This window comes from Xanthomonas sp. NCPPB 3582 (assembly GCF_041475735.2).
Taxonomy (GTDB): domain Bacteria; phylum Pseudomonadota; class Gammaproteobacteria; order Xanthomonadales; family Xanthomonadaceae; genus Xanthomonas; species Xanthomonas codiaei.
Genome location: NZ_CM192968.1, coordinates 80001 through 195343 on the forward strand (window position 1 = coordinate 80001; position 115343 = coordinate 195343).

A 115343-nucleotide genomic window follows, 5' to 3' on the forward strand; every position below is an offset into this window, starting at 1 on the left:
CACACTTAAGAATTTATACGGATCAGCGTTGAGGCTGGTACGTGTTCTTTTATAACTTATGACGTAGCGAGCGTTTGAGATATCTATCTAAACGTGTCGTTGAGGCTAAGGCGGGGACTTCGAGTCCCTAGAAATTGAGTCGTATGTTCGCGTTGGTGGCTTTGTACCCCACACAACACGGCATGTGACCCCGAGGCAACTTGGGGTTATATGGTCAAGCGAATAAGCGCACACGGTGGATGCCTAGGCGGTCAGAGGCGATGAAGGACGTGGTAGCCTGCGAAAAGTGTCGGGGAGCTGGCAACAAGCTTTGATCCGGCAATGTCCGAATGGGGAAACCCACTGCTTCGGCAGTATCCTGCAGTGAATTCATAGCTGCTGGAAGCGAACCCGGTGAACTGAAATATCTAAGTAACCGGAGGAAAAGAAATCAACCGAGATTCCCTGAGTAGTGACGAGCGAACGGGGAGCAGCCCTTAAGCTGGAATGGCTTTAGAAAAACAATCTGGAAAGATTGGCCATAGAAGGTGATAGCCCTGTATTTAAAAGGGCCACTCCAGTGAAGACGAGTAGGGCGGGGCACGTGAAACCCTGTCTGAATATGGGGGGACCATCCTCCAAGGCTAAATACTCCTGACCGACCGATAGTGAACCAGTACCGTGAGGGAAAGGCGAAAAGAACCCCGGAGAGGGGAGTGAAATAGATCCTGAAACCGTGTGCGTACAAGCAGTAGGAGCTCGCAAGAGTGACTGCGTACCTTTTGTATAATGGGTCAGCGACTTACTGTTCGTGGCAAGCTTAACCGTATAGGGGAGGCGAAGGGAAACCGAGTCTGATAAGGGCGCATAGTCGCGGGCAGTAGACCCGAAACCGGGTGATCTAGTCATGGCCAGGGTGAAGGTGCCGTAACAGGTACTGGAGGCCCGAACCCACGTCTGTTGCAAAAGACGGGGATGAGCTGTGATTAGGAGTGAAAAGCTAATCGAACCCGGAGATAGCTGGTTCTCCTCGAAAGCTATTTAGGTAGCGCCTCATATGTATCCTCTCGGGGGTAGAGCACTGTTATGGCTAGGGGGTCATCGCGACTTACCAAACCATTGCAAACTCCGAATACCGAGACGGACTGTATGGGAGACACACGGCGGGTGCTAACGTCCGTCGTGAAAAGGGAAACAACCCAGACCCACAGCTAAGGTCCCAAATTCACTGCTAAGTGGAAAACGATGTGGAAAGGCATAGACAGCCAGGAGGTTGGCTTAGAAGCAGCCACCCTTTAAAGAAAGCGTAATAGCTCACTGGTCGAGTCGGTCTGCGCGGAAGATTTAACGGGGCTAAGCAGTGAACCGAAGCTTGGGGTGCATAAAACTTGTTTTATGCGCGGTAGAGGAGCGTTCCGTAAGCCTGCGAAGGTGGATTGAGAAGTCTGCTGGAGGTATCGGAAGTGCGAATGCTGACATGAGTAACGATAATGCGGGTGAAAAGCCCGCACGCCGAAAGCCCAAGGTTTCCTTGCGCAACGTTAATCGACGCAGGGTTAGTCGGTCCCTAAGGCGAGGGCGAAAGCCGTAGTCGATGGGAAGCAGGTTAATATTCCTGCACCTCGCGTGAGTGCGATGGAGGGACGGAGAAGGTTAGGTGTACCGGGCGTTGGTTGTCCCGGGGAAAGGCGGTAGGTTTGGATCTTTGGCAAATCCGGGATCCTTTAAGACCGAGCACCGAGACGAGCCTTTATGGCGAAGTCACTGATACCACGCTTCCAGGAAAAGCTCCTAAGCTTCAGCTCACGAAGACCGTACCGTAAACCGACACAGGTGGGTAGGATGAGAATTCTCAGGCGCTTGAGAGAACTCGGGTGAAGGAACTAGGCAACATGGCACCGTAACTTCGGGAGAAGGTGCACCCTTTTTGGTGGCTCGTGCGAGCTATAGCTGAAGAGGGTCGCAGAAACCAGGCCGCTGCGACTGTTTATCAAAAACACAGCACTCTGCAAACACGAAAGTGGACGTATAGGGTGTGACGCCTGCCCGGTGCTGGAAGGTTAATTGATGGGGTCAGCCGCAAGGCGAAGCTCTTGATCGAAGCCCCAGTAAACGGCGGCCGTAACTATAACGGTCCTAAGGTAGCGAAATTCCTTGTCGGGTAAGTTCCGACCTGCACGAATGGCGTAACGACAGCGGCGCTGTCTCCACCCGAGACTCAGTGAAATTGAAATCGCTGTGAAGATGCAGCGTTCCCGTGGCAAGACGGAAAGACCCCGTGAACCTTTACTATAGCTTTACACTGAACGTTGAGTTCGTCTGTGTAGGATAGGTGGGAGGCTATGAAACTGTGGCGCTAGCTGCAGTGGAGCCATCCTTGAAATACCACCCTGTCGTGCTTGACGTTCTAACCTAGATCCGTTATCCGGATCGGGGACCGTGTATGGTGGGTAGTTTGACTGGGGCGGTCTCCTCCTAAAGAGTAACGGAGGAGCACGAAGGTACGCTCAGCGCGGTCGGACATCGCGCACTGTGTGCAAAGGCATAAGCGTGCTTGACTGCAAGATCGACGGATCAAGCAGGTACGAAAGTAGGTCTTAGTGATCCGGTGGTTCTGTATGGAAGGGCCATCGCTCAACGGATAAAAGGTACTCCGGGGATAACAGGCTGATACCGCCCAAGAGTTCATATCGACGGCGGTGTTTGGCACCTCGATGTCGGCTCATCACATCCTGGGGCTGTAGTCGGTCCCAAGGGTATGGCTGTTCGCCATTTAAAGTGGTACGCGAGCTGGGTTCAGAACGTCGTGAGACAGTTCGGTCCCTATCTGCCATGGGCGTTGGAAGTTTGAGAGGGGCTGCTCCTAGTACGAGAGGACCGGAGTGGACGAACCTCTGGTGTTCCGGTTGTCACGCCAGTGGCATTGCCGGGTAGCTATGTTCGGAAGCGATAACCGCTGAAAGCATCTAAGCGGGAAGCGCGCCTCAAGATGAGACTTCCCGGGGCACAAGCCCCCTAAAGGAACCATGTAGACTACGTGGTTGATAGGTCAGGTGTGTAAGTACAGCAATGTATTGAGCTAACTGATACTAATGATCCGTGCGGCTTGACCATATAACCTCAAGTTGCCTTGGTCCCAACGAACGTTGGTAGATCATCAAATGCAAGCTACGTCATAAGTTACCTATGCGAGACTGGCGCTGTGAAGCGCTGCTCCAACCGTCTCCCTGGTGAAATTAGCGCTGTGGAACCACCCGATCCCATCCCGAACTCGGAAGTGAAACGCAGCTGCGCCGATGGTAGTGTGGCTCAAGCCATGCGAGAGTAGGTCATCGCCAGGGGCTTTACCCCAAACCCTCAGTCCGATAGGACTGGGGGTTTGTTTTTGCACGCGATTTGAGGGCCTCGACACGTCCAACCATCCTCGCCAAGGTGCTCTGCCCCTCGATCCTGCGGCAGCCCGGCCAGGCGGCCGGCTCATCGCCCCACCACCTCCGCCAATGCGGCAGCGCGCAGGTTGCTTTTGCTACGCATACCTCCATGTTCTGCTTTGCCGGGGATGACCGGCGGTACTGGATGATGCGATGCCGGAGTTGCCTGAAGTCGAAACTACTGTGCGTGGTCTGGCACCGCATCTGGTCGGGCAACGCATCCATGGCGTCATCCTGCGTCGTCCGGATCTGCGCTGGCCCATTGCAGAGCAGATCGAGCGTCTGCTGCCCGGCGCCACCATCACACAGGTGCGTCGACGTGCGAAGTATGTACTGATGGATACCGACGCTGGCGGGAGTGCGTTGCTGCACCTGGGCATGTCGGGCAGCCTGCGGGTACTGCCGGGCGATACCTTGCCGCGCGCGCACGACCACGTGGACATCAGCCTGCAGAATGGGCGTGTCCTGCGTTTCAACGACCCACGCCGGTTCGGCTGTTTGCTATGGCAGTCGGACACGCAAGCGCATGAATTGCTTGCTGACCTGGGGCCGGAACCATTATCCGATGCATTCACCGGCGATTATCTGCATGCGCTGTCGCGTGGGCGCCGTGCAGCCGTCAAGACCTTTCTGATGGACCAGGCTGTGGTGGTTGGTGTCGGCAATATCTACGCGGCCGAAAGCCTGCATCGCGCGGGAATCAGTCCGTTGCGCGAAGCCGGAAAGGTGTCGCTGGACCGGTATCGCCGGCTGGCCGCTGCCGTCAAAGAGATACTTGGCTACGCCATCCAGCGTGGCGGCACCACGTTGCGGGACTTTATCAACCCGGATGGCGCACCCGGCTATTTCGAGCAGGAATTGAGTGTGTATGGCCGTGAGGGCGAGCCCTGCAAACAGTGCGGGCGGGCCTTGAAGCACGCCACCATCGGGCAGCGGGCAACGGTGTGGTGCGGCAGCTGCCAGCGATAGGCGCTGGCGTGGTGGGCTGACGCCGTAGCTGCGCGGCTAGTGTCCCGGCAAGGACGGCGCGACAATCACGGGCCTTACGCCTGGAATCGCCACATGCCCGGAATGCCGCGCCGCTTGAAGTCGCTGTGGATAGCCATGACGTTGACGCTGCTGCCCTGGAGCCTGGCGCAGGCCGATGCGCCGAATCACCAAGATACCGCAGCGGTAGAGCGCATCCGCCTGAGCAACGAGGTGCTGGAGCTGAGTCTGACGCCGGCATTCGGTGGGCGCGTGCTGTCCTTCAACCTGCGTGGACAACCCAATGTGTTGAAAGTGGGAACCGCCGTGGAGCGGCTGCCGGCACCGGTGGTGTCTGCCACCGCTGGCGATGTGCCGTATCTAGGACACGACGTGTGGGTGGGACCGCAGAGCCAGTGGTGGGTGCATCAGCAAGTCAATCCGCAGCGCCAGGCCGCGGCTGCGGTGTGGCCGCCGGACCCGTATCTGTCGCTGGCGACTACGCGCGTGGTCACCCATGGGCCGAGTCGGGCGAGTCTGCAAGGCGTACCCAGCCCGGTGACGGGCGTGCAGCTGGGCAAGCACATCGCGCTCTCCGGGACGCGCGCGGACACCGTGGAGCTGCGCGCCACCGCGCGCAATATCCGCAAGCAGGCGATCGCCTGGGATCTGTGGTTCAACACCCGGGTGGCAGCGAGCACGCGGGTCTTCGTACCGGTGGCCAGCACGGCCGATGTGCGGGTGCAGCCAGCAGCAGAGCCGGGGACGACAGCGCCGACCTTCTCGCACCACGCAGGCGTCCTTGCACTGCGCGCCGACGCGCGTCACGACGGCCTGATCCAGCGTGGCAAGCTGTTGCTGCAGCCATCGGCAGGTTGGATGGCCGGGTTTGCCGGAACGCAGGTCCTGGTGATTCGCTTCGCGCACCAGCCATTGGCGTCGATCCATCCCGAGCAGGGTCAGGTGGAGTTGTATCTGGATGCGCCGCCACAGCATCCCGAACAGGGCTTGCTGGAAATGGAGGTGCACGCGCCGTATCGCCAGCTGGCGCCGGGCGCGCAGATGCAGGCGCAGGAGCAGTGGACGGTGTTGCCGTACGCCGGGCCCGATCAGGTGCAGGCACAGCGGCAGTTCCTGTGCAGCAAGGCCACGGAGCTGGGCCTGGACCATGCCTGCGTGGCTGCATCCGAGGGGCCTTGAACCCGCATGCGCGTCCACGCCGGGCTGTGGCTATGATGTCGCCATTCCTTAGCTCAGACCGATGCGCATGCAACGACGCCACTTCCTGAAAAATGCCGCTGCCGCCCTGGCCGCGCTCGGTTTACCGGCAGTGCCGCAGTGGGCATTGGCGGGCAAGGCCGTGGGCCTGCGTCGGCTCGGCCAGCCGCAACCCTTCGACTATGCCTGGCTCAAGGGACAGGCGCGCGCATTGGCTGCCGCACCGTACAAGAGCCACAAGCAGGTGTTGCCCGGCCCGCTGGAGGCATTGAACTGGGATCAGTATCAATCGATCCGCTATCGCCAGGATCACGCGTTGTGGGCCGACGGCAATGGCAAGTTCCAGGCGAAATTCTTCCACCTGGGGCTGTACTTCCACACGCCGGTGCATATCTACGACATCGTCGATGGCAAGGCGCAGCAACTGGCCTACGACCCGGCTGCGTTCGACTACGGCAGCAGTGGGCTGGGGGGCAAACAGCTGCCCAAGGACCTGGGATTTGCCGGCTTCCGGCTCAATACGCGCAAGGACACCGAGCGCGACTTTGCGGCGTTTCTGGGCGCGAGCTACTTCCGCGCCGTGGGCAAGGAAGGCCAGTACGGGCAGTCCGCGCGCGGGCTGGCCATCGACACCGGAACCGGTGGCCCGGAGGAGTTTCCGGACTTCATTGCCTACTACCTGGAACAACCGGCCGACGCCTCCGATACCGTGGTGGTGTACGGCCTGCTGGATTCGCCCAGCGTTGCCGGCGCCTATCGCTTTGCCATCACCAATGGCGACGTGCTGGTGATGGATATCGACAGTGCGTTGTACCCGCGCAAGGCCATCGAGCGGCTGGGCATCGGCCCGTGTACCAGCATGTACCAGGTTGGCGAAAACGATAGCCGCATGGACTGGGACTGGCGGCCGGAAATCCACGACACCGATGGCCTGGCGATGTGGACCGGTGGCGGCGAATGGATCTGGCGGCCGTTGTGCAATCCGCCGCAGCTGCGTTTCAACATGTTCGTGGATGAGAACCCGCGCGGCTTCGGGCTGCTGCAACGCGACCGCAACTTCGACCATTACCAGGACGACGGCGTGTTCTACGAGAAGCGCCCGTGCCTGTGGGTGGAGCCCAAGAGCGGCTGGGGCAAGGGGTCGGTGCAGTTGGTCGAGATTCCGACCGTGGACGAGACCTTCGACAATATCGTGGCGTTCTGGAACCCGCAGGCCAAGCCACAGCCGGGGCAGGAACTGTTGCTGGGGTATCGCCTGTACTGGGGCGCGCAGCCGCCGGCCAGTTCGCCGCTGGCGCATTGCGTGGCCACCCGCACCGGGCTGGGCGGTATCGTCGGGCAAAAGCGCAGCCACTTCTCATGGCGGTTTGCGGTGGATTTTGCCGGGGGCGAGTTGCCTGCCCTGGTCAAGGAGGCAAAGACCAAGGTCGAAGCGGTGATCCAAGTGTCGCGCGGCACCACCGAAATCGTCTCGGCGCGCCCATTGCACGAGCTCAAGGGCTACCGGGCGATGTTCGACCTGGTGCCACCGGACGAGAGCACCCAGCAGATCGACATCCGTCTGTACCTGCGCGCCAATGGCAAGCCCTTGACCGAAACCTGGCTCTATCAGTGGACACCGCCACCGGTGAGCGAGCGCAAGCTGTACTGAATTCGCGTGCCGGGCATGCGGAACGCGCGTTGCCGTCGTCGACCGACGGCAACGCGCGCGACGGTGCAGGAGCGCTGCCGGTGTTGCCGCAGCGTCAGCGCGCTCAGGCCGACGTCGTGCCGTTGATCAATTGCAGGCGCGTGCGCGGCCGTGCGCAGGACAACTCCACGCCAAAGCAGGTGCCGTTCTTGCCGCTGGTGATGCGCAGCTCACCCTGGTGCGCCTGTGCGATCTGCGCGGCCATGTGCAGGCCCAGATCCACTTCCGGCACCGCGCGGCCGGCGCTATGCACGTGCGTGGAAGCGTGGAGCACATCCAGCCGGCGTGGATCGATGCCATCCAGATTGCAGACCTCAAGCCGCAGACGGCCCTGTTCGGTGACCGCCACCGCCTTGATCAGCGAACTCTGCTGGCCCTGCACCACCGCGTTGATCATCATGCTGCCGAACATCTGCGCCAGCCGCACCGCATCGCCATGCACCGGTTCGTCGATGGCCACGTGCGTGGACAGCACCTGATTGGGATAGGCGGCACGGGTTTCGTCGACCACCTGCGAAAGCGCGTCGGACAGATCGCTGCCATTGCCGTAGTCCAGCTGCAGCCAGTCGCGCTCGATGCCGCGGGCGAAATCGCAGGCGAAGTCGATCAGCTCTTCCATGCGCTGCAAGCTGCGCTGCATCGAACGGATGGCGCCGCCCTGGCGCTGGTTGATCGGGTCGATGGCGAGCATGTCCACCACCGCGTGCATGGACTGCAGCGGGTTGCGCAGGTCGTGCCCCAGGATGCCGATGAATTCTTCGCGCAGCCGCGCCGAGGCGCCGGCGCGACCGAGTTCGCTGCGCGCGCGTTGCGATTCCTGCGCACTCTCCTCGGCGCGCTGCTCGGCCTGGATCTGTGCGCCCAGCAACTGCGCCAGCAGCTCGACCTTCTCCACCAGCTGCCGGTCCATGACCCGTGGCAGCGGATCCAGCGCGCACAGGGTGCCGAATACGCTGCCATCGTCGAAGCGGATCGGCACCGAGACATAGCTTTCGAAGCCGTACAGCCGTGGCGACGGATGGTCGCGGTAGACCGGGTCGTCCGAGGCATGGCCGAACCAGACCGCGTTGCCCTTGACCCGCACGCTGTCGCAGAACGTGGTGGCCAGCGGCAGTTCGTCGCCCGGCACCAGACCGAAGGACAGCTCGTCGCGCACCTGGCAGGTGATCCAGCGCGCGTCGGTCACGCGCGCGACCGCGGCAAAGCCCATGCCGGTCAGACGGGTGAGAATGGTCAGGACATCCGGGACCGATGAGAGCCGGCCAACGCGCGCGATATCGGCGCGGAGCTCAGCGGGAAGCGGACCCATGCATTGCCTCCCCAGAAGTGGATGCCCGCCAGTTTACAGCACCACAGCCGGGCCTGGTTGGGCATCAGGCCGCTGCCACACAGGCATCAGGATATGCCTGTCGGTCGGCGCCGGGGATGCTGCGGTGTGCATGCCCGCGCGGGTCTGGCGATGGCGATGAATGGTATAGCTGGGGAATGCGAGGCCGCGACCGCGGTGCGCGCTCCCGAGCAGCGTCCCATGCCTGCCATCGGCGTGCGAGCCGAGCGGTAAGGCGGCAACCTAGCTGCTGGCAGACGGCAGCGGCAGCGCGATCTGCAATGGATCGATGCGGCCTTCGCCGCGCATGATCTTCTTGAACTCGGCGCGGCTGACCGAGACGTAGCGTTCGTTGCCGCCAATCTCCACCTGCGGGCCGTCCTGCACGGCGTGGCCGTGCGCATCCACGCGGACGGTCATGGTGGCCTTGCTGCCGCTGTGGCAGATGGTCTTGATCTCTTCCAGTTCGTCGGCCCAGGCCAGCAGGAACTGGCTGCCTTCGAACAGCTCGCCGCGGAAATCCGTGCGCAGGCCGTAGCACAGCACCGGGATGCGCAGCCGGTCGACCACCTCGCTCAATTGCCAGACCTGCGCGCGGCCAAGGAATTGCGCTTCGTCCACCAGCACGCAATGCAGCGGCCCGTCGGCGGCGATGTCGCGTTCGACCAGCTGTTGCAATTCGGTGCTGCGGTCGAACGTGCGCCCGTCCGCGCGCAGTCCGATCCGCGAGGCGACCACGCCGCTGCCGGCGCGGTGATCGAGCTTGGGCGTGAGGATCAGTGTGCGCATGCCACGCTCGCGGTAGTTGTGCGCCGATTGCAGCAAGGTGGTGGTCTTGCCGGCGTTCATCGCCGAATAGTAGAAATAGAGCTTGGCCATTGGGCGATTTTAGCGGGCCGGGCGGCGGGATGCGGAAGGCCGGCGTTGTCCGGGCTGGCCGGCCGATGCAGCAGCATCAGATGCAACAGCATCAGTCGCCACCACGCATTGGGCGAACACGCTGCGGCAACGGCGGCGCTTCCCGGCGCCGCATGAACCCGCTGCGCCGGCCAGCCGCTGCCCGCCCCGGTACAATGGCGCGCTCTGTCGGAAGCCTCTATGCACGGTCTCAATCCCCCGCAAAGCGCCGCGGTGCTGCACTGCGAAGGTCCCCTGTTGGTGCTGGCCGGTGCCGGCAGCGGCAAGACGCGCGTGATCGTGGAGAAGATCGCGCACCTGATCGCCACCGGCCGCTACCCGGCCAAGCGCATCGCCGCGATCACCTTCACCAACAAATCGGCCAAGGAAATGCGCGAGCGTGTGGCCAAGCGCATCCGCGGCGACGGCGCCGACGGTCTGACCATCTGCACCTTCCACGCGCTGGGGTTGAAGTTCCTGCAGATCGAACATGCCGCCGCCGGCCTGAAGCGCGGGTTCTCGATCTTCGATTCGGACGATGCTGCCGCGCAGATCAAGGACCTGATGCATGGCGCCAAGCCCGATGCGATCGAGGACGCCAAGAACCTGATCTCGCGCGCCAAGAACGCCGGGCTCTCGCCCGAGCAGGCCATGGCTGCGGCGCGCAGCAATCGCGAAAAAGAAGCCGCCAGTCTGTACGAGCGCTACCAGGCGCGGCTGACCACCTTCAATGCGGTGGACTTCGACGATCTGATCCGCCTGCCGGTGCAGATCCTGGAGGCCAACGAAGAGATCGTGCTGGGCTGGCGCGAACGCATCGGCTACCTGCTGGTGGACGAATGCCAGGACACCAACGATGCGCAGTACCGGCTGCTGAAGATGCTGGCCGGCCCGCGCGGCAACTTCACCTGCGTGGGCGACGACGACCAGAGCATCTACGCCTGGCGCGGCGCCAACCCGGAAAACCTGCAGCAGATGGGGCGCGATTATCCGGCGCTGGAAATCATCAAGCTGGAGCAGAACTACCGCTGCTCCAACCGCGTGCTGCGCGCGGCCAACGCGTTGATCGCGCACAACCCGCACGAGCATCTGAAAACGCTGTGGAGCGACCAGGCCGACGGCGAGCGCATTCGCGTGTGGGAATGCCGCGACAGCGAGCACGAGGCGGAAAAGGTGGCTGCCGAAATCTCGTTCCTGGGCACCGCCAAGCAGGTGCCGTGGAGCGATTTCTGCATCCTGTTCCGCGGCAATTTCCAGTCACGGCCGCTGGAAAAGGCGCTGCAGTTGTTGCGGGTGCCATATCACCTGACCGGCGGCACGGCGTTCCTGGAGCGGCAGGAGGTCAAGGACCTGCTGTCGTGGTTGCGCCTGATCGTCAATCCGGACGATGACGCCGCCTTCCTGCGTGCGGTGCAGTCGCCCAAGCGCGAAGTGGGTGCGACCTCGCTGGCGCGCCTGGCCGAGCTGGCCAGCGGCAAGTCGGTGCCGATGTCGCGTGCGGCCGAGTCGATGGGGGCATTGCAGCAGCTGCCGCCGCGTGCGGCCAACGGCCTGAGCGCGTTTACCGACATCCTGCGCGAGATGCGCCAGCACTCCACCAGCATGCCGGCGGGCGAACTGGTACGCATGCTGGCCGACAAATCCGGCCTGCTCAACGATCTGCGCAACCAGTCCAAGGACGAAACCGGCTTCCAGCGCCGCAAGCGCAACCTGGACGAATTGGCAGAATGGTTCGAAGGTGGGCCGCGCGGCGCCAGCGCCAGCGATCTGGCTGCGCAGCTGGCGCTGCTGTCGCGCAACGACAAGGACGATGGCGGCAACCAGGTGCGCATGATGACCATGCATGCATCCAAGGGCCTGGAATTCCGCTATGTGTTCATCGTCGGCTGCGAAGATGGCGTGCTGCCGCACGAAGTGAGCCTGGAAGAAGGCAATCTGCAGGAAGAGCGCCGCCTGTTGTACGTGGGCATCACCCGCGCCAAGCAGCAGTTGTGGATGAGCTACAGCAAGCTGACGCGCAAGTTCGGCGAGCATGTGCGGTTGAAGCCGAGCCGGTTCTTCGACGAGATTCCGGCAGCGGAGCTGCAGCGCGACGGCGCCGACCCGGTGGCCGATGCCGAGCGCAAGAAGGAACGCGCCAGCGCGGGGTTGGCGGCGATCCAGGCGTTGTTCGACTGAGCACGGCGGACAGCGGCTCCCCTTACGCCGCCTGCGCTCGCTGTGAGCTGGGCGACGATGGCGGTGAGGCCGCCACCGGCGACCTGCGGCAGCGGGCGTGACGGTGTGCGATGACGTCCGGCTTGTCAGTGCCACTGCCGCACGGCAGTCTGAGGTTCCCGCCAACCGAGCGCGCCGTGACCGTCATCCTCGAAACCGCACGCGTGCGCTTGCGTCTGCTCGACCCCGAGCGCGATGCCGAGGCGATGCTGGCGCTGGTCAACGACCCTGCGTTCATCGCCGGCATCAACGACCGCGGCATCCGCACGCGCGAACAGGCGCGCGAGCATGTGCGCGAGTGGGCGCAGGCGCATCAGCAACAACACGGCTTCGCGCACTGGGCGCTGGAAACGCGCGAGGCAAGCACCTTCATGGGCACCTTGGGCCTGCTGTGCCGCGAGACCTTGCCGGTGCCGCATATCGGCTTTGCGCTGTTGCCCGCGTATCGCGGCAGGGGCTATGTGACCGAAGCCGGGCGTGCGGTGCTGGCGCATGCGCACCAGGTATTGGGACTGACGCAGGTGTGCGCGATCGTTTCGCCAGGCAATGCCGATTCGATCCGCGCGCTGGAAGCGCTGGGGCTGCGCTATGAGAGCCTGCGGGTGCTCAGTCCCGGCACCGAGGCGGTGGCGTACTACACGATCGAGCTCGGCCCTGCTGGCGTGGACAGCTGAGCGGCGCTGCGCCACCCTGCCGGCTGTTTCCATCGCAAAGGGGGCCCGCATGGCGCTGTTGATCAACGCCTATTCCACGCTGCGCACGCCGCTTTGGCCGGAGTTTCTGCCGCAGGCCGCCGTGCAGCATCGCGACCACGCCGATCCAGAACTGGCCGCGCATCTGCACGGCTTTGTCGGCTATGTGAGCCAGGCCGGCGATGGCCAGATGACCCAGGCGCGCTATCACCTGATGCGGCATGTGCAGCGGGTGCGCCAGCACTTCAGCTTCGAGGTGGACGATGCGGCGTTCGGCGCGCTGGCGCAGTGGGCCGAGCAGGCCAACGCGGTGTGCTTCCTGGCCGACGGCAGCGTGCGCGACCCGCAGGGCCGGGTGCTGGTCAGCCAGGGCGAGCCGCCGTTGGATGCGCAGGCGCAGCTGCCCTATCCACCGGACGCGCTGGCGCGCCGCGCGCGCCAGCACGACCAACTGGCAGCGTTGGGCATCCGCGTGCCACCGAGCCTGCCGCCGGTGCCGGGGCAGGCCGAGGCCCGCCTGCGGACGCCGGACAGCATTGCCGCGCGCATGCTGGCGTTGTTTGCGGTGGCGCTGCGGGCGGAAATCCTGGCCGCCGGCGATACGCCGCCGTCGCTGGCCGACATGGCCGAACGCCTGCCGGGACTGCAGGCTGCGCTGTCGCCACAGGAACAGGCATTCTTCGGACACCCCCAGCCGGATGCGCAGCAACTGGCCAACTTCGGCTGGCGCTACGAAAGCCTGGCACTGCTGCAATGGGCGGTGGGCATGACCGACACCCTGCCGCTGCCCACCGGTCTGTGCGATGTGCCCGGCGTGGCGCAGCGCGCGCTGGAGCGCGCCAAGATTCCCACGGCACCGCCGCCAACGCTGCGCCCGGTGCCGGAGCTGCTGGATGCGCTGGACCGCCACCTGCGCCTGCACTGGGCAGTGCGCCAGGCCGGGCAATCCGGTCAGACGGTCCCCGCCGGCATCGTGCCCGGCGTGGTGTACGAGCGGCATTACGCGCTCAACTGGCTGCTGCACTTCGAAGACGCCGACTGGGACGAGGTGGATACACCGACCTGAGCGTCGCGAGCGCCGCTGCGACCTCGGCGCTGCGTGGGGCTTGGCGCACTGCACCCGCCTGGCGTTGCGTCTTCGCGCCTGCCTCAGCGTGTGCTTCTCACATGCGCTAGCCGAGGAAGGACATGGCATGGGTCAGCGAGCGGTCGGTCTGCAGATCCAGTAAACGGCCGTGCGCGTCATGGAACAGCAGATGGCCGGACTGCTCTCGCACCTTGACCGCGATGCCCGTAGCCCAGTCCAGCGACGCAACGATGCCGCCGTCCTGGTGGCGCACCACCAGATAGCGCGAGCCATGCGGCCAATGCAGGCCCACCAGGAATCCCGCTTCAAGCGCCACCACGCTTGAGCCATCCGGCGCGCCGGATGCGGCGCTGCGTTCGTGCAAACGGCGCTGACGGGCGCTGCCGGTGTGCTGGTAGTGCAGCCAAATGTCGCCATCGGGATCGGCGCGCACATCCGCTTGCTGCACGCTGCCGAGCCGATGCGCGAGCAGCGGCGTTTGTGGCTCCACGCGCAGGGACTCGCGCGCCTTGAGGCGCCGCGCAGGCAGGCTGTAGGTCCAGTCCTCCAGGTGCTCGCGGGCCTGCACGAGATACACCTCGCAATCGCTGAAGAATCCCGCCGCAATCACCGGGCCGGGCAGGTCGCCGACATGCCACAGCACGCTGTGCAGATCCTTGTCCGTATCGACGACCAGCAGCCGGTTGTCGACCACGATGCTCCAGCCGATTCCGCTGTAGCTGGGCGCGGCGTACTGCAGCGCGATCTGGCCAAGGTCGCGCACCGCATGGGTGATCAAATCCAGCCGATGGACGGTGGACATGCGCTCACGCGGTGCGATTGCCAGGGCGACCTGCCCACTGTCGGCGATGACCACACCAAACGCAGGCGCCGGGTAGCGCCGCAGCAGGCGCCCGTGCGTGTCCACCACCGCCGCACCGGCTTCGCCCAGGGCCAGCAGATAACGGCGACCCGGGAGTGCAGCCACATCGTGGATGGCCGCCAGGCCGGCCTGCGGTGCCTGCAGTCGCAGGGTGGTGGCGCTGTCCCATAGTTTGGATTGGCTGGCCGCGACGTGTGGTTTGAAGGCGGGAATATCGGCGCTGAGCAGTGGGTCGTTGGCCAGTTTCAGCAGCGTGGTCAGATCGCCGACCGACAGGCTGTTGCGTGCGAGCGCATGATCGGCGGCAATTGCCGGCAGCAGCTGCCGTGCCAGCTGTTGCAGCGAGCGGTTGGGGGAAGCATCCACCAGCAGTGCTGCTGCCATTTCGCTGCGCGGTGCCGGATCGGCGGTGGGGTCTGCAAGCGCGGCGATGCGGTCGGCATAGTGTTCCAGCGTATCCGGCAACAGCTGCGCGCGCTTGACCAGGGCGCGTGCGCGCAGCGTGCTGCCGGCCTGTTCTGCGGCCAACAGCCACTGCGCGGCCTGGTTGCGCGCTTTGTGCAGCGGCCACACCGCGTCCACGGCGGCCAGCCAGTCGCCGGCCTGCACCAGTGCCTGGCCCCATTCCAGCCGCAGCGCGTCGGCCAGTGCGCGCTCGGTGCCGTGCAGCAGCTGGATGGCGGCGGCAAAGGCGCCATCGCGGCGTGCGACCTGCACCGCACGCGCGTGGTCGCCGGACAGCATCAGCAGCCGGATGATCATCGCCGCCGACATGTCCCAGCCCAGTGCCAGCTCCGCAGCCTGTTTGTAGCGAGCGTGCTTGACCAGATAGTCGAGCGCCTCTTGGCGCGCATTGAGCAATTCGGCCAGCACGAACACCGCACGATCGATCTGCCCCTCGCGGTCCAGGCGCGCGAAGGCGCTGCGATAGGTCGTGCGCAGATGCGCCTGCAGCTCTTCGCCCAGGCCAATGCTGGTGCCGGCGTCGCGCGTGCGCGACAGACTCAGGTCACTGCGCCGTTGGGGCACCCCGAACGCCTGCCCCAACGACTCGCCCACGCCATCGAGCGGCAGCGCGTTGCGCAAGGCTTCGTCCAGATCGCCGTTTTCGAACTGGCGCAGCATCCGGCGCATGTAGGCGCCCTGGCGACGTCCGACCAAGCTGGCCATTCGCGAGGCAACCAGTGCGCGGGCAAGTCGCATGCGCCACGCCGACACAGATGCTGCGCCCCGGCGTGCCGGCACGGTGGCGTTCTGCCCGGTGGCTGCGGATCCCTGCGATGCCGGTGCGTAGTCGCTGCCCAGGGTGCGCTGAGCGCGCGCCAGCAAGCGTTGCCATAGCGTGTTGTTGTCACCGTTGGGGCGCTGCGTCTTCAGCGCATGCAGAAACGCATCGCGCTCGGCGCTGGCTGGCGGGACGGCCTTGCCCAGCAGTTGCCGCAGCGGTTTGCCGCGCAGCCGGTCCACCTCCAGCGGTGGACCGGCTGGGCTGCAGTCGTAGGGCATGTGCAGCGGGTAGCCGGACACGTCGATCGCCTCGGAAGGATCCAGCGCCACCGCGTCTTGCCATTGCAAGGCGATCACCTGGGCGCCATGGACCAGGCCGATATCGGCGGGGGGCAACTGCGCCGCCTCGGCGGCGGTCAACGCGCCGGAGAACAGCCCGCCATGCACCTGGCACAGCACCAGGCCGGGCGCCTGCTCGCAAACCAGCGCACGCGGCGCGGCGAAGCACAGCACATCGCCGTCGGCAAAGCGCAGCGCCCGGCTACCGGGTTGCCAGGCGCAGACAAGCCTGGCCAGGCGTTGGTCCGGGCTCAGCCACGCTGCCGAGAACCACAGCGCCGACACCATCTGGCTGCCGTGCCACAGCGGGTACCGCACGCGGCCGGCCGCGTTGTCCGTGCGTGCGGAACTACTCATGGCCAGGTTGCTCGGCCTGAGCTTGCACGACCACCAGCGGGGTCCGCCCGCCATCGCCAAGGATCCACGCCTGCCCCTGCAGGGTGACCAGTGCGACCCGCGCGCCATCGCTGGACACCGTCGCAGCGCTGATCTCGCTGGCAGCGCGATACAGTGTCTGCCGGCCGCTGGCCCCGATGGCGAGCAGCGCGCGACGATCGGCGCGCAGTACCAGCAGCAGGCTGTGCTGCGGCGCGTCCGGGTCGCCGATCAGGCCGATCGGCCTGTCGCCGGACGCCACGATCGCCTCGAATTCCTGAAAGCCATCGGCCGGGCCCCCGTGCAACACCCGGTAGGCCAGCGAGCGGTCGCCGCCGGCCTGACGGCTTGCCAGTTCCAGGGCGATGGCGCCACGCCATTGACCCTCCTGGGCCAGGCTGCGCAGCAACACCACCGGCGGACGCGACCCCAGCGCCAGCTGCAGGATCAGGTCCTGCTTGCCGGCGCGGTGCAGGCGCAGCAGCCGCAGTTCGCCAGCGACATGGGTGGCGTAGACCGCGTGTTCGGCATCGCTTTGCGCCAGCGCCACCAGATGCCCGGCGATCTCGCTGCCTTGTGCAACCCGCTGCCCCCGGTGGGTATCGCGCGTCCACGTCATCAGCCGGCCGTGCTGGTCCCACAGCAGGAACCGCTGCGGTTTGCCGCCGCTGTTGAGCCATACGCACGGACGCAGCCGCACCTGGCCTGGCGCTGGGCAGATGCTCTTCCCGCCGGCATCGATGGAGCTGGGCATGCCATCAAGATTCCAGAACTCGGCCTGCTCCCGGACAGCGACGATGCCGCCCAGGTGCTTGTTTTGCACCGCAAGGCACAGCGGCTGACCGCCCTGCGCCCATTGGTGGTAGCGCGGCGCCGCCCGTTTGGCGATGTCGGCGGGCTGCACCTTCACCATCGCGCTGCGGCAGCCGTCTGCCAGCAGCAGCGCGACATAGCTACCGCCAGGGCTGAACAGCGGCGCATGGCGCAGCGAAAACTTGCCCTTGACCACGTGTTTTGCGGTGTCGGCTTCGGCAGGGCGTTGCGTGTCGATGAAATGCCCGCGCAGCAGTTGCCTGGCGGCCATGCTGGCAGGCATCGGCAACAGGCTGCTGCGGGTGCCGTGGCGCGTCTGCAGCATCACCTGCAGATGCGCATCTGCCGCAGGCGCGATGCCGGCCTGGTGGTGGAACGGTGCCGCACGCACCGGCTGCGCGCCGATCCACCAGCACTCGCTGGTGGTGGGCGTAGCGCTTGCCAACTGTGTGGCCCAGGCCTGCGCATGCTGCAGGCCGGTCGCCTCGAAGGTGCGGCCCTGCAGCAGCTGTTGCAGCCGGGCGGGGCTGTCGGCGTCGTGCAGGTCGCCGGGCAGATGCGCCAGGCCCCAGCCAAAGCGCGCGTTGGCGGACTGCGCACGGCGTGCCAGCAGGATCCACAACGCAATCTGCGCCAGACGCGGCGCGCCCCATTGCGCCGGACCGGCATCGAAGATCGCCACCAGACGCGCATCGCGCGTGCGCGCCTGCATGCGGGGCACCAGGAACAGGTGCTCGGCGTGTGCGGCACGGCGCAGGAATTCCTCCGGCAATGCGTCGGCCAGTGCCCACTCGCTCAGCAGCAGATGCGTGTAGCTGCCGCGCCGGCGCAGGTCGTCGATGCCGTCCGGCTCGCTGTCGCCATCCCGGCGGCGCAGGCTGTTGCGGCCGAGCAAGGGGTCCAGACGCAGCAACCAGGTGCCGAGCTGGGAGGCGATTTCCGGGTCGAACCAGTCCAGCCACAGCCGCCAGGCCTGTAGCGGGGCGGGCAACTGCAGCGCGGCACTCACGCGGCCTCCCAGCGCTGACGGATCTGCGCCACGACCTCGGGACGCGCCGGCAGCAACCGATGCAGCGGCAGCACCAGCGCAGGTGAGCGCAGCAGCAACAACGGCTGCGGCCCGTGCTGGCGGCGCAGCGCACGCTCCAGCAGTTCCAGCGCAAGGTCGGGGCGTTCGGCGGTGGGCAACCACAGGCCAGCGGCGTCCACGCGCGGTGCCACGTATTGCACGCCGTTGGCCCAGGGCAGTTGCTGCGCAGGGCCGGTCAGCAGCACGGCTTGCGCCGTGGCGGTAACCAGCAAGCCCGCGCCGTCGGGCACGCGCGCCCATGCCGCCAGCAACGCGCGTGCGGCATCGCCCACGCCGATCACCCCCTGCGGGGCGACCGGCACCGGCTCGTCCTGCCACGACCAGTTCACGCCCCGCTGCCGATCTGCTCGATCAGGCGTGTGCGTTCGTGGGCCAGCTCGGCCGGCAGCGAGGCGGCCGTGAAGTTGGCATCGATCTCGCGCAGCAAGGCTTCGGCCATGGTGCGCAGCGCCGGAGTGTGCGGATCCTGCAGACAGCACTGGGCGGCCTCGACCAGCCGCGCAGTGCGCGAGAGCGGTTGCAGGGCGGCCTGTTCGACGGCCGCGCGCAGGGTGGGATTGGCAGCGGCGGCCAGGGTGCCGCGCAGCAGGTCCTGTGCGCTGGCTTGCTGTTCGCGCGTCGGCAGCACATAGAACAACGGCCACAGATCGGCCTCGCTGGCCCGGGTGCGTCCGGCCAGCACGCAGGCTGCGGCGATCAGCCGCTGGGTCTTGACCAGGCGACGGTCCGACAGCTGCACGCCGGCGCCGCGCAATGTCCGGATCGCCGCGGCCAGCGCCGTGCGTGCGCCATCCATGTCCACCGCACGCGCCTGTTCGCACAACAGGTCCAGGTCGGCCAGCCCGGCGACAGGCTGCAGCGGCGCACGTTCGGCCTGCCATCCGCCGGCCAGCAGCGCTTCGAGCTGGTGGTCGGCCACCGGGTCGACGAACAGATGCAGCAGGAAGCGGTCGCTGAAGGCCGCCAGCGCATCGTCTTCGGGCAGTGCGTTGGCTGCGCCCACGCACAGCCGCAACGGGCAGTGCAGGTCGGTCTGGCCACGCCGGAAGCGGCGTTCGTTGAGCAGGCCCAGCAAGGTGTTGAGGATGGCGGTGGAACCCAGGAAGACTTCGTCGAGGAACGCGATGTCCGCTTCCGGCAACATCCCGGTGACATCGATCTGCACGCTGCCCTCGCGCAATTTGCGCAGGTCCACCGGGCCGAACAGCTCGGCCGGTTCGGTGAAGCGGCCCAGCAGATATTCGAAATAACGGCCGCCCAGTGCGGCGGCGACGCGCCGCACCACTGCGCTCTTGGCGGTGCCCGGCGGGCCGATGATCAGCAGGTGTTCCTGGGCCACCGCTGCCAGCACGATCAGTTCGGCCAGTTGATCGCGTTCGATCAACCCGCTGGTGGCGGAGTGGACGGTGGCGCGAACACGCGCGGCGGCATCAGACGGGGCTTGCATGCGGTCGATCCTTCGAGAGAACGCGCGACCGGCCGCTGCACGGACGATCGGTGGTGGGCAATGGAACGGGCACCCCCGCTTAACGAGGTTGCCATGGACGTGCGGGTATCCTGCCCGCTCACCGAGCCAGGGAGGCAATGCAATGACGATCGGCCAGTATTCGGAATTCTATCGTGGCAAGCGGGTGGTGGACTTCAGTGTCGATCAACCGGCCAGCGGCGGCGATGTGGTGTACCGGTTGCGCCAGGAGTACGAAGGCGAGGACACCCAGGCGGCGTTGCTCGACAGCCTGCTGGCGCAGGTGGATCCGGCCAGCATCCAGGCGCTGATCATCGGCGCGTGGCGCGAAGCGCACGATGAAGGCCCCAACGGCTACCTGCAGCGCTTGATCGAACGCCGCGACGAACTGCCGGCGCTGCGTGCGCTGTTCGTCGGCGACATGACCTACGAAGACTGCGAGATCTCCTGGATCATCCAGACCGACTACACCCCGCTGCTGGCGGCGTTCCCGGCGTTGGAATCGCTGCGCATCCGCGGTTCCTCGCAATTGCAGCTGACGCCGTTTGCGCATGCGCAGCTGCAGGAGCTGGCGATCGAATGCGGCGGGCTGCCATCGGCGATCGTGCAGGCCATTGCCGCCTCCACGCTGCCGGCCCTGCGGCATCTGGAACTGTGGCTGGGCGTGGAGGATTACGGCTTCGATGGCGAGCTGGGCACCTACCAGCGGCTGCTGGCAGCGATCGGCCCCGAACGGCTGCGCTACCTGGGCCTGCGCAATGCCGCCAACACCGATGAACTGGCCGGCTGGCTGGCCACCCAGCCGTGGCTGGGCCGCCTGGAAACGCTGGACCTGTCGCTGGGCACCATCGGCGATGCCGGCGCGCGCGCGCTGGTCGAAAGCACACAGCTCGGCCAGCTGCAGCGGATCGACCTGAGCCATCATTACATCTCTGCCGAGTGGCAGGCCCGCCTGGCGACGCTGCCGGTGACGGTGATCCTGGATGAGCCGCTCGAGGAAGACGAGGACGAACGCTACGTCGCCGTTTCCGAATGAGGTGAGCGTGCCTTGGGTCGTGGTGGGGCCACGGGACAGCCGCAGGATCGCGGCCCTGCAGCAGGCATTGCAGGCGCAGGGACATCCTGCGGCGGTGGTGTTCGACTATCTGCAGCTGCTGGACACGCCGGCCCCGCTGCAGGACTGGCTGGCACGCCACCCGGCCGCGCGGGTCAAGCTCGAATCGCCCGGCGAGGCGCCCGAACTGCACCGGGCGCTCATCCTGCGCGGCTGGCGCACGCTGGGCTCGCCCGGACCTGCGCCGGCACCGCTGGCGCATTGCGAACTGGCCCATCAGCAGCTGTGGTACGCCGGGTTTGCGGACCTGCTCGCGTCGCTGCCGGCCGCCCAGTATCTGAACCCGCCCGCCGGGCTGCTGGCGATGACCGACAAACTCGCCTGCCAGCAGCGCCTGGCCGCGGCGGGCGTGGCCGTGCCCACGCTGCTGGGCAGCGTGGACAGCTATGCCGACATGCGCGCCTGCCTGCAGGTCTCCGGCTGTACCCAGGCGTTTCTCAAGCCGCGCTACGGATCGTCCGGCGCCGGCGTACTGGCGTATCGCTGGCACCGCGATGGGCGCGAGATCGCCAGCGGTTCGGCCGAGCTGGTCCAGGACGCGGGCGGTGTGCGGGTGTTCAACGCGCTGCGGCAGCGCCGCTACACCCGCCGTACCGACATCGCGCCGCTGGTGGATGCGATCGCCGCGCAGGGCGCCTATCTGGAGCGGTGGATTCCCAAGCCGCGCGCGCCCGGCTTGCCCGGTCATCACTACGACCTGCGGGTGGTTGCGCTGGACGGCGTGGCGCGCCAGCGCGTGGCCCGCGCCAGCCGAGGCCCGCTGACCAACCTGCATCTGGGCAATCGGCGCCTGCCGGCGCAGGCGTGGCAGGGCGCGGATGTGGACGCGCTGGTGTCGGCCACGGTGGCGCAGGCCGCGCGCGCGTTTGCCGACTGCCGCATGATCGGCCTGGACCTGATCCAGCGCGATGGGCGCTGCCACGTGCTGGAAGCCAACGGCTTCGGCGATCTGCTGCCGGAGCTGCGCTGGCAGGGGCGCACGACCTACGAGGATCAGGCGGCACTGGGCGATGGCATCGTCTGCGAGGACACCGACGGGAGACGACGGCATGGCTGAGCACTTGCCGGACATGCACGCCATCGTCGGTACGCGCGACATCGTGCTGATCACCCTGGATACGCTGCGCTACGACGCCGCGCAGCGCTGCTTTGCGCGCGGCGAATTGCCGGTGCTGGCGCGCTATCTGCCGGCCGATGGCTGGGAACGGCGGCATACGCCGGGCAGTTTCACCTATGCGGCGCACATGGCGTTCTTCGCCGGCTTCCTGCCCACGCCTGCCCGCCAGGGCCCGCATCCGCGCCTGTTCGCGCTGGCCTTCGATGGCAGCGAGAGCATCGTGGCGCAGACCCGGGTGTTTGCCGACAGCGGCGACATCGTCGATGGCCTGGCGCGCTGCGGTTACCACACGCTGTGCATCGGCGGCACCGGCTTCTTCAACAAGCGCAATGCGCTGGGCGCACAGTTGCCCGGCCTGTTTCGCGAAAGCCACTGGACGCCGGCGTTCGGCGTCACCGCGCCCGACTCCACCGAGCAGCAGGTGGCCTTGGCCTGCGCGCGGCTGGGCGACCCAGCGTTGCGCGACACGCGCTGCTTCTTGTTCATCAACGTCTCGGCGCTGCACCAGCCCAACCGGCATTACCTGCCCGGCGCCATCAACGACGATTTCGATAGCCATTGCGCCGCGTTGCGCTATGTGGATGCCGCGCTGGCGCCGCTGTTTACCGCATTGCGCGCGCGCGGTGGCGCGTTTGCCATCGTCTGTTCCGATCACGGTACCGCCTACGGCGAGGATGGCTACCATGGCCATCGCCTGGCCCACGAGGTGGTGATGACGGTGCCGTACGCCCATTTCCTGGTGACCCCATGAGCCTGCCCTCGCTGGCCGATCTGTTGGCGCTGCCGCCGTATCAGGCCTATTCGTACTCGTATCCGCACAAGACCAGTTACCGTCCGCTGCAGCCGCCCGTGCCGCTGCAGCAGGTGTGGGCCGACGAACCGCGGCAGGCGTTGTTCCTGTACCTGCATATCCCGTTCTGCTCGTATCGCTGCGGGTTCTGCAACCTGTTCGCGCTGGCACGGCCGGCGCCGGCGCAGGTGGAGGCGTATCTGGCGCAGATGGAACGACAACTGCAGGCCACCGTGCAGGCGCTGGGCGCGCACCGTTTCGTGCGCTTTGCCATGGGCGGCGGCACGCCGAGCTATCTGGATGCGGGGCAGTTGCAGCGGGTGTTCGACATGGTGGCGCGCCACGCGACCATTGTGCTGGACGCAATCCCGGCCGGCATCGAGGTCTCGCCGGAAACCGTGGATGCCGACCGGCTGCGGGTCTGCCGGCAGGCCGGCATCGACCGCGTCAGCATGGGCATCCAGAGTTTCAGCGCCGCCGAGGTCAGTGCGCTGGTGCGCCCGCAGCAGCGCGAGACGGTGGAGCGGGCGATCGCCATCATTCGCGAGCAGGGCATCCCCACGCTGAATCTGGATCTGATCTACGGCATCGCCGGGCAGACCGTGGACAGCTTCCTGGCCTCGATCGACAGCGCCTTGGCTTTCGCACCGGAGGAGCTGTACCTGTACCCGCTATACGTGCGGCCGATGACCGGGCTGGGCCGGATCGAGGCCAAGGCCGGCGGGCGGCGCAGCTTCGTGCTGCAGCCCGAGCCGCTGGACGCGCGCCTGGCGCTGTACCGGGCCGGGCGCGACCGGCTGCTGGCAGCCGGCTACACCCAGGTCTCGATGCGCATGTTCCGCGCCCCGCATGCACCCGATGCCGATGCGCCGGTGTATTGCTGCCAGAGCGATGGCATGGTCGGCATCGGCTGCGGCGCGCGCTCGTATACCGCCGGCCTGCATTACTCCAGCGAATACGGGGTGAGCCGGCGCTCGGTGGCCGACATTCTCGAGCATTACTTGGCGCGCGATCCGGCCAGCTTTGCGCGTGCCGATTACGGCATCGCGCTGGATGCCGACGATGCCCGGCGGCGGCATGCGATCCAGTCGCTGCTGGTGGTGCCGGGGCTGGACCGCGACGACTTCCGCCAGCGGTTTGGCATGGACTGCCTGGACGCCCTGCCGCAGCTGCGCGAGTTGCTGGCGCTGGACCTGGCGCACTGGCAGGGCAGCCTGCTGTCGCTCACCGCCGCCGGCATGGAGCGCGCCGACACCATCGGCCCATGGCTGACCTCGGCGCCGATCGCCGAGCGCATGCAGCAGTACCAGGTCGGGTAGGCGGCCGATGCATCTGTCGTTGCTCTACCGCGGCCGGCTCAGCAGCTGCAATTACAGCTGCAATTACTGCCCGTTCGCCAAGACCTACGACAGCGCCGCCGCCCTGCACCGCGACGCGCAGGAGTTGGCGCGCTTCGTCGCCTGGGCCCAGGCGCAGACGCGGCCGTTGTCGATCCTGTTCACGCCCTGGGGCGAAGGCCTGGTGCGGCGGCATTACCGCGAGGCGATGGTGCAGCTGAGCCAGCTGCCGCAGCTGCGCCGCGTGGCGATCCAGACCAACCTGTGCGTGGGCCTGCGCTGGCTGGAGCGCGCCAACCTCAATCGGCTGGCGCTGTGGTGCACCTACCACCCCAGCCAGGTCACGCGTGCGGCCTTCCTGCAGCGTTGCCAGGCATTGCGCCAGCGTGGCGTGCGCCACAGCGTGGGCATGGTGGCTTCGCACGCGCACCTGGACGAGATCGACGCATTGCGTGCCGCCTTGCCGGACACCACGCCGATGTGGCTCAACGCCTTCGATCCGCGCCCGGCCGATTACTACACGCCCGAGCAGGTGCAGCGCCTGAGCCGGATCGATCCGCACTTCGGCTACAACCTCAATCCACCGCCCAGCTTCGGCGCGCCCTGCCTCACCGGCGAATCGGTGGTGTCGGTGGATGGCGACGGCAACGTGCGGCGCTGCCATTTCGTCGCCACGCCGCTGGGCAATCTGTACGACGGCAGCTTTGCCGCGCAGCTGCGTGCCCGCAGCTGTCCGAATGCGCGGTGCGACTGCTACATCGGCTACGCGCATCGCCCGGATCTGCCGTTCCAGGCCGACTACGCCGGCGGCGTGCTGGAACGGGTGCCGGCGATCTACTGAGCCATCCGCACGATCAGGCGCCCAGGCGGGCGTGCAGTCCGGCCAGCTGTGCACGCAGTTCCTCTAGCTGCTCTTCCAACGCCTGCACGCGCGCCTCCAGCTCGCTGCTGTCGGCGCTGCTGCGCGTCGCCGGTGCGGCGCGTGCAGCTGCGGCCTGCAAGGCTTCCACATCCAGCGCACCACTGAGCAGGTGCGCGTAGCGATCCTCGCGCTGGCCGCTGGCGCGCGGCAGTTGCGCCGCCAGGCCGCGCTGGATCAGCCGGTCCAGGTGATGGCGCACATCGTCGGCATCGTTGAAGCGCGCCAGCCGCTCGCTGCGCGCGAACAGCTCGCCCAACGTCTGCGGCCCGCGCAACAACAGCAGGCCGATCAACGCCACCTGCTGGCGGGTCAGGTCCAGCACGCTGCCCAGTCTGTGCTCGTAGCGTTCGGCGCGCGAGGAGAACTGCTGTCGCACCAACCCCAGCGTTTCCAGCTGGCGCAGCGCGTGATGCACCACGCCGGTCTGCAGATTCAGCACCGGCTCGCGCGCGGTCTTCTGGTTGGCGGCCACCTGCGCGGCGTTGACGGTGAGCGGGTAGGCGTCCGGGGTGGTGGCCTCTTTTTCGATCAGGCAGCCAAGCACGCGGGCCTGGGCGGTATCGAGCACGGGGATGGACGATGTCTCGGTCATGCGGCAGCTCCTGGGCAATCAGCGGGGAAGGATATGCCGATCCCGTGCCGGGCGGTCTGCGCGTGTTTCGCCGTGCCGCGCTGGCTTCAGGGCCATATGGTGCGGTCGATGGTGTTGTGGCCAGCCCCCGACTGGGCGTGCAACCTGCCGCCATCGACCAGCGTGTGACGGCCCGATTGGGCAGCAAGTGCGCGCGCACCGCGGCTGGCCTGCGAGCCGACCACGCAGGCGCTGTCCTTGCCGTCCGCTTGCCGCAAGCGCCGCAACGCGCCAGAAGCCGGCGTGCGCATCGGCGGCGGAAACAGCACAGGGCAGCCACGCGAACCGGCGAGAGCGGCCAACACAACCACTGCGCAGCCGCCAGACGGGCGCGGCCGGTGCGCGACATCTTCCGGCGCGCCACCCGCGCCCACCTGACGACTGCTCGCTACGTTCTGTTGGCCGCTCTAAAATCGCGGGCTTCATTGCCGTTCCTGTCTGGTGGATGCCATGCGCCCCTCGTTTCACGCACCGATGTCCCTGCTCGCCTGCGCCGTGCTGGCGCTGTCGGCCTGCAAGCCCGCCCATCAAGACCTCGCGCAGCCGGCACCGGCCGCCGCTGCGCCCGCCGCTGCCAAGTCGGCAGCGACCGGCATGCCGGCCGGCGACGACAACCTCAATGCGGTGCTGTGGATGCAGCGCTCGGAGGAATACCGCGCCGTGGCCGAGCAGACCTATCGCGCCGCGGCCGACAAGCTGGACGCGGCGCTCAAGCAGCCCAACTGGGACGCGCTGGTACCCGAGGAACGCGGCAATGCCGCCACTGGCCTGAAGCCGGCGGTGGTGCTGGACGTGGACGAGACCGTGCTTGACAACTCGCCGTACCAGGCGCGGCTGGTGCGCGACGGCAAGGAGTACGACGAACTGAGCTGGGATCAGTGGGTGGCCGAGAAGAAGGCCAAGCCGATTCCGGGCGTGGTGGACTTAGCCAAGGCCGCCACCGCCCGTGGCATCACCCTGATCTACATCTCCAACCGCGCGGTGCACCTGAAGGACGCCACGCTGGCCAATCTGCGCAGTGCCGGCCTGCCGGTGGCCGACGACGACGTGTTCCTGGGCCTGGGCACGGTGGTGCCTGGCTGCGAGCAGAACGGCAGCGAGAAGAACTGCCGCCGCCGGCTGGCCGGACAGAAATATCGCGTGCTGATGCAGTTCGGCGACCAGCTCGGCGACTTCGTGCAGGTCACCGCCAATACCGGCCAGGCGCGCGGCGCGCTGCTGCAGCAGTACCACGACTGGTTCGGCGAGCGTTGGTGGATGCTGCCCAACCCCAGCTATGGCGGCTGGGAGCCGGCGCAGTTCAACAACGACTATTCGCAATCCTGGCAGACCCGCCACGACGCCAAGCGCGCCGCACTGGAGCTTGCACGATGAGCCGTCCCCCGTTGGCCCTGGCCGCGCACGAGCGGCTGATTTTCGCGCTGGACGTGCCCGGCCACGATGAAGCAATTGCCTGGGTCGACCGGCTGGGCGAGTCGGTGTCCTTCTACAAGATCGGCATGGAGCTGCTGGCCTCCGGCGAGTATTTCCACGTGCTCGATGCCCTGGCCAAGCGCAACAAGCGCGTGTTCGTGGACCTGAAGTTCTTCGACATTCCCGCCACCGTGGCCGGCACCATCGCCCGGTTGTCGCAGTGGCCGGTGAGCTATTGCACCGTGCACGGTTGGCATGCCGGCATGTTGCAGGCCGCCGCCGAGGCCAACCGGGGCGACATGCGCCTGCTCGCGGTGACCGTGCTGACCTCGATGGGCCGCCCGGACCTGGCCGCGATGGGCATCGACCGCGAACCGGTGGAGGTGGTGGTGGAGCGCGCGCTGGCTGCCCAGGCCGCCGGCATCGACGGGGTGATCGCCTCCGGCCAGGAAGCCGGCCCGATCCGCCGTGCCACCGGCCCGGCGTTTTCGATCGTCTGCCCGGGCATCCGCCCCGGCGGCCCGGTGGGCGACGACCAGCAACGCACCGTGGGCGTGGCGCAGGCCTTCACCGATGGCGCCGACGCGATCGTCGTCGGCCGCCCGATCCGCCTGGCTGCCGACCCCGCCGCCGCCGCCGCCGCCATCCAGGACGAGATCCGCGCGGCGGTAGTGCGGCACCGGGACTGATTGGCAGTCGTTCAATTCGGTTATTATCAAATTAAATCAATAGCTTAAGTGCAAATAATTAAAGCATTGCTTTAATGTGAAAGTCTCGTTAACATGCCGGCGTCCGATGTCAGTCGGAAGCTGTGCCACTCATTGTCCACCGGGCTTGTCCCGGTTTTCGAAGGGATCGGGTCTTGTGCCCGATCCTTTTTTTTTGGCGATTGGTCAGGCGATGGCTTGGCACGCGCGGAACTGCCAACCGCCTGTTGTACACGGCAGCGGCGGGCGAGGTGACCTTGCGCATCGCCGGCCATGTCACCCGCGCATCGGTCCGATGGGTGCGCAGGGCTGCTTGGGGTCGCTTGCCGCCCGGTGATCGCGCTTACCGTATCGCTGGCGCCTTGCAATAGCGGTCGATGAACTGCTGGTGGCTCGGCATCACGTCCACACACCGGCTGATGGTCTGCGCCACGCTGGCCAGGAAGCCCTCGGCATCGGTATCCGGCACCTGGTCCACCAGCGGGTGATAGCCGGTCGGCACGATGCCCTGGCCCACCAGTACCTGCACCCAGCTGATCTCGGCGAACATCTCTTCGGCATTGCGGTAGAAGCGCCCGCTGTCGCGGAACAGCTCGAGTGCGGCCTGCAGCTCCGGGGTGATCGGCATGTGGCGGCAATGGCGCCAGAACGCGCTGTCGTCGCGCTCGGTGGCGTGGTAGTGCAGCAGCAGGAAATCGCGGATGCGGTCGAACTCGAACGCCAACCGGTCGTTGTAGCGCTGCACCAGCACCGGGCTGATGCCCTCGCGTGGGAACAGCTCCAGCAGCTTGGAAATGCCGGACTGGATCAGGTGGATGCTGGTCGACTCCAGTGGCTCCAGGAATCCGCTGGCCAGCCCCAGCGCAACCACGTTGCGGTTCCAGAACTGCTTGCGCCGCCCGGTGGTGAAGCGCAGCGGGCGCGGGTCGGCCAGCGGCTTGCCATCCAGGTTGGCGAGCAGCGTGGCAGCGGCTTCGTCGTCGCTGATGTGCGCGCTGCAATACACATAGCCGTTGCCGGTGCGGTGCTGCAGCGGAATGCGCCACTGCCAGCCGGCCGCGCGCGCAGTGGAGCGTGTGTACGGCGTCGGTGGGCCGACGTTTTCGCAGGGCACCGCCAGTGCGCGATCGCAGGGCAGCCAATGGGTGAAATCGTGATAGCCGGTGTGCAAGGTTTCTTCGATCAACAGCCCGCGGAAGCCCGAGCAGTCGATGAACAGGTCGCCGCTGACGACCTGCCCGGACGCCAGCTGCAACGATCGCACATGGCCGCTTTCCGGATGCAGCTGCACCTGCTCGACCAGCCCTTCGATGCGGGTGACGCCGCGTTGCTCAGAATACCTGCGGAGAAAGTGCGCGTACTGGCTGGCGTCGAAGTGATACGCATAGGCGATATTGACCAGCGGCGAGTTGGCCGGCACATCGCCGGCCGAGGTCATGAACTTGCCGCGCGCGGCGGCCACGGTATTGAGCGTATAGGCACCCAACGGCTGCGCCGTGCCGCGCAGCTGTTGCTTGATCCAGTATTGATGGAACGGCAGCAGCCCGAGTGGATGGCCGATCTGGGTACCGAAGCCGTGGATGTACGCCGTGCCGGGGCGCTGCCAGTCGACGAACTCGATACCGAGCTTGAAGCTGCCCTGGGTCTGGCACACGAACTCGGCTTCATTGATGCCGAGCAGGTTGTTGAAGGCCTTGATATGCGGCACGGTCGCTTCGCCCACCCCGATGGTGCCGAGCTGTTCGGATTCGATCAGCTGCACGTTGAAGGTGGGCCCAAGCACGCGCGCAAACGCGGCGGCCGCCATCCAGCCGGCGGTGCCGCCGCCGACGATGACGATGTTGCGGAGGGGAGCGGGGATCATGCCTGCACGTTCCTGAGCTGAGAGAGGACGGACAAACGAACGGGGCCAACCGGCCCCGTTGCGAAAGCTCCCCACGCGTGCAGTGCACGCGTGGGGAAGGCGCACCCATCAGAACTTTGCATCGATCTCCAGCACCACGCTACGCGGCACGTAGTTGATCTCGCCATTGGTGTTGATGGCGATGTCAGGATCGAACCGCCCGTTGCTGCCGAAGCCGTTGTAGGCGTACGCGCTGTAGTTCTTGAAGTTGAACGCGTTGAGCAGGTTCACGCGTGCCGACATCTTGAAGTCGCCAACCACGGTGAACTCCTTGGTGGCCTGGAAGTCCACCGTGCGGTAGCCCCAGATATCGCCACCGACCAGGAATTTGCCGCTGCCCGGCGGCGTAACACCGACCTGCTGGCAGGTTGCGCCATCGGGGTCGGTGAAGCCGAAGCAGGCGATGGTGTTGATCGGCTCGGGCGTTGCCAGCACCAACTTGGCGCCCAGCGTCACACCCCACGGGATATCGATCGAGCCGGAGGCCACGAAGCGGTGCGCGGCCACCGCGTCGGACTTCACGAACGGATAGCCGCGAATGGTGGCCTTGTCGAAGCCGTAGGGCTCGTCGATGTTGCGGTTCTGGCGTGCGCTGGTGTGGGTGTAGGACAGGGTCAGGCCCCAACCGGATTCCTTGGTGTACGGCTTGTCGGCCGACAGCAGCACCTGGCTGTTGCGCTGTTCCAGGCCGTTGGTTCCCAGGATGGTGTTCTGGTAGCCCGGCACCGGCTCGCCCCACGGCACGTTGCCGTTCTGGAAATACGAACCATCCGGGTAACGGTTGATCAGGCCCATCGCAAAGCCGTCGTAGCTCAGGATGCGCTGGAAGGTCACATCGGTCAGCCAGTCGCCTACCTGGTTGGTGATGCCGATGCTGTACTGATCGCTGTACGGCGTCTTGAGCTTGTTGTTGAACATGAAGAGCTCGGCGCTGCCGGCCACACCGGGAATGGTATTGAGCTGGTCGATGCCGTTGAGATAGCGCGGATCGAATGCCACGCAGGTACGGTCGGCGCGGTAGCACTGCTGGGTTGCCGGATTTTCGAAATACACCGCCACTGGCGACAACGCCGCCTTGCTGGTTTCCAGTGCCAGCTGCTCGAACAGGTTGCGGTCGTACGAACGCGCCGCACCACCGTGCAGGATGGCGGCTTCGTCGCCGAAGAAGTCATACGAGAAACCGAAGCGCGGCGCCCACGCATCCTTGAAGTTCTTGCGGTTGTTGCCGGTGCTGATGTAATCGGCCACGTTGATGCCGCTGGGCAGCAGGCGGTTGGCCCACGGCTGGCCGGGGTTGTCCGGATCGTTGGCGTACAGCGCATCGACGAAGGCCTGCGAGGTGACGAAGTCGGTATAAGCCGGGGTGTCTTCGTAGTCCCAGCGCACGCCGATGTTGATCATCAGCTTGTCGGTGGCGGCCCAGTCGTCCTGCAGATAGATGCCGTACTGCTTGGACGGCGAGACCACCGTGGCGCGCTGGCCGGGCGTGTTGTACGGCGCAACGAAATCCACGCGGTAGGGCGTGGATTCCACGCTGCCACCGTTGACGCGGTAGCTGAACTGCGGATTCAACGCCGCCGCATCCTGCGAGGTCAGCTCGATGTCCTTGTAGTTCACACCCATCTTGATGGTGTGCTCGCCATGCCACTGGAAGCTGGTGAAGGTCAGATCGTTCTGGAGGAACCAGCCCTTTTGACTCTTGCGCTGCGCATTGAGGCCGCCCGCCGAGCCGGTGGTCAAAAAGGTGCGCTCATCGACATCGGTGGAACCGGCACGTGGCTGGAAATAGGTGTAGATGATGCCGTTGCCGAGCGTACGCGGGGTCGGGTTGTTCTCCGAGTTTTCCGTGCCAACGATGAGCTCGTTGTACCAGTTGTCGGCACTGTGCTGCCAACGCAGGTTGGTGCGCTTGTCCTTGTTGATCTTGTCGGTGGCCTGCGCCAGCGTGTTGGTGCCGCCCACGTTGGCAGTCTGCGTTTCGTCGCGATAAATCGTGCTTAGCTCGATGCGATCGCGATCGGTGGGTTCGAAATCGATCTTGCCGAAGAACAGGTCTTCTTCGAACGGCATGTTGGCCGGGCCATACTGGCTGGCCAGGTCGGACGGCAACTGGTTGACGAACGCGGCAGCCTCTGCGCTCGGCTGCACGCTCTTGGGCGCCACGTTCTCCTTGCCCTCGTAGGCGACGAAGAAGTGCATGCGGTCCTGGATGATCGGCCCACCCAGCGCGAAGCCGTATTCCTTGGTCTGCGAATCGATCTTGCCGTTTTCTTTCTCGTCGGGCCGCTTGTCGCGCAGGTCCTGATCGGTATAGCGGTAGAACACTTCGCCGTGCAGCTCGTTGGTGCCGGACTTGGTGGCCGCAGTGATCGCCGCGCCGCTGATCTGGCCGTACTCGGCCTTGTAGTTGGAGGTGATGACCTTGTATTCGCCGATGGCGAGCTGCGGGAAGGGATTGCCCTGGGTGTCGCTCTGGCCGGCCACGCCGCCGCTGCGCACATAGCTCTTCTGGCCCACGCCATCGATGTACAGATTGCCGGCGCTGGCGTTGGACGCACCGCCGCGCAGCTTGGTGTTGCCGTTGCCGTCCACCTGAAACACCATGCCCGGTACGGTATCGGCAAACTCCAGGAAGTTGCGCGTGGCCTGCGGCAATTGCTGGATCTGGCGCGCGCTGATGGTGTTGCCCACTTCCGAGGTCTTGACGTCGCGAATCATCGGCGCGCTGACCGTCACCGTATCCAGCGTGGTCGCATTGCCTGCGGGCGCGGTTGCCGTCTCGGTGCCGAGATCGACCGTGGCACTGGAGGCCACCGACAGGGTCACCGTGCGGCTGACGCCGTTGGATTCGACTTTGTAGGTGCCCGGCTGCAGACCGACGATGGTGTAGTTGCCATTCGCATTGACCGGTGCGCGTCGCACCGAGCCGGTGGCGACATTGGTCACGACCACTTCGCTGCCGCTCTGTGCGGAGGCGACCTGTCCGCGCAACGTGGCGTTGCTGGACTGGGCCATGGCCGGAGCGGTGGCGAACAACGACGCGGCCAGGGCGCAGCACAACAGGCTGCGCGCCGGCAGGGTGGAGACGGTACGGTGGTTCTTCATGACTTTCCCCCTCCCAGGGGTAAAGCGCGACGCAGGGGAGTGACTGGCGCGTTGGGTTGGTGCTTTGGTGTGGAACACGGAACGACAGGCAACAACAGCCGCAATGGCTGCAAGAACGACAAAGGTCTACGGTGACGGGCGGCTGCTCCTTCAGGCACGGGTCGAGACGGGTAAAGCATTGGCGGCGCGTGGCCGGTGCGGCGCATCGGCATTCAACACACGATGCAAACAACAACGGCATGCCGGGCCGTGCGGCATGCACGATTGCCAGCACGGTCGCTCGCGCCGTGCTGGCATGGCCAATCCAGGGCTGCTATCGAACTACCAGATGATGCGCGCGCTCAGGAACAGCGTACGCGGCGGCGTGGACAGCGCGCCGTACTGGTTGATGCTGACGCGCGGGTTATAGACGCCGCCCTGGCCCCAGTCGATGGCGTACTGATCGTAGTTGCGGAAGTTCAGCGCATTGATCAGATCGCCGCGCACCTGCACGGTCAACGCCTCGGTCACGTGCATGTCCTTGGACAGCGACAGATCCAGCTGGCGCGTGCCGAAGATGTCGCCGCCGGCAATGAACTTGCCGCCCGGTGCATCCACCGAGACCACGCGGATGTTGTTCGAAGGCGGGCCGCCATATAGATCGTAGGCTACCGCTTCATTGCGCGGCGGCACCGTGGCCAGGGTCAGCTTGGCCGAGGCGCTGATGCCCCAGAACAGATCATAGATGCCGGTGACCACCAAGCGATGGCGCGGGACCGAGTTCAGGTCCAGGAACGGATAGTCGGCAATGGTGGCCGCGTCGAAGCCGTACTGCTCGTCGTTGCCGCGGTTGCCGCGTGCGCGCGAGAACGTATAAGCCGCGGTCAGGCCCCAGCCGCTTTCCTTGGTATAGGCCTTGTCGGTGGACAGCAGCAACTGCGTGGTCTTGGTCTCCACGCCGTTGTTGCCGATGATCAGCGCACCGAAGCCGGGCAGGGTCTGACCCCACGGCTGGCCGCCGTTCTGGAAGAAGTCGCCATTCGGGTAGCGGTTGCCCAGGGTCAGGATCAGGCCGTCCTGGCTGTGGATGTAGGACACCGTGGCCGAGTTGCTCCACTCGCCCACGCGGGTACGCAGGCCCAGCGAGTACTGGTCAGAATACGGCGTCTTCAGATCGTTGTTGAGCAGGTCGACCTCGCCGTTGCGCACGCGCGCATTGACCAGGCCGCCCAGGCTGTCCGGGTTGCTGAGATAGGCCGGGTTCCAGTTGGCGCAGGTGCCCGGCGCCGGCGTGCAGCCGTAGGATTCGGCGAAGCGGATGGTGTACTGGGACAGCGCGGATTTGACCTGCTCCAGGCCCATGATGTCGAACAGATTGCGGTCGTAGCTACGCCCGGCGCCACCGAACAGCACCAGCGATTCGTCGCCACGGAAGTCGTAGGAAAAGCCCAGGCGCGGCGCGAAGTTGTTGTTGTCCTGTTTGCGATTGCGCCCGTTGCTGATGTAGTCATTGATGTTCACTCCGCCCTTGGCCAGCTGCTCGGCATAGGTGGCGCTGACCGCCGGGTCGGTGCCCGGGCCGTTCAAGGCCGCCACCACTTCCGGCGGGGTCACGTTGTCCAGATACGAAGGAATCTTCTCGCCATCCCAGCGCACGCCGATGTTCAACTGCAGCTTGTCGTTGACGTCCCAGTCGTCCTGGATGTACAGGCCCAGCTGCTTGCTGGTGGTGGTCACCGACGGCGCCGCACCGGCAAACGGCAGGTTGAAGCGCACCTGGTATGGAATCGGTGCCGTGCCCTGGCCGTCGTTGACCGCGTAATAGAAGGACGGATTGGCGGTGGAGTTCTCGCTTTGGGTCAACTCCACTTCCTTGTACTTCACGCCCATCTTGATGACGTGGCTGCCGTGCCAGTCGATGCTGTTGAAGGTCAGGTCGTTCTGGAAGCTGGGGCCTTTCTGCCCCTTGCGCTGGATCGCCAGGCCGCTGGTGGCGTCGTCGTTGATCAGCACATCGTTCTCGGCAATGTCGCGCGTGTACACACTCTGGCTGCCGATGGTGTAGGCGGTGGGGTTGAAGAGCACGTCCTCGTAGGAGATGCGCGCCTCGTTGACGTAGGTTTCGCCGAAGTGCTGCCAGCGCAGGTCGTAGCGATCTTCGGTATTGAGATTGATCTTGGCGGCGATGGCGGTGTTGCGATCGCCAACGCTATCGCGGCTTTCTTCGTCGCGGACCTTGGCGGTCAGTTCAAGGCGGTCGTTTTCGCCGATATCCCAATCGATCTTGCCGAAGTACAGGTCTTCGTTGAACGGGCGGGTGACCGAGCCCAGGCGGCTCTGCACGCCGGCCGGCAGGTCGTCCCTCAGCACGCTGAAGTTGTCCGGCACCGAGACCGGGTTGGCCGACACCTCGAAGCCCTTGCCTTCGTAACTGAAGAAGAAGTGCGCCTTGTCCTTGACGATCGGGCCGCTGAGCGCGAAACCATACTCGTCCTGGTGGGTCTTGCGCTTGCTGCCATCGGAGTTGGGCGCGCCGGCACGTTCGTCGGCCTGGCGCGCACGGAAATCGGTATTGGTGGTGCGCCCGAAGATCTCGCCGTGGAACTCGTTGCCGCCGGACTTGGTGGACGCCACGATCGCCGCCGAGCCCACCTGGTCGAACTCGGCCTTGTAGTTGGAGGTGATGACCTTGTACTCGCCGATCGCCAGCTGCGGGAACGGATTGCCCGCGCTCTGCTGCTGGCCGGACACGCCGCCGAACAGATAGCTCTTTTGGCCCACGCCATCGATGTAGACGTTGACCGCCGAGCTGGCCTGCGCGCCGCCGCGGATGCGGCTGTTGCCGTTCGGGTCGGTTTCGAACTGCATGCCCGGGACGGTGTCGGCAAACTCCAGGAAGTTGCGCGTCAGCTGCGGCACCGTGTTGATCTGCTTGAGCGAGATATTGGTGCCGACTTCGGAGGTCTTGACCTCCTGCAGCGCGGTGGCGGTGACCTTGACCGTGTCCAGTGTGGTCGCTGCGCCATCGGCGGCCGGCGCTGGCGCCTGGCCGTCGCTGCCCAGATCCAGGCTGACCGACGAGGCCACCGACAGGGTCACCGTCTTCTCCGTGCCCGGGCCTGCATCCACCTTGTAGGTCCCCGGCGGCAGGCCGACCAGGGCATAGCTGCCGTCCGGTCCGGTGGCCACGCGCCGCGTGGTCCCCGTGGCGACATTGGTCGCGGTCACGGTGGTACCTGCCTGGGACGCAGCCACCTGTCCGCGCAGGGTGGCGTTGCTGGACTGGGCCATGGCCGGGCTGGCCGCCAGCAACGAAGCGGCAAGGGCACAGCACAGCAGGCTGCGTGCCGGCAGAGTGGAAACGGTACGGTAGGTCTTCATGACTTCCCCCTCCCAGGGGTCAGGCGCGTACCGGCGGAAGTGGTCGGCGTGGCGCGGGGTGGTGCGTCGTTTCAGGGACGATGGAGCGAGGGTGGCAACAAATCAGGAGTTATAAAAAACATAAGAAACCGCAAAGAATTCGTGAAGATGCGACGTGGCGCATACCCGTCAGCGGTTCGCCGCAGTGCGCGCCGCGCTGGACGCCCGCACGATCAGCTCCGGCACCATTTCAGAAAACGCTGGCGGCGCCGCATCGGCCGGCGGCGGCGGGGCATCAACCAACTGCTGGCCGAGCAGCAGCCGCAACGCGCGCGCGCCCAGCCCGGCGATGTCCACCCGCATGGTGGTCAGCGCGGGGAGCACATAGCGCGCCATCGGCACGTCGTCGAATCCGGCCAGCGCGATGTCCTGCGGCACCTTCAGCCCGGCGTGGCCGAGCGCGAACAGGCAACCCAGCGCCATCATGTCGTTGGCGGCGAAGACCGCGTCCGGGCGGTCCTGCTGCGCCAGCGCCTGGCCGGCGCGGTAGCCGGACTCCTCATCGAAGTTGCCCGGCAGCACCCACGGCTGCGCGTGTGCATCCACCGCCATTTCATCGCGATAGCCGCGCAGGCGCTCGTGCGCATCGAAGTTGTCGTCCGGGCCGGCGATGAAGGCGATGCGGCGGTGCCCGCTGTCGCGCAGATGGCGCGTCATCACCCGCGCGCCGCCGTAGTTGTCCACGTTGAGCACCGGGCGCTGGCTGGCACTGCCGGCGCAATTGAGCAGCACCGCCGGCAGGCCGCCCGGTAGCGCGTCTTCGTGCACGCCCGAATCCCCCAACGACGGCGACATCACCACCACCCCGTCCACCCGGCCGGGCAGGCGCTCCAGCGCACGGCGCTGCGCCTGCGGGTCGCCGTGCGAGCTGGACACCAGCAGGTGGTAGCCCTGCTCGCGTGCCACCTGGTCGATGCCGCGGATCAGTTCGGAAAAGAATTCGCCGTGCAGGTCCGGCAGCACCACCCCGATGGTGTGGGTGCGTCGGCTGCTCAGGCTGCGCGCGGCGTGATGCGGGATGTAGTTCAGGGCCCGCGCCACCTGCAGTACGCGCTCACGCACCGACTCGGCCACGTGCTGGTGCCCATTCATGGTGCGCGACACCGTGGCGACCGACACCTGTGCCTCGCGGGCCACATCCTTGATGGTGACGCTGCCGCCTTCCGAACGTGGCCGACTCATGGCGCTCTCTCCAAAACAAGGCGGTGACGGCCGCACGCCGAAGCGGTGCGCGCTGTCGTCGGGTGCCGAACGTTCGTGTCGCACAGGCACATCCAGGTCATCGGCCCCATCCGACAGCGACCTCGAAGCGCGATGGCGCGCACGCTAGCAGGAACTGCAAGCGCTTACATGATGCGCCGCAGCATCGAACCAAACACAGTGAGCACAAGGCTTGCGACCCGATTGATGGACAAAATTGTCCGAATGAGACAACGGCAGTCACGGCCGGACACCGGCTGGTAACCGACGAACCATTACGAAAACGTAACACCTTTGCTCCGTACTTTAGCGTACGGTAACGGCGCGCCTTGCCGCCAGTGCATTCAAACAGCAAGATGCGCCGATCGATCAGGGGAACATCGTGCGCATGCCGCCATCCACCGTCCGCGCCGGCCGGTTCCAGTCCATCGCGTGGGTGTTGCTGGCCGCGCTGTGCGTCGGCGGCTGCCAGCGCAACGACACGGCCGCCGCATTGCCCGGCGCCAAGGCCGAGCCGGCCGCCGCCATGCAATCGATGACGGTGCCGCTGCGGCGCAACGACCTGGTGGCCTATGCGCGGATCCGGGTCACGCCGGTGCAGTACACCCAACTGGAAGCGGCCTGGCGCGGTGGCGCCAGCCGCTGGCCGTTGACCGAGTTGCCGTTGCCCAACGAAACCGGCGCCTTGCTGGGGTCGTTGTCGGCTCCCGATGCCGAGCGCCGCCTCCAGCAGGCCTTCGATGCACAGCTGGCCGGGCAGTCGCGGGGCATCGCCCAGGCCGCGCAGTCGCTGGGCCAGTTCGGCGTGCAGTACCTGCGCAGTCGCAGCGATTACCAGCCCGAGCAGCGTGCCCACTACGTGCAGCTGGTCGACGCGCTCAGTGCCTGGGCCGCCACCGCGCCGCTGGCCGACCGTCCGCGCGCCAAGGCCAGCATTGCCGATCTGGTGACCGCCGCGCGTGCCACCGGCATCACCTCCGATGCCGACCTGCAGCAGCTGGGCATGGAAGAAAGCCTGCGTCGGCTCGGACCGTTCTGGGCAGCATGCAAGAAGGTGCTGGAGCGCTACGATCTGTCGATCGACAACAGCCTGGATGCATTGCGCACCGGCCTGGTCAAGCAGGAGGGCAACAGCGCCCAGGTCCGGCTGCGCTATCCGCTGGCCGCGCGCGACATCGACCTGACCGTGGCGCTGATCAAGCGCGACGGCCATTGGTACCAGCAGCAGACCCAGGAGGAAGTGGCCGCCCTGCTGCGCGCGCAGTCGACACCGGGCCTACCCGAGACCGCGGCAGGCGCCGACGCTGCGCCGGCCGTGCCGGCAGACGCCGGGCAGCGCCCGGCTGGGCGATAATGACGGCGATGCCAGAACAGAACCCCCTGCCGTTTCCCGACGGCCAGCCCGCCCCGACTGCCGATGCCGCCGACCCTGGCGCGACGGCGGCCGCCTCGCCGTTGCCCATGGCCACGCCGGTGCCGCCGGATGCGCCTACTGCCGCCGTACCGCTGCCGGCCGCCACCGCCCGTCAGGCCAAACGCCCCTGGTGGGCGCGCCTGCTCGGCCGGTTGGCCGATCCGTGGCTGAGCCTGACCATCGAGCCGGACCAACCGAGCCGCTACGACGACGGCACGCCGGTGGTCTACGTGCTGGAAGACTACGGCCTGTCCAGCGCGCTGATCTTGGACAAGGCCTGCCGCGAGGCCGGGCTGCCCTCGCCGCTGGTACCGTTGCCGGGCGACCCGCTGCAGCGCAAACGCGCCTATCTGGCACTGTCGCGGCGCAGCAGCAGCAATTCGCTGATTCCCGAACAACGCGGCGGCAAGACCCATTCCGATTCGCTGGCCAAGTTGCTGCAGGCGCACCGCGTGCGCGCCGACCTGGACGTGCACCTGGTGCCGGTGTCGATCTTCGTCGGCCGTGCGCCGGACAAGCAGAGCGGCTGGTTCGCGGTGCTGTTCTCGGAAAACTGGGCGCTGGTGGGCCGCTTCCGCCGCCTGCTGGCGGTGCTGCTCAATGGTCGTACCACCATCGTGCGCTTCGCCCCGCCGATCTCGCTGCGCCAGACCATGGCCGAGGGGTTGCCGCCCGAGCGCACCCTGCGCAAGTTGCAGCGCGTGCTGCGCACCCACTTCCGGCGCATCCGCGAGGCAGTGATCGGGCCGGACCTGTCCACCCGCCGCCTGCTGGTGGACCAGGTGCTGGCGGCCGACTCGGTGCGCGAGGCCATCGCCACCCAGGCCAAGCGCGACAACTCCAAGCCGGTCGACGCCTGGCGCAAGGCGCATGCCTACGCCTGGGAAATCGCCGCCGACTATTCCAGCCCGGTGGTGCGCTCGGCCAGCTTCCTGCTCACCCACGTGTGGAACCGCATCTACGCCGGCGTGCTGGTGCATCACCTGGACAAGCTCAAGCAGGCCGCGCCCGGGCATGAAGTGGTCTACGTGCCCAGCCACCGCAGCCACATGGATTACCTGCTGCTGAGCTACCTGCTCTACGAACGCGGCATCGTGCCGCCGCATATCGTGGCCGGCATCAACCTCAACCTGCCGGTGGTGGGCACGCTGCTGCGCAAGGGCGGCGCGTTCTTCATCCGCCGCTCGATCAAGGGCAATGCGCTGTATTCGGCCGTGCTCAGCGAATACGTCGCCCAGCTGGTGGCCGGCGGCTATTCGATCGAGTACTTCGTCGAAGGCGGGCGTTCGCGCACCGGGCGCCTGCTGCAGCCCAAGGGCGGCATGATCGCGATGACGCTGCGCGCCTATCTGCGCCAGCCGCGCAAGCCGGTGCTGTTCCAACCGGTGTACATCGGCTACGAGAAGCTGATGGAAGGCAACAGCTATCTCGATGAACTCACCGGCCGGCCCAAGGAAAAGGAATCCATCTGGGGCCTGCTGTGGTCCATCCCCAAGGTGCTCAAGCAGAACTACGGCCAGGTGGTGGTGAACTTCGGCGAGCCGATTGCACTCAACGACGTGCTGGCCAAACACGCGCCTGACTGGGACGGCCAACCGGTGCCCGAGGACGAAAAACCCACCTGGCTGGCACCGGCGGTGGACACGCTGTCCACCCAGATCCAGACCCGCATCAACTGCGCCGCCGACGTCAATCCGATCAACCTGCTGGCGCTGGCGCTGCTGTCCACGCCCAAGCATGCGATGGGCGAGGCCGACCTGATCGCGCAGATCGAGTTGTGCAAGAAGCTGCTGGCGGAGATGCCGTATTCGGACCGCGTCACCGTCACTCCGCATACCCCGGCGCGCATCATCACCCACGCCGAAGAGATCAACGTGCTTACCCGCGTGTCGCATCCGCTGGGCGATGTGCTCAGCGTCAGCGGCGATACCGCGGTGCTGCTGAGCTATTTCCGCAACAACGTGCTGCACCTGTTCACTGCCTCCTCGTGGGTGGCCTGCTGCTTCCAGAACAACCGCCGCATGAGCCGCGCCGGCCTGATCCGCCTGGGCCGCACGGTGTACCCGTTCCTGCAGGCCGAGCTGTTCCTGCCGTGGAGCGAAGACCGCTTTGCCGAGCGCATCGAACAGACCATCGAGATGTTCGTGCGCGAAGGCCTGCTGCTCAACGTCACCGACGACGATGGCGGCATCCTGGCGCGCAATACCGGGCAGACCGACGAGGTGTTCCGCCTGCGCGCCATCGGCCATTCGCTGCAGCAGGCGTTCGAGCGCTACTACATCGCCATTTCGGTACTGGTGAAGAACGGCCCCGGCGTACTCGGCGCCGGCGAACTGGAAAGCCTGTGCCAGCAGGCCGCGCAACGCCTGAGCCTGTTGTACGCCCCGGCTGCCCCGGAATTCTTCGACAAGACCCTGTTCCGCGGCTTCATCCAGAAACTGCGCGAGCTGCGCCTGGTGTGGCCGGACGAGAACAGCAAGCTGGTGTTCGACGAGCGGCTGGATGCATGGGCCAAGGATGCCAAGTTCATCCTCGGGCGCGAGCTGCGCCACACCATCGAACGGGTCAGCCCGGCGGCGGCCAAGCCGGAGGCGGTGGTGCCGCCGGCCGAGTAACACGGCGCTTCCCGACGCCGACGACGCTCCCTTCTCCCTCCGGGAGAAGGTGCCCGAAGGGCGGATGAGGGGCGGTCAGCAAGCAAATGACCCAGCTCCGCCCTCAACCAGATCCACCGCTGGCGCGCTGCACAAGGCTCGCAAACTTCACACAACGGTTCTGCCCGCTTCATCCCTCTCTTGCAGCCGTGCCGCTAGCATCGCGCTACCTTTCATAGTGATCGGGCGCGTTGCACTGATGGGCGTGCCCGGCAGGAGACTTTCATGCGCGCAGCCATCCATACCCAATTCGGCGATCCGGCCAAGGTGCTCGAGCTCGGCGACCGTCCGGTGCCGCAGCCCGGCAAGGGCCAGGTCCGTATCGCCATGCGGCGCTCGCCGATCCATAACCACGACCTGTGGACGGTGCGTGGCAACTATGGCTACAAGCCGGAGCTGCCCGCGATCGGCGGCAGTGAAGGCTCCGGTGTCGTCGATGCGCTGGGCGAGGGCGTGGAGGGCCTGCAGGTCGGCCAACGCGTGGTCGCCGCCGGCGTGCACGAAAGCTGGGCCGAGTATTTCCTCGCCTCCGCTGCCGGCGTGGTGCCGCTTCCCGATGCGCTGGACGACGACCGCGGCTGCCAGCTGATCGCCATGCCGTTGAGCGCGCTGATGCTGATCGAATTCCTGCGCGTCCAGAAGGGCGACTGGATCGTGCAAAACACTGCCAACGGCGCGGTCGGCAAGACCGTCGCCATGCTGGCGGCCGTGCGCGGCATCAACGTGATCAACCTGGTGCGCCGCGACGCCGGTGTGGAAGAGCTGAAGGCGCTGGGCATCGGCAATGCCGTCTCCACTGCCCGGGACGGCTGGCAGGAGCAGGTGCGCGCGCTGGCCGGCGATGCGCCAATCGTGCGCGCCGTCGACTCGGTGGCCGGCTCCGCTGCGGGCGAGCTGCTCGGCCTGCTGGCCGAGGGCGGCGAGCTGGTGTCGTTCGGCTCGATGACCGGCGAGCCGCTGCAGATCTCCAGCGGCGATGTCATCTTCAAGCAGGCCACGGTGCGCGGCTTCTGGGGCAGCAAGGTGATGCAGGCCACCCCTCCGGAGGACAAGCGCCGCATGATCGGCGAACTGCTCAAGGCGGCCCTGGATGGCAGCCTGGCCCTGCCGGTGGAAGCGGTCTACGACCTGCAGGACGCCGCCAAGGCGGCGGCCGCCAGCGCCGAGCCAGGACGCCGCGGCAAGATCCTGCTGCGCGCCGGCTGAGCCGCCGCAGCCGACGGGCTGACAGCCGCAATCACATGCCGCGCCAGGCACGCGGCATCGTCGAAAGCCCGGCAGCCGACCCGGCGTAGGAGCACGCCCGGGCGCGATCAGGCTTTCCCGATAAGGCCCGTCGCGCTCGGGCGCGCTCCTACAGGAACGAGGACGCCAGCTATTCGAATGCCGCCAGCCCTCCCTTCCCCCGCGTGCGGGGGAAGGTGCCCGAAGGGCGGATGGGGGAGCGCCATGCCGGCGATTCAACCTCTTTCCCCCGCGTGTGCGGAAAAGGTGCTCGAAGGGCGCATGGGGAAGCGCCGTGCCAGCTATTCGACCCGTTCCCTTCCCCCGCATGCGGGGGAAGGTGCCCGAAGGGCGGATGGGGGAGCGCCATGCCGGCGATTCAACGCTGACAAAGTCCCGTGGAAATCGCCTACGGCGTCCGTTCCGGTTCGATGCCTGCCCACGAACAGGCCATGGCCGGCTGCCACGTTCTGGCCGGGCATGTCATGACACGGGCCATGCCGCAACGATCGCATGCGCACCACAAAGCAGACCCAACCGCAGGCGCGTCCTACGCCGGCTCGTCGGGCACCAGCTCCATCTCCAGGCGGAGGATGTTGTCCTTGATCTGCAGCTTGCGCTTCTTCAGCCGCTTCATCTGCAGCTCGTCTTCCAGATTGGCAGGCATGCGCTGGATTTCCTCGTCCAACGCGCGGTGTGCGCGTCGCAACTCGGCGATCTGCTCGACAATCTCGGCGGGTGAGAGGGTGTCCACGCCCCGAGCATACACAACCCCGGGCGATGCGCGTCACCTGCGCTTGCCAAGTGGCCCGGGGCTGCGACAATGCCCCCGCGTTGCTGGGGAAACGGCGGCGCACCCTATCCCTCATTGCCGCGCGGCTCCGGCCGTCGAGAAAGGAGTCTTCCCGATGCGTTTGCGTTCTTCCCTGCTGGCCCTGAGCCTGCTTACCACCGCCAACCTGGCCGCGGCGGCCGATGTCGCCAAGTACGACGGTTTCCTGTGCTGCAACCTGCGCACCGACGGCAGCTGGATCAGCGACAGCAACTACGCCGAAGACGGCAAGCGCGTGCTGCCGGTCGGCACTCCGGTCAGCGTCACCGGCTTTGGCCGCAACCGCGTCAACCTGAAGATCGCCGGCGAGAAGCAGTCCATCGGCAACGACTACAGCCGCGACCTGGACAACAACGCCTTCGCCGCCCGCTACATCGTCAGCGCCGATCCCAAGCTCAAGCTCGCCACCTTCCCGCCCAAGATCCGCCAGGCCATCATGGACGGCAAGCTCACCGGCGGCATGACCCGCGAACAGGTACTGATGGCGGTCGGCTACCCGATCAGCAGCGAGAACCCCAATCTGGAAGCCTCGCTGTGGCGGTACTGGCGCGACAGCTTCTCCGAGTACCAGGTGCAGTTCGGCCCGAGCGGCAAGCTGGTCAAGGTGACGGCGGATCCGCAGGTGTTGAATCTGGTGTGGGTGCCGTAACAACGTAGGCTTTGGCGCAGTGCGCATCTGCCAATGGTCTCGGAAGAGACAGCGCACTGTCCGCTTCTGCTGAGTCCTGCAATCCATACTTAGGCAATTGGTCCGACATTGGACATCCTCATCCCATTCCTCTGCGTTGCTGCACTGCTCGGCGTGCATGCTTATTTTCATTCCAGACGGCATCAGCCACCGAGCAGGGTGGAGCGCGGTTTGGCGATGCTGTGGCTGGTGATCCGGCGGTCGTTATGCTTTTCCATGGTGCTGTTGTTCTGGGGAGGTGCCGTCCATATGGGCTATCTAGTGCTCACCAAAAATGCTTCGTCATCGCTGCTGTGGTGGTGTGCTGGGCTGGTACCTTTCGGCTATATCTTCTTGCACCTAGGCTTGTACGGCACGGGGCATAGACGCTATGACTGGAATGAGGACAAGAAGGTTCATGCAGAGCGCAAACGCCGGTATGGTTGGCGTTGGTAGCCGCTAGATGGTGTAGAAAATTCCCCGTCAATCGAACCGGAGAGCCGGGAAACGTAGTTTTCCTGAATGAAGATGAAAGTGACATCAAGCATTGAACGCACGGCGTTTCTAATCTTTACGTGCCTGGTATGCGTGGTTCCCGGCGCTATGGCTGGAAATTCCGAAGAATATATTCGCATCGGTATTTCTGAAAAGGGCGGGGCCGCCATGGGGATGAAATTCTTGCCGCCTTCCGGAAATGGATGGAAAGAAAAGCGCGATGGCCTCAGTGTAAAGCTTGAGAAGGCACAGGAAGGCGGGAGTGGAGAGGAAAATCTGGAAGCCTATATGATGAGGCCAGATCATCCTGAAGCTTCACTTTCTGATTATGCCAATATCATCAGGAATAATATCGAGAGTGATATCGCCGCGAGCAAGAAATTCAAGATAAGCGAATTGGACGTGGTCGAAGATCCAAATAATTCCAAATGCGTCCGCGTCCATCTGTTACTGAAGAATTTGCAGCCAGGCAAGGATGGCCAAGTCGTATGGAAGGAGCAATACAACAACTCATGCAGACTTTTCAACTACCCAAGCATAGGCTTTGAGATTCTCTACTCACATACCTATACACCGCAAACAAGAAATTCCGCTTTCCCTGAGAGCGCCAGGAGAGTGTTGGATAGCCTGATCATTGAGGATAGGTAGCTTTAACACACGTCTATCTTTACGCCGCTATCTTCACGTCCCGGCAGATGCCATAAAAGCCAAGGAGTTAAGATTTCCCTTCGGCCAACCAGGCGCCATCGAGCGGACGAACCATGCAGCGACATCCTCACCTGTATCCCAAAGACGATAACGGCGACACCCTCTGGCACATCGCGCAGCAGGGCGTGGATCTTTCCGAGCCGCGCGAAATTGCGTTTTCCGTAGTGTTCCCAAGCAAGGAATCTGCTCTGGAGTTTTCGGTGACGCTGCTGCGCTTCGAGCAGAAGGTTCGCTGCTGTCATTACCCGGACAACACCGCATTCCCTATGGATGTGACGGTGTATCCGACCATGGTGCCGTCTTACAAGGCGATTTCGGCATTCGAGGAAGAACTGGCAGCCGAAGCCAAGCCCTTGGGCGGCTTGAACGATGGTTGGGAATTCGCTGTGGACGCGAAAGACGCCTGACGCACTCCGCGGTTCGATGGCACCGCCAGCAGATGCAGCGCTCAAGCGCGTCCGCATCAGCGCACTGATTGCGGTACGCGGCGCAGCTGCGACACGTCGTAGCCCATGGCGGCGATACGTTGAACGGCCTGCTGATAGTCGGCCTCGGAGACCTGCGGGGTGCGTGCCATGTACCAGACATAGTCGCGCTTGCTGCGTGCCACGATGGTCTGGGTATAACCGGCATCACGCCAGGCGATGACGTATTCGGCCTTGAATGGCCAGATGAATTGCATGCTCCACAGCGCGCCATTGCCCTCCTTCGCGACCTGTCCGATCGGATGCATCGTCTTGAGCGGTGCCTGGAAGCTGCCCTTGCGAAACGTGAAGGTGGTCTGGATGCGGCCATCCGGTCGCAGCGCATAACTCTCTACCGCGTCGTAGGCCTTGCGCTCGGGACGGGTTGGAATATGCGCGATGACATACCAGTCCCCCATGAAGCGTGGCACGTCCACGTTGTCCGCGCGGGGCAGCGCAGGACGCGACTCGTTCCCGCTTGCACTCCCGTAAACAGCGAGCGTTAGTAACAGCAGCATCGAGCTCCGGCGCATGGAAATCTCCCTCAATGAAAGTCTGTCAGTAGCCTACGTAGCGGTGATGCAGGCGGATGCACATGGGCGGGATATCGCCTGCTGGCGACGCAGACCGCGGCCCGTTGGCGACCATCATGGGCTGCCATAGCGTGAGCGGCATCGCAATCAGTGTCGGGCAGTATCGCGGGAGTGGCTCGAGCTGCAAGGTCTGCAGGATTTATGATGGCAATCAGCCTGCACCCCCGTTTGCCGAGGCCACGTGATGGTGCACTCACCGAGGTTTAGGGAATGCAGTGGATGAAGCGTAGCTCAGGCGTGTGGGGCTGCATGCAAGCCATGCTGCGCAGTTGGCTGGATGCCGGTACATCGAACGTTGGAATTTTGCTCGTGAAAAATCTACCGCGACTTCTGTTCGCAACCGTGTTGATCTGTACTGGGCTCGCTCACAGCGCAACGCAGGAGGACTTCACCTCGCGTGTCGGTGTCGTCGCCGCAAAGTATGAACGCCTGACCAGATCGCCCGAAGCGCGTCTACTGATCGAGCAAGGCAAGAAGAGTCAGCTCAACGCGCGCCTGAAAGCCCTGGTGCCTGACGATGAAAAGACAGTAATCGATCATTTCGTGCTGTCGAACATGCTCTATCGCTCCGATATTCCTGCGAGCGATGCATACATGAAGGCAGCCGAGAGGGCGCTATCAAACAATCCGTTCATTCTGTTTGAGCGCGCAATGCACGAGCATCGTGCTGGACATTGTGCGGCCGCACTTCCGCTGTACGAGAGGGCTAGCCTATCGTTCAACGACAGGCAACGTCCGGACACGCTATGGGCATACGTTACTCATTGCCGCCTGATGCTTGGTGATGCCGCCGGTGCGATTTCTGCGTGGGAAAAAGTGGACTTTCGGGAACACCATACCGGGATCGAAAAGGCGATGTACGAGATTTTCTCCAAAGCCAACCCGGATGCCGAGCGAGAGCAACTCATCCAGTCCATCATGGCTGGTGATGCAGGCGGCGTCTGCAAGCTCATCAAGCTGGACAACAACTGGGAGATCGATTGGTGGAATACGATGGAACAAGCCGACTTTCTCAAGCACGACATTGCACTGATCAACGGTTTGGCCAAACACAACAACAAGATCAATCTTGCAGCAGGATTGTGCATCGAAGCAGTCGCTCTCGATGACCCGGCGTTTCGGGACTACGTGTCCTCAGCGGGGTACTGGGGGAATCGATTTGCGCTTCCGGAAGATCCGGCTGCAACGTATCGATTGATCAGCCAGTTGAACGAGCGGAAGTTGGCGACCCCGGCGGAGATCCTGGAGCGCTACGGGGCGTTGCTGGAAGCCCGACATCAGCAGGCGCCAGATGACCGCTCGACGCTGGACCTGCTCGCCTTCCTCTACAGCGCGACTGGTCGCAAGGAAAAGTTGAAGGGCGTGGACCTGTATGGCTGGAAGACGCTGCACATCCAGAACTATGCGCTGAGCTATGTCAAAGGGCTGGCCGAGACTGATCCCGATTACCAGCGTGTTGTGGCCGAGGCCGCACGCGACTTCCCGGACAGTACCGAACTACAACGGCTCAACCTTGCCCTGCATAGTGAATCAAGCGACGGACTGACCTATCTGATGCGCTACGTGGCGTCGCAGTTCCCCAATGTCGAAGAGCATTTGACCGGTCGCTACCGTCTGAACGACTTCATGGCCGCCCTGAAGAACGAGAGTGCTGCCTTGCGCCAACGATCGAAAGTTACGCAGCCTTAGAGCGGCTAGCAAAACGTAGCGAGCGGTCGTCAGGTGGGTGCGGACGGCGCGGATGAACCGCAGTGTACGCGTGGTACATGAGGATTCCGAGCACCGACCGCGCCCGCCTGGCGGCCGCGCAGTAGTTCTGCTAGCTGCTCTTAAGATGCAGGATCCACCTATCGGATCGCGGGCAAGGGCCCGGTTGCCGTGGCAACCCTTGGCTAATGTGCATTGGCCCGCAAGAAATGGTCTCGAATGCACGCCCGGCGACCGACGAAATGACCCGATCCCACCGGTCGCAGCACACGATGCGAGCACGAGCTGTCACCACGGCGACACCGCCTGCTCCCCATACGGATAGATCGTCGCGATCCTGCCATCGGCGTCGTGCTGCAACGGCGCCATCTTGATGTTGCGCAGATGCGTCTGCCCGCCCGACAACTCGGCGTCGTGATAGAACAGATACCACTGGCCATCGACCTCGCAGATGGAGTGGTGGGTGGTCCAGCCGATTACCGGTGCCAGCAGCACGCCCTGATAGGTGAACGGGCCGTAGGGCGAGTCGCTGGTGGCGTAGCAGATCAGGTGCGTATCGCCGGTGGAGTACGACAGGTAGTAGCGGCCGGCGTGATGATGGACCCAGGGGCCTTCGAAGAAGCGGCGGGCGTGGTCGTCGGCGCGTAGCGGGGCGCCGTGTTCGTCGAGGATCTGCACCTCGCGCGTGGGCTCGGCCAGTTGCCGCATGTCTTCGTGCAGGCGGCCGACGCGTGGGCCGAGCGCGGGCGCTGCGCCTTCGGGTTCCTGGTGGGTCTGCGCGTAGACGTTGTCGCGGTAGTGCTGCAGCTGGCCGCCCCAGATGCCGCCGAAATACAGGTAGTGCTCGCCATCGGCATCGCCGAACACGGCCGGGTCGATGGAGTAGGTGCCGGTGATCGGTTCGGGTTCCGCAGTGAACGGGCCTTGCGGGCCATCGCCGACCGCCACGCCGATCTGGAAGATGCCGTCGGCGCGCTTGGCGGGGAAATACAGATAGGTCTTGCCGTTGCGCTGCGCGGCATCCGGAGCCCACATCTGCCGTTGTGCCCAGGGCACGTCGCGCACGTGCAGCACCTGGCCCAGATCCTCGACCGGCGCCTGTGGGTGCGCCATGCGGAACACGTGGTAGTCCTCCATGCCGAAATGCGAGCCGTCGTCGCTGAAGGCCACCCCCGCATCGATGTCGTGCGAGGGATAGATGTACAGCGCACCGTCGAAGACATGCGCGGAAGGATCGGCCGTGTAGAGATGGGTGACCAGCGGTGCGGAAATGGCGGTGCGCGCCAGGGCCTGCAGGGCGGCGGCTTGCAGTTCATCGGACATGCGCGTACCTGTACATGAGGGGGAAGGGAGTCATCAGCCCGGCACCGGCAGCGTGGACTGGCGGCGTGCGCCCAGTTCGCGTTCGATGCGGGTTTCCAGCGCCTTGTCGATCTCGTACAGCGCCAACAGGGCGGTGCTGAGCAGGAACGGGATGGAGGCGTACACGCTGATGGCCAAGCGAATGCCGCCGGTCACCGCAGCATCCTGCTGCGCCAGCGCGGCATCGTAGCCGTAGAACGCCAGGATGCCGGCGACCAGCGCGCCACCGACGCTCAGGCCGATCTTCAGGCCGCACAACATCGCCGAAAAGATGATCGCGGTGGCGCGACGGTGGTTCTTCCATTCCGAGTAGTCGGCCACGTCGGCGATCATCGCCCACAGCAACGGAATGGTGATGCCGTAGAAAAAGCCGTGCAGCACGTAGGAGGCGAACACCCAGCCGATGGCGGTGGGCGGGTACACGTAGAACGCCAGCAGGAACAGCGTGGAGATCAACAGCGCGGCACCGAACACATTGCGCTTGCCGTAGCGATCGGCCAGGCGTTTGGAAAAGCCGATACCCACGATCATCGCCAGGATGCCGCCGGCACTGAACACGCTGAAGGCCGAGGTCGGCACGTCCTGCGGCCACTGCAGTGCGGTCATGCCGGCACCTGTAAGCACGCTGTTGATGCCATCGATAAAGCGGTTGAAACCTGCGCCATCGAGAAACTGCGCCAGCGCGCCGGCGTCCAGGTAGTACTTGAAATAGTAGATGTACATCCCGCCCTTCATGGCGAGATTGACGAACACCAGGATGGTCAGCGCCAGCATCACCAGCCAGGGTTTGTTGCGGACCAGATCGGCCAGGTCCTGGCGCACGCTGCTGCGTTGCTCGCTGATCGGCAACACGCGCTCGCGGGTGGTGAGAAAGGTGATCAGGAAGCACAGCGTGCCGACCGCCGCGAACAACGCCATGGTGTTGCGAAAGCCCTGCGCCTTGTCGCCATTGCCTAGGATCAGCACCAGCGGCAGCAGCAATACCTGGATCACGAACTGCGCCAGGGTCACCGCCAGAAAGCGATACGCCGACAGGCTGTTGCGCTGCTCCATGCTGCCGGTGAGCACGCCGCTGAGCGCCGAGTACGGCAGGTTGTTGGCCACATACACCAGCATCAGCAAGGTGTAGGTGGCAAACGCATAGGCGATCTTGCCCTGCTCGCCGAGCGAGGGCGTGTTGAAGGCGGCCAGCGACAAGGCACCGAACGGCAGCGCCGTCCACAGGATCCACGGGCGGAACTTGCCCCAGCGCGTGCGCGTGCGGTCGGCCAGGATGCCGATCAGCGGAGTGAACACGAACGCACCCAGCAGGCCGACCACGAAGATCAACGTGGCCGCGACACCGGCAGGAATACGGAACACATCGGTATAGAAGAACGCCAGGAACGTCACCAGCGTCTGGAAGATCAGGTTGGCGGCCAGGTCGCCCAGGCTGTAGCCGATTTTTTCGCGCAGGGAGAGTGGGGAGGACGCATCGTTCATGGGGTCTGGCAAGCTCGAGGGGTGCTGCGGAGAACGCCGCGGCGCGCGCTCGCCCGCCGGTTGCAGGGCGTGTCCCTGACCACCGGCGGGCACAGCACTCAGAAGGTACCGCGGATGCCGAGCATGACGGTGCGGCCGGGCTCGTACAGGTCGTAGGTGGCATTGGGCCAGGCAAAGGTGGTGCGCAACGGTTCGTCGGTGATGTTGGTGACGTTGAGGGTGAGCTGCGGCTTGGACGGCAGCCAGTCCAGCGCGTAGCTGGCCGACAGATCCAGCTGGCCGCGCGCATCGGCGTTCAGGCGCGCATAGGGAATGCCGTTCTGGTTGGCGCCGGAAATCACCATGTCGTCGTTCCAGGTGTAGGACAGGCGCACCGAGGCGGCGTTCTTCTCCCAATACACCGTACCGTTCCACAGGTTCGGTGCCACGCCCACCGCGACTGCCGGCACGCCTTCGCCCTCGGACTGCTGGTTGACGTGGGTGTAGTTGAGGCTGAAGCCCAGGCCGTCGACCAGCTTGTCCAGCGGCTGCACCCAGATGGCCTCGGTGCCGCGGATATTGAGGACGCCGTCGGCGTTGACCTGGGTCTGGACGTCGACCGTCGCCACGTCCGGTCCGCCGCGCTGCTGCAGGCCGGCCTGCTGGATCGGCAGCAGGCTGTCGTACGGCACGCCCAGCGCATTGAACGGAATGCGGCGCACGCCGTTGACGGTGAAGCCGCTGATGCGCTTGTTGAACAGGGTCAGGCCCACATAGCCCTCGCCGCCGGTGTACCACTCGCCGCCGAAGTCGACATTGGTGGACAGATAGGGCGCCAGCTCGGGATTGCCCTGCGTGGCGGTCTGCGCGGAGGGGTCGCTGAAGTTGGTATTGGGCAACATCGCGCTCGGGTCCGGACGGGTGAGCGTGCGCGAGCTGGACAGGCGCAGCACCACGCTGTCGGCGACATCCCATGCCACATTGAACGAGGGCAGGGTTTCCTTGTAGTCCGATTCCAGGACCTGCCTGCTCCGAATGCCGTTGATGGTGACCGGCCCGGCGATGGTCTGGTCGGTCGTGACATAGCGCACGCCCGCATTGAAGCGCAAGGTGCGGTTCCACACTTCGGTTTCCGCATTCGTCTCGATGTAGAAACCGAGGTTTTTCTCGCTGATACCGCCGGTGGAGGCGCCGGTATTGGCCGAGTTGGATTCCGGCGCGGCGTCGCGTAGCGGGTAATAGTTGGTGTCGCGCAGGAAGCGATCGAAGTCGGCGGTGATGAAGCCATCCGGGCCGGGTCTGAGGTAGGTGGCCAGCACGGCACTCGGTACGGCCGACCCCGGGCCGCCATTACAGACATTGCCGCCACTGCCACGGCAGACCACCCGTTCCCAGGCCACGCTGTTGTCGAAGCCGCGGATGGTGCGCTCGGCCTGGTCGTAGGCCGCACCGAGCTTGATGTTGCGCTTGTCTTCGCCGAACTGCAGGTCGGCACGTGCGCCGCGTGTCTGGGTCACGCGCTTCTCGTTCTGGATATTGACCCGGCCACCGCTCCAGCCCCAGCCCAGGTTGGGATCGTTGAGATCCAGCGGGCTGCTGATGCTGGGGCGGTCGCCGCCTTCGTTGCGGTAGTCGACAGTGGTGAACGGCGAGGTCACCAGGATGCTCGGCGATTCGCGATCCAGCCAGCTGCGCGTGGCGTTGGCCTGCACGTTGAGCTTGATGTCCTGTTCGGCGCCGAACAGCAGTTCCGCGCCGGGATTGACGCTCCAGAACTTGACGTTCTCGCGGTAGGGACGCGCTTCCAGAAAGTACTGCGCGTTGGCGAAGGTGGCGCTGGTGACCACGTTGTTCTGGTCCAGCTGCATGCCCAGCGGGATCATGTTGCCGTTGCGGCCGATCAGATTCATGCTGATCCGCTCGGTGGTGCGCTTGGCTTCGGAATACAGCGTGTCCAGGTAGAAATGCAGGCTGTCGGAGGGGCGCCATTCCAGCGACATCACCGAGGCATCGCGGTTGCGATCGCCGCTCATGTACACGTCGCGGCCCAGCCGCGGAATCAGCGCATCGCTGATCTGGTCGATGCTCAGGCCCGGGTTGCGTGCCAGCAGCCAGGCCGCGTCGATGGTGTCGCCGGTGGTCAGGCCACTGCCGGCGGTGGCCGGCACGCGGTCGGGAATGCGCCAGTTGCCGCCACCGTTGACGTTGCAGGCCGCCGGCTGGTTGGTGGCTGGTGTGCCCGCGGGCGGGGTGAGGCCGCATTGGGTATAGGTCAGGCCCGGGTTGGTCCAGCCCACGCTTTCGAAACCGCGCACACCCAGTTTGCCGCGCACCGAGGCCACCCCGAACAACGCGCCGAAGGTGCCGGCTTCGTTGGTCCAGCTGCCCATGACTGCGCCGCGCGGGGTGGTCTTCTCGCTGGTGCTGTTCCAGTCCGCCTGCGCCTGATAGGTGACGTGCACGCCGGGGCGATCGAACGGGCGCGCGCTGCGCATGTCCACCACACCGGAGACGCCGCCTTCGAGCATGCTGGCGGTGGGGGTCTTGCTCACGGTGAGCTGGGTGAAGAACTCGGTAGGGAACAGGTTCAGATCGACTTCGCGGTTCTGGTTCTGCGCGTTCAGGCCGATCGAGGCGGTGGCGATGCTGGAGCCGTTGAGCGTGGTCTTGGTGAAGCTGGTGCCCAGGCCGCGAATGGCGATATTCAGCCCCTCGCCATTGACGTCGCGTGCCAGCTGTACGCCGGGAATGCGATTGAGCGACTCGGCGATGTTCATGTCCGGAAACTTGCCGATGTCCTCGGCGAACACGGTGTCTGCGAAACCGACCGAATCGCGCTTGGCATCGGTGGAAAACTGGATGCTGCGTCGGTAGCCGGAGACGGTGACCGTATCGAGCTGGGTCACCGCGTCGCTGTTGCCGGCCAGGTCCGTCGGCGGTGGCGCGGTGGCGGCGGCATCGGTGGATTGGGCCCAGGCGACGCTGCTGGCCATGCCCAGCAGGATGGACCCCAACGCGCAGGACAACGCGGTTCGTGCGTAGCTGTTCTTCACCGTAATCCCCTTCCTTAACAGGTGAGCAGATGTCCTACGCATCGCCCCGGCGCAGGGAGTGCCGCTGCCAGCAGTCGGCGCGGCGATGGTGCGGTGGGGAAGAACAGGCGATCAGTGGCGCTGGATGTTAGCGCTACCAAATTCGCAACATCACGCTGCAGGGCAGCATGGACGGGTGCGCCATGCGGGCCGCATGCGAACGCACGTGCCTGCCACCTGCAGGAGAACGTGCTTGGCAGGCGCCGTGTTGCACTGCGCGATGGCTTTCGCCGGGCAGCGTGGTAATGGTAGCGCTATCACCCGTGGCGCAAGGCCACCCTCGTGCAGGTGCAGTGGTCGATGAAACCCTCCCAAGAACGCAGCAATCACGCGCACGGCCGGCATTGGCGCAATGCGCGCATCGCCCTCACCGCCGCCGGCGCAGCAGCGATGCGAACCGCGGCCGCCGCGCGGCCATTCGCATGAATGAGGCACCCAGGCCCGCGTCAGCCGGCACGCCGATGGGGTTGGGTCGCGTGCGCTGGCGGGTATGCGCGCTGTTGCTGGCCGCCACCACCATCAACTACGTCGACCGCCAGGTGCTGGGCGTGCTGGCGCCCTTCCTGCAGACCCAGATCGGCTGGAACGAGATCCAGTACGGCTACATCGTCACCGCGTTTCAGGCCGCCTATGCACTGGGGCTGCTGTGCAGCGGTGCGGTGATCGACCGCTTCGGTACCCGCATCGGCTATTCCCTGGCGATCGCGGTCTGGAGCCTGGCCGCCATGGGCCATGCGCTGGCGACCAGCGTGGTGGGCTTTGCGATCGCACGGTTCTTCCTGGGGCTGGGCGAATCGGGCAATTTTCCTGCTGCGCTCAAGACGGTGGCCGAATGGTTTCCGCGCCGCGAGCGTGCGCTGGCCACCGGCATCTTCAATTCCGGCTCCAATATCGGTGCCATCGTCGCGCCATTGCTGGTACCGGTGGTCGCCACCGCCTGGGGTTGGCAGGCGGCCTTCCTGTTCACCGGCGTGCTCAGCGCCACCTGGTTGCTGGTGTGGTGGGTCAGCTATCACCCGCCCGAGCAGCAACCCGGACTGTCTGCGGCGGAACTGGCGCATATTCGCAGCGATGCGCACGAGCCGGCGCAACGGCGGCTGTCGTGGCTGCAGGTGTTGCGGCACCGCCAGGCCTGGGCGTTCGTGCTGGGCAAGTTCATCACCGATCCGATCTGGTGGTTCTTCCTGTTCTGGCTGCCGAAGTTCCTGCATGCCGAGTACGGGCTGAGCCTGCTGCAACTCGGTGCGCCATTGATCGTGATCTTCGTGCTGGCCGATGTCGGCAGTATTGCCGGCGGCTGGATCGCCGGACGCTTCATTGCGCGCGGCTGGAGCGTCAATCGCGCACGCAAGACCGCCATGCTGATCTGCGCGGTCTGCGTGGTGCCGATCGTGTTCGCCGCACGTGCGGACAACCTGTGGCTGGCGGTGGCGCTGATCGGATTGGCCACCGCTGCGCACCAGGGCTGGTCGGCCAATCTGTTCACATTGCCCTCGGACATGTTTCCACGACACGCGGTCGCCACCGTGGTCGGCATCGGCGGCTTCGCCGGCGCGGTGGGTGGCATGGTCATCGCCACCTTCATCGGCTTTTTGCTACAGGCGACCGGCAGTTATGTGCCGGTGTTCCTGATGGCGGGTTCTGCTTACCTGCTGGCACTGGCCCTCGTGCATCATCTGGTGCCGCGGCTGGAGCCGGCCCGCCTGCCGGCAGCCACCACGCCGCTGCCACCATCTTCCTGAGGGACACATCATGCATCTGCGCATCGTGAGAATGGGTCTGTTGCTTGCCGCAAGCCTCGCTTCGGTGGCGCATGCCGCGCCGCTGGCCGCCGGGGCCTCGAAGTTTCTCGGCAGTGCCTACAGTCCGCAGCAGGCACCGGGATTTGCACAGTACTGGAACAAGCTCACGCCGGAAAATGCCGGCAAGTGGGGCACGGTGGAGGCGGTGCGCGACCAGATGGACTGGAGCGCGCTGGACACGGCTTACCGGTTTGCCAAGGCCAACGGCATGCCGTTCCAGATGCATGTGATGGTATGGGGCAACCAGCAGCCGGAGTGGATCAAGACGCTGCCGCCGGCCGAGCAGCGGCGCGAGATCGAGCAGTGGTTCGCCGCCGTCGCGCAGCGCTACCCGGACATCGATCTGCTGGAAGTGGTCAACGAACCGCTCAACGATCCGCCCAGCAAGAACGATGCCGGCGGTGGCAACTATCTGCAGGCGCTGGGCGGCAACGGTGCCAGCGGCTGGGAGTGGGTGCTGCAGTCGTTTCGGCTTGCGCGGCAGTATTTTCCGCAGACCAGGTTGATGATCAACGACTACGGCATCACCAACAGCGCGCAGGCCACGCAACGGTATCTGCAGATCGTGCAGTTGCTGCAGCGCGAGCGGCTGGTGGATGCCATCGGAATCCAGGAGCATGCCTTCGAGACCAGGTCGACTGTGGCGATGTCGGTCCATCGCGACAACCTGGACGTGCTGGCGGCGACCGGCTTGCCGATCTACATCACCGAGTTCGATCTGGACGGTCCCAGCGACGCGCAGCAGCTGGCCGATTACCAACGGGTATTCCCGGTCTTCTGGGAGCACCCGGCGGTGCGCGGCATCACCCTCTGGGGCTACCGCCCCGGCCTGTGGCGCGACAAGGAGGCGGCGTATCTGATTCGCGCCGATGGCAGCGAGCGGCCCGCCCTGACCTGGCTGCGCGACTACGTGGCCACGCATCCCGACATGCCCGCGCCATGACGCAGGTGGCTGGCAGCGTCCGTTTCCGGCTTTCTTCGGTGTCCTGATCATATGTCCATGCCCTTGCCCCTGACCCTGCACGAGGACCGCCTGCTGCCCGCCGACCCTGGCACGCGTGCGATCGCACGCCGCCTGTACGCGCAGATCGCCAGGCTGCCGATCATCAGCCCGCATGGGCACACCGATCCGGCCTGGTTTGCGACCAATGCAGCATTCGCCAACGCCACCGAACTGCTGCTGGTGCCCGACCACTACGTGTTCCGCATGCTCTACAGCCAGGGTATCGATCTGGATGCGCTGGGCATTCCGCGTGCCGACGGCACGCGCGCAGCAGTGGACCCGCGTGCGGCCTGGCGGGTGTTCGCCGAGCACTTCGCGCTGCTACGCGGCACGCCCTCGGCGCTGTGGCTCAACCATGTCTTCCACGAGGTGTTCGATCTGCGCATCCGGCTGGACGCGGCCAGCGCCGATCACTATTACGACCACATCACCGCCGCGCTGCAGACTCCGGCATTCGCACCACGTGCCTTGTTCGAGCGCTTCAACATCGAGGTGATCGCCACCACCGAGTCGCCGCTGGATAGCTTGCAGCACCACGCCGCCATCGCGCAGAGCGGATGGACCGGACGGGTGCTGACCGCCTACCGTCCGGACCCGGTGGTGGACCCGGAGCACGAGCAGTTCGCCGCTGCGCTGCAGCAGTTCGGCGCACTGACCGGCGAAGACGTGCTGACCTGGCCGGGCTATCTGCGCGCGCATCGGCAACGCCGCGCGTTCTTTGCCGCGCACGGCGCCACCTCCACCGACCACGGCCATCCCAGCGCCGCCACCGCCGATCTGTCGCCGGGCGAGGCGCACCGCCTGTTCGAGACCGTGGTGCGCGGCGCCGCGACCCCGGCGCAGGCCGAGGTGTTCCGTGCCCAGGTGCTGACCGAAATGGCGGGCATGAGCCTGGACGATGGCCTGGTGATGCAGCTGCATCCGGGCTGCTTCCGCAATCACAACCAGCCGCTGTTCCAGCGCTACGGCCGCGACAAGGGCGCCGACATTCCGATGCGCACCGACTATGTGCATGCGCTCAAGCCCTTGCTGGGTCGGTATGGCAACGACCCACGGCTGCGCCTGATCGTGTTCACCCTGGACGAAACCAGCTACAGCCGCGAACTGGCGCCGCTGGCCGGACATTACCCGGCATTGCTGCTGGGCCCGGCCTGGTGGTTCCACGATGCGCCCGAAGGCATGTGGCGCTTTCGCGAGCAGACCCTGGCCAGTGCCGGCTTCTACAACACGGTGGGCTTCAACGACGATACGCGTGCATTCCTGTCGATTCCCGCCCGCCACGACGTGGCGCGGCGCGTGGATAGCGCATTCCTGGCCACGCTGGTGGCCGAGCATCGGCTGGACGAGGACGAGGCTGCGGAGATCGCGGTGGATCTGGCCTACCGCCTGCCCAAGCAGGCCTACAAGCTGTGAGGGTGGGCAGGCCCATCACATGCGCAGGCGACGCCTGGCGCATTGCATGTGGAATGCATCGAGGAGTGTGCCAATGACCCTTGCAGCTGCATCGCCTCACACAGACGCGGCCCAAGGGCGTGCGAACACCTGCGGCGCGCATGTGTCATCACTGCGCGCCACACCGATAGCGGTTTTGCTGTGCCGCCTCGGCAGGCGCGCCCGTGCCCTGCGGCTGGACACGCGGCAGCCGCATCTCCCGCGCATGCTGCGTGCTGGCCTGGCCGCGCTTGTCTGCAGCTTCAATGCAGCCGGTATGGCCGATGCAGTGGCACAACAGCCGGGCAGCGCACCGCGCGAACGGCTGTCGCTGGACGCGGGCTGGCGCTTCCAGCGCGGCGATCCGCCGGGAAATACCGTGGTGCTCGATTACGACGTGCGCCCGCAGGTCGTTCGCAGCGAGGATGGCAAGGTGGCCGATGCGCGCCCGGACCAGGCGCAGCAACCGCAGGCATCGTCGAGCGCGGTGCTCAAGCCGTGGATCCTGCCAACCGGCAATGCATTGATCGCCGATCCCGCACAACACCATCGGCGCCCGTCCGGCCACCCAGGCAGCGGCGTGGACTATGTGCAGGCAGGTTTCGACGACAGCCGCTGGCAGGCGGTGGACCTGCCGCACGACTGGGCCATAGCCGGGCCGTTTCTCGCCGAGGGGCCGTATGGCGGCATGGGGCGGCTGCAGAGCTGGGGCGTGGGCTGGTACCGCAAGACCCTGGAAATTCCGGCCAGCGACCGCGGTCGCTCGCTGTTTCTCGATCTCGATGGCGCGATGTCGTATGCCACCGTCTGGCTCAACGGCAAGCTGGTCGGCGGCTGGCCGTACGGCTATAGCTCCTGGCGCGTGGACCTGACCCCGCATGCGATTGTCGGCGGGCGCAACCAGCTGGCGATCCGCCTGGACAACCCGCCCGATTCGGCGCGCTGGTATCCCGGCGGCGGGCTGTATCGCCATGTGTGGCTGACCAAGACCGCACCGCTGCATGTCGCGCACTGGGGCACGCAGCTGACTACCCCGCAGGTATCGGCGGCATCGGCGCAGGTACAGTTGGCCGTGACGCTGGACAACGCTGCGCACACTGCAGCGCAGGCGCAGGTCAGCACTACCATCTATGTGCTCGACACGGCCAGTGGTACGCCCAGTGGCGAAGCGGTCGCGCAGATCGCCGCAACGCAGATTGCCGTGCCTGCCGGCGGCAGTGCCCGTGTGCAAGGCACTGTGCAGATCGCCAATCCGCGGCTGTGGGGACCACCGCCGACCCAGCAGCCGCACCGCTATGTGGCGGTGACCGAGGTCCACCAGAACGGGCAGCTGGTGGACCGCTACGACACCCGGTTCGGGATCCGCAGCATCGTGTTCGATGCCGACAAGGGCCTGCTGGTCAATGGTGAGCATGTGTCCATCCGCGGCGTGAACAACCACCATGATCTCGGCGCGCTGGGCGCGGCGTTCAATGTGCGTGCGGCCGAACGCCAGCTGCAGTTGCTGCAGCAGATGGGCGCCAATGCGATCCGCATGAGCCACAACCCGCCGGCGCCGGAGCTGCTGGAACTCACCGATCGCATGGGCCTGCTGGTGGTGGACGAGATCTTCGACAGCTGGGAGATGAAGAAGACCCCGCTGGACTTCCATCTGGTGTTCCCGCAATGGCACGAGCCGGACCTGCGCGCGATGTTGCGGCGCGATCGCAATCATCCCTCGGTGATGCTGTGGAGCGTGGGCAACGAGGTCGGTGAGCAATACACCGGCGAGCAGGGCGCGGCGATCGCGCGCCGCCTGCATGCCATCGTGCACGACGAGGATCCCAGCCGTCCGGCCACGGTGGCGATGAACTACGCTTCGCCGGACATGCCGTTGCCGGCCGCGCTGGATGTCATCAGCCTCAACTACCAGGGCGAGGGCATCCGCGATGCGCCGGAATTCGAAGGTACCGAGCGTATTCGCAAGCAGCCGCAATACCCGGCATTCCATGCGAAGTTTCCGCACAAGGCGATCCTCAGCAGCGAGACCGCCTCGGCCCTGAGCAGCCGCGGGGTGTACCTGTTTCCGGTGAGCCCGGACATCAGCGCACCGGTCCGCGAGGGGCGCGGCGGCGATGCGGTGGCGCATCAGGTCAGCGCGTATGAGTTGCATGCGGTGGACTTCGGTTCCAGTGCGGACAAGGTGTTCGCGGCGCTGGACCGGCACCCCTACGTGGCCGGCGAATTCGTCTGGACCGGTTTCGATTACCTGGGCGAGCCGACGCCGTACTACAGCTCGCGCAGCGCCTATTCCGGCATCCTGGACCTGGCGGGATTTCCCAAGGACCGCTACTGGCTGTACCAGTCGCGGTGGCGCCCGGACCTGCCGATGGCGCATCTGCTGCCGCACTGGAGCTGGCCCGGGCGCGAGGGGCAGGTCACCCCGGTGCACGTGTTCACCTCCGGCGACGAGGCCGAGCTATTCGTCAATGGCGTCTCGCAGGGACGCAAGCGCAAGGGCCCGCTGCAGTACCGCTTGCGGTGGGACGCGGTGGTGTACCAGCCCGGCGAACTGCGCGTGCAGGCGTACCGGAACGGCACACCGTGGGCCAGCGACCGCGTGCAGACCGCCGGCCGTGCCGCACGCATGCAGGCCACGCCAGACCGCAGCCGCATCCGTGGCGATGGCAAGGACCTGAGCTTCATCACCGTGCGCCTGCTCGATCGCGAGGGCCGCGCTGCACCGACCGCGGGTGACCGCCTGCGCTTTCGCATCGAAGGGCCCGGCGAGCTGGTGGCCACCGACAACGGCGACCCCACCAACCTGGAGCCGTTCGGCTCGGCGCAACGCAACGCCTTCAACGGCCTGTGCCTGGCCATCGTGCGCGCGCGCACCGGCGCGCGCGGGCCGATCACCCTGCATGTGGAATCGGACACGCTGCAAGCGACCCGTGTACAGGTGCAGGCCGAATGAGCCACGTGTTGCGCGGCGGCGGTGCGGGCCCCTCACTCGCCTGGGCTGGCCCAAGGACACACGCATGCACGCACCGCAGGTGCGTCGAGCGCATGCACGGCGCCATGCGTACAGGCGATGCGGAACACGTGCCTGTGGTTGCGCATCCGGGCTGTCGTGCCGGCGGTGCCCGGCGACTGCGCGATGCACGGCCGCTGCCGTCCTTCCCCCAACGGTGTGCACACGCCGCATCCCCCACCAGGCACTCCCTTTGACAGTGAGAACGTCCATGCATCACCGATCCTGGCTGTTGCGCTGCGGCTTGCTGCTCGGCTCGAGCGTGATCGCTGCAGCAGCCATGGCAGCGCCGGCGTGCGCACCCGCAGCGGTGACGCTCAAGTCTGCCTACTCCGAGGGCTTCTTGCTGGGGACGGCGGTCAATGCCGAGATCGTTTCCGGCAAGGATGCCGCCTCGGCGGCATTGGTCGCCTGCCATTTCAATGCGCTCACGCCGGAGAACGTGATGAAGGCCGAGGTCGTCGCGCCGCGGCCGGGCGTGTTCGACTTCGCTGCCGCCGATGCATTCGTCGCCGATGCGCAACGCCAGCGCATGTTTGTGATCGGGCACACGCTGGTCTGGCACAACCAGACCCCGGAGTGGTTCTTCGTCGATGCGCAGGGCGCACCCAACACCTCCGCCGCGCAGGTCGAGCGCATGCGTGCGCATATCGAAGGGGTGGCCGGGCGCTATGTCGGCAAGGTGCAGGCCTGGGATGTGGTCAACGAAATCATCGACGAAGACGGTAGCTACCGCGCCACCAACTGGGTACAACGCGTGGGCGATGGCGACACCGTGGTGCGCAATGCCTTCGCCTTCGCGCAGCGCTACGCGCCGGATGCCGAGCTCTACTACAACGACTTCAATGCCTGGCGCCCGGCCAAGCGCGATGGCATCGTGCGCATGGTCAGGATGTTGCAGCAGGCCGGTATCCGCATCGACGGCGTCGGCATGCAGGGACATTGGGGGCTGAACTACCCCAGCCTGCAGGACATCGAAGCGGCCATCGATGCGTACGCCGCACTCGGCATCAAGGTCATGATCACCGAGCTGGACATCGATGTATTGCCGATCACCAAGGAAGGCCAGGTGATCGGAACCGGCCTGGCGCACAAGCAGTTCCAGCTGCCGGAATTCAAGCGTTTTCTCGACCCGTATCCCGCTGGACTGCCGCCGCAGGTGCAGGCGCATTTGACCGAGCGTTATGCGGAACTGTTCGCGCTGTTCTGGCGCAAGCGCGACAAGCTGGCGCGTGTCAGCGTGTGGGGCGTCACCGACGGCATGTCGTGGAAGAACGACTACCCGGTGCCCGGTCGCACCAACTATCCGCTGCTGTTCGATCGCGCTCACCGGCCCAAGCCGGCACTGGATGCGGTGCTGGCGGTGCCCGCCGCCGCCGGGCAATAGCCGCGTTCGCCAGCATGCACGGCGCGCATGATGGCATGATGCATGTACTTGAACCCGGACCTTGCCGATGCGCTTGTCGCCCTATCTGTTGTTGGCCGTTCCGCTGCTGGCCATTATCGCTGCCTGCACGAAGAAGGACACACCGCCGCCGCGATTCACCGCCATCGGGCATCTGCAAAGCTTCGATGCGCGCTTTGGCAAGGTGGTCGCAGCCGACGCACGCATCGAGAAGCTCACCGAAGGCTTCACCTGGTCCGAAGGCCCGGCGTGGGTGCGCGAGGGTGGCTATCTACTGTTTACCGATGTGCCGGAAAACAAGCTCTATCGCTGGTCGGAGGATGCCGGCCTGTCGGTGCTGCTGTCGCCGTCCGGCTACAGCGGACCGCAGCAGGCCACGCTGCGCGAGGCGGGTGCCAACGGCCTGTATGCCGAGCCCGGTGGCACGGTGCTGTTGGCCGATTCCGGCACCCGCATCGTGGCCAGGCTCGATCCGGCCACCCGCAAGAAAACGCCGCTGGCCACCAGCTTCGAGGGCAAGCGCTTCAATAGCCCCAACGATGTGGTCCGCCGCAGCGACGGCGTGGTGTTCTTCACCGACCCGCCTTACGGGCTGAAGGGCCTCAACGAGTCTCCGGTCAAGGAATTGCGCTACAACGGCGTATATCGGCTGGACACCGACGGTAGCGTGCATCTGCTGGACAACAGCCTGAGCTTCCCCAACGGCATCGCCTTGTCGCCGGATCAGCGCACGTTGTACGTAGCCAACTCCGACCCGAAGCGACCGATCTGGATGGCCTACGCGCTCGATGCGCAGGGTGCCGTCACCGGCAAGCGCGTGTTCGCCGATGCCTCGGATCTGGTCGCCGATGACGCCCCGGGCCTGCCCGACGGCATGGCGGTCTCGTCGGACGGCCACCTGTTCGCCACCGGGCCCGGCGGTGTCATCGTGTTCGACCCGTCCGGCCAGCGGCTGGGGCGCATCGCAACCGGCGAGGCCATCTCCAACTGCGCCTTCGGCAACGACGGCCATACCCTCTACATGACCTCGCACGCGATGCTGACCCGCGTGCGGGTCAAGTCGCTGGGCGTGCAGTTCGTGCGTTAGGTCAGTCCGGCAGCGGCGATCAGTCCGTGCCTTGCTCGTTCTCCAGCATCAGCACATCGTCCAGCTCCGGGCCGCCGCCACGGTTGGCGCTTCCGGCAGCCAGATAGAGCGTGCCGTCGATGGCGGCAACCTGGGTGCCATGGCGGCCTTGCGGCAGTGCCGCCAGCGTGGTCCAGATACCGGCGTGGGGGTCATAGGCCTCCACTTCGTCGTGAGCCTTGACCTGCTGCGTGCTCTCCCCGCCCATGACCAGCAGCCGGCCATTGCGTGCGATGGCGGCAGTGCCTGCCCGCTGGGTCGGCAATGCGGCCGGTGCCACCGACCAGGTGCCGCGCCCGATGTCATAGACATCGACCTCCGGGACGGCTTGCGCCAGGGTATTGCCGCTTTCGTGCGCCGACCTGCGCCCACCGGCGGCATACAGTTTTCCGTCGATCACCACCGCATGGAAATGGTCGCGCGCGTGCGGCGCATCGGCCAGCTGCGTCCATTGCTGTGTGCGGGTATCGAAGGCATCCAGCCACGGCACATAGCCGCTCATATGGCCGCGCGTGTTGCCGCCGACCAGATACAGCACGCCGTCGTGCTCCACGGCGCCGGCAGCACCGCGGCGGCGTTGTTTGGGAATCTCTGGTCCGACCTGCCAGCGGTCGGTCTGGGGATCGTAGATCAGCAGATTGGTCAGCGACGTTTCTTCGGGATAGTCGCCGGTAAAGCCGCCCACGAAATACAGCTTGCCGGACGACACCACCGCCTGTGCATGGCTCACCATCAGCGGTGGCGCACTGCCTTGCGACCAGCGACGCGTGCGGGTGTCGAAAATCTCCAGCGGGCGCCGGTCGCGTCCACCGACCAGATACAGGCGATCGCCGATGGCTACCATGCTGTTTTCGTGCCGCGCATGCGGCTTGTTGCGGGTGATCAGCGCCTGCCATTGGCGCGACTGCTGCGATGGCGCCGGAGCAGCTGCCGGCGCTGCCTTGTCGGCCGCCTGACCCGGCATAGGGAGGGTGCCGATCGCGGCAGCAAGCAGGCTCGCGCAGAACGAGGTCTTCAACAGGCGCATGCAGCACTCTTCCAGTCACCGTGGCAGGCCAGTGTAACGACACCTGCACGATGATCCACTCGCATAAGCAGGCTGATCTGCAGCCAGCGCTGGCACGGCGGATGCTGGTGCCACGCGTGCTGGGCGAGCAGCTGGCTTGCCGAACGAACGCCATCGCAGTGTGCGCATTGGACAGGCCCGCGTCTTGCACGACGTTGATGGGCGCGGCGCATGCGCTGACGGGCCGCCAGCCTCTTCACATGCAGCAGCACCTCGCATGCGAACACTACGGCAACTCGATGCAGCAGGAGAGGGTTGTGGCACGCACACCAGCAAAGCAGGCGATTTCCACGACGCCGCCCAAGAACGTGGCCAGCGCCGCGGCACGCGGACTGCGGCTGCGCGAGCAGCATGGGCGTGGCGGCACCGCGATCGGCGTTGCACGTGCACGCGATCTGTCAGCGCAGAAATCGCTTTCCACCCAGACCATCCGGCGCATGCATGCATACTTCGCGCGTCACAGCGTGGACAAGAACGGCAAGGGATGGGCCGACCGTAGCGCGCCATCGGCTGGTTATATCGCCTGGCTGCTCTGGGGCGGCGATGCAGGCCAGCGCTGGGCTGCACGGCTGTACCAGCGGCTGGAGGATGCCGCCAACGCGAAGAGCGCAACAGGCAAGGCCGCAAGAGCCAGCAGCACGGCCGCTACCGACGCGGGGGGTCCGAAGACACGCGCGCCAAGGAAGACGGTAAAACGTACTGCAAACACCGCCGCCAAGAAGGCCACAACAACAACGGGAGGAACCACCGCCGCGAAGAAATCCTCAGCAAGAAAAGCCGCGGCCAAACGAGCGCGGGCCGGTAGCGTGGCTAAGCGCACATCATCGACAGGCGTGCGCAAGGCTGGCGGCACGACGGCCGCCGGGAAGCCGGCTGCCAAGAAGGCTGCAGCAAGCAAGACCACAGCCAGGAAAGCGACGGCGAAAAAACGTCCTTCAAAGAAAGCCGCAACAAAAAAGACTGCCGCTCGCCAAGCTGCGGCCAGCAAGAGCGCTTCCACGCGCAGTACCGCGAAGAAAGGCGCGGGCAAGGACTCTGCGCCATGGAACACGCCAGCCCCGAAGCGGGCTTCGCGGAAACGTTCGCTTTCTCCAGCGCAGAAGACACAGGCCAGACAGCGCGCCAAGGCAGCGGGTCGCCCCTATCCCAATCTGGTGGATAACATGGCCGTTGCACGCAAGGGCAATGCGAGAAGCAAGACGAGCGGATCGGGCGCTGCGAAGAACGGACGCAAGCATTAGCCACCAGCCCTTGCGTATCAGGATGGCCCGGTTTGTGCGGACACCATCGCGTGTGAGCGCAGCCGGGTTCAGGCCGACCGCAGACTACGGTACCGGACGTTGTCGCTTGCTCTCGCCGCGGCACCGATCCGAACAGTACTTCACCTGGTCCCACACCTTTTCCCACTTCTTGCGCCAGCGAAATGGTCGCCCGCACTGAACGCAGACCTTTTCCGGCAAGTTCTGCTTCTTGTGGGGTGCCATGGGGAAGGTTCCGAAGCGGTGCGGTGTGGCTCCAGCATGTCATGGCGACGTCCCGGACCGAAGTCCCGCCGTGCCGGTTTTTCACTTGGGGCACGCACGGGCATCCTAGGCGGCGTTTCGGCCAAAGCGTGCGTGCATTGTCTATAGTGAGCGCAGACTGGCTTGTGCAGATGCGAGCCACACCTCCACAAACGGCGGCATGCATTGGCCGCATCGTCAGACAAGGACGTCCATGAAACCGTTTCTGCTCGTGTTATCGGCCCTGCTGTACGGCATTGCGCTGTGTTTGCCTGCCTTGCATGGCGGCGACACCAGCGTAGGTGGATTCGTCATTCTGCTGTTCGGCTGGATGCAGGTGATCGATGGCCAGTGCGTGGCCTGGATTAGTAATCCGTTGTTCCTGCTGGCGTGGCTGTGTTATTTGCTCAAGGTGGACAAGATGGCGGCGGCCCTGTTGGTGGCGGCTTGCCTGATCGGGTTGGATACCTTTCGCGCCACCCGGTTCGACAGGAACGAAGCCGGCCATCAGGTCATGATCGACCACGTGGGTGCTGCGTTCTATGTGTGGGAGCTGAGCTTCGTGGTGCTGCTGGTGCTGGTGCTGATGCGCATTTCCAGCACGTCCGGCGCCAGGCAGGGCGTCCGGGCATCGTGATCGATGGGGCCACACGCTGCTGCGGCCATTGGCATGCAGCCACCTGCTGCATCGGTGGATACTTGCGGCAGGTGAGCTGGTACACCCGGCAGCTGGGGGTAGCCATCGTGACGGGGTGCACGCGCATCTGAGCGCTTTGTGTGGCCAGCACATGCCTTACCGGTTTGAACCCGATCCTCACTTCAGACGAGTTGACGATGAACGCCAAGGCCAACACCACTGACCAGACCATCCCGATCCTGCCCAGCCGATCGATCACGCAGACGCTGGCGTTCTATCACCGGCTTGGCTTCGAAGGCGAGGCGCATCCGCATGACGCGGGATACGCCATCCTGCGGCGCGGCGATCTGGAGCTGCACTTCTTCGCACACCCGGATCTGGATCCGGCGAGCTGCTATGCGGGCTGCTATCTGCGGGTAAGCGATGTCGATGCCCTCCATGCAGCGATGCAGGCAGCGGCGCTCCCGGCCCGGGGAATTCCAAGGATCGATGCGGTGGGCGACAAGCCCTGGGGCATGCGCGAATTTGCGATCGTGGACGAGAGCGGCAATTTGCTGCGGATCGGGCAGGTCATCGGCGACCACTGACCCTTGCTGCAAGCGCGCGGCGTTCGATTGCAGGTCGGCGCCGCCATCGACGTCATGCGTGGAGTCGCAAGGTAAGGATTGCACCGGGTGTCCTTGCCTGTCGGGCGACCCAAGCCCGATGCAGCAACCTGGGTCGAGCGAGCAGCGCACACGCCGACGGCCATCCTGGCTCCATCACCTCGCTCAGGCACTCAGCGCAGCAAGGACAGCGTCCACCCGGCCTGGCGTGGCATCGCCCAGCGCGGCATAGCCGCTGGTCAGCGCATCGATGAAGCGCGGGTCCGCAGCCAGCGTGCCGAACACGGCTTCCACCGTGACAAAGCGGGCGATATCAGCGTCTGCATCGCCGGTGGCTGCACGCCCCAGCGCGCCCAGCGCATCGCTCAAGGGGTCGACCAGAGCCACGCCGTTGCGCGCCTGCCGGCGCACGAACTGCAGCCACGCGGCGACCGGCAGGCAGAGGCGGTCGATGGGCCGGCCCGCGGCAAGCGCGTCGTCGATGGTGGCGAGCAGGCGCACCGGAATCTTCTGCGAGCCGTCCCAGGCGATCTGCGCAAGCAGATGGCGGATGGCGGGATTGCGGAAGCGCACAAGAATCGCGTCGCTGTAGCGCTGCGCGTCGAAGCCCTCCATCGGTTGCAGCATGGGTGCGATGTGGTCTCGCATCAGCGCCTCGGCGAACGCCGCCAGCGGCCGATGCGCCATGGCGTCGGCAACGGTTTCCAGCTGCAGCAAGCTGCCCAGATACGCCAGCGTGGAGTGCGGCGCATTGAGCAGGCGCAGCTTGGCGCGCGCATGCCCGGCGATGTCGTCGCTGAGCACCACGCCGACGCGCGCCAGGTCAGGGCGGCCGTTGCAGAAATCGTCTTCGATCACCCACTGGCTGTAGCGCTCGCGCTGGATCGGCCAGGCATCGTGCAGGCCGGTCTGCGCCTGTACCTGGGTGCGCAGTGCCTCGTCGGTGGCCGGGGTGATGCTGTCGACCATCGAGCGCGGAAAACTGACCTGCTGTTCGATCCACACCGCCAGCGCGGCATCGTGCTGGCGCGCCAGCAGCAGCACTGCACGACGCAGCAGGTGGCCGTTATCGGTGAGGTTGTCGCAACTGAGCACGGTGAACGGTGCAAGGCCGGCCTGCATGCGCTGGTGCAGGCCGGCCACCAGATAGCCGACCGCACTGCGCGGCGCGGCGGGGTTGGCGATGTCGTGCACGATGTCGGGGTGATGCAGGTCGAGCGTGTCGCCGGCCAGGCAATAGCCTTTTTCGGTGACGGTGAGGGTGACCAGCCGCACGGCGGGATCGGCCAGGCGCGCGAGCACGGCGGCTTGCTCGTCGGCGGCGCACAGCACCTGGCGGATGGCGCCGATGATGCGCAGCTGCGGGTGCTCGTCGAGCAGGGCGAGGGTGTAGAGCCCATCTTGCGGGCGCAACGCGTCGCGCACCTGCGGGCTGTGCAGCGAGACGGCGCAGATGGCCCAGCCGGGATCGTCTGCGAGCAGGTCATCGATATAGACGGCCTGGTGGGCGCGGTGGAAGGCGCCTGCGCCTAGATGGACGATGCCGATGGTGGTGGTTGCTGGATCGTAAGCGGGCGTTGACACCGCTGGCGTCAGGGTGGCAAGGGTATCGAGCGAAAGACGGGGGGCTTGCATCGTGGTGTCCGCGCACTAGGGAGTTGATGGAGTCGCCTGCGCCGTCCCCTCACCCAACACCCGCTCCGCGCCCCGGCCTGCGCCAGCAGCGCGGGCGCTCCAAGGCACGCGCGCCAATGGCGCGCAAGCAGTGCCTTATCGCCCCGAGGGCAGAGGGGCTTAGAGCAGCTAGCAAAACTACTGCGCGGCCGCCAGGCGGGCGCGGTCGGTGCTCGGAATCCTCATGTACCACTCGTACACTGCGGTTCCTCCGCGCCGTCCGCACCCACCTGACGACCGCTCGCTACGTTTTGTTAGCCGCTCTTAGGACAATCGTGGCCAGAGGGTTTGTTCGCCATGTCCGCAGGGTGAGGGGTTCTCAGACAGCGCTAGTCGTTGGTGACGGTAAAGCGTTGCTTGCTGCGGATATCGGCGCTGGAGGCGCCGACCTGCACCTCGTAGGCGCCTGGGTCTACCGCGTAGGTCTTGCGCTGCTCGTCGTAGATGCGCAGCGCATCGGCGGCCTTCAGCGTGAAGGCGACCTCGCTCTGTTCGCCCGGCTGCAGGGTCAGGCGTTGAAACCCACGCAGCTCCTTGCCGGCCCGCTCGCGCTTGGGGTCGAGCGGATGCAGGTACAGCTGCACCACTTCGTCGCCGGCGCGCTTGCCGGTGTTGCGCACCTTCAGCGTCGCGCGCAACGTGCCATCGGCGCTGAGGGTGGTGCGGTCCAGGCGCAGGTCCGAGTAGGTAAATTGCGTATACGACAATCCGTGGCCGAACGGATACAGCGGCTTGCCGGTGAAGTAGCGATAGGTGCGCCCGCGCATGGCGTAGTCGTCGAAGGCGGGCAGGCGCTCGGCCTCGGTGTAGAAGGTGATCGGCAGGCGGCCCCCGGGGCTGGCCTGGCCGAACAGCACATCGCCCACCGCGCTGCCGCCGCGCTGGCCTGGATACCACGCCAGCAGGATCGCCGGCACATGCTGCTGCGCCCAGTCCACCGCCAGTGCAGAGCCGGTGGTCAGTACCGCCACCACCGGCGTGCCGGTGGCCTGCAGTGCCTGCAGCAGCTCGCGCTGCGGTTTGGGCAGGCGGGTGTCGGTGCGGTCGCCACCGGCAAAGCCGGGGTAGTTGACGTCCATCTCCTCGCCTTCGACATCGCCGGTGAGGCCGCCGACGAACACCACCACCTCCGCGTTGCGCGCGGCATCCACCGCTTCCTGCAGCGGTGGCTTGGCGCCGGGCATGCGCCAGGCCAGGCGCACGCCGGCGTCGCGGGTGGCTTCGTAATACTCCACGCGCAGGTCGTAGGCCTTGCCGGCTTCCAGGCGCACGCTGGCATTGCCGCCACGCATGCGCGGCGCATCGGCCCACTGGTCGATCAGCAACTTGCCGTCCAGGTACAGACGCACGCCGTCGTCGGCGGCGATCTGCAGATCGTAGTCGCCGGTGACCGGCGGTAACAGCTGCCCGTGCCAACGCACGCTGAAGTCGTCTTTCTCCAAGGCCTGCCCGGGCTGCAGTTCGCCGCGGCCCACCGCGTCCTCAGTGGGTGAGTTGCGATCCCAGCGGAAGGCGATGCGCGGGTCGATGCGGGTCAGCACGGCTTTCCCGGCCAGGTTGCGTCCCTTGAAGTACTCGCCGGTCAATCCGTTCTGTCTGGCACCGGCGGCCGGGCGCAGATAGCGCGCGTCGATCGGCGCGGCGGCATTGGGATCTTCGCGTCCTTCCACCAGATCGCTGCCACGTGCGTACACCACCTCCGCCTGCGGCGCCGCATCGCGGATGCCTTGCAGGATGGTGACCGGCGCGGCGGGCGTGCCGTAGTAATTGCCCAGCAGCGACATTGGATCGTCGGCAGTGGGGCCGACCACGGCGATGCGCTTGAGCGTGGGCTTGAGCGGCAGCAGGCCATCGTTCTTCAGCAACACCAGCGATTCGCGTGCGGTGCGCCGGGCCAGCGCATCGTGCTGCAGCGATTGATTCACCGAGGCGGGAATCTGCGCCCACGGTACCTTGGCCGGCGGGTCGAACATGCCTAAGCGCATGCGCGTGGTCATCAGCCGCGTGAGCGAGCGGTCGATGGTGGCTTCGTCGATCAGGCCGGCGCGCACCGCTTTGGGAAGCGCGGCATAGGTATTGCCGCAATCCAGGTCGGTGCCGTGCTTGACACCCAGCGCGGCGGCGGCTTCGGGCGTGGGCACGATCTTGTGGTTCTGCCAGATGTCGCGGATGGCCGCGCAGTCGCTGACGATATAGCCATCGAAACCCCAGTCGCGGCGCAGGATGCCTTCCAGCCGCGTGCTGGCCGAGGCGGATTCGCCGTTGACACGGTTGTAGGCGCCCATCACCGCGGCCACATGGCCTTCCTGTACCAAGGCCTGGAACGCCGGCAGATAGGTTTCGTGCAGATCGCGTTCGCTGGGATGCACGTCGAAGTGGTGGCGGTCCGCTTCCGGGCCGCTGTGCACGGCGAAATGCTTGGCGGTGGCATCGAGCTTGCGATACGGGCCCTGCTGCGCCTGCAGGCCCTGCACGAAGGTCACGCCCATGCGGGCGGTCAGGAACGGATCTTCGCCATAGGTTTCCTGCCCACGGCCCCAGCGTGGGTCGCGGAAGATGTTGATGTTGGGCGACCAGAACGTGAGCCCTTGATAGCGCTTGCGCTCGCCGCGCGCCAGGAACGCGTTGTGCTTGGCGCGCGCTTCGTCGCCGATGGCGGTGGCGACTTCGGCCATCAGTGGGGTGTCGAAGGTGGCTGCCAGCCCGATCGCCTGTGGAAACACCGTGGCGCCGCCGGCGCGTGCCACGCCATGCAAGGCCTCGTTCCACCAGTCGTAGGCGGGCACCCGCAGGCGCGGGATCGCCGGTGCGGCATTCTGCATCTGCGCGGCCTTTTCCTCCAGCGTCATGCGCGACACCAGATCGGCGGCGCGTGTCTCGAACGACAGTTGGGTATCCAGATACGGCGGCGGCGGCGGTGCAACCGCCTGCGTGTTGCCGACGGCCAAGAAGGCAATCGCCAGCAGCAGGCCGGTCGTTAGGGTGCGGCGCGGGGTGGCGGTGAGACGGGCAGGGTGCGAATGCATGGTCAGTCCTCTTTGGTGCGGTCTGGTTGCAACCGGGCGAAGGGCCCGATCATGCTGCCGACGAAGCCGCCGGCCTGTGCGGTGCTGAGAAAGCCGGCATCGTCGTTGCGGTGTAGCGATTGCCAGCCGGCACCGCTGGCGTCGTAGTCGAAGCTGTAGGCGCCACCATCGCCGCTGATCCGCAGGCGCAACTGCGTGGTCGTGGCCGGGATGCGGGTGCGCGCCAGCGTGGTGGTGGTGCCATCGCGCTTGTCGACAACTACCTCCAGTGCAGCGCCGTTGCGGCGCACACCCAGTGCATACCACGCGTTGGCGTTCTGGAACGCGGCCAGCCCAGCCTGCACGCCTGCCTGCGTGGGCACGGCCAGCGCGGTACTGGCGTCGAAGCGCGTGTGTTGCTGGCGGCGCGCAACGAACGCGGGCGTGCCGCTGCCCTCCAGCCCTTGCTCGGTTGCATGCAGGGTCAGCCAGCCGGCGCGTGCCTGCGTATCGGCCACCGTGCGCTTGGGCACGCGCAAGGTGAGCCATTCGCGCTGCAAGGTAGCGGCAGAGAAGTCGTCGTGCCAGGTGAAGTTGCCCGACAGCGGCGCCTGATCGGCAGTCGCCCTTGCCCCCGCAGGTGCGTTGGCGATGTAGGGAATCGGTGCGCCGGCGGGCAGGATCGACGGCCAGCCATCGCGCCACTGCACCGGCAGCAAAAACGTCTCGCGCCCGGTGTTGTAGCGCTCGCCCGCGTACGGCCGGCTGGCCAGAAATACGGCCCACCATTGCCCGTCCGGTGTTTCGACAAAATCCGCGTGGCCGGCATTGCTGACCGGATGCGCACGCTCGGCAGGCAGATCGCGCTGGGTCAGAATGGGGTTGTGCGGCGAGGGCATATACGGCCCCCACACCTTGCGGCTGCGCAACACCACCTGCGAGTGCTGCGGCCCGGTGCCGCCTTCGGCGCACGACAGGTAGTACCAGCCATCGCGTCGATACAGGTGCGGGCCTTCGATCCAGATCGGCTTGCTGGCCAGATCCACGCCGCCGTTGAGCAATACCTTGCGCGGGCCGACCGGTTGCCGGGTGGTCAGATCGAAGCGCTGCATCCAGATCGCGCGATGGCCTTCGTACAACGGCGTGCCTTGCGGTGGGCCGTTGTTGAGCAGATACGCGCTGCCATCGGTATCGAAGAACAACGATGGGTCGATGCCATCGATAGTCGGCAGCCAGGTCGGCGCCGACCATGGGCCCGCCGCGTCGTTGGCGCTGGCAATGAAATTGCCGCCACTGTCGACCGAGGTGCCCACCACATAGAACACGCCTGCATGGTGGCGAATGCTGGCAGCGAACATGCCGCGCGAGACGGTCAGGCCGTCGTAGTTCAGCTGCTCGCGCCGCTCGACCACGTTGCCAACCTGCGTCCAGTGCACCAGATCGCGACTTTCGAACACCGGAATCGCCGGGAAATACGCAAAGGTGGAATTGACCAGGTAGTAGCGCTCGCCAACGCGGGTGACGCTGGGGTCTGGATAGAAGCCGGCCAGGATCGGGTTGCGATATTGACCGGCTGCCAACGGCGTGGCGAATACCGCATCGTCGCCGCGATAGTCGAACCAATCGAAGGCGACATCGGCCCCGGCGCTGGCCTGCGCCTGCGCCACGACGGGCACGAGCGCGGCCATCAGCATGCTCAGTGCGGCCGGCAACAGCCGCATCACCAATCCCACATCGCGCCGTCTTCCAGGCGTGCAATGGGCAACTGCTTGGGCACGTACGGATACTTGGCTGCCAGCTCCTCGTCGATGTCCACGCCATGCCCCGGGGCTTCGCCGCAGTGCAGGCGCCCGTCGCGGAACACGTAGTCGTGCGGGAACACCGCATTGGCCTCGTCGGAATGGAACATGTATTCCTGGATGCCGAAGTTGGGCACCCAGGTATCGAAGTGCAGCGCCGCGCCCATGCATACCGGCGACAGGTCGGTGGCGCCGTGGAAGCCGGTGCGCACCTGATGCAAGGCCGCGAAATCGGCCAGCCGCCGCACGTGGGTGATGCCGCCGGCGTGCACGATCGTGGTGCGGATGTAGTCGATCAGCTGCTGTTCGATCAGGTGCTTGCAATCCCAGATCGAATTGAACACTTCGCCTACCGCCAGGGGCGTGACCGTGTGCTGGCGGATCACCTCGAACGCACGCTGGTTTTCCGCTGGCGTGGCGTCTTCCAGCCAGAACAGCCGGTACGGTTCCAGGTCGCGGCCCAGGCGCGCGGCCTCGATCGGGGTCAGGCGGTGGTGCGCATCGTGCAGCAGCTCGATCTCATCGCCGTGGTCGTTGCGCAGTTGTTCGAACAGCTTCGGCACCACACCCAGGTAGCGCGGCGTGGACCACACGGTTTCGGTGGGCAATTCGCTTTCGGCCGGCTCGTACGGCTTGCCGCCGCTGGAGATGCCATAGGTCTTCTTGATGCCGGGCACGCCGCATTGCGCGCGGATGGCGATGAAGCCCATCTCGCGGAAGCGGCCCACCTCATCGCTGGTCTCGGCGATGTCACGGCCGTTGGCGTGGCCATAGACCAGCGCGCCCTCGCGCGAGCGCCCGCCCAGCAGCTGATACAACGGCATGCCGGCCATCTTGCCCAGAATGTCCCACAACGCCACGTCCACCGCAGCGATCGCGCTCATCGTCACCGGGCCACGCCGCCAGTACGCACCGCGGTAGAAGAACTGCCAGATGTCCTCGATGCGCCCGGCATCGCGGCCGATCAGGTTCGGCACCAGATGCTCCTGCAGATACGCCGCCACTGCCAGCTCGCGGCCGTTGAGCGTGGCATCGCCCAGCCCGGTGATGCCTGAGCGGGTGCGGATCTTCAAGGTGACGAAGTTGCGCCCCGGGCAGGTGACGATGACGCGCGCCTCGACGATCTCGCGGTCGCGGGCAGAACCTTGCAGCGGTGCAGGGGAGTCGGAAGTCTGTGACATCGTGATCTCGCTCAGGGGGAAGGTGGGGTGGTGATGGGAAATTCGAACGGGCCAGCCGGCAGGCCGCTGCGGTCGTACAGCGTGCACACCGGGCTGTCGGCCCAGCAGTAGCGCACCCGCGTCGCCTCCACGCCGGAGGGGACGCGCAGGCTGACCACGCGCTCCTGCACGCGCGCGCTGGCATAGCGGCAGCTGCCGACTGCGGCTCCGCACACCTCGAAGCCGATCGGCGCATCGTTGCCGTAACTCAGCAGCGTGGTGTCCACCTCGTCGAAGACGATGCGTACGCTATCGCCTTCGCGTTGCACGGACCGTGGTACCGGGCCCGAGGGTGCGATCGCCTCGCCATACACCACATGCCGCGCCGCGCGTGCCAGCCGCCGGCCCAGTTCCTGCTTGTTGGCCGGGTGGATGTCGTAGCGGTCGCCGATGTCGATGGCCACTGCCAGGCCGGCATGCGCGTCTTCGGCCACGAAGCGGCGCTGCGCCTCGCGCAGCTGCGCCCAACCGCTTTCCACCGGTTGCGTGGGCGGCACGCCGTAGTTGGCCAGCTGCACGATCAGCATTGGCAGCTGCGCACCGAAACGCTGCCGCCAGTCGCGCCGCCAGGCATCGAGCAAGGCCGGATAATGCGCCGCATCGCCGGCATTGGATTCGCCCTGGTACCACAGCACTCCGCGCAGGCCGAGATGGCCGAGCGGGGCGATCATGCCGTTGTACAAGGTGGTCAGCCCTGCGGCCGAAGACCACGGCGCGCGCGGCGGCGAGCCCAGCTGCGGCAGCGCGATGCGGTACTGCCACGGCGCGGCCAGCGGCAGCGTGCTGCCATCGGCGAACTGCAGCGCACGCGAAGACGCATCGCCCAGCAATCCACCACGGCGATACGTGTTGAGCACGTTGAGCACGATGCTGTTGCGCCCGGCATGCAGATGGCCGCGCGGCAGCGCGTAGCGGCGCGGTTGATCGGCCCCGTAGCTGCTGCCCACGCCAACACCGTTGACCCAGGTCTGGTCCAGCTCATCCACCGGCCCCAGCACCAGCGTTGCCTCCTGCGCCGCCTGCGCGGGCGTCAGCTCCACGCTGGTGCGATACCAGACCATGCCGTTGAAACCCACCAACTGCGGCACGCCCCAGTCGTCCCACGCGCCCAGCGCGGCGGGTGCGGGTTGCCACGCGCCTGGCGCATCCGGCTGCCACGGCGCGCCTTCGCCATGCGCGTGCCACCACGCTTCCCACAGCCGTGCCCAGCGCGGCGCCGCGTCCGTCGGGCTGCCGGCATAACGTGCCAGGACATCCAGCGCCGGGCCATCGTCGCCGGCCGCGCGCAGTGCCGGCTCGCCGATCCAGGCTTGCAGCTGCGAGCCGCCCCACGAGGCGTTGATCAAGCCCATCGGCACGGAGACGGTCTTGCGCAGTTCGCGCGCGAAGTAGTAACACGCCGCCGAAAAGTCCTTCACCGTTTCCGGCGTGGTCGGCTGCCATTGTGCCGCGCCGCCAAAGCCGCGCTGCGGCGTGGGGCTGGACTGCGCCGGCACCTTGAACATGCGGATGGCCGGTTGCTCGGCATCGGCGATCTCGCTGCGCGCATCCAGCGTGCGGTGTACCTGCAGTTCCATGTTCGACTGGCCCGAACACAGCCACACATCGCCGATCAGCACATCGTCGACCTGTTGCGTGGTGCCATGCTCGGTGCTGGCGGTCAGCGTGTACGGCCCACCGGCCGCATGGCCAGGCAGCTGCGCCTGCCAGTGGCCCTGGCGGTCCGCGCGCACCTGTCGCTGCTGCGCATCCAGCTGCACGCGCACGCGCGTACCCGGCGCCGCATCGCCCCACACACGGATCGGCGCATCGCGTTGCAGCACCATATGCTCCTGGAACAGCGGATGCAGCAGCGGCGCATCGGCGGCGCAGGCCGCATCGGTTGCCAGCGCGGCAGCGGTAGCAAACAGCAGAGGCACACCACGCAGTTTCATTTCGGGTTCCCCGGCGCGTACGGAAATTTCAGGCCCTGGTAGTACGCCAGCGGATGCGCCGGCGCGGCCACGCCTGGCGGCAGGGCGCGCCCGGACACGCTCTGGAAATAGGCGATGCTGGCATCGCGCCACCACTGCGCCTCGTCCTGCTGGATCGCCAGAAAATCGGCGACCTGCCGGTAGCGCGGCGCATCGATGCGGCCGGCCAGGCCTTGCCAGGTCGCCCGCATCGCGCGCACCTCGTCCACGCCATGGTCGTAATGCCACACCAGCTCGTCCCACAACGGACGCCCGGACGCCATGCGCCGGTCCCAGGAGACGTGATGGAACCAGAGCAGATACCGTTCGGGTACGCGTTGCACATCGCCGAACACCCGCGCCACCGGTGCGGCGTATTGCGCGGCTGCGTTGCTGCCGCTGGCGCTGCGGTCGAAGCCAATGCCGTTGCGGTCGGCGCGGTGGTAATACACCGGGTCCCAGTCCGGCCGTTCGCTGCCGGCATCCCAGGGCGCCGGGCCGTAATGGTGGCCGCGCCCCATCAGGTGATGCAGGCCTAGCGGGGTCATGTAGTCCACCACCGCCTCGCGCGAGCGCAGCATCATGCCTACCACCGGCGTGACCACGGCCGGGTCGTTGGACAACGTCATGCGCACCCAGTCCTGCGCGATCGCCTGCGGCGACAGCTGCGGGTCCCAGGCCAGCCGTCCATACGCATACCAGTTGGCCTGGTCGAAGATCGAGCCGCTCCAGTTACGGTCGGCGCCGATGTTGGCCACGCCGGCGATGCCGGTCAGCCGCGCGCGTTTGGCATCGTTGAACACGCTGCCATCTATCGTCTTGGCGACGGTCGAGCCCTTGCCGCGGGCATAGGTATCGGCTTGCAAGGTCTCGGCGAACAAGCTGCCCAGATACGCCAGATGCGTGGAAAAGCCCAGATACTCCTTGGTGATCTGGAACTCCGGCATCAGCGGCGTCTTGCGCATCGCGCCGAACAACGGATGAAACGGCTCGCGTGGCTGGAAATCGATGGCGCCGTTCTTCACCTGCACGATCACGTTGTCGGCAAACGCCCCATCGAGTGGCATGAATTCGCTATACGCCTGCTTGGCGCGGTCGTCGGGTTGCTCGTGCGAATACACGAATGCGCGCCACATCACCACGCCACCATGCGGCGCCAGCGCAGCAGCCAGCAGGTTCGCACCATCGGCATGCGTGCGCCGGTAATCCTGCGGGCCGGGCTGCCCTTCGGAATTGGCCTTGACCAGAAACCCGCCGAAATCCGGAATGCGCGCATAGATCGCATCGGCGGTCTCACGCCACCAGCGCTGCACCTGCGGGTCCAGTGGGTCGGCGGTGGGCAGCCCGCCGATCTCGATCGGTGCACTGAAGCGGGCGCTGAGAAACACGCGGATGCCATACGGCCGAAATACCTTGGCCAGCGCGGCGGCCTTGTCCAGATACTGCGGCGTCAGGCTCCAGGCCTTGGCGTTGACATTGTTGAGCACGGTTCCATTGATGCCCAGCGAGGCATTGGCGCGTGCGTAATCGGTGTAGCGCGGATCCAGATAGCCCGGCAAGGTCTGCCAGTTCCACAGCGAGGCGCCGGCGTAGCCGCGCTCCACCACGCCATCGAGATTGTCCCAGTGATTGAGCATGCGCAGCTGCAGCCGCGGTGCCTCACGCACGTTCAGTGCGCTAAGCGTCTGGCCGGTCTGCAGCAGACGCAGGAGATGAAATGCGCCGTACAGCGCGCCGATATCGCTGCCGCCCACGATCGCGATGCTGCGGTGGCCGTCCACGTTGAGCGACTGGATCAGGTAGCCCTCGCGCCCAAGATCGGCGGTACGCAGTTTCAGGGCTGCCACCTGTGGCGCATTGGACGGACCCAGCAGCAGCGTACCGTCGCGCGTCACCGCATCGGTGGGTTGCGGCGCGGCGCCCAGCAGGCCCTGCAGGCCACGTTCCAGCTCCTGGCGCGCGGCCTGCAGCGTGGGTGAGTCGCCAGCGACCACCAGTGCCTGGGTGTGTTCGCGCAATGCCGTGGCGTTGTGCACCGGCTGGTAGCGCAACCACAGCTCGTAGCCATCCTCGGCATGCACCTGCGCAGCGGGCAGGAACACGCCGCAGAGCAGCATCAACCCCAGCAATAACCGTGCAGCCATCGGGACGCGATCACCTCCGCTTGCCTGCCTGCTCATGCCATCCGCTCCACTGCGTGTGACGCATGATTGCGCGTCTCGCCGCTCTGTCTGCTTCCCGGTACCATGGCGCGCATCGTCGTGTATGCCGTGGGTGCGGACGTCATTGCCGCAGTCGGTATGCATCGTGCAGCTTCCGCACTCACTTGAAGAGGCCACGCTTGGAGAAGGTCAGGAAATCGGTCCGCCGCACCAGCCGCGCGACCACCATCGACGAGGTGGCGGCGCTGGCGAAAGTGTCGCCGATGACGGTCTCGCGCGTGGTCAATAACAACGGCAGTGTGCGCGAGGCCACCCGCGAGCGCGTCATGCGTGCCGTCGACAAACTCGGTTACACGCCCAACCTGGCCGCCAGCGCGCTGGCCGCTGCGCAAAGTACGCGCATCGCGCTGATCTACAGCGACCCCAGCGGCGCCTACCTGCGCGAGTTGTTGCTCGGCGTGTTGCGTGTTGCGTCGCGCACTTCGATCCAGCTGGTGATCGACTGCTGGGACGATCTGGATGCCGATGCCGAGCGCCGTGCCGCACGCAAGCTCGCCAAGGGCGTGGCCGGCGTCATCCTGCCGCCGCCGTTGTGCGAGTCGCGCGCTGCGGTGCTGGAACTGGTGCGCGCCAAGGTGCCGGTGGTGGCGATCGCCTCCAATCATTTCAGCCCCGATGTGGCGTGCGTGCGCATCGACGAGTTCGCTGCCGCCAAGGAAATCACCGAGCATCTGATCGCGCAGGGGCATACGCGTATCGGCTATATCGCCGGCCACCCCAACCTGTCGGCCAGCACGCGGCGCTTCGAAGGATTCCAGGCCGCCTTGTCCGACGCCGGTCTGCGGCTGGACCGGCATCTGGTGCAACCGGGCGACTACACCTACCGCTCGGGGTTGCTGGCCGCGGAAAAGTTGCTGGCACGCAAGCGCCGCCCCAGCGCGATCTTCGCCAGCAACGACGATATGGCCGCCGCCGCCATTTCGGTGGCGCATCGGCGCGGCATGGATGTGCCGCGTGACCTGTCGGTGGTGGGGTTCGACGATACCTCCGCCGCCACCGCCGTCTGGCCCGAACTCACCACAGTGCAGCAACCCATCGCCGCCATGGCCGATGCCGCACTGGACATCCTGCTGAAGACGATACGCGCCAAGGAGCGGACGCCGAAGATGGTCGATCATGTGGTCGCGCACCTGCTGGTCAAGCGGGATTCGGTGGCCGCGCCGACATCCGGCGATCCGGCCGAATAGAGAGCGCTGCGGGAAGGCTGCGCAGCCGGTGGGCTACCGCAGCCGGTGTCGGTCGCCGACCTGGTCGGACTGTGGACCCACCCAAGCACCTATCGTCTGCTGGCAGGTACGCATTCGCGCCCTTGGCTTTTCCTGTCTCGCCTGCTCCTGCATGCGCCGCGCCCGCAACGCATGCAGCCAACGCACACGCACTGCCACCAGCGCGTGCATGTGGATCAACGCGTCAGATACTGATTGATCAGGTTTTCGTAGGCTTCCTGGCGGCCGCTGATCTGCGTGGGCGCATGGCCGGCGGCGTAGCTGGCCAGGTCCGCCAGCGTGCTCTTGCCCGCCGCAAAATCCGCACCGGCACCGCTGTCGAAGCTGGCGTAGCGCTCCTTGCGCCAGGTTTCCAGCGGCGAGGAGGTCAGCAGCGCGTTGGCTACTTCCAGCCCGCGTGCGAACGCGTCCATGCCGCCGATATGGGCCAGGAACAGGTCCTGCGGGTCGGACGATTCGCGGCGCACCTTGGCGTCGAAATTCAGGCCGCCCGGGGCCAGCCCGCCCTGGCGCAGCACCACCAGCATCGCGCCGACGGTGTCGTACAGGTCGGTCGGGAACTGGTCGGTGTCCCAGCCGTTCTGCGGGTTGCCGCGGTTGGCATCGATGCTGCCCAGCAGGCCGGCATCGGAGGCGACCTGCAGGTCGTGCTCGAAGCTGTGGCCCGAGAGCGTGGCGTGGTTGGCTTCGATATTGAGCTTGAAGTCCTGGTCCAGGCCGTGCTGGCGCAGGAAGCCGATCACCGTGGCGCTGTCGAAGTCGTACTGGTGCTTCATCGGCTCCATTGGCTTGGGCTCGATCAGGAAATTGCCCTTGAAGCCGATCGCGCGGCCGTAGTCACGTGCCAGGGTCAAAAAGCGCGCCATGTTGTCCTGCTCGCGCTTCATCTGGGTGTTGTGCAGGCAGGCATAGCCTTCGCGGCCGCCCCAGAACACGTAGTTTTCGCCGCCGAGTTCAACAGTAGCATCGATGGCGGCCTTGACCTGCACCGCCGCACGCGCGACCACGTTGAAGTCCGGGTTGGTCGATGCACCATTCATGTAGCGCGCATGCGAGAACAGATTGGCGGTGCCCCACAGCAGTTTGATGCCGGTGTCGGCCTGGCGCTGCTTGGCGATGCCCACCATGTGGGTCAGGTTCTTTTCGTACTCGCCGATGTCATCGGCATCCGGCGCCAGGTCCACGTCGTGGAAGCAGTAGTACGGCACGCCGAGCTTGGTGAAGAACTCGAACGCGGCATCGGACTTGGCTTCGGCACGTGCCAGCGCGGTGTTGCCCACATCCCACGGATACGCACGCGTGCCCGGGCCGAACGGGTCGGCGCCATTGCCGCAGAAGCTGTGCCAGTAGGCCACCGCAAAGCGCAGGTGCTCGGCCATGGTCTTGTCGCCGATGGTCTTGTTGGCGTCGTAGACCTTGAACGCCAGCGGGTTGTCCGAATCGCGGCCTTCGAAGCCGATCTTGCCGATGCCGGGAAAGTATTCCTTGGCGCCGATGTAGACGGTGTTGCTCATGGGGTGAACTCCTGCAGAAAGGGGACCATGGGGGAGAGGGATGGCATCGACACACTGCGGCGCTGGCACGCACAACGCTCGGTGGTGCCGCGTCGCTGCAGCGGATCTGTTGCTACGCAATGCACGGAATGTTAGCGCTACCAAAAAACCGACTGAAAAAAGCCGCGCCATGCAGCGAAGCCGAAGGTGTCATGCCGATCCCAGCTGAAACGGTCCTACGGACTTTACCCAGCCCGCCGCCGAAAGGCTTGCTGCGCTGCGAGATGCGAGCTCTTGCTTAGCGGCAAGGTGTGGTGATGGCTGGCGGTTGGTGGGTTGGCCCGTACGGCCCTCACCCGCCCTTCGGGCACCCTCTCCCGCGTGCGGGAGAGGGAAACCATCAGGTGAGTGACCATCAGGAGGGGAGACTGCCGGGAAATGGCCAGGTGCGAGGCACTCAGCCGTGGACGGAGGGCTCTCTCCCTTCCCCCGTTCACGGGGGAAGGTGCCCGAAGGGCGGATGGGGGGCCGCCACCTCCGGCCTCACGACCAAATCCCAATCCCACTCCCCCCGGCAGCTACAATGGGCGGCTCATGACCGCTGTCCTGCCGCTGCCGCAACCCCTGGCCGACCCCGCGCCGCGCACTGCGCGCCCGCGGTTGCCGTCCGATCAGCTGCGCCAGGGCAAACGATTGCAGCGCCAGGTGGGCCAGGCGATCGCCGACTTCGGCATGATCGCCGCCGGCGACAAGGTGATGGTGTGCCTGTCAGGCGGCAAGGACAGCTACACCTTGCTGGACATGCTGCTGCAATTGCAGCGCAAGGCGCCGGTGCCGTTCACGCTGGTGGCTGTGAACCTGGACCAGAAGCAGCCGGAGTTCCCCGCCGAGGTGCTGCCCGGCTATCTGCGCGAGCAGGGCGTACCGTTCGACATCATCGAGCAGGACACCTATTCGGTGGTCAGCCGGGTGATTCCCGCCGGCAAGACCATGTGTTCGCTGTGCTCGCGTCTGCGGCGCGGTGCCCTGTACGCCTACGCGCAGGCGCATGGGGTGACCAAGATCGCGCTCGGCCACCACCGCGACGACATCGTCGCCACGTTCTTCATGAACCTGTTCCACCACGCGCGCCTGGCCGCGATGGCGCCCAAGCTGCGCAGCGACGACGGTGCGCACGTGGTGATCCGTCCGCTGGCCTACGTGCGCGAAGCCGATATCGCCGCCTACGCACAGCTGCGCCAGTTCCCGATCATTCCGTGCAACCTGTGCGGCAGCCAGGAAAACCTGCAACGCCAGCAGGTGGGCCGCATGCTGCAGCAATGGGACCGCGACCATCCGGGGCGGGTGGAACAGATTGCGCGCGCGCTGGGCGACGTACGGCCCGAGCAACTGGCCGACCGCACCCTGTTCGATTTCCTCGCGCTCGGCCGCGGCGCCGACGCCCCCACAGCTGATTCCAGCGCCTGGCACGCCACCGCCGACAGCACACACGCTAGCGACTGACGCGCCCGCCCGGTCGCCGTCGGTCTTCCACCTCCACGTTTTTTCTTCGGTCTTACGCATGTTCTTTCGCAATCTCACCCTGTTCCGCTTTCCCACCACGCTGGATTTCACGCAGATCGAAACGCTGCTGCCGCAAGTGCAGCTCAAGCCGGTCGGCCCGCTGGAAATGAGTTCGCGCGGCTTCATTTCGCCGTTCGGCCGCGACGAGCAGGAAGTGCTCTCGCACCGTCTGGAAGATTTCCTGTGGCTCACCGTCGGCGGCGAGGACAAGATTCTGCCCGGCGCGGTGGTCAACGATCTGCTCGAGCGCAAGGTCGCCGAAATCGAGGAAAAGGAAGGTCGCCGCCCCGGCGGCAAGGCGCGCAAGCGCTTGAAGGACGACCTGATCCATGAGCTGCTGCCGCGCGCCTTCGTCAAGAGCTCGCGCACCGACGCCATCCTGGACCTGCAGCACGGCTACATCGCGGTCAACACGTCCAGCCGCAAGAGCGGCGAGAACGTGATGAGCGAGATCCGCGGCGCGCTTGGTAGCTTCCCGGCGCTGCCGCTCAATGCCGAAGTCGCCCCGCGCGCCATCCTCACCGGCTGGATCGCCGGCGAGCCCTTGCCCGAAGGCCTGAGCCTGGGCGAAGAATGCGAGATGAAGGACCCCATCGAAGGCGGCGCGGTGGTCAAGTGCCAGCACCAGGAACTGCGCGGCGACGAGATCGACAAGCACCTGGAAGCCGGCAAGCAGGTCACCAAGCTGGCCCTGGTGATGGACGACAACCTGTCGTTCGTGCTCGGCGACGACCTGGTGATCCGCAAGCTCAAGTTCCTCGACGGCGCGCTGGACCAGCTCGAACACAGCGAGGACGACGGCGCACGCGCCGAACTGGATGCGCGCTTTGCGCTGATGAGCGCCGAAATCCGCCGGCTGTTCCTGCTGCTGGAAACCGCGTTGAAGCTGAGCAAGGCCGAGTAACCGGGCCTGCAGCCGTAGCGTGGTTGAGGCGCGATCCGGGATTCAAGTCACAGCGTTGGACGAGGTGAGGGCGCGCTGCCCTCACCAGCGCCGGGACACGTCGTGAATCCATCCTTGGCGGCATCCATGCCGCCAAGGATCCCGCAACCGCTGATGACACCGCGCCAGAGAGTTGCCCGGCTGCCTTCTTGAGAGCGTGTTGTTTGCTTTGCTCTGTGCCAGGCAATGAGAGGTTGCAGGTTGCGTGTTGAAAGCCTGTCGGCTGCTCGGCCTGCATCGGGTGGTGAGACGCCGGTCGATGCACCGTGATCCGATCAGCGCAGCTCATGCGCTGCGGGCGAATCTGCATACCGACTATCTCGACGGGTCCTTGCTCGCTCACCGTCATGGGACCTGGATCGGCATGGATGCCGTGCCAGGGCCGACAAGGGCGTGCTTGCGGCATGCTCCGGGATGGTGAGCGGGCAAGGCCCCGAAGCGACGTCGCAGGTGTGCCCACCTCGGTGTGAGCATCATCTTTTGGTTAGCCGCTCCAAGCAGCGCCAGCATCAAACGAATCAATCGCCAGGTCTCACCACCTGACACATCGCGGCGCTATCCTGTGCGCATGTTCAAGCCCGTCCGCCGCCTGATCGCGCCCGCCCCGCACGTCATCGAACGCGATTGCCTGCGTGTGCAGCTGGACGGCAGCGAGATCGACGTGTTGCGCGTGCGCGACCCACGTGCGCGGCGGATCAAGCTCAGCGTGGACGAGCGCGGCGCGCGGCTCACCCTGCCGCTGCGTGCGAGCCTGGTGGCCGGCGAGCGCTTCGTGCACGCGCATCTGGATTGGCTGGGCACCCAGCTGTCGCGTTACCGGCAGGTCGATGCGTTTCCCGCGCTGCAACGCGGCGTGGCCGGGCTGCTGCCCCTGCGCGGCGCGCTGCTGCCGTTGTCCTGGCACGAAGGGCGCTACGCGCGCATCGACCTCGACGAGGACGGCGCGCACTTCCACGTGCCGGCGCGGCTGGGCGAAGCTGGCCTGCGCCGCACGCTGAAGGAATTCTACGAAGCGCAGGCGCGCGCCGATGTCGGCCGCTGGCTGCCCACTTATCTGCCCGGGCTGCCGCGTCCACCGGCACGCCTGCGGTTGAAGGTGATGTCCTCGCAGTGGGGTTCGCTGGCACCGGACGGCTCGATGGCGCTGGATCTGGCGCTGGTGCTCGGCCGCTCCTCGGCGTTCGAGTACGTGCTGGTGCACGAGCTCTGCCATCTGCTGCAGGCCAACCATTCGCCGGCATTCTGGGCGGAGGTGGAACGTCGTTTTCCTACATGGCGCGACGAGCGCAGCTACTTCCACGAACACGGCCGCCAGCTCAAGGCGCAGCTGCGGCGGTTGCTGCAACCGGCCTAGCCGGTCTGTGTGCTGCGCAACGCGCAGTTCCGCCATTGCGCAATGCCGAGTGCGTCAGGTTTGCACAAGGCCGGGCGCGTCGTCGCTCCGGCACAAGGGCCTCACGTCGCATGGCAGATTGCCGTCGCACCGCGTCCGCCACGCCCTAGCGCCATTGGTAGGACGCCGCCCTGGCGAGTTGCCTGCAGGCCAGCGGCGACAGCCAGGCGTAGCGCTGGGCCAGCGCCGTCTCGGCGGCTGCAGCGCCTGCCTGGAGCGTGCACGCCGTCGTCCAATGCTCGGCGTGGCAGGCCACCGACCAGAGTGCGTCCAGCAACCGGCCATCGTCCGCATCCAGCGGTGGTGCCGCACGCACCATGTCAAGGAAGGCCCAGGGCGAACTCCACAGGTCGAAGCCCTCGATCGCCGCGATCAACTGCACGGGCGGACGCATCACGCGATTTTCCTGCCGGGTTGCTGCCATGCAAGCGTTCTTTCGCCGCCCAGCGCGTACCTGCAGACATCGGGCGCGTCGCGGGCTGGTGCAGCTACTGCGTCAGCCGACCGCCGCATCACCGGTGTCGGTACCAGCGCACGCACATGCCATGCCCTCGCTTCATGCACGTGGCGCTGGCAATGACGCCAGAAACGCATCGATCAACGCCGCCACCGGCTGCGGTGTTTCCATATGCACATGGTGGGTGCCCGGCAACAGCTCCAGGCGCGCGTCCGGCACCATCGCCACCCGGTGATCGCGCAGCGCATCGGAAAAATACGCCTGCGCCGGCGTGGCGAAGATCGCCTGGGTCGGGCACACGATGGACGACAGCACTGCGTCGATCTGCGCTTCGGTCATGCGGATGGCGGTGGGCAGGGTCAGGCGAGGATCGGTACACCAGCTGTAGCCGCCTTCGACCACGCGCAGGCCGCGCTCCACCAGCAGCCGTGCCGACGGCTCGGTGAGCTGATTGGCCATCATGCGGGCGCGGATCGGCGCTTCCATCGAGGTAAACACCCGCAATGGCCGCTGCGACAGGCTGCGGGTCGAGCGCACCGAATCGCGCAACCGTTCGGCGGTGCTTTCCACCGGTTCGGCCAGGGCGCCCAGCGCCTCGATGACCACCAGCGCCTCGATGCGTTCCGGCGCAGCGGCGGCCATCAGGCTGGCCACTCCGCCGCCCAGCGAATGGCCGAGCAGGGTGAACCGCTCCCAGCCCAGCGCATCGGCCACCTGCAGCAGATTGTGGATGGCGCTGCTGAGGGTGTATTCGGCGCCCACCGGCAGCCACGCACTGTGGCCGTGGCCGGGCAGGTCCAGCAGCACCAGATCCAGGTCCGGCGCCTGCAGGTGCGCACTCAACGGAACGAAGCTGGCCGCATTGTCGAGCCAGCCATGCAAGGCCAGTACCCGGCGCGGTCCCCGCCCGGTGTTGCGCAACCCGGTCACCCGGCCGATGGCCAGTTCGCACGCAAACGGCTCCAGCCTCACGCGCGACGCACCAGTGCGGCCAAGGCCTGCGCATGTGCCGGGGTGGCGTTGAGGCAGGGGATGTAGCTGAGCGTGGCGCCGCGCTCGGCCAGCGTCTCGGCAAAGCCCAGCGCCACTTCTTCCAGGGTTTCCAGGCAATCGGTGGCAAAGCCCGGGCACACCAGGTCGAAGCTGCGCACGCCGCCCTCGGCCAGTTTCCATAGCGTGGGTTCTGCGTACGGCTGCAACCAGCGCTCGGAGCCGAAGCGCGACTGGTAGCCCATCTGCCACTCGTCCGCGCCCAGGCCCAGCGCCGACACGATCGCCTGCGCGCTGCGCTCGCACTGCTGCGGGTACGGGTCGCCCGCATTGGCCACGCGTTGCGGCAGGCCGTGGAAGGAGAACATCAACTTCTCGCTGCGCCCATGCACCTGCCAGTGCGCGCGGATGGAGTCGGCGATCGCCGTCACCCAGCCGGCGTCCTCGCAATAGTCCTGGATTACTTCCACCGCGATCTCCGGCGCGCTGCGGCGCCAGGCGTCCACCACGTCCTGGATCGAGGCGGTGGTGGTGGTCGAATACTGCGGATACAGCGGCAGCACCACGATGCGCTTGATGCCGCGTGCGCGCAGGGCGTCGAGCGTCTTGCGCAGTGCCGGCTCGCCGTAGCGCATGGCCCACTCCACCTGCCAGTCGGGCATGACGTCCTGCAGGCCTTCGGCCAGGCGCCGGGTATACACCGCCAGCGGCGAGCCGTCCGGCAACCACACCTTGGCGTACTTTTCCGCCGACTTGGGGCCACGGACCGGCAGGATCACCCCGTACAGCAGCGGTTTCCAGAACAGCGGCGGGATCGCGACCACGCGGCGGTCGCTGAGGAACTCGGCCAGGTAACGGCGCACGGCCGGCGCGGTGGGCGCTTGCGGCGTGCCAAGGTTGACGACCAGCAGGGCGGAATCGGGGGACATGTTCATCGGTCCATTCTGGCAGAGCCGGGCAAGCCTGCCGACAACAGCGCGCCGATCGCTGCGATCGGTGCCATCCTGGGCGCCGCTTGCGCTCACCACCGATTCATTGCGCCACCACTAACGTCGCGCCATTGCTATCTTTGACGGACCGCCCCTTGGAGCTTGTCATGCCTCGTTTGTCGCGCCTGGCCCTGTTGTTGTCGCTGACCCTCGCCGCCGGCCATGCGGTCGCCGGCCCGGAAGAGGACCAGCGTGCGCGTAACGCGGTGCGGGTGCTCAACGAGATCATGAAGATTCCCGAGCAGTCCATCCCGGACAAGCTGCTCGACGAGGCGCGCGCCATCGTGGTCATCCCCGATACGCTCAAGGCCGGCCTGGTGATCGGTGGTCGCCGCGGTCATGGCCTGATGTCGATGAAGAACGCCGACGGCAGCTGGTCGCAGCCGGTGTTCGTCAAGCTCACCGGCGGCAGCATCGGTTTCCAGGCCGGCGTGCAGTCCTCCGACGTGGTGCTGGTGTTCCGCAACGACCGCAGCCTGGACAACATCGTCAACGGCAAGTTCACCCTGGGCGCCGATGCCGGCGTGGCCGCAGGCCCGGTGGGCCGCAATGCCGCCGCCGCCACCGACGGCCAGCTCAAGGCCGAGATCTGGTCGTGGTCGCGCGCCCGCGGGTTGTTCGCCGGCGTGGCGCTGGATGGCGCGGTGCTGCAGATCGACGATGCCGCCGACCTCAACGCCTACGGCGGCGGTGCTACGCCGCGCATGATCTTCGAGGGCCGCACCAACGAGCGCCCCTCCGCCGACGTGGTGGCCTTCCGCGACCGTCTGGAAGAGGTCACCTACACCGCACGCGCCAATCGCACCAGCGATGGCGACGCCAGCGGACAGACCGCGCCGCCGCCGCCGCGCGCATCGGCTGCCACGCCGGCCCCGGCGCAGCCCGCACCGCCGCCGGCCAACGCCGCCAGCACCGTACCGATGCAGCCCGCGACTACGCCGCCGGCGCAGCAGGGCTTCCAGCCGGTGTCCGAGGGCGAGATCCGCACCGAGTCCCTGGACGGAACGCGCTGACCGACTGTCATCCCCCTGCGCGGTGCGCTGGGGTATCCTGCGTCTTCCTTCTTTTTCAGCAAGCGAGCAGATCATGGGCGGTTTCAGCATTTGGCACTGGCTGATCGTGCTGGTGATCGTGTTGCTGGTGTTCGGTACCAAACGGCTCACCAGCGGTGCCAAGGATCTCGGCAGCGCGGTCAAGGAATTCAAGAAAGGCATGCACGACGACGACAAGCCGGCCGGCAAGCTCGGCGACGACTCCCGCACTGCCGAGCAGGCGCGTGAGGCGCAGGCCGAACGCGACCGCGACGCGCGCTGATCCGGAGCAGCGTCGGTGTTTGACATTGGTGTTGGCGAACTGACGCTGATCGCGATCGTCGCCCTGGTGGTGCTCGGCCCGGAGCGCCTGCCCAAGGCCGCCCGCTTCGCCGGGCTGTGGGTGCGCCGCGCGCGCGCGCAATGGGATTCGGTCAAGCAGGAGCTGGAGCGCGAGCTGGAGGCCGAAGAGCTCAAGCGCAGCCTGCAGGATGTGCAGGCCTCGCTGCGCGAGGCCGAAAGCCAGCTGCGCAACACGCAGCAGCAGGTCGAGCAGGGCGCCCGCGCGCTGCATGACGATGTCGGTCGCGATATCGACATCCGCAGCAGCGCAACGCCGGCGGCCACGCCGCTGGAGCTGGCGCATGCGGATCTGGCGGCAGGCGCGGGTGGCGAGTTGGCCACCGACGCAGTAGATGCTTCCGATCACGCGGCTGCCGCCCCCGTCATTGCGCAGGCGCAGCCGATCGCCCCGGCGCCGCACCAGACCCTGGTACCGGCTCCGCACGACACGCTGGTGCCGGCACCGCATGCCGCGCAGACCGCCAGTGCACAGACGCCGGTAGGCGCAGCATCGAACCAGCCGCGCACCGCGCCGGCGCCGGCCGCACCGAGCACCCTCCAGGAGAAGCAGCCGTGAGCCTGTTCGACGACGCGCAGGCCGAAAGCAGTCTGATCGAGCATCTGGTGGAATTGCGGGCTCGCCTGGTACGCGCACTGATCGGCCTGGGCGTGGTGCTGCTGATCCTGCTGCCGTTCTCGCGGGCGATCTATTCCTGGCTGGCCGCACCGCTGATCTCGCAGTTGCCGCTGGGGCAGACCATAGTCGCGATGAACCCGGCCGGCGCGTTCTTCGCCCCGTTGAAGCTGACCTTCTTCGTGGCGGTGTTCATCAGCGTGCCATGGCTGCTGTTCCAGGCCTGGGCCTTCGTGGCGCCGGGGCTGTACCAGCGCGAAAAGAAGCTCGCGTTCCCGCTGCTGGCCTCGGCGGTGGCGCTGTTCTACATCGGCTGCGCGTTCGCCTATTTCCTGGTGTTGCCGGCGGTGTTCCACTTCCTGACCACGTTCAAGCCGGACGTGATCGCCATCACCCCGGACGCCAATTCCTATCTGGATTTCGTGCTGGCGATCTTCTTCGCCTTCGGCGCGAGTTTCGAACTGCCGGTGGCCTTGGTCATCCTGGTGCTGCTGGGCTGGGTCAGCCCCAAGCAGCTCAGCGAAGGCCGCGGCTACGCCATCGTCGGCATCTTCGTGCTGGCCGCCGTGCTCACCCCGCCGGACGTGGTCTCGCAGCTGATGCTGGCCATCCCGATGTGCCTGCTGTATGAGCTGGGCATCATTGCCTCGCGTGCGGTAGGGCCGAAGAGCGCCTAGGTCGCGGTCGGTCTGCGAGCTGATCTGGGATGCAAAGAACCACATCAGAGCGGGTATTCGAGACATTCTGCGCGCAGCATCGGCTGGACTGTCAGCGGATTGCCGAGACATCCAGCCGTACGCCCGACTATCACGTGTGGTTTGGCAGCACGTTGGTGGCGGTGGAGATCAAACAGATCGAGAGTGATCGCGGAATCGATCCGGATGGCGTGTGGTCCAGGACGATCGGTTGGCATGTGCGCCAGAAGATTGTTGAAGCACGGGGACAACTACGTGCGGCGGCCGGTGCAGGTATGCCGACGGTGTTACTGATGTAGAGCGGCTAACAAACCTACTGCGCGGCCGCCAGGCGGGCGCGGCCGGTGCTCGGAATCCTCATGTACCACCCGTACACTCCGGTTCCTCCGCGCCGTCCGCACCCACCTGACGACCGCTCGCTACGTTTTGGTAGCCACTCTCACAATACCGTCGATCCGTTCCAGCGATTCGGCACCGAACAACACGACTTCCTGAGCGCCATGTATGGCGAGCTGACGGTCAGGGTCGATACGTCCGGCCGTGCGGCAAGCGGCCTTTTCCACGGCCGGAATGCAGCCTTGAGAGAGAATTTCAACACGTCCTTCAGCGGCATGGGACACCTGCGTGCAACGCGCTCCGGCACAGAGGTGACGATTTACGAGAACGTATTTGCAGCCCATCCATTGCCGTTCGGCGACATACCCGACTGCATCACGGCCGTTCGCGTGGAGCTTAATCGGACGGACTGACACCACGCAGACAGATCGAATTGCGTAGGAGCGCACCCGGGCGCGACGGGCATTCCCGGGAAAGCTTCGTCGCGCCCGGGTGCGCTCCTACGGCTCCAAGATCAAGCCGCAAACACATCCGGCCGTGAGGGCTTGATCGGCTGGGCGGCGGCGCCTTCGTGGGTGAACATCTGCTTCCACGCGGCATAGACCGAACCGGCGAACACCGGCATCAGCACCGCCATCAGCAGCAGCTGGGCCAGCCACATCGCCACGGTCTGGCCGGCCACCAGGCCGACGATCAGCGCCACGATCATCACCGCGAAATAGATCGCGAAGATGGCGATGAAAGCCAGCACGAAGAACACCAGCATCGCCGGCAGGTTGTGCAGGCTGGCGCGCAGGCTCTCGCGCAGCGCATGGCCGCCGGTGCTGCGGTCGAACATCACCTGCGGCGGCATCACGAACAGCGCCAGCGTCATCGCCGCGAAGGTGGCGATGGTCAGCAGCAGCCACAGCAGGATGCGCCCGGCCGGCAGGCTGGCGGCAAGCTGCTCGATCTGCACCGGGTCCGGCTGCGCGCCGGACTGGCTGATCTGGTTGATCTTGATCATCACCTCCGACAGCTGCTGCAGCCCGCTGGAGCCGATCATCGCCAGCAGCAGCACGCCCAGCAGCAGGCCGGCGATCAACTGCGGCAGCAGCGATACCAGCAGGTGCGGCGCGCGGCCGTCCTGCAGGCCGTGCAGCAGATGCGACGGTTTGGCGATGCGGCCTTCGTCGACCTCGCGGATCGCCCACAGCAGGCCGCCCATGAACAGCGGGCCGGCCAGCACCAGCAGGAACTGCAGCGCCGGGCCCAGCAGCGGCACCAGCACCGACAGCGATACCAGCAGCGAGGCGGCCACGCTCCAGATCACCCCCAGCGAGCCCAGCGCCAGCGGCGCCCGCTTCAACAGCGAGAAACCGGTCAACAGCCACTGCGCGCCGGCAGATGCCGGCACCTTACGAATTTCGCTCATTCCCATTCCGGATCGCTACGCGCGCCGGACCATCCGGCGTGACGCGATTATCGCTGCTTTTAGGTGTGCGCGGCGGGACGAGCGTTCACTGTTTGCAGGCCGCGCGCATGGTGCACGAACCGGCGCAGCAGCTTGCGGGCCACCGGCGCGGCGGTGACCTCGCGGGCGACGGTGCGGGCGCAGTGGCCATGGCGGGCGATGCACTCCGCCCGCGCCCGCACATAGCCGCGCATGTGATGGGTGGCGAATTCCGGGTGGAACTGGACGCCCCAGGTGGCCCGGCCCCAGCGGAAGGCGTGGCACCGGTCCTGGCGCGAGTGGGCCAGCACGATGGCACCGTCCGGGGCGCGCAGCACCGTCTGCAGATGGGTGGCGTGGGCCGGAAACTGCGTCGGCAGCCCGGCGAACAGCGGATCCTGCTCGGCCGGCGGGTGCAGTTCCAGCGCGATGGTGCCCGATTCGCGCCCGGCCGGGTTGTAGTCGACCTCGCCACCCAGCGCATGCGCCAGCAGCTGATGCCCGTAGCAGATGCCCAGCAGCGGCATGCCCTGGTGCGCGGCGGTGCGCAGCCAGTCGGCGCTGCGTTCGCTCCAGTCGGCGCGGTCGGTGACGAAGGCGGCCGAGCCGCTGACGATGATGCCGGCGAAGGCGGCCGGGTCGGGCAGCGCATCGCCACTGGCGACGTCGATGGCCACCGTTTCATGCTCGGCCAGCCCGGCGGCCACGCGGATCCAGTGCGGAAAACGGCCGTAACGCTTCATCTCCGGCACGGGTTGCCCGGTTTCGATGATCAGGAACGGCAAAACGGACATGCGCGAAGATCCGGACACGACAGATGTGCCCGATTGTAGGCGGCAGGGGCGGCCTTGTTTCAAGCGTCTCCCCCGGATGGGCCCTGCGCGTCATTGCCGAATGACATGTCTTGATTCCCTCCAGGCGGGGTCGACGGGATCGCCACGGCGGTGGCATGCCCTGGATATCGGCAGCGAGCGGCGCTACTGGATTGTCGGCGAGTTCGCCGCCTCGCTGCTTCAGGATGCCGCTGCCTGCATGGACGGGAAGCGGCACGGCTGGGGTGACCGACTCCCGGCGTGCGGAAGGAGCTGCCGCGTAGTGCGTGTCCGGCGCCCGGCGTGTGCCGGATGCTGCGTTCGCGCGCATGGGGCGTAGGGTGGGTGTGCGGCAGCTGTGATGACTGAGTCAGCGCAGCCACCCAGGTAGCCAAGTCGTGTCTGTTTTAGAGCCGACCATCTGGGTCTTTGCCGCAGGGGCTTTTGCCCGTCCAGCGTCGCCGGACACGCCGCAAGTACGTCCATGTGGCTCCATGGCGGCCGCCATGGGGCCCGCAACGGTGAGAGAAGGACCCGTCGCGGTGGTCGGTGGGTCGGTGCAGACGACAGGCACGGTCCGCTGGCGATGCGAACGCGCGCGGCCAGCCTGCAGCGCAAGCGCGAAGCCGCTCCGTCTTTGCGCCATGAGCAGCCTCATGAAAGCCGCCCTCCAACGTTCTGGTGCATGTTTTTGCGATTGGCAGGCCGTTGGCGGCATGGATGCCACCATTGCGCCTTCGGACGACATCGCGAAAGGTTCCGGCCAGCGGACCGGATGCCGTGCGCTGGACCAGACAGGCCTGCGTTGCATCCAAGACGGCGAACAGAACACCGCGCTCCCCACATCGGACGCTCGCTATGGTTGTCGGCTGCGTTTCGTCACTCCCGCGGCGGCAGCACCGAGAGCACTTCCTCGATGGTGGTCAGCCCGGCGGCGACCTTCTCCAGGCCGGTGCGGCGCAATGTGCGCAGGCCTTCGCCGCGGGCGGCGTGGCTGAAGCTGGCCAGCTCGGTGTCCGGGCGGATCAGGGTGCGCAGGCGCGGGGTGACCGGCAGCAGTTCGTACAGGCCCACCCGGCCCAGGTAGCCGGTGCGGCGGCATTCCAGGCAGCCGACCGGCGCGTGCACATTCACCACCTCCGGCAGCGTTTCGCCCGGCTCGCGGATCGCCGCCCACTCGTCGTCGCTGAGCGTATGCGGGCGCTTGCAGTGCACGCACAGCGTACGTACCAGCCGCTGCGCCAGCACGCCGTTGAGCGTGGAGGCCACCAGGTAATGCGGTACGCCCAGGTCGAGCAAGCGGGTGATGGCCGAAGCGGCATCGTTGGTGTGCAGCGTGGACAGCACCAGATGCCCGGTGAGCGAGGCCTGCACCGCCATCTGCGCGGTTTCCAGGTCGCGGATTTCGCCGATCATGATGATGTCCGGATCCTGGCGCAGCAGGGTGCGCACGCCGCTGGCGAAATCCAGGTCGATGTTCTGCTGGACCTGCATCTGGTTGAATTCCGGCGCGATCATTTCGATCGGGTCTTCCACGCTGCACACATTCACATCCGGCGTGGCCAGGCGCTTGAGCGTGGAATACAGCGTGGTGGTCTTGCCCGAGCCGGTGGGGCCGGTGACCAGCACGATGCCGTGCGGGCGCTCGACCAGCGCGCTCCAGCCGGCCGCTTCCTCCGGGCTGAAACCCAGCTGCTCGATGCTCTTGAACGCCGAATCCGGGTCGAAGATGCGCATCACGCATTTTTCGCCGAACGCGGTGGGCATGGTGGACAGGCGCATTTCCACCTCGCGCCCGCCCGGCGAGCGGGTCTTGATGCGGCCGTCCTGCGGGCGGCGCCGCTCGGCCAGGTCCATGCGGCCCAGCACCTTGATACGGCTGACCACCGCGGTCATCACCGAGGGCGGCACTTCCAGCACCTTGTGCAGCACTCCGTCGATGCGGAAGCGCATGCGCCCGGCCTCGCGGCGCGGCTCCAGATGGATGTCGCTGGCCCGCTGTTCGTAGGCGTATTGCAGCAGCCAGTCGACGATATGCACGATGTGGTGGTCGTCGGCATTGACGTCGCCGGCGCGGCCCAGTTCCACCAGCTGTTCGAAGCTGGGCAGGCCGGCATTGGATTCGGTACTGCGCGCATCGCCGCGCGCGCCGCGCACCGACTGGGTCACGCCGAAGAACTCCATCGTGTAGCGATGCAGATCCAGCGGGTTGATCAGCGCCAGCTCGATGCGGCGGCGGCTCAGGTGCTGCACATCGGCCAGCCAGTCCAGCGCCAGCGGCTCGCTGGTGGCGATCAGCACGCGCTCGGCATCCAGTGCCAGCGGCAGGATGCGATGCCGGCGCGCATACGCGTGCGAGACCACGCCGGTGACGGCGGCCACATCGATGCGGGTGGGGTCGATGCGCAGATAGCGCAGGCCGGTGCGGGTGGCCAGCCATTCGGTGAGCCGTTCCAGGCCCAGTTCGCCGGCCGGCGGCTGTGCGGCATGCAGCTTGAGGTTGGCCAGCAGCACCAGCGGATGCACGTCGCTGGCGGTGCGCGCACCGCTGGCGGAGAACTGCACGCGCTCGTGTTCGTGCGGCACCACCATGCCGTCGGCCAGCAGGGCGGCGGCCACCGGGTCGAACATCAACCGGCCGCGCGGCAGGATCGCCGCTGCGCTGTCCGGGTCGGCGCTACGCCGCTGTTCCATGCTTGTTATCCCCTGCGGCAATCGCCCGCGGCAAAGCGCCGCGGGTGGGCCGGTATACTAGCGCACCCCTTTCGCACGGCCCTTGCTGCATGTCCGATTCCCGCCGCGTTCCAATCACGTTCCAGGGCCTGATCCAGACCCTCAACCAGTACTGGGCCGAGCAGGGCTGCGTGCTGATCCAGCCCTTGGACCTGGAAGTGGGCGCCGGTACGTTCCATCCCGCCACCTTCCTGCGCGCACTGGGACCGGAGCCGTGGAATGCGGCCTACGTGCAGCCCTCGCGCCGCCCCACCGACGGCCGCTACGGCGAGAACCCCAACCGCCTGCAGCGCTACTACCAGTACCAGGTGGCGATGAAGCCCAACCCGGACAACATCCAGGACCTGTACCTGGGCTCGTTGAAGGCACTGGGCATCGATCCGCTGGTGCACGACCTGCGTTTTGTCGAAGACAACTGGGAATCGCCCACGCTCGGCGCCTGGGGCCTGGGCTGGGAAGTCTGGCTCAACGGCATGGAGGTCACCCAATTCACTTACTTCCAGCAGGCTGGCGGGCTGGAGTGCAAGCCGGTGCTGGGCGAGATCACCTACGGGCTGGAACGGCTGTGCATGTATCTGCAAAGCTGCGACAACGTCTACGACCTGGTGTGGACCTATGGCCCGGACGGCACCGCGGTGAGCTATGGCGATGTGTACCACCAGAACGAAGTGGAGCAGAGTGCCTACAACTTCGAGCATGCGAATGTGGCCGAGCTGTTCCACCGCTTCGATGCCTGCGAGGCCGAGGCCAGGCACCTGGTGGAGGTGGGGCTGCCGTTGCCGGCCTACGAGCAGGTTACCAAGGCCAGCCATGCCTTCAACCTGCTGGATGCGCGCCGCGCGATCAGCGTGACCGAGCGCCAGCGCTACATCCTGCGCGTGCGCGCGCTGGCCCAGGGTGTGGCGCAGGCGTATCACGCGCAGCGCGAGAAGCTGGGGTTTCCTGGCGTGAAGCAGTAACCAAGAGCCCCTCTCCCGCCGGGAGAGGGGTTGGGGTGAGGGTACGAGGCGCAGCCCTCATGCACCCACCCTCCACATAGCTTCGCCCGTACCCTCATCCACCCCTGCGGGGCACCTTCTCCCCGAAGGGAGAAGGAAGCAACAAGCCCCTCTCCTACGGGAGAGGGGTTGGGGTGAGGGTACGGGGCACAGCCCTCATGCACCCACCCTCCACAGAGCTTCGCCCGTACCCTCATCCGCCCCTTCGGGCACCTTCTCCCGCAGGGAGAAGGGAATACGCAAAGGTCCATGTCATATGAGCGAACAACTTCCCCTGCTGATCGAACTGGGCACCGAAGAGCTGCCGGTCAAGGCGCTGCCGGGTCTGGCGCAGGCCTTCTTCGATGGCGTGCTGAGCGGTCTGGAAAAGCGCGGCGTTACGGTCACCCGCGGCGATGCCAAGCCGCTGTCCACCCCGCGCCGCTTGGCGGTGCTGTTGCCGGGCGTGGCCACCGAGCAGCCGGAGCAGCGCTCCGAAGTGCTGGGGCCGTATCTCAACATCGCCCTCGACGCCGAAGGCCAGCCGACCAAGGCACTGGCCGGCTTCGCCGCCAAGGCCGGCATCGACTGGACCGCGCTGGAGCGCACCAGCGATGCCAAGGGCGAGCGCTTCGTGCACCGTGCGGTGGCCCCGGGCGCGCGCACCGCCGCGCTGCTGCCGGAGATCCTGCGCGAGGCCATCGCCGCCATGCCCATCCCCAAGCCGATGCGCTGGGGCGCGCACGAATACGCCTTCGCCCGGCCGGTGCAATGGCTGGTGCTGCTGTTCGGTAGCGAGGTGATTCCGGCCGAATTGCTGGGCGTGCGTGGCGACCGCGTCAGCCGCGGCCATCGGTTCATGCATGAGGGTGAGGTGTCGTTGGCAGCGCCTGGCGAGTACATCGATGCATTGCGCGCGGCGCACGTGCTGGTGGATGCCGACGCACGCCGCACGCGCATCGTCGAGGAGGTCGAAGCGGCCGCCAGGCAGGCCGGCGGCAGCGCGCGCATCAGCGACGACAACCTGGAGCAGGTGGTCAACCTGGTGGAATGGCCGTCGGCGGTGCTGTGCAGTTTCGAGCGCGATTTCCTGGCGGTACCGCAGGAAGCGCTGATCGAAACCATGGAGATCAACCAGAAATTCTTCCCGGTCCTCGATGCCGGCGGCAAGTTGACCGAACAGTTCATCGGCATCGCCAATATCGTCTCCCGGGACGTGGCCGAAGTGGCCAAGGGCTACGAGCGCGTGATCCGCCCACGTTTTGCCGACGCCAAGTTCTTCTTCGACGAAGACCTCAAGCAAGGCTTGCAGGCGATGGGCGAAGGCCTGCAGAGCGTGACCTACCAGGCCAAGCTGGGCAGCGTGGCCGACAAGGTCGCGCGCGTGGCGGCACTGGCCGAGGCGATCGCCCCACAGGTCGGTGCCGATCCAGTGCAGGCGCGTCGCGCCGCGGAGCTGGCCAAGAACGACCTGCAATCGCGCATGGTCAACGAATTCCCGGAATTGCAGGGCATTGCCGGCCGGCATTACGCCAAGGCCGCCGGCGAGCCGAGCGAGATTGCCCTGGCCATCGACGAGGCCTACCAGCCGCGGTTTGCCGGCGACGACATCGCGCTCTCGCCACTGGGCAAGGTGCTGGCGATCGCTGAGCGTCTGGATACGTTGGCCGGCGGCTTTGCCGCTGGCTTGAAGCCGACCGGCAACAAGGATCCGTTTGCGCTGCGGCGCAATGCGTTGGGGTTGGCGCGGACGGTGATTGAGAGTGGGTTTGAGTTGGACCTCAAGGCGACGTTGGTGACTGCTTCCAAATTGTTGCCATGGGATAGGCTCGTCAGAAAGGCGACGTTGACGAACGAAGAAACGATTTCCGAGATTGACTCGACGCAAGACGTGCAGCTTGCCGGGGAAATTTTCGACTTCATCCTCGACCGCCTACGCGGCTACTACGCCGACAAGGGCGTACCGGTAACGCACTTCAACGCCGTCGCAGCCTTGTTCTCCGTCGCGCCCGAAGGCGCTCCTGCACCGCATGGCGTAGGAGCGCACCTGGGCGCGACCCACGGCTCCCTCTACGACTTCGACCGCCGCATCGACGCCATCGGCATCTTCGCCCAGCTGCCCGAGGCCGAGGCGCTGGCCGCAGCCAACAAGCGCATCCGCAACATCCTGCGCAAGGTCGAGGACGAGATCCCCGGCGACATCGATACCACGCTGCTGCGCGAACCGGCCGAACAAGCCCTGGCCGAGGCGGTGGAAGCGGCCATCGGCGATACCGGCGATGCGCTGCACCGCCACGACTATGTCGCCGTGCTCGCGCGCCTGGCCCGCCTGCGCCCGCAGGTCGATGCCTTCTTCGACAACGTGATGGTCAATGCCGAAGATCCGCAGTTGCGTGCCAACCGCCTGGCCCTGCTGAAGAAGCTCGGCGACCGCCTGGGCAGCGTCGCCGCCATCGAGCATCTGTCCAGCTGATGTCCAGCAGCGCCGGCGCGGTTCACTGGCAGAACGCCCAGGCAGCATTGGCGCGGCGTGATCTGGCCGTGGCGGCGTCTGCATTGCAGGCGTTGCTGGATGTCGAACCGACGCATGTGTCTGCGCGCGTCTTGCTGGCCGGCACCGTGTTGGCCAGCGGCCGCATGCGTGAAGCGGTAACGCAATTACAACTGGCCGCGCGCGATGTTGGCCACGACGTGGCGATGCGTTGCCGTGTGGCGCAGGCCTTGCTACGCGTGGGCGAGCATCGCGAACTGCACACGCTGTTGCGACATCCCTCGGTGATGCAGTGCCGCGACGGCGCGACCTTGGCCTTGCTCGCCCACGTGCACCAATCACTGGGCGAACACGTCGACGCATTGGCGATGATGCAGCGCGCGCAGGCCTGCGGATTCGATGGTCCGGACTTCCGCTTTTTTCTTGCGGTGCAGTTGCAATTCAACGGTCGCCTTGACGAGGCCGCGCAGGCGTTGGAGCAGACCCTGGCGCGGAAGCCCGGCTACGGGCGAGCAGCGTTGACGCGTGCGCGCCTGCGCCGTCAGACCGCCAGCAGCAACCATGTTGAGCAGTTGCGTCAGCAGTTGCGGCTCTCCAAATCCGATAGCGAAGACCGTGCCGGGCTGGCGTTTGCCTTGTACAAGGAGCTGGAAGACCTAGGCGACACCGATGCCGCGTGGGGGGCGCTTCAGCACGGTAATGCGGTGATGCATGCGCGTCTGCGCCACGATGCGAACGCCGAAGCAGCGCTGTACGCGCAACTGGGCGCCATGGCCGCGCAGGGCGTGTTCGCCGCTGGCGACAGCGTGGTGGCGCAGGGGCCGCAGCCGATCTTCGTGCTTGGGTTGCCGCGTTCGGGTACCACGGTGCTGGAACGCCTGTTGGGGAACCATTCGCAGATCGTCTCGGCGGGCGAATTGAACGACTTCGGCCATCAAATGCGTTGGGGAGCGGACCAGGCCGGTCGCAGCTTGCTCGATGCAGACCTATTGCGGGCGCTTCCCTCACTCGATTACGTGCAGATCGGCCAGCGCTATCTGGAGCAGACGCAATGGCGCGCCGGTGCGGCGCGCTGGTATATCGACAAGTTGCCCGCAAACGCTGTGGCGATCGGCCCGATCGCGCGCGCGCTTCCCAATGCCCTGATCGTGCATCTGGTGCGTGATCCGATGGCGGTGTGCTTCTCCAATTACCGCGCGCTGTTTGGCGATTCGTATGGTTACAGCTACGACTTGCACACGCTGGCGCGTCACTACCAGGCGTATCACGGGTTGATGGCGCAATGGCGCGCGGCCTTGCCTGGCCGAGTGATCGATGTGGACTACGCGCAGATGGTACGCGAGCCGTCTGCGGTGCTTGCGCAGTTGATGACGTGCTGCGGCTTGGACATCGAGCCTGAGCAGATCGATATCACGCGCAATGCGGCAGCGTCGGCGACGTTGAGCAGTGTGCAGGTGCGCGAAGGGGTGCACAGTCGCAACGTGGAGGAATGGCGGCGCTATGCCACCCAGCTGGAGCCCTTGCGGCAGGCGTTGTCACAGGCCGGGCTGGTCGACGTGGGCGCACTTTAACAGCGTCGACAGATGCGTGGCAGCGATCCAGATCGCGGCGAGCGTTTTTCGATCTCTCTGTATACGACGATTACCGATGCATTCGGGCCCGGTCTGCAACATGCAGGTTGGCCGAGCCCTCCGCGCAAGGTCATGAGCGCTGCGGCATGCAAGGCGAGCCACCATGCCGCAGACGCTTTGCAAGCCAAAAAACGCCAGCGGCAGCCAGATGGCTGCCGCTGGATCATGCTTGTGCGAGAACTTAGTGCGCGCCGAAGCGCCAGTTCAGTTCCAGCATGTAGGAACGGCCGTAGCCGGTGTAGTTGAAGATGTTGTAGTACGGGTAGCTGGTGTAGGTGCGGTCGCGCGGGGGGCGCTCGTCGGTCAGATTGTTGACCGTCGCCGTGAGCGAGATGTCGTCGTTGATCGCATAGTCCAACGTCGCATTGAACGTGGTCCACGCACCGACCTTGCGCGCACCTTCCACCGCATATCCATCGGTGCTCTGCTGTGCGGTGAAATTGGGCGTACGGCCGTAGCGCTGGCCGAACAAGGTGGTGGTCCAGGCATCCTTCTGCCAGGTGATCGAGGCATTGGTGATGCTGCGGAACTCGGACGAGAAGAACGGCTCGCTCAACAGGTCGCGCACCGGGTCCTGCGGGAACTGCTGGCTTTCGTGCTTGAGCGTCAGGTTGTACTGGGCGTCGAACACGAACAGGCCCCAGGATTCGGTCGCCAGGTTGTAGGTCGCCTTGGTCAGCACGCCGGAGATTTCCTCGTTGGAAATATTGACCGGGTTGATCCGGATATTGCTCAGGCGATTGGGTACCGGTGCATCGGGGCCCGTACGATCGATACGCGACAGCGCATCCACGCAGGTGGGCGAGCTGATGTCCAGGCTGCCCAGGCGGCAGGCCGATTCAGTCTGCAGCAAATTGTCCGTGCTCAGGTCGCTGACCTTGTCGTCGATCTTGATGTTGTAGTAATCGGCATTGACGCTGAAGCGGGCGCTCGGCGACCACACCACACCGGCGCCCCAGGATTTGGCGGTGATCGACTTCAGATCGGCATTGCCGGACCGACGCCCCTGGATGCTGGTGCCGCCATAGGTGCAGTCGGCAATCGGCACGCCGGGTTCTTCGACCGCACAGCGGTAATAGTCGTTGACGCCCTGGAAGAACCCGCTGTCGCCAGCGAACGAGAATGCCATATCCGGTGCCTTGAACGCAGTGGCGTAGTTGCCGCGGAACAGCAGCGAGTCGATCGGGCGAAATTCCAATGCGGCCTTGTAGGTGAACTTGGAATCGCCACCGCCGCCCTGGTTCTTGTAGTCGTCGTAGCGGCCGGACAGGTTGGCCGTCAACGTGCTCAGGATCGGGATACGCGTCTCGAAGGCAGCCGCCCAGTTCTCACGCTTGCCGCTGCCCTGGGTGCCGGTCAGCTGGTAGAAGTCGCCTGCGATGACGCGTGGATCGGTCGGGTTTTCCCAATATTGATTGCCGGCCTGCAAGACACCGGCAAAGCCCACGGCACCGGCCGGCATGTTGAATAGTTCGGTGTTGGTCAGTTGCAGGTTGACGTTCTGGGTCCAGGTCCTGGACTTGGTGCGGATTTCATCGTTGAAGCTGCGGTACTGCGCCGGTGTCAATGCGCGATAGAAGTTGGCATCGTTCGGTGAGTAGATCGGATAGCCGTAGTACTCGCCCTGCTGCACGCCAAGGAACTGTTCGCGGAAGAAATCTTCGATGCGGTCGGCCAGCGGCCATTGCTGGCGGCTGTCGATGCGATATTCCGAGCGTGCGTAGTACGCATCGTAGGTCCAGTTGCTGGCACCCAGACCGCCCTTGATGCCGGCGGCGATGTTGTAGGAGTCGGCGGTCTGGCGGTCGTTGTTGAAATCCAGATTGCCGGTTTCTTCGGGCGCGAAGATGCGCTGATAGCCTTCCAGCTGCTGGGTGTCCTGGTTGTAGAAGAAGCCGCCGGTGTCGGAGGAGGTCTGCCAGAAGCGCGAGCCACTGTTGACTTCCACCTTGGTGCGATTGAGCAGCAGCGTTGCATACGCCTCGGCGTTGTCGTTGAAGGCATAGCTTAGGTTGGCATAGCCGCTGACGCCGCGTTCCTTGTTGAGGATGCTGGCGTAACCGGGTTCGGTGCGGCTGCTGCAGAAATTGCCGCGGTTGGCGCGGTTGTCGTATTGCACCGAGCCGTTGAACAGCGCGCCGAGCGCATCGCAGTTTGCCTGGCCCGGGTCGATGTAGGTGGTCGGCAGGTTGTGCAAGGCGATACGCGAGCCATACCGCAATGCCGGGTCCGGATTATCCGAGGTGGAATCGAAATCGCGACGCTGGAAGCCGTAGATCGGGTCCTGATTGTTGAGCTGCAGGCCCCACACGATATTGGCGCCGCCGATCTCGTTGCCACCGGTGAGCTGGAAGCGCTGGTTGTTGCCGCCGCCACCGTCGTAGGTGCCCATGCGGTAATTCATCTGCACGCCGTCCATGCGCTTTTTCAGGATGATGTTGACCACCCCGGCAATCGCGCTGGAGCCGTAGATCGAAGACTGGTTACCGGGCGCCACGTCGATGCGCTCGACCATGCCCACCGGCACGCTGGCCAGGTCGACGAAGTTGCTCTGCCCGTTGTAGAGCAACGGGTAGTCGGCCATTGGCCGGCCGTCGATCAGCACCAGGGTGAAGCCGGGATCCAGTCCCAGCAGGCTCAACGACTTGGCGCCGGCAGTGAAGCCCCCGTTGAACTGGCCATCCTGTACCGAGCCGGTCGCCATCGGCTGCGAGCGCAGCACGTCGTAGACGTCCTTGAAGCCGCGGCGCTGGATGTCCTGGGCGGTGATCGAGAACACCGGCGTGGCTGTCTCGATCTGGGAACGTGGAATCAATGAACCTGTCACAGTGACCTTGTCCAATTGGGTCACTTCGCCTTGATCCTGTGCCGCCGCAAGCGACGGCAACGCCAGGGCAGTGCAAACCGCAGTAACCAGCAGATGACGCTTCATGAAAGACCTCTCTCCAAAGGTGTCGAACGGGCGCGGCCATCGGGGGATGGCTGCGCTATGGGTGTCAACGAAACGTTAACAACCTGCCGACTCTAGCCACTCCATCGCGCGCCGTATAGTCGCGTTTGCTCAGATTTTTTGTCCCTTCACAGCAGGGCTGGGTATCCTTGGCCGATGCTTAAAGTCGCGTTTGCTCTCTCCCTGCTGTGTACCGTGTTCCTGCCGCTACCAGCGGTTGCCCGGGCGACCATCGACAAGATCGAGATCAAGGGGCTGGACGACGGCGACGACGCCGAGATGATCGAGAACATCGAGGTCTCGTTGTCGCTGTATGAGGCCGTGGGCAAGGAGCAGGGCGAGTCGCGGCTGGAATACCTGCTGGCACAGGCCGAGCGGCAGACGCGCGAGGCGCTGGAGCCGTTCGGCTACTACTCGCCGACCATCGAACTGGCCGCGCCGCGCACCGGCGACCGGGTGACGGTGGTGATCACGGTCGATCGCGGCGAGCCGGTGCGGGTGCGCACCTCGCATATCTCCATCACCGGCTGGGCCGAGCAGGACCGCTACCTGGGGCAGGACCTCAAGCAGTTCGAGCCGCGCGAAGGCCAGGTCTTCAGTCATCCGCAATATGAAGCGAGCAAGGTGCGCATCACCCGCCGGCTGGCCGAGCGCGGCTATTTCGATGCCGACTTCACCCAGCGCCGGGTGGCAGTGACGCGTGCCGAGCATGCAGCCGACATCGATCTCAATTGGGATAGCGGCCGCCGTTACGACATGGGAAAGGTGCGCTTCGAGTACGACTATTTCCGTCCCGGCCTGTTCGATCCCCTGGTCTACTGGGACGAGGGCAGCTACTACCACGAAGGCAAGCTGGACCGGCTGCGCGAATCGCTGACCAAGCTGGATTACTTCAGCAGCATCGATATCCAGCCCAAGCCGGAAGAAGCCGACGACCAGGGCCGGGTGCCGGTGGATGTGAAGCTCACCCGCGCCAAACGCACCATCTACACCTCCGGCCTGAGCTACGGCAGCGAAAGTGGTGCCGGTGTGCGTGGCGGGGTGGAGCGGCGCTACGTCAATTCGCGTGGCCACAAGATGGACACGCAGCTGGACTACGCGCAGAACCGCAAGAGCCTGACCACCAGCTACCGGGTGCCGGCGTTCCGCTGGCTGGACGGCTGGTATACCGCCTCGGCGCGGCTCTACGACGAACAGACCGAGTACATCGACCTGCGCAACGTCAAGCTCACCGGCAGCCGCAGCGGTCAGATCAACGAGCGCTGGAGCGCCATCGCCTCGATCAATGCCCTGCGCGAGCGCTGGCGCTTCAGCAGCGGCGACGATTTCGAAGGCGCGGTGTACGAGACCTCCACCCTGGTCTATCCGCAGCTGCAGGCCAACTACGTCAACGTCGACGACCGGCTGTTTCCGCGCAGCGGCGTGTCCGGGCAGATGTTCATCCGCGGCGGCGCCGAAGGGGCCGGCTCGGATACCAACTTCGGCCAGCTGTACGGGCAGCTGCGCTGGTTCCTGGGTGCCGGCGACAACGGCCGGCTGATCCTGCGCGGCGAAGGCGGCACCACCTGGACCAGCGACCTGGTGGCGATGCCGCCCAGCCTGCGGTTCTTCGCCGGTGGCGCCAACAGCATCCGCGGCTATGCCTTCCGCGAAGTGGGCCCGCGCACGCCCAAGCCGGACGAATTCGCGCTCGGTGCAAAGAACGTGGTCACCGCCAGTGCCGAATACGAGCATTACCTCAAGGGCGGCCCCTGGGGCGGGGCGGTGTTCGTCGATGGCGGTAGCGCCTTCGACGACCGCCCGGACTGGCACACCGGCATCGGCTTCGGCCTGCGCTGGCGTTCGCCGGTGGGGCCGGTGCGGGTGGATATCGCGCATGGCTTGAACGACCCCGACTCGCAGTTCCAGCTCTACATCGATATCGGGGCCAACCTGTGAGCGCGCCCACGCCGCCGCCCGCCGCCCGCCGCCCACGTTTCTACCGCCGGCGCCGCTTCTGGGTGGGCTCGGGCCTGACCGTGCTGGGGCTGGTGCTGCTGGCCCTGATTGCGCTCTATTGGTTGCTGCAGACCGTGGCCGGGCGCGATGTCTTGCTGGCGCAGGTGGTCGCGCGGCTGCCGGTAGGTGCCAGCTTCACCTACGGCAGCGTCGAGGGCCCGGTCGCCGGCCCGCTGACGCTGCGCAATGTCGATTTCAAATACCAGGACATCCACTTCACCGCCGAGCGCGTGTATCTGGAGCCGGACCTGCGCCCGCTGCTGGGCCGCAAGCTGCAGCTCGACGCGGTGCAGGTCAGCAATGCGAGCTTGAACCTGGGCAAGAGCGAGGAGCCGTTCACCCTGCCCAGCTGGCCCGACTCCTTGCCGCAGATCAACGTGCCGCTGGCGATCCAGGCCGACAAGATCGACGTGCAGAATCTGCGCATCACCCAGCTGCAGCAGCCGATGATCGTGCTGCGCAAGATGCAGGGCGGCCTGGAAGTGGCCACCGGCGAACTGCGCACGCGCGATCTGGTGATCGACACCGATATGGGCGATTTCCGCCTGCATGGCGACTACATCCCCAATGACGACTACCGCGCCGATCTCACCGCCACGGCGGTGCTGCCGGCCGCACGCGGACGCACCCCGGCCAGCCTGGGGCTGGTGGCACGCGGGGACCTGGACAAGATGGAAGTGGCCATCGCCGGCCGGGCACCGGCGCCGCTGCAGGCCAGCCTGGTCTTCACCGGCCGCGACGACCCAACCTGGGCCTTCAAGGCGGTGACCGAGGCGCTGGACACCTCGCTGCTGATGCCGGCGGCCGATGGCGAGCCGGCTGCGCCGGCGACGCCGATCGCGTTGAACCTGACCGCATCCGGCAAGGGCGGCAAGGCCGACCTGCAAGGCAGCGTCAAACAGGGCGAGCTGAGCGCGACCTTGCAGCCCTCGCATATCAGCCTGGTCGATCAGGTGCTGACCGTCGAACCGCTGGTGATCGATACCTTCGAAGGCCGCACCGAATTGCGCGGCACCGCCGATTTCCGCGACTCCCAGAACCCGAGCTTTCGCTTCGCGGTCAATGCCAGTGGCCTGCGCTTCACTCCCACTCCGGATCCGGCCACGCCGGATGCGCCGTTGGTGCCGGTGGAATTGCGCCAGGCGCGGCTGGGCGTGGCCGGCACCTTGCAGGCGTGGGCGGCGATCGGCCGCGCCACGGTAGAGCGCGACGGGCAGCAGGCCAAGCTGGTGTTCGATACGCGCGGCAACGATCAGCGCGCACAGCTCAAGCAGGTGCAGGCCACCACCCCGGGCGGTGCGCTGGAGGTGACCGGCGAGGTGGGCTGGACGCCGGAACTGCACTGGGACCTGGCCGCGCAATTGGCCAAGTTCGACCCGGGCTATTTCGTCCCGGGCTGGAACGGCAACCTGTCCGGGAGGATCGCTTCCAAAGGCCGTCAGCTGCCGGCGCCGGCCGGGGGCGTGTCGCCGGGCTTGGAGGCCACTGCCGACATCCCCAGCCTGACCGGCCAGCTGCGTCAGCGCGCGCTGTCGGCCAATGGCAAGTTCGCCCTGCGCGGCGAACAGGGCGAGGGCGAGCTGCAACTGGCGCTGGGCGCCAGCCGCATCACCGCCAAGGGCAAGGTCGGCGACCAGCTGGACATCGCCGCGCAGCTGCAGCCCTTGCAGCTGGACGATGTGCTGCCCGGCGCCATCGGCGTGGTGCGCGGGCAGCTGCAGGTCAGCGGCAAGCGCGATGCGCCGGACATCACCGCCGACATCGCCGGCAATGGCCTGCGCTGGAACACCTATAGCGCGCAGAGCCTCAGCCTGCGCGGCCGGCTGCCGTGGCGCGGCAGCGACGGGCAGCTGGCCCTGCAGGGCAGCGCGATCGAGGCCGGCGTGGTGCTGGACAGCGTGCGCGTGCAGGCACGCGGCGCGGTGGAAGCGCTGCGCCTGGATGCCGACATCGCCAACAGTATGGCCAGCGTCGCGCTGCAGGGCGATGTCAAGCGCAACGGCGCGCGTTGGCAGGGCCAGGTCGCCACGCTGCGGATCGCACCGGCCAAGGGCGATGCCTGGGCACTGCGCCAGCCGGCACAGTTCAGCACCGACGGCGCGGCCTTCACCCTGTCCGACACCTGCCTGGGCGCCGCCACCGGCGGTGCGCTGTGCGCCAGCGCCAACTGGCCGCGCGAGGGCATGGTGGTGCATGGCGACGCGCTGCCGCTGTCGCTGGTGCAGCCGTGGCTGCCCAAGCAGGAAGGCCGGCAGATCTACCTGCGTGGCGAACTGACGCTGGACGGCAGCTTCAAGCCGCGCGGCAACGCCTGGGAGGGCAGCTTCCGAATCGCTTCGCCCGAAGGCGGCATCCGCCTGGGCGAAACCCGTTACGCCGCGGTGGCCGGCAATCCCAACCGCGGCGAGCTGCTGCGCTACGACCAGTTCAGCATGCAGGCCGATTTCACCCAGCAGCAGATCCAGGCCAAGTTGGGTATCGGCTTCCAGGGCGCCGGCTTCGTCGATGCCAAGTTCAACACCGGCTGGGATGCCTATGCCCCGCTCAACGGCGAGCTGTATCTCAATATGTCGCGGCTGTACTGGCTGGAGCTGGTGGTGGCCGACGTGGTGCGGCCCAAGGGCCTGGTCGAAGGCCATGTGAGCCTGCGCGGTACCCGCGACAAGCCGTTGCTGGGCGGCGACGCCACCTTGAGCGATTTCACCGCCGAATATCCCTCGATGGGTTTGACGTTGAGCGAAGGCAAGGGCCGCTTCGACGCGTTGCCGGATGGCTCGGCCAAGATCACCGCCTCGGCCAAGTCCGGCCCGGGCACGCTCACCGTCGACGGCGGGCTGTCGTGGTTCGGCACCAGCACGCCGCTGCTACTGAATATCCGCGGCGACAACGTGCTGGCCTACAACACCAGCGAACTGCGCATCATCGCCAACCCGTACATGCAGTTCGGCATCACCGATAACACCATGCAGTTGCGCGGCAAGGTCACCGTGCCCGAGGCCGACATCGACCTGGAACGCCTGGACCGCGGCACCTCGGTGTCCGAGGACGTGGTGGTGCTGGACCCGGTGGATCCGGAAGAAACCCCGGCCTCGCCGCTGGATATGGACCTGGCCATCGTGCTCGGCGACAAGGTCAACATGAGCGGCTTCGGCCTGAAGGGTGGACTGAGCGGGCAGATGCAGATCCGCGCGCGCCCGGGCCGCGAAATGACCGCCAACGGCGGGCTGGACGTGCGTGGCCGCTACAAGGCCTATGGACAGGACCTGACCATCACCCGCGGCCAGCTGACCTGGAACAACAACATCGTCTCCGACCCGCGCGTGAGCCTGCGTGCCGAACGCAAGATCGGCGACGTCACCGCCGGCATCGATGTCAGTGGCCGCGCCGAATCGCCGCGTGCGGATGTATGGTCGGAACCGGCGATGTCGCAATCCGAAGCGTTGTCCTACCTAGTGCTCGGCCGCGGCCTGTCCACCGCCAGCAGCGACGAGACCCAGCAGGTCAGCGCCGCCTCGGCCGCACTGTCGGCCGGCAGCAGCCTGATCGCCTCGCAGATCGGCGCCAAGCTCGGCCTGGACGACGCCGGCGTCAGCCAATCCAGCACCCTGGGCTCGGTGGTGGGCTTCGGCAAATACCTCTCGCCCAAACTCTACGTCGGCTACGGCGTCTCGATGATCGGCAGCGGCTCGGTGCTGACGCTCAAATACCTGCTCAGCCGCGGCTTCGACATCGAGGCCGAATCCAGCACGGTGGAGACCAAGGGGTCGATCAATTGGCGGCGGGAGAAGTAGCGTCTCGTCTGGCTGAGGATCGGCGTAGGGATGCAAAGGACTTACTAAACTGTGTCAAGGCCGGACTTGCTAGGATTCGGCGTAACTACTTGGCTCAGCGTTAACGAATGCTTCTGGGCAATTCTTTCTCAAACGACGTGGCCAGATGAACTGGGAATTCAGGCATTTCGGCAAGAATGCGATTTTTAAATAACTAATATAGTTCTAAGGACATAGTTTCCTGCGCTCGGCCAACCAAAACCCGTTAGATATTGAAAATAAATCTTGCGTGGTTGTTGGCTTCATGGTAACTAGGCATTGCAGGGGGCGTGCGTTACCAAGGACTTGCTGATCTATTGAGAAAATGTTGCGAGGCCCTGGTCCTGACTTAAATAAATCGAATAATTTAGGGCCAATTCCGCGTTTTCATTAGAAATGGAATGCAAAGTCATTTTATTTGTCATGGTGTGGTTTCTTTGAAATTAAAAAAGATGGTTGTATGAGTTTTGGTGCGATTGGCTAAAGCTGTTCGAAGATTAAAAACCACTTGGTAGTTGTCAAATAAGCTATTCATTAAAAGGATTTTAAAATGCAAAAGCGCAAATTCATTGTTGTAGCCAATGCGGCGGCGGTTATTCTTATGCTTACAGGTTGCCAATGGTCTGCCACTGTCCGCAAGAAAGTTGGCCAGCCGGCAGAAGCGGAGATTACAATTAGCGGTGGCGGAAGGTCATCTATTCTGCGAAATATGGGATTAGTAACTGCGGCTATTAGTGCTACCGATATTTATATTGAAACGGCCGGGACCGATTTCAATTTGAATTCAATTGGGAATGTTGCCATCACACTGTCTGATGATGCTGGAAATTCTCTTGCTGCATCAACATTTCCTTGGGTGAGGTCTGGCACAAAGCTCCTTTTTCAGAATCCTGAAATTGTTCAATCGTGGCTAAACTCTTACCCATCTGCAGTCGGGGTGAATACGAAGATAAATTACGGTAACACCCCTGTAGATGGGGCTGATCACGTTATCTCTTCAGCAGTTGTGTATCAAGGAGAAAAGCGTGCATCAAGTAGCATTACAGTGCCAGCTGAATGCTGGTCACGGTTCAGGACAAGGGTGGCGTGCACCAGTATGTGAGGCCAACGAAAGTTGCCGCTCAGGCGGCAACTTTCGTTAATGGAGGCTGGTAATGGAGATAAATAAGCAGGCTGCCATCGTATTTTCAATCATAATTTCGGTATGTCTGTCAGGCTGTACTGTTGCGGTGCGCGCTCCCAGGATGGCCTTCAACAAAGTTGTTGAGTTGGAAGGCGATGGCTACGAAATCGAAAGCGCCTTCAATACCGCAATCATGCGATGGCCAGGAGTGACGTGGTCAATATCAGGGACATACCTTCCATTGGGAGATGGCAGGTCTGCCGCACCCCGCGATGTCTTCAAATACGGCTATGCCAAATCATCATTATTCAGAATTCATGTGAGAGGAGCCGACGGCTGTGCGCCCTCCAATGTAGCTGAGGGAAATGCGACAAGGGCCCTCGACAAGCTCTTTGCTCGGATTGGTGGCTGGCCCGCTCGGGGCGAGACAACTTTGACCCTGGTGGAAACGATCAGGCCCGTCCAACGTTACGCATTGTCGGCCAGGTTTGGTAAAGCGTTCCATCTGGACTATTTGGTTCCATGTACTCCATCTAACGCCGAAGACTCTCTCTGGGTCGCACTGATGGTAGCTGTGCATGAATCCACCCACGCAACGCTTTCAGTTCTTGGGAAGACACCGAAGGACACAGAACGTAGCGAAAGAATTGCTGAAGGGGCGGAGTCATGCCTCTTGATCGAGTTGAGCAATGACACTTCGGCACTCCTATCAACTCACCCAAAAGCGGCTTTGCGTATGGCAGGACGTTATGAATCCATCGCTCAGCACAAGGAAATTCAAGCCCTGTGTTCGAACTGGAGTGAATACATGCGCGATGTGATCAGACAGAAAGACCAGCATTGATCTCGGGGTCCTCTGGACCGCGCCGAGGTTCCTGAAGAAGCTTTGGTTCGATTTGCGTCAATATGATCGACTCGGCTTAGCGGGCAATGCAGTTTGCATCAGCCTCGGACAATGATATTTCCGATAAGCCCGATAAGCGACGGTTGCTGATCCAATCGAACGGATTGGACGTGGCGGTTCAAGTCCACCCGGTATGCGCCAGCACGATTTTTAATGGATGAGTTCGGCTCGATCGATAGCATTGATTTTTCGGCCAACCCATGCTAGCAAGACTCTCCGCGCTACCCATGGGAGATTGCGAGTCAGCCTCGACGAGCTGCTTCGGGGAGTAGACCTGAACTTGTCGATTATCTCAGTTGCTTTGGCTGATCAAGCGATCTGTGATAACCGATTGCTTTCCTAGCGTATTTGTTGCACGCGTCGAGTCTGACGCTGGACCGCATTGAGAGGGATGCATCGAGTCCACCGCGCAACGCAAGGAAGCCGATGACGGGGTGGCCTGGCTGCTACGTAGACTATTGAAATCCATTGAATTCGATGACCTATGGCCGGCCCGGACGATCAACCTTGAAGCGTCGATGATCATACGAGCGGCATCTCCACGCTGCGGCGAGACCGGTCCAGGAGTGGGATAACTGGGCCTGCAGATACAATGTTTTTATGCCTGATCCGTATTGCACGAATAGCGCCTTTACGTATGCAGGATCTACCTTGGCACTCCCGCACAGCAGTGCGTTGAGCCAAACACGATGTGTATCCTGATTTTGCGAGGTCCTCAGGCCGATCCGGCGCCGTTGGTGCCGATGCAGTTGCCCGAGTGTGCCGGGCGCGCGTTGCGCACGCTGGCGTGTGCCGATGTGGATAGCCTGATCGCCGAATTGCACGCAGCCGGTGGCGATGCCGAGGTGGAGCTGGTGCTGCTGGATTCGGGCGATCTGCCGTTGTCCGAGCGCAGCTGCGCCCGGGCCTTGCGTGCGGCGGTGGATGCGTTGCCCACGCCGTATATCGAGCTGCATGCCGATGCGGCGCAGGAGTTGGAGCCGTGGCTGCATCCGCAGCATGCGCCGTTGGCGGTGGTGATTGCCCCGCACGATGCGCCGCGTGCGTATGCGATGTCGCTGGGGATCGCGGCGCGCTGTCTGCCGTCGCTGCACGCGCCGTTGCGCGTTGCCGCCTGAGGACGCCGCCATGTCGATCATGATCGTGCGTGGGCCGGAGGCATCGCTGCCGTTGGTGCGTGGGCCGCAGCCGTTGCCGCGGGCGGTGATCCGCCAGCTGGTGCAATGCGCCGGCGATGCAGGCAAGACGGTGGCGCTGCGGGCCTGTGGCTCGGAGCAGGAATTGCTAGATGCCTTGCGCGTGGCTGGTCAGGCGCGGATGGAGATCGCGCTGATCGATCCGGGCAGCTGCGTGGACAGCCCGCGTCTGCACCGGATCCTGGGCGCGCTGCCGTACCCGTTCGTGGAAGCCCACGACGACAGCGTGGACCGGCCGGGACGCTGCCTGCCGGATGGCTTTACGCAGCGGGTGGCCACGGTGCGTGGTTACTGCGCGCAGAGCTATCTGCTCGGGTTGGAGATTGCGTTGGAACATCTGGGCTGCACGGAGATCCAGGGCGATGTCCACGTCGGTACCTGAGCCACGCCAGCTGCATTACTTCGCCGACTACGAGGGTTACTGCGATGGTCGGCCGGTGCTGTGGGGGCAGCTGGCCCACAGCGTGGAGGTTCCCGCCGATGGCGAGCTGGATGCGGCGGGCCTGGTCTGCGCCTTGCGCCGCCGCGCGGCCGAGGCGCATGGACTGGAAGCCGGGCAGATCCGGTTGTGCCAGGTCACGCGTCTGTAGCGTCTTCCATCGAACAGCGTCAGGGGCAAAGGCGACGACGCGCGATGCAGCGTGGATGCCCAAGGGGTCTGGCCGCGGCAGACACAACGACGCCACCCGAAGGTGGCGCCGTTGTACCGGAATGACTGCACGTCATTGCGCGCAGATCACCTGTGTTGACGCTTACTTGGCCGCGCCGCCATCCGGCACGAACTTGATCAGCTGATTGCTGGTGGCGGCGGTGCCGAAGTTGAAGCGGCCGTAGCCGGCACCCCAGTACAGTGCGCCGTTGGAAATGGCCGGCGAGCTGATCACCGAGCCGGAGGCGTCGTAGTTCCACAGCGTCGCGCCGGTGTCGGTATCCAGCGCCACCATATTGCCGGCCATCGAGCCGGCGAACAGCAGGTTGGGCGAGGTCGTCAGCGAGCCCTGGCCACCGGCCGGCACGGTCGGATTCACGCGGTTGATGCCGGGCACCTTGACCTGCCACTTGATCCTGCCGGTGGCCGCGTCCAGCGCCGCCCACGAGCCGCCATTGTGGCTCTGGGTATTGGCAGGCCCCAACGTGTAGGTGGCATTGGAGCTGTTGTTGATGGCCACATAGACCTGCGACTTGTACGGGTCGAACGCGGTGCCCCATTCCACGCCACCGGTGGTGCCGCCCGGGCCGACCTGGGTCGACCACACCTTGGCGCCGGTCTTGGCGTCGAAGGCCCAGTAGATGCCGCTCTTCTGGCCGGCACCGACCAGTTGCTGCAGCTTGCCGTTGCGCGGCACCGCGAACAGCTGCACGCCGGCGCCGCCAAAGTCGTAATCCGGACCGGTCAGGTTGCTCGCCTGCGTATTCGGGCACAGGCCATTGGTGGGTGCGACGATGCAGGACAGGTTCCAGGCGTCATAGCCCTGCGCGCGGTTGGCCCAGACCAGCTTGCCGGTGTCCAGGTTCAGCGAAATCACCGAATCGACGTAGTTGTCCGGCGCCATGCAGTTCAGCTCATCCTGCACGGTCAGTTCGCTGCCCCGGTAGGAGCGCGCATTGGAGACGCAGTTACCCACGCTCTGCGGAATGTTGTAGTTGTTGCCGGTGCCGAAATACAGGCGGCGGCTGATCGGGTCGATCGCCACCTGGCCCCACACCGAGGCACCGGTATAGCCCTCGGGCACGTTGTAGAACTGCCACA

General features: G+C 65.7%; 83 protein-coding genes, 2 rRNA genes and 4 other RNA genes (1 of these 89 only partly in view). 55 read left to right on the forward strand and 34 right to left on the reverse strand.

Annotated elements, in window-relative coordinates:
• The first annotated feature begins 212 nt into the window (after positions 1-212).
• From ACCQ05_RS00335 to ACCQ05_RS00355, 5 genes are all read left to right on the forward strand, one after another.
• Positions 213-3093, forward strand: a 23S ribosomal RNA gene (locus tag ACCQ05_RS00335).
• Positions 3094-3205: 112 nt separating this feature from the next.
• Positions 3206-3320 (forward strand): 5S ribosomal RNA (gene rrf / locus ACCQ05_RS00340).
• A gap of 243 nt (positions 3321-3563) precedes the next feature.
• Positions 3564-4379, forward strand: coding sequence for a bifunctional DNA-formamidopyrimidine glycosylase/DNA-(apurinic or apyrimidinic site) lyase (gene mutM, locus ACCQ05_RS00345; RefSeq protein WP_228962700.1), 816 nt, complete (start codon positions 3564-3566; stop codon positions 4377-4379).
• 135 nt (positions 4380-4514) lie between these two features.
• Positions 4515-5576 (forward strand): DUF4380 domain-containing protein, encoded by a 1062-nt coding sequence (locus tag ACCQ05_RS00350; protein ID WP_228962699.1) that lies wholly within the window; start codon positions 4515-4517, stop codon positions 5574-5576.
• A 67-nt stretch (positions 5577-5643) separates the two neighbouring features.
• Positions 5644-7245, forward strand: a complete 1602-nt coding sequence (locus ACCQ05_RS00355) for an OpgD/OpgG family glucan biosynthesis protein (protein ID WP_372392551.1) — start codon at positions 5644-5646, stop codon at positions 7243-7245.
• Positions 7246-7348: 103 nt separating this feature from the next.
• Here the strand turns inward: ACCQ05_RS00355 and ACCQ05_RS00360 are convergent, their stop codons facing one another.
• Together ACCQ05_RS00360 and ACCQ05_RS00365 are read right to left on the reverse strand one after the other, a co-directional pair.
• Entirely contained in the window at positions 7349-8593 is a 1245-nt protein-coding gene (locus ACCQ05_RS00360; RefSeq protein WP_228963944.1) for a GAF domain-containing sensor histidine kinase, read from the reverse strand.
• A gap of 261 nt (positions 8594-8854) precedes the next feature.
• Positions 8855-9490: a thymidine kinase gene (locus tag ACCQ05_RS00365; protein ID WP_104541313.1), complete on the reverse strand. Its 636-nt coding sequence runs from the start codon at positions 9488-9490 to the stop codon at positions 8855-8857.
• 219 nt (positions 9491-9709) lie between these two features.
• Here ACCQ05_RS00365 and ACCQ05_RS00370 point away from each other — a divergent pair, with 219 nt between their 5' ends.
• The 3 genes from ACCQ05_RS00370 to ACCQ05_RS00380 all read left to right on the forward strand — a co-directional run bounded on the left by ACCQ05_RS00370 (position 9710) and on the right by ACCQ05_RS00380 (position 13483).
• Positions 9710-11686 carry a UvrD-helicase domain-containing protein gene (locus ACCQ05_RS00370; protein ID WP_228963947.1) on the forward strand — a complete coding sequence of 659 codons (1977 nt, stop codon included), beginning with the start codon at positions 9710-9712 and terminating at the stop codon, positions 11684-11686.
• A 176-nt stretch (positions 11687-11862) separates the two neighbouring features.
• On the forward strand, positions 11863-12399 hold the full coding sequence (locus ACCQ05_RS00375) for a GNAT family N-acetyltransferase (RefSeq protein ID WP_228963949.1): 537 nt from the start codon (positions 11863-11865) through the stop codon (positions 12397-12399).
• Between the two features lie 49 nt (positions 12400-12448).
• Positions 12449-13483, forward strand: coding sequence for a DUF4272 domain-containing protein (locus tag ACCQ05_RS00380; RefSeq protein ID WP_372360285.1), 1035 nt, complete (start codon positions 12449-12451; stop codon positions 13481-13483).
• A gap of 106 nt (positions 13484-13589) precedes the next feature.
• On the opposite strand, the gene ACCQ05_RS00385 is transcribed toward ACCQ05_RS00380, so the two are convergent.
• Genes ACCQ05_RS00385 through ACCQ05_RS00400 form a run of 4 tightly spaced genes read right to left on the reverse strand, consistent with a single transcriptional unit; the run spans position 13590 to position 19657 of the window.
• Positions 13590-16289, reverse strand: coding sequence for a bpX6 domain-containing protein (locus tag ACCQ05_RS00385; protein ID WP_228963081.1), 2700 nt, complete (start codon positions 16287-16289; stop codon positions 13590-13592).
• Complete coding sequence (locus ACCQ05_RS00390) at positions 16282-18129, reverse strand: hypothetical protein (protein ID WP_228963080.1); 1848 nt, start codon at positions 18127-18129, stop codon at positions 16282-16284. The genes ACCQ05_RS00385 and ACCQ05_RS00390 overlap by 8 nt, the downstream gene beginning before the upstream one ends.
• Complete coding sequence (locus ACCQ05_RS00395) at positions 18126-18539, reverse strand: bpX5 domain-containing protein (protein WP_372392552.1); 414 nt, start codon at positions 18537-18539, stop codon at positions 18126-18128. The genes ACCQ05_RS00390 and ACCQ05_RS00395 overlap by 4 nt, the downstream gene beginning before the upstream one ends.
• Positions 18536-19657, reverse strand: a complete 1122-nt coding sequence (locus ACCQ05_RS00400) for an AAA family ATPase (RefSeq protein ID WP_372392553.1) — start codon at positions 19655-19657, stop codon at positions 18536-18538. The genes ACCQ05_RS00395 and ACCQ05_RS00400 overlap by 4 nt, the downstream gene beginning before the upstream one ends.
• A 142-nt stretch (positions 19658-19799) precedes the next feature.
• On the opposite strand from ACCQ05_RS00400, the gene ACCQ05_RS00405 reads away from it, so the two are divergent.
• The 5 genes from ACCQ05_RS00405 to ACCQ05_RS00425 are packed head-to-tail and all read left to right on the forward strand — an operon-like array spanning position 19800 to position 24874.
• Positions 19800-20711, forward strand: coding sequence for an STM4015 family protein (locus tag ACCQ05_RS00405; RefSeq protein WP_372392554.1), 912 nt, complete (start codon positions 19800-19802; stop codon positions 20709-20711).
• Between the two features lie 19 nt (positions 20712-20730).
• Complete coding sequence (locus tag ACCQ05_RS00410) at positions 20731-21846, forward strand: STM4014 family protein (RefSeq protein WP_372393855.1); 1116 nt, start codon at positions 20731-20733, stop codon at positions 21844-21846.
• Positions 21839-22657 (forward strand): STM4013/SEN3800 family hydrolase, encoded by an 819-nt coding sequence (locus tag ACCQ05_RS00415; protein WP_208622740.1) that lies wholly within the window; start codon positions 21839-21841, stop codon positions 22655-22657. The genes ACCQ05_RS00410 and ACCQ05_RS00415 overlap by 8 nt, the downstream gene beginning before the upstream one ends.
• Positions 22654-24015 carry an STM4012 family radical SAM protein gene (locus ACCQ05_RS00420; RefSeq protein ID WP_372392555.1) on the forward strand — a complete coding sequence of 454 codons (1362 nt, stop codon included), beginning with the start codon at positions 22654-22656 and terminating at the stop codon, positions 24013-24015. Before ACCQ05_RS00415 ends, ACCQ05_RS00420 begins: the two co-directional genes overlap by 4 nt.
• A gap of 7 nt (positions 24016-24022) precedes the next feature.
• Positions 24023-24874, forward strand: coding sequence for an STM4011 family radical SAM protein (locus ACCQ05_RS00425; RefSeq protein WP_372392556.1), 852 nt, complete (start codon positions 24023-24025; stop codon positions 24872-24874).
• Between the two features lie 13 nt (positions 24875-24887).
• Here the strand turns inward: ACCQ05_RS00425 and ACCQ05_RS00430 are convergent, their stop codons facing one another.
• On the reverse strand, positions 24888-25547 hold the full coding sequence (locus ACCQ05_RS00430; RefSeq protein WP_372392557.1) for a YceH family protein: 660 nt from the start codon (positions 25545-25547) through the stop codon (positions 24888-24890).
• Positions 25548-25902: 355 nt separating this feature from the next.
• On the opposite strand from ACCQ05_RS00430, the gene ACCQ05_RS00435 reads away from it, so the two are divergent.
• The 3 genes from ACCQ05_RS00435 to pyrF all read left to right on the forward strand — a co-directional run bounded on the left by ACCQ05_RS00435 (position 25903) and on the right by pyrF (position 27688).
• A non-coding RNA gene (locus ACCQ05_RS00435) (sX9 sRNA) lies at positions 25903-25990 on the forward strand.
• 37 nt (positions 25991-26027) lie between these two features.
• Positions 26028-26960, forward strand: a complete 933-nt coding sequence (locus ACCQ05_RS00440) for an HAD family acid phosphatase (protein ID WP_372392558.1) — start codon at positions 26028-26030, stop codon at positions 26958-26960.
• The gene (gene pyrF / locus ACCQ05_RS00445) at positions 26957-27688 is read left to right on the forward strand and encodes an orotidine-5'-phosphate decarboxylase (RefSeq protein ID WP_372392560.1); all 732 of its coding nucleotides are present in this window, start codon (positions 26957-26959) and stop codon (positions 27686-27688) included. Before ACCQ05_RS00440 ends, pyrF begins: the two co-directional genes overlap by 4 nt.
• A 361-nt stretch (positions 27689-28049) precedes the next feature.
• Here pyrF and ACCQ05_RS00450 read toward each other — a convergent pair whose 3' ends face one another.
• From ACCQ05_RS00450 to ACCQ05_RS00465, 4 genes are all read right to left on the reverse strand, one after another.
• Positions 28050-29570 carry a tryptophan halogenase family protein gene (locus ACCQ05_RS00450; RefSeq protein ID WP_372392561.1) on the reverse strand — a complete coding sequence of 507 codons (1521 nt, stop codon included), beginning with the start codon at positions 29568-29570 and terminating at the stop codon, positions 28050-28052.
• Positions 29571-29678: 108 nt separating this feature from the next.
• Complete coding sequence (locus tag ACCQ05_RS00455; protein WP_372392562.1) at positions 29679-32714, reverse strand: TonB-dependent receptor; 3036 nt, start codon at positions 32712-32714, stop codon at positions 29679-29681.
• A 321-nt stretch (positions 32715-33035) separates the two neighbouring features.
• Complete coding sequence (locus ACCQ05_RS00460; RefSeq protein WP_372392563.1) at positions 33036-36074, reverse strand: TonB-dependent receptor; 3039 nt, start codon at positions 36072-36074, stop codon at positions 33036-33038.
• 168 nt (positions 36075-36242) lie between these two features.
• Positions 36243-37295, reverse strand: coding sequence for a LacI family DNA-binding transcriptional regulator (locus ACCQ05_RS00465; protein ID WP_372392564.1), 1053 nt, complete (start codon positions 37293-37295; stop codon positions 36243-36245).
• A gap of 406 nt (positions 37296-37701) precedes the next feature.
• Between ACCQ05_RS00465 and ACCQ05_RS00470 the strand changes: the two genes are divergently transcribed.
• The 3 genes from ACCQ05_RS00470 to ACCQ05_RS00480 all read left to right on the forward strand — a co-directional run bounded on the left by ACCQ05_RS00470 (position 37702) and on the right by ACCQ05_RS00480 (position 42587).
• The gene (locus ACCQ05_RS00470) at positions 37702-38667 is read left to right on the forward strand and encodes a hypothetical protein (RefSeq protein ID WP_372392565.1); all 966 of its coding nucleotides are present in this window, start codon (positions 37702-37704) and stop codon (positions 38665-38667) included.
• A complete protein-coding gene (gene plsB / locus ACCQ05_RS00475) occupies positions 38667-41342 on the forward strand; it encodes a glycerol-3-phosphate 1-O-acyltransferase PlsB (protein WP_104541297.1) in 2676 nt (891 codons plus the stop codon). Before ACCQ05_RS00470 ends, plsB begins: the two co-directional genes overlap by 1 nt.
• A 264-nt stretch (positions 41343-41606) precedes the next feature.
• Positions 41607-42587 (forward strand): zinc-binding dehydrogenase, encoded by a 981-nt coding sequence (locus tag ACCQ05_RS00480; RefSeq protein WP_372392566.1) that lies wholly within the window; start codon positions 41607-41609, stop codon positions 42585-42587.
• A 568-nt stretch (positions 42588-43155) separates the two neighbouring features.
• On the opposite strand, the gene ACCQ05_RS00485 is transcribed toward ACCQ05_RS00480, so the two are convergent.
• Positions 43156-43359, reverse strand: a complete 204-nt coding sequence (locus ACCQ05_RS00485; RefSeq protein ID WP_167394602.1) for a YdcH family protein — start codon at positions 43357-43359, stop codon at positions 43156-43158.
• A gap of 154 nt (positions 43360-43513) precedes the next feature.
• Between ACCQ05_RS00485 and ACCQ05_RS00490 the strand changes: the two genes are divergently transcribed.
• The 4 genes from ACCQ05_RS00490 (at position 43514) to ACCQ05_RS00505 (ending at position 45714) form a co-directional block, all read left to right on the forward strand.
• Positions 43514-44086: a hypothetical protein gene (locus tag ACCQ05_RS00490; RefSeq protein WP_228963064.1), complete on the forward strand. Its 573-nt coding sequence runs from the start codon at positions 43514-43516 to the stop codon at positions 44084-44086.
• Between the two features lie 108 nt (positions 44087-44194).
• On the forward strand, positions 44195-44560 hold the full coding sequence (locus ACCQ05_RS00495) for a hypothetical protein (protein ID WP_372392567.1): 366 nt from the start codon (positions 44195-44197) through the stop codon (positions 44558-44560).
• A gap of 66 nt (positions 44561-44626) precedes the next feature.
• Positions 44627-45247 carry a hypothetical protein gene (locus ACCQ05_RS00500; protein ID WP_372392568.1) on the forward strand — a complete coding sequence of 207 codons (621 nt, stop codon included), beginning with the start codon at positions 44627-44629 and terminating at the stop codon, positions 45245-45247.
• A 113-nt stretch (positions 45248-45360) separates the two neighbouring features.
• Positions 45361-45714 (forward strand): ribonuclease E inhibitor RraB, encoded by a 354-nt coding sequence (locus ACCQ05_RS00505; RefSeq protein ID WP_228964735.1) that lies wholly within the window; start codon positions 45361-45363, stop codon positions 45712-45714.
• Positions 45715-45770: 56 nt separating this feature from the next.
• On the opposite strand, the gene ACCQ05_RS00510 is transcribed toward ACCQ05_RS00505, so the two are convergent.
• Positions 45771-46304, reverse strand: coding sequence for a lipocalin family protein (locus ACCQ05_RS00510; RefSeq protein WP_372392569.1), 534 nt, complete (start codon positions 46302-46304; stop codon positions 45771-45773).
• Positions 46305-46583: 279 nt separating this feature from the next.
• Between ACCQ05_RS00510 and ACCQ05_RS00515 the strand changes: the two genes are divergently transcribed.
• Entirely contained in the window at positions 46584-48053 is a 1470-nt protein-coding gene (locus ACCQ05_RS00515; RefSeq protein WP_372392570.1) for a hypothetical protein, read from the forward strand.
• A 3-nt stretch (positions 48054-48056) separates the two neighbouring features.
• On the opposite strand, the gene ACCQ05_RS00520 is transcribed toward ACCQ05_RS00515, so the two are convergent.
• The 4 genes from ACCQ05_RS00520 to ACCQ05_RS00535 all read right to left on the reverse strand — a co-directional run bounded on the left by ACCQ05_RS00520 (position 48057) and on the right by ACCQ05_RS00535 (position 53947).
• A non-coding RNA gene (locus ACCQ05_RS00520) (sX9 sRNA) lies at positions 48057-48132 on the reverse strand.
• Positions 48133-48359: 227 nt separating this feature from the next.
• Positions 48360-49394 carry a glycoside hydrolase family 43 protein gene (locus ACCQ05_RS00525; protein WP_372392571.1) on the reverse strand — a complete coding sequence of 345 codons (1035 nt, stop codon included), beginning with the start codon at positions 49392-49394 and terminating at the stop codon, positions 48360-48362.
• A gap of 33 nt (positions 49395-49427) precedes the next feature.
• A complete protein-coding gene (locus ACCQ05_RS00530) occupies positions 49428-50915 on the reverse strand; it encodes an MFS transporter (RefSeq protein ID WP_372392572.1) in 1488 nt (495 codons plus the stop codon).
• A gap of 98 nt (positions 50916-51013) precedes the next feature.
• Positions 51014-53947 (reverse strand): TonB-dependent receptor, encoded by a 2934-nt coding sequence (locus ACCQ05_RS00535; RefSeq protein WP_372392573.1) that lies wholly within the window; start codon positions 53945-53947, stop codon positions 51014-51016.
• Positions 53948-54408: 461 nt separating this feature from the next.
• Here ACCQ05_RS00535 and ACCQ05_RS00540 point away from each other — a divergent pair, with 461 nt between their 5' ends.
• The 6 genes from ACCQ05_RS00540 to ACCQ05_RS00565 all read left to right on the forward strand — a co-directional run bounded on the left by ACCQ05_RS00540 (position 54409) and on the right by ACCQ05_RS00565 (position 63724).
• Positions 54409-55728: an MFS transporter gene (locus ACCQ05_RS00540; RefSeq protein WP_372392575.1), complete on the forward strand. Its 1320-nt coding sequence runs from the start codon at positions 54409-54411 to the stop codon at positions 55726-55728.
• 10 nt (positions 55729-55738) lie between these two features.
• The gene (locus tag ACCQ05_RS00545; RefSeq protein ID WP_372392576.1) at positions 55739-56731 is read left to right on the forward strand and encodes an endo-1,4-beta-xylanase; all 993 of its coding nucleotides are present in this window, start codon (positions 55739-55741) and stop codon (positions 56729-56731) included.
• A gap of 57 nt (positions 56732-56788) precedes the next feature.
• Positions 56789-58204, forward strand: coding sequence for a glucuronate isomerase (uxaC, locus tag ACCQ05_RS00550; RefSeq protein ID WP_372392577.1), 1416 nt, complete (start codon positions 56789-56791; stop codon positions 58202-58204).
• 295 nt (positions 58205-58499) lie between these two features.
• Positions 58500-61175 (forward strand): beta-galactosidase GalB, encoded by a 2676-nt coding sequence (galB, locus tag ACCQ05_RS00555; RefSeq protein WP_372393857.1) that lies wholly within the window; start codon positions 58500-58502, stop codon positions 61173-61175.
• Positions 61176-61512: 337 nt separating this feature from the next.
• A complete protein-coding gene (locus ACCQ05_RS00560; protein ID WP_372393859.1) occupies positions 61513-62619 on the forward strand; it encodes an endo-1,4-beta-xylanase in 1107 nt (368 codons plus the stop codon).
• Positions 62620-62686: 67 nt separating this feature from the next.
• Complete coding sequence (locus tag ACCQ05_RS00565; RefSeq protein WP_372392578.1) at positions 62687-63724, forward strand: SMP-30/gluconolactonase/LRE family protein; 1038 nt, start codon at positions 62687-62689, stop codon at positions 63722-63724.
• A gap of 19 nt (positions 63725-63743) precedes the next feature.
• Here the strand turns inward: ACCQ05_RS00565 and ACCQ05_RS00570 are convergent, their stop codons facing one another.
• The gene (locus ACCQ05_RS00570) at positions 63744-64790 is read right to left on the reverse strand and encodes a Kelch repeat-containing protein (RefSeq protein ID WP_372392580.1); all 1047 of its coding nucleotides are present in this window, start codon (positions 64788-64790) and stop codon (positions 63744-63746) included.
• Positions 64791-64840: 50 nt separating this feature from the next.
• Here ACCQ05_RS00570 and ACCQ05_RS00575 point away from each other — a divergent pair, with 50 nt between their 5' ends.
• Complete coding sequence (locus ACCQ05_RS00575; protein ID WP_372392581.1) at positions 64841-66070, forward strand: DNA-binding protein; 1230 nt, start codon at positions 64841-64843, stop codon at positions 66068-66070.
• Between the two features lie 84 nt (positions 66071-66154).
• Here the strand turns inward: ACCQ05_RS00575 and ACCQ05_RS00580 are convergent, their stop codons facing one another.
• On the reverse strand, positions 66155-66313 hold the full coding sequence (locus ACCQ05_RS00580) for a DUF2256 domain-containing protein (RefSeq protein WP_104541283.1): 159 nt from the start codon (positions 66311-66313) through the stop codon (positions 66155-66157).
• 232 nt (positions 66314-66545) lie between these two features.
• Here ACCQ05_RS00580 and ACCQ05_RS00585 point away from each other — a divergent pair, with 232 nt between their 5' ends.
• Positions 66546-66968 carry a hypothetical protein gene (locus tag ACCQ05_RS00585; RefSeq protein WP_372392582.1) on the forward strand — a complete coding sequence of 141 codons (423 nt, stop codon included), beginning with the start codon at positions 66546-66548 and terminating at the stop codon, positions 66966-66968.
• Between the two features lie 197 nt (positions 66969-67165).
• Positions 67166-67555 carry a bleomycin resistance protein gene (locus ACCQ05_RS00590; RefSeq protein ID WP_372392584.1) on the forward strand — a complete coding sequence of 130 codons (390 nt, stop codon included), beginning with the start codon at positions 67166-67168 and terminating at the stop codon, positions 67553-67555.
• 183 nt (positions 67556-67738) lie between these two features.
• Here the strand turns inward: ACCQ05_RS00590 and ACCQ05_RS00595 are convergent, their stop codons facing one another.
• Positions 67739-69208 carry a mannitol dehydrogenase family protein gene (locus ACCQ05_RS00595; RefSeq protein ID WP_372392586.1) on the reverse strand — a complete coding sequence of 490 codons (1470 nt, stop codon included), beginning with the start codon at positions 69206-69208 and terminating at the stop codon, positions 67739-67741.
• Positions 69209-69431: 223 nt separating this feature from the next.
• Here ACCQ05_RS00595 and ACCQ05_RS00600 point away from each other — a divergent pair.
• A non-coding RNA gene (locus ACCQ05_RS00600) (sX9 sRNA) lies at positions 69432-69507 on the forward strand.
• A gap of 69 nt (positions 69508-69576) precedes the next feature.
• Here ACCQ05_RS00600 and ACCQ05_RS00605 read toward each other — a convergent pair.
• From ACCQ05_RS00605 to ACCQ05_RS00625, 5 genes are read right to left on the reverse strand one after another with little or no spacing between them, the layout of a single operon-like run.
• Positions 69577-72273: a glycoside hydrolase family 3 protein gene (locus tag ACCQ05_RS00605; RefSeq protein ID WP_372392588.1), complete on the reverse strand. Its 2697-nt coding sequence runs from the start codon at positions 72271-72273 to the stop codon at positions 69577-69579.
• Between the two features lie 2 nt (positions 72274-72275).
• Positions 72276-73940, reverse strand: a complete 1665-nt coding sequence (locus tag ACCQ05_RS00610) for a glycoside hydrolase family 43 protein (protein ID WP_372393861.1) — start codon at positions 73938-73940, stop codon at positions 72276-72278.
• A 32-nt stretch (positions 73941-73972) separates the two neighbouring features.
• On the reverse strand, positions 73973-75232 hold the full coding sequence (gene manD / locus ACCQ05_RS00615) for a D-mannonate dehydratase ManD (RefSeq protein WP_372392591.1): 1260 nt from the start codon (positions 75230-75232) through the stop codon (positions 73973-73975).
• 11 nt (positions 75233-75243) lie between these two features.
• Positions 75244-77205, reverse strand: coding sequence for a sialate O-acetylesterase (locus ACCQ05_RS00620; RefSeq protein WP_372392594.1), 1962 nt, complete (start codon positions 77203-77205; stop codon positions 75244-75246).
• Positions 77202-79367: an alpha-glucuronidase family glycosyl hydrolase gene (locus tag ACCQ05_RS00625; protein WP_372392595.1), complete on the reverse strand. Its 2166-nt coding sequence runs from the start codon at positions 79365-79367 to the stop codon at positions 77202-77204. The genes ACCQ05_RS00620 and ACCQ05_RS00625 overlap by 4 nt, the downstream gene beginning before the upstream one ends.
• Positions 79368-79564: 197 nt before the next feature.
• Here ACCQ05_RS00625 and ACCQ05_RS00630 point away from each other — a divergent pair, with 197 nt between their 5' ends.
• Positions 79565-80632, forward strand: coding sequence for a LacI family DNA-binding transcriptional regulator (locus tag ACCQ05_RS00630; protein ID WP_372392596.1), 1068 nt, complete (start codon positions 79565-79567; stop codon positions 80630-80632).
• A 215-nt stretch (positions 80633-80847) separates the two neighbouring features.
• On the opposite strand, the gene xylA is transcribed toward ACCQ05_RS00630, so the two are convergent.
• On the reverse strand, positions 80848-82185 hold the full coding sequence (gene xylA / locus ACCQ05_RS00635) for a xylose isomerase (RefSeq protein WP_372392598.1): 1338 nt from the start codon (positions 82183-82185) through the stop codon (positions 80848-80850).
• Positions 82186-82758: 573 nt separating this feature from the next.
• Here xylA and ttcA point away from each other — a divergent pair.
• The 3 genes from ttcA to ACCQ05_RS00650 all read left to right on the forward strand — a co-directional run bounded on the left by ttcA (position 82759) and on the right by ACCQ05_RS00650 (position 86024).
• Positions 82759-83667 carry a tRNA 2-thiocytidine(32) synthetase TtcA gene (gene ttcA, locus ACCQ05_RS00640; RefSeq protein WP_372392599.1) on the forward strand — a complete coding sequence of 303 codons (909 nt, stop codon included), beginning with the start codon at positions 82759-82761 and terminating at the stop codon, positions 83665-83667.
• 58 nt (positions 83668-83725) lie between these two features.
• Positions 83726-84631, forward strand: coding sequence for a recombination-associated protein RdgC (locus ACCQ05_RS00645; RefSeq protein WP_029218276.1), 906 nt, complete (start codon positions 83726-83728; stop codon positions 84629-84631).
• Between the two features lie 607 nt (positions 84632-85238).
• Positions 85239-86024, forward strand: a complete 786-nt coding sequence (locus ACCQ05_RS00650; protein WP_372392600.1) for a YgjP family zinc-dependent metalloprotease — start codon at positions 85239-85241, stop codon at positions 86022-86024.
• A 145-nt stretch (positions 86025-86169) separates the two neighbouring features.
• Here ACCQ05_RS00650 and ACCQ05_RS00655 read toward each other — a convergent pair whose 3' ends face one another.
• The 3 genes from ACCQ05_RS00655 to hemH form a co-directional block, all read right to left on the reverse strand.
• On the reverse strand, positions 86170-86457 hold the full coding sequence (locus tag ACCQ05_RS00655; protein ID WP_372393864.1) for a hypothetical protein: 288 nt from the start codon (positions 86455-86457) through the stop codon (positions 86170-86172).
• Positions 86458-86619: 162 nt separating this feature from the next.
• A complete protein-coding gene (locus ACCQ05_RS00660) occupies positions 86620-87486 on the reverse strand; it encodes an alpha/beta fold hydrolase (protein WP_228961269.1) in 867 nt (288 codons plus the stop codon).
• Between the two features lie 2 nt (positions 87487-87488).
• Positions 87489-88445: a ferrochelatase gene (hemH, locus tag ACCQ05_RS00665; protein ID WP_372392601.1), complete on the reverse strand. Its 957-nt coding sequence runs from the start codon at positions 88443-88445 to the stop codon at positions 87489-87491.
• A 161-nt stretch (positions 88446-88606) separates the two neighbouring features.
• On the opposite strand from hemH, the gene ACCQ05_RS00670 reads away from it, so the two are divergent.
• The 7 genes from ACCQ05_RS00670 to ACCQ05_RS00700 all read left to right on the forward strand — a co-directional run bounded on the left by ACCQ05_RS00670 (position 88607) and on the right by ACCQ05_RS00700 (position 91950).
• A complete protein-coding gene (locus ACCQ05_RS00670; protein WP_372392603.1) occupies positions 88607-89512 on the forward strand; it encodes a lipid-binding SYLF domain-containing protein in 906 nt (301 codons plus the stop codon).
• A gap of 73 nt (positions 89513-89585) precedes the next feature.
• Positions 89586-89813 (forward strand): Sec-independent protein translocase subunit TatA, encoded by a 228-nt coding sequence (tatA, locus tag ACCQ05_RS00675; protein WP_003484969.1) that lies wholly within the window; start codon positions 89586-89588, stop codon positions 89811-89813.
• A 15-nt stretch (positions 89814-89828) separates the two neighbouring features.
• Positions 89829-90449 (forward strand): Sec-independent protein translocase protein TatB, encoded by a 621-nt coding sequence (gene tatB, locus ACCQ05_RS00680; protein WP_372392604.1) that lies wholly within the window; start codon positions 89829-89831, stop codon positions 90447-90449.
• A complete protein-coding gene (gene tatC, locus ACCQ05_RS00685) occupies positions 90446-91183 on the forward strand; it encodes a twin-arginine translocase subunit TatC (protein ID WP_372392605.1) in 738 nt (245 codons plus the stop codon). The genes tatB and tatC overlap by 4 nt, the downstream gene beginning before the upstream one ends.
• A gap of 29 nt (positions 91184-91212) precedes the next feature.
• Positions 91213-91500 (forward strand): hypothetical protein, encoded by a 288-nt coding sequence (locus ACCQ05_RS00690; protein ID WP_372392607.1) that lies wholly within the window; start codon positions 91213-91215, stop codon positions 91498-91500.
• 60 nt (positions 91501-91560) lie between these two features.
• A non-coding RNA gene (locus ACCQ05_RS00695) (sX9 sRNA) lies at positions 91561-91636 on the forward strand.
• A 65-nt stretch (positions 91637-91701) separates the two neighbouring features.
• Positions 91702-91950, forward strand: a complete 249-nt coding sequence (locus tag ACCQ05_RS00700; protein ID WP_372392608.1) for a hypothetical protein — start codon at positions 91702-91704, stop codon at positions 91948-91950.
• A 101-nt stretch (positions 91951-92051) separates the two neighbouring features.
• Here ACCQ05_RS00700 and ACCQ05_RS00705 read toward each other — a convergent pair whose 3' ends face one another.
• The 3 genes from ACCQ05_RS00705 to ACCQ05_RS00715 all read right to left on the reverse strand — a co-directional run bounded on the left by ACCQ05_RS00705 (position 92052) and on the right by ACCQ05_RS00715 (position 96475).
• A complete protein-coding gene (locus ACCQ05_RS00705) occupies positions 92052-92951 on the reverse strand; it encodes a BPSS1780 family membrane protein (RefSeq protein WP_372392609.1) in 900 nt (299 codons plus the stop codon).
• A 59-nt stretch (positions 92952-93010) separates the two neighbouring features.
• On the reverse strand, positions 93011-93763 hold the full coding sequence (locus tag ACCQ05_RS00710; RefSeq protein WP_372392610.1) for a glutamine amidotransferase: 753 nt from the start codon (positions 93761-93763) through the stop codon (positions 93011-93013).
• A gap of 897 nt (positions 93764-94660) precedes the next feature.
• The gene (locus tag ACCQ05_RS00715; RefSeq protein ID WP_228963376.1) at positions 94661-96475 is read right to left on the reverse strand and encodes a GspE/PulE family protein; all 1815 of its coding nucleotides are present in this window, start codon (positions 96473-96475) and stop codon (positions 94661-94663) included.
• 89 nt (positions 96476-96564) lie between these two features.
• Here ACCQ05_RS00715 and glyQ point away from each other — a divergent pair, with 89 nt between their 5' ends.
• From glyQ to ACCQ05_RS00730, 3 genes are all read left to right on the forward strand, one after another.
• Positions 96565-97473, forward strand: a complete 909-nt coding sequence (gene glyQ, locus ACCQ05_RS00720; RefSeq protein WP_228963374.1) for a glycine--tRNA ligase subunit alpha — start codon at positions 96565-96567, stop codon at positions 97471-97473.
• A gap of 295 nt (positions 97474-97768) precedes the next feature.
• Positions 97769-99964 carry a glycine--tRNA ligase subunit beta gene (glyS, locus tag ACCQ05_RS00725; protein WP_372392612.1) on the forward strand — a complete coding sequence of 732 codons (2196 nt, stop codon included), beginning with the start codon at positions 97769-97771 and terminating at the stop codon, positions 99962-99964.
• Positions 99964-101553 carry a tetratricopeptide repeat-containing sulfotransferase family protein gene (locus ACCQ05_RS00730; protein WP_372392614.1) on the forward strand — a complete coding sequence of 530 codons (1590 nt, stop codon included), beginning with the start codon at positions 99964-99966 and terminating at the stop codon, positions 101551-101553. The genes glyS and ACCQ05_RS00730 overlap by 1 nt, the downstream gene beginning before the upstream one ends.
• A gap of 241 nt (positions 101554-101794) precedes the next feature.
• On the opposite strand, the gene ACCQ05_RS00735 is transcribed toward ACCQ05_RS00730, so the two are convergent.
• The gene (locus tag ACCQ05_RS00735; RefSeq protein WP_372392615.1) at positions 101795-104545 is read right to left on the reverse strand and encodes a TonB-dependent receptor domain-containing protein; all 2751 of its coding nucleotides are present in this window, start codon (positions 104543-104545) and stop codon (positions 101795-101797) included.
• A gap of 174 nt (positions 104546-104719) precedes the next feature.
• Here ACCQ05_RS00735 and ACCQ05_RS00740 point away from each other — a divergent pair, with 174 nt between their 5' ends.
• The 7 genes from ACCQ05_RS00740 (at position 104720) to ACCQ05_RS00770 (ending at position 114183) form a co-directional block, all read left to right on the forward strand.
• The gene (locus tag ACCQ05_RS00740) at positions 104720-106501 is read left to right on the forward strand and encodes an autotransporter assembly complex protein TamA (RefSeq protein WP_372392616.1); all 1782 of its coding nucleotides are present in this window, start codon (positions 104720-104722) and stop codon (positions 106499-106501) included.
• Positions 106498-110352 carry a translocation/assembly module TamB domain-containing protein gene (locus tag ACCQ05_RS00745; protein WP_372392618.1) on the forward strand — a complete coding sequence of 1285 codons (3855 nt, stop codon included), beginning with the start codon at positions 106498-106500 and terminating at the stop codon, positions 110350-110352. Before ACCQ05_RS00740 ends, ACCQ05_RS00745 begins: the two co-directional genes overlap by 4 nt.
• A gap of 568 nt (positions 110353-110920) precedes the next feature.
• Positions 110921-111472: a hypothetical protein gene (locus ACCQ05_RS00750; protein ID WP_372392619.1), complete on the forward strand. Its 552-nt coding sequence runs from the start codon at positions 110921-110923 to the stop codon at positions 111470-111472.
• A 52-nt stretch (positions 111473-111524) separates the two neighbouring features.
• Positions 111525-112337, forward strand: a complete 813-nt coding sequence (locus ACCQ05_RS00755; protein WP_372392620.1) for a hypothetical protein — start codon at positions 111525-111527, stop codon at positions 112335-112337.
• A 749-nt stretch (positions 112338-113086) separates the two neighbouring features.
• Positions 113087-113515, forward strand: coding sequence for a hypothetical protein (locus ACCQ05_RS00760; protein ID WP_372392621.1), 429 nt, complete (start codon positions 113087-113089; stop codon positions 113513-113515).
• A 10-nt stretch (positions 113516-113525) separates the two neighbouring features.
• Positions 113526-113975, forward strand: coding sequence for a 3-dehydroquinate dehydratase (locus ACCQ05_RS00765; RefSeq protein ID WP_372392622.1), 450 nt, complete (start codon positions 113526-113528; stop codon positions 113973-113975).
• The gene (locus ACCQ05_RS00770; RefSeq protein ID WP_005996486.1) at positions 113956-114183 is read left to right on the forward strand and encodes a hypothetical protein; all 228 of its coding nucleotides are present in this window, start codon (positions 113956-113958) and stop codon (positions 114181-114183) included. The genes ACCQ05_RS00765 and ACCQ05_RS00770 overlap by 20 nt, the downstream gene beginning before the upstream one ends.
• A gap of 162 nt (positions 114184-114345) precedes the next feature.
• Here ACCQ05_RS00770 and ACCQ05_RS00775 read toward each other — a convergent pair whose 3' ends face one another.
• Positions 114346-115343, reverse strand: partial view of an outer membrane protein assembly factor BamB family protein gene (locus ACCQ05_RS00775; RefSeq protein WP_372392623.1) — the 3' portion only. Its footprint extends 742 nt past the window's final position; the window shows 998 of its 1740 coding nt (coding positions 743-1740); its start codon lies beyond the right edge, outside the window; the stop codon is at positions 114346-114348.

Excerpts from the sequence above, each read along its gene's own strand:
- ACCQ05_RS00755 (WP_372392620.1), top strand. The coding sequence starts at position 111,525 with ATGGAGATAAATAAGCAGGCTGCCATCGTATTTTCAATCATAATTTCG.
- pyrF (WP_372392560.1), top strand. The coding sequence starts at position 26,957 with ATGAGCCGTCCCCCGTTGGCCCTGGCCGCGCACGAGCGGCTGATTTTC.
- ACCQ05_RS00460 (WP_372392563.1), bottom strand. The coding sequence starts at position 36,074 with ATGAAGACCTACCGTACCGTTTCCACTCTGCCGGCACGCAGCCTGCTG.
- ACCQ05_RS00360 (WP_228963944.1), bottom strand. The coding sequence starts at position 8,593 with ATGGGTCCGCTTCCCGCTGAGCTCCGCGCCGATATCGCGCGCGTTGGC.
- glyQ (WP_228963374.1), top strand. The coding sequence starts at position 96,565 with ATGTCCGATTCCCGCCGCGTTCCAATCACGTTCCAGGGCCTGATCCAG.
- ACCQ05_RS00350 (WP_228962699.1), top strand. The coding sequence starts at position 4,515 with ATGACGTTGACGCTGCTGCCCTGGAGCCTGGCGCAGGCCGATGCGCCG.
- ACCQ05_RS00430 (WP_372392557.1), bottom strand. The coding sequence starts at position 25,547 with ATGACCGAGACATCGTCCATCCCCGTGCTCGATACCGCCCAGGCCCGC.
- ACCQ05_RS00650 (WP_372392600.1), top strand. The coding sequence starts at position 85,239 with ATGTTCAAGCCCGTCCGCCGCCTGATCGCGCCCGCCCCGCACGTCATC.
- ACCQ05_RS00610 (WP_372393861.1), bottom strand. The coding sequence starts at position 73,940 with ATGGCCGCGCTCGTGCCCGTCGTGGCGCAGGCGCAGGCCAGCGCCGGG.
- xylA (WP_372392598.1), bottom strand. The coding sequence starts at position 82,185 with ATGAGCAACACCGTCTACATCGGCGCCAAGGAATACTTTCCCGGCATC.
- ACCQ05_RS00645 (WP_029218276.1), top strand. The coding sequence starts at position 83,726 with ATGTTCTTTCGCAATCTCACCCTGTTCCGCTTTCCCACCACGCTGGAT.
- ACCQ05_RS00670 (WP_372392603.1), top strand. The coding sequence starts at position 88,607 with ATGCCTCGTTTGTCGCGCCTGGCCCTGTTGTTGTCGCTGACCCTCGCC.
- ACCQ05_RS00420 (WP_372392555.1), top strand. The coding sequence starts at position 22,654 with ATGAGCCTGCCCTCGCTGGCCGATCTGTTGGCGCTGCCGCCGTATCAG.
- ACCQ05_RS00500 (WP_372392568.1), top strand. The coding sequence starts at position 44,627 with ATGAAGATGAAAGTGACATCAAGCATTGAACGCACGGCGTTTCTAATC.
- ACCQ05_RS00505 (WP_228964735.1), top strand. The coding sequence starts at position 45,361 with ATGCAGCGACATCCTCACCTGTATCCCAAAGACGATAACGGCGACACC.
- ACCQ05_RS00480 (WP_372392566.1), top strand. The coding sequence starts at position 41,607 with ATGCGCGCAGCCATCCATACCCAATTCGGCGATCCGGCCAAGGTGCTC.
- ACCQ05_RS00605 (WP_372392588.1), bottom strand. The coding sequence starts at position 72,273 with ATGCATTCGCACCCTGCCCGTCTCACCGCCACCCCGCGCCGCACCCTA.
- glyS (WP_372392612.1), top strand. The coding sequence starts at position 97,769 with ATGAGCGAACAACTTCCCCTGCTGATCGAACTGGGCACCGAAGAGCTG.
- ACCQ05_RS00380 (WP_372360285.1), top strand. The coding sequence starts at position 12,449 with ATGGCGCTGTTGATCAACGCCTATTCCACGCTGCGCACGCCGCTTTGG.
- ACCQ05_RS00565 (WP_372392578.1), top strand. The coding sequence starts at position 62,687 with ATGCGCTTGTCGCCCTATCTGTTGTTGGCCGTTCCGCTGCTGGCCATT.
- ACCQ05_RS00425 (WP_372392556.1), top strand. The coding sequence starts at position 24,023 with ATGCATCTGTCGTTGCTCTACCGCGGCCGGCTCAGCAGCTGCAATTAC.
- ACCQ05_RS00470 (WP_372392565.1), top strand. The coding sequence starts at position 37,702 with ATGCCGCCATCCACCGTCCGCGCCGGCCGGTTCCAGTCCATCGCGTGG.
- ACCQ05_RS00655 (WP_372393864.1), bottom strand. The coding sequence starts at position 86,457 with ATGCGTCCGCCCGTGCAGTTGATCGCGGCGATCGAGGGCTTCGACCTG.
- tatA (WP_003484969.1), top strand. The coding sequence starts at position 89,586 with ATGGGCGGTTTCAGCATTTGGCACTGGCTGATCGTGCTGGTGATCGTG.
- ttcA (WP_372392599.1), top strand. The coding sequence starts at position 82,759 with ATGACCGCTGTCCTGCCGCTGCCGCAACCCCTGGCCGACCCCGCGCCG.
- ACCQ05_RS00415 (WP_208622740.1), top strand. The coding sequence starts at position 21,839 with ATGGCTGAGCACTTGCCGGACATGCACGCCATCGTCGGTACGCGCGAC.
- ACCQ05_RS00760 (WP_372392621.1), top strand. The coding sequence starts at position 113,087 with ATGTGTATCCTGATTTTGCGAGGTCCTCAGGCCGATCCGGCGCCGTTG.
- ACCQ05_RS00730 (WP_372392614.1), top strand. The coding sequence starts at position 99,964 with ATGTCCAGCAGCGCCGGCGCGGTTCACTGGCAGAACGCCCAGGCAGCA.
- ACCQ05_RS00540 (WP_372392575.1), top strand. The coding sequence starts at position 54,409 with ATGAATGAGGCACCCAGGCCCGCGTCAGCCGGCACGCCGATGGGGTTG.
- ACCQ05_RS00620 (WP_372392594.1), bottom strand. The coding sequence starts at position 77,205 with ATGAAACTGCGTGGTGTGCCTCTGCTGTTTGCTACCGCTGCCGCGCTG.
- ACCQ05_RS00400 (WP_372392553.1), bottom strand. The coding sequence starts at position 19,657 with ATGCAAGCCCCGTCTGATGCCGCCGCGCGTGTTCGCGCCACCGTCCAC.
- ACCQ05_RS00545 (WP_372392576.1), top strand. The coding sequence starts at position 55,739 with ATGCATCTGCGCATCGTGAGAATGGGTCTGTTGCTTGCCGCAAGCCTC.
- ACCQ05_RS00405 (WP_372392554.1), top strand. The coding sequence starts at position 19,800 with ATGACGATCGGCCAGTATTCGGAATTCTATCGTGGCAAGCGGGTGGTG.
- ACCQ05_RS00455 (WP_372392562.1), bottom strand. The coding sequence starts at position 32,714 with ATGAAGAACCACCGTACCGTCTCCACCCTGCCGGCGCGCAGCCTGTTG.
- ACCQ05_RS00585 (WP_372392582.1), top strand. The coding sequence starts at position 66,546 with ATGAAACCGTTTCTGCTCGTGTTATCGGCCCTGCTGTACGGCATTGCG.
- ACCQ05_RS00465 (WP_372392564.1), bottom strand. The coding sequence starts at position 37,295 with ATGAGTCGGCCACGTTCGGAAGGCGGCAGCGTCACCATCAAGGATGTG.
- ACCQ05_RS00570 (WP_372392580.1), bottom strand. The coding sequence starts at position 64,790 with ATGCGCCTGTTGAAGACCTCGTTCTGCGCGAGCCTGCTTGCTGCCGCG.
- ACCQ05_RS00365 (WP_104541313.1), bottom strand. The coding sequence starts at position 9,490 with ATGGCCAAGCTCTATTTCTACTATTCGGCGATGAACGCCGGCAAGACC.
- ACCQ05_RS00740 (WP_372392616.1), top strand. The coding sequence starts at position 104,720 with ATGCTTAAAGTCGCGTTTGCTCTCTCCCTGCTGTGTACCGTGTTCCTG.
- ACCQ05_RS00735 (WP_372392615.1), bottom strand. The coding sequence starts at position 104,545 with ATGAAGCGTCATCTGCTGGTTACTGCGGTTTGCACTGCCCTGGCGTTG.
- ACCQ05_RS00700 (WP_372392608.1), top strand. The coding sequence starts at position 91,702 with ATGTATGGCGAGCTGACGGTCAGGGTCGATACGTCCGGCCGTGCGGCA.
- ACCQ05_RS00590 (WP_372392584.1), top strand. The coding sequence starts at position 67,166 with ATGAACGCCAAGGCCAACACCACTGACCAGACCATCCCGATCCTGCCC.
- mutM (WP_228962700.1), top strand. The coding sequence starts at position 3,564 with ATGCCGGAGTTGCCTGAAGTCGAAACTACTGTGCGTGGTCTGGCACCG.
- ACCQ05_RS00765 (WP_372392622.1), top strand. The coding sequence starts at position 113,526 with ATGTCGATCATGATCGTGCGTGGGCCGGAGGCATCGCTGCCGTTGGTG.
- ACCQ05_RS00510 (WP_372392569.1), bottom strand. The coding sequence starts at position 46,304 with ATGCGCCGGAGCTCGATGCTGCTGTTACTAACGCTCGCTGTTTACGGG.
- hemH (WP_372392601.1), bottom strand. The coding sequence starts at position 88,445 with ATGAACATGTCCCCCGATTCCGCCCTGCTGGTCGTCAACCTTGGCACG.
- uxaC (WP_372392577.1), top strand. The coding sequence starts at position 56,789 with ATGCCCTTGCCCCTGACCCTGCACGAGGACCGCCTGCTGCCCGCCGAC.
- ACCQ05_RS00690 (WP_372392607.1), top strand. The coding sequence starts at position 91,213 with ATGCAAAGAACCACATCAGAGCGGGTATTCGAGACATTCTGCGCGCAG.
- ACCQ05_RS00625 (WP_372392595.1), bottom strand. The coding sequence starts at position 79,367 with ATGGCTGCACGGTTATTGCTGGGGTTGATGCTGCTCTGCGGCGTGTTC.
- ACCQ05_RS00560 (WP_372393859.1), top strand. The coding sequence starts at position 61,513 with ATGGCAGCGCCGGCGTGCGCACCCGCAGCGGTGACGCTCAAGTCTGCC.
- ACCQ05_RS00450 (WP_372392561.1), bottom strand. The coding sequence starts at position 29,570 with ATGATCCCCGCTCCCCTCCGCAACATCGTCATCGTCGGCGGCGGCACC.
- ACCQ05_RS00595 (WP_372392586.1), bottom strand. The coding sequence starts at position 69,208 with ATGCAAGCCCCCCGTCTTTCGCTCGATACCCTTGCCACCCTGACGCCA.
- ACCQ05_RS00770 (WP_005996486.1), top strand. The coding sequence starts at position 113,956 with ATGTCCACGTCGGTACCTGAGCCACGCCAGCTGCATTACTTCGCCGAC.
- ACCQ05_RS00705 (WP_372392609.1), bottom strand. The coding sequence starts at position 92,951 with ATGAGCGAAATTCGTAAGGTGCCGGCATCTGCCGGCGCGCAGTGGCTG.
- ACCQ05_RS00710 (WP_372392610.1), bottom strand. The coding sequence starts at position 93,763 with ATGTCCGTTTTGCCGTTCCTGATCATCGAAACCGGGCAACCCGTGCCG.
- galB (WP_372393857.1), top strand. The coding sequence starts at position 58,500 with ATGGCCGATGCAGTGGCACAACAGCCGGGCAGCGCACCGCGCGAACGG.
- ACCQ05_RS00385 (WP_228963081.1), bottom strand. The coding sequence starts at position 16,289 with ATGAGTAGTTCCGCACGCACGGACAACGCGGCCGGCCGCGTGCGGTAC.
- plsB (WP_104541297.1), top strand. The coding sequence starts at position 38,667 with ATGACGGCGATGCCAGAACAGAACCCCCTGCCGTTTCCCGACGGCCAG.
- ACCQ05_RS00750 (WP_372392619.1), top strand. The coding sequence starts at position 110,921 with ATGCAAAAGCGCAAATTCATTGTTGTAGCCAATGCGGCGGCGGTTATT.
- ACCQ05_RS00580 (WP_104541283.1), bottom strand. The coding sequence starts at position 66,313 with ATGGCACCCCACAAGAAGCAGAACTTGCCGGAAAAGGTCTGCGTTCAG.
- ACCQ05_RS00530 (WP_372392572.1), bottom strand. The coding sequence starts at position 50,915 with ATGAACGATGCGTCCTCCCCACTCTCCCTGCGCGAAAAAATCGGCTAC.
- ACCQ05_RS00525 (WP_372392571.1), bottom strand. The coding sequence starts at position 49,394 with ATGTCCGATGAACTGCAAGCCGCCGCCCTGCAGGCCCTGGCGCGCACC.
- manD (WP_372392591.1), bottom strand. The coding sequence starts at position 75,232 with ATGTCACAGACTTCCGACTCCCCTGCACCGCTGCAAGGTTCTGCCCGC.
- ACCQ05_RS00355 (WP_372392551.1), top strand. The coding sequence starts at position 5,644 with ATGCAACGACGCCACTTCCTGAAAAATGCCGCTGCCGCCCTGGCCGCG.
- ACCQ05_RS00575 (WP_372392581.1), top strand. The coding sequence starts at position 64,841 with ATGATCCACTCGCATAAGCAGGCTGATCTGCAGCCAGCGCTGGCACGG.
- ACCQ05_RS00715 (WP_228963376.1), bottom strand. The coding sequence starts at position 96,475 with ATGGAACAGCGGCGTAGCGCCGACCCGGACAGCGCAGCGGCGATCCTG.
- ACCQ05_RS00515 (WP_372392570.1), top strand. The coding sequence starts at position 46,584 with ATGAAGCGTAGCTCAGGCGTGTGGGGCTGCATGCAAGCCATGCTGCGC.
- ACCQ05_RS00370 (WP_228963947.1), top strand. The coding sequence starts at position 9,710 with ATGCACGGTCTCAATCCCCCGCAAAGCGCCGCGGTGCTGCACTGCGAA.
- ACCQ05_RS00490 (WP_228963064.1), top strand. The coding sequence starts at position 43,514 with ATGCGTTTGCGTTCTTCCCTGCTGGCCCTGAGCCTGCTTACCACCGCC.